Here is a 115,343-nt window from a genome sequence, read left to right as displayed (position 1 = left end):
CGGCCTTCGCGGCGGCGACGCTTGCCCATCCCGGCAATGCCCATCTCAGCGATCGCGCCTCCGTGCTGGTCGCCGATGTCACCGTATCGGGCCGGGCGCGGGCGGCCGCCGGCCTCGCCGACAACGACTTCGACTTCGTCATCATGAACCCGCCTTTCAATGCTCCCCGGGACCGCGCCACATCGGATCGCCTGCGAAAGGAAGCCCATGTCATGGAGGACGGGCTGTTCGAGAGCTGGATCAGAAGTGCGGCGGCGGTGGTCAAGCCGCGCGGCGGGCTCGCCGTAATCGCCCGGCCCGAACAGCTCGGCGCCATTCTCGATGCGATCACAGGCCGCTTCGGCGATGCCGAGATGCTCGCCGTCCACCCTCGTCCCGATGCGGCGGCGATCCGCATCGTCGTGCGGGCAGCGCTCGGGGCACGGGGAAAGCTTGCCATACGCCCGCCCCTGATGCTCCACGCGCAATCAGGCAACGGCCCCGACGAGCGCAGCGAAATCATCGCCAACGGCCTCGCCTCGCTGTTCGGAGATTGAGCTATTCTGCCCGGCGACATTGCCGTTGGCCGGGAAATCCCTACATGCCTGCAACCCATCGACCGGAGACTGCGCCCTCGTGAAACGCCTTATCAACCGCCTGCTGCCGAAATCCTGGCGCTCCACCGCCGTCACTATTCCGGTCATCCGGCTGCACGGCACCATCATGGCAGGCGGTGGCCAGTTTCGGCCGAGCCTGTCGCTGGCTTCCACCGCCGGCCTCATCGAGAAGGCGTTTTCCTACGACGCGCCGGCGGTCGCCATCTCGATCAATTCGCCGGGCGGCTCGCCGGTGCAGTCTCGGCTGATCTTCAAGCGCATTCGTGACCTGGCCACGGAAAAGGACAAAAAGGTACTGGTCTTCGTCGAGGACGTCGCGGCGTCGGGCGGCTACATGATCGCGGTCGCCGGCGACGAGATCTTCGCCGACCCGTCGTCCATCGTCGGGTCGATCGGTGTGGTCTCGGCTTCGTTTGGCTTCCCGGAACTGATGAAGAAGATTGGCATCGAGCGACGTGTCCACACCGCTGGCCAGAACAAGGCGGTGCTCGATCCGTTCAAGCCCGAGAAGAAGGAAGATGTCGAACGGCTGAAGGCGCTACAGCTCGAGGTGCACGCAACCTTCATCGACCTCGTCAAGGAGCGGCGCGGCACGAAACTGAAGGACGACCCGGAACTGTTCACCGGCCTGTTCTGGACAGGCATCAAGGGCCTCGAACTCGGTCTGGTCGATGCGCTCGGCGACATGCGCACTGTGCTCAAGACCCGTTTCGGGGCGAAAACCCAGCTCAGGCTGATCACGACACCGCGCGGTTTTCTTAGCCGCTTCGGCCTGTTCGGCTCAAGCAAGGGCTTTTCAGCGCCCGATATCGTAGCCGCTGCCGCCAGCGGCGTGATCGATGCGGCGGAAGAGCGCGCATTGTGGTCTCGCTTCGGGCTTTGAAAACTCGGCAGAACCGTCTAGCATGAGAGCTTGAGTTTCATGCATGTCGTGTTGCCAAAAGCGGGTCGACATGCATCAACCGACCCGACCGGCCGCCTTCGCCGGCCCAGCGTGGGAGGAGTTTTGGCATGCCGCAGATCATTTTCTTCGCCGTCGTTGGCGTTGCCGCCTATTTCGGCTACCGCACCTTCATTAGGGAAGCCGAGCGTGTGACCGCCAAGGTGCGACGCACAGAAAAGCAGACGGCCAACGGCGCGATCGGCACTTTGGTCAAGGATCCGAAGACCGGCGAATACCGGCTGGCCAAGGACTGAGCATCATCCCGCAGACGATTGTGGACACCGACATCGGGTCGCGTAGCTGGCACGCACACGCCAAAATCAATCTTGCGCTGCATGTCACCGGCAGGCGCCCTGATGGCTATCATCTGATCGAAAGCCTGGCGGTGTTCACGCGGTTTGGCGACAGGGTCGAAATCGGGCTCGCCGACAGCGATGAGTTTACCGTGTCCGGCCGTTACGCCCCGGCCGTCCCTCTCGATGCAAGCAATCTGGTGCTCAAAGCGCGCGACGCCCTGCGACAGGCGGTCGGGCAAGAGCGCACACCGCCGGTCGCCATCCGGCTCGAAAAGAACCTGCCGGTCGCCTCCGGCGTCGGCGGCGGTTCGAGCGACGCGGCAGCCGTGCTGCGCGGACTGGCGCAGACTTGGGCCCTGGACATCGATGGCACCGAGCTGGCACGGATCGGCCTCTCGCTTGGCGCCGATGTGCCGATGTGCCTTGCGGCGAAGCCGCTGGTCGCGCGCGGCATCGGCGACGAGCTGTCGATGGTGCCGGATTTTTCGGCGCTTGGGCTGGTGCTGGTCAATCCGGGCACGCCGATCTCGACGGACGAGGTCTTCGCCGCGCTTTCGCGTCGTGACAACGAAGCCTTGCCGCCGCTGCCACGCAGCATCGATTTCCACAGCCTGCGCAACTGGCTGGAGATTACTCGCAACGATCTTGAGCCGGCAGCGCTGGCGATGCAGCCCGCCATCGGCAGGGCGGTGTCCTGGCTGAACAAGGCTGGATCTGGTTTTTCACGAATGTCCGGGTCCGGCGCCACCTGCTTCGGCCTATTCGAGACCGGTAATGTCGCCAAGCGGGCGGCCGCCGAAATTCGCGGCCGCCAGCCCGACTGGTTCGTTGCCGCGACGCGCAGCATCGCATCGGAGGGCGCAGATGGCCAGAATTGACGAGAGCCGCTCCTTCATTCCCGTGCGCATCGCGGTGCTGACCGTTTCAGATACGCGCAGCCTCCCCGACGACAAATCCGGCCAGACGCTGGCCGACCGCATCACCGAGGCCGGCCATCTGCTGGCGGCCCGCAATATCGTCACCGACGACCGCGAGAAAATCCGCGACACGGTTCTGGCGTGGTCACAGGACAAGAATATCGATGTCGTCATCACCACCGGCGGCACCGGCTTCACAGGCCGTGACGTGACGCCGGACGCGCTAGAGCCGATCTTCGAAAAGCGCATGGATGGCTTTTCGGAAGTGTTCCACCGGATTTCCTACGACAAGATCGGCACCTCGACGATCCAGAGCCGGGCGACCGGCGGCGTCGTCAACGCCACCTTCGTCTTCGTGCTGCCGGGCTCGCCAGGCGCCTGCAAGGACGCGTGGGACGGCATCCTGAAGGCGCAGCTCGACTACCGGCACATGCCGTGCAACTTCGTCGAGATCATGCCGCGCCTGGACGAGCATTTACGGCGCGGCAAATCGGCTTCGTAAAAGCCAGGCAAAGCGTCGGTTCCACGCCGCTTTTGCAGGCAGAACATCACCGGTGCCTTCGAAACACCATTCCAAACCGAACCTCGGAAAAGTACCTTGCCTGAAGGCGATCATCGCCATCACGACAAGGCAGAACCATGACCACGCATACCGGCGGATGCCATTGCGGCAACATACGCCTTGCATTTTCAACCGAACTCGACCCATCGCAAATCGAAGTTCGCGCCTGCCAATGCTCGTTCTGTGTCAGACATGGTTCGCGCGCCATTGCCGATCCGGACGGCAGACTGACCATCTCGGTCCAGGATGAGGCGCGATTGCGAAAATATCAGTTCGGGCTGAGGACGGCCGACTATTTGATCTGCCGGGATTGCGGCGTCTATGTCGCCGCAATCGCCGGAGAGGATGACGCAAGGGCGATCGTCATCATCAACGCCCTGGACGACCGAGAGCGGTTCAATCAGGAGCCGGCTCGTGTCGACTTCGATGCCGAAAGCCGGGCACAGCGCCAAGCCAGGCGCCGCGCTCACTGGACGCCTGTCGAGATGAGCTTCGGATAGGCAGCTCTCAGCGGATGACCGGCTCGCCATGAAACCGTCGGCGCGACGGCGGCGATACGCCGAAGCCGACTTCCATCATCAGTCGCGGCGTGCGTGCCGGCACGGTGCCCATATGAAAGCCAAAGGGGTCCTCGACGAAGCCGAGACCGGCCTCGCCGGTCAGCGTCACCGGGCTCTGCTCGCCATAGACATCCAGAACCTGTTGCGCGGGATGGCCGACCAGAAGGGTAAGCTGATGCTTTAGGCTGCGGCGCTTGTGGCTGCCCCTGACATAGACATGCGGACCGGTGTCGGCGTCGACCGGCTTGAGGTAGAAGAAGAATTTCAGCATGCGCCAGTCGTCGAGGTCAAAATGATACTTGCCGAGCGAGGCGAGGTTCTTGTCGGCATCCGAAGCGGCACCTGTGGGAAAACTCCACCAGACCCGCGTCGTGATCAGTTTCGCCTGGCCGCCGAGATAGTGCGCGGCAATATCCAGAAGCAGCGGATCGCGCTGGATGGCAAGCGCCGCCGGGCAGTCGAGGATGCGCTCGAAAAAATGCCCGCTAAGCAGCGAGCGGCCAAGGCGTTTCTCGGCCTCGGCATGTTCCCCCGGCATGAATTCGAGACGGCGGTCGAAATTGCCGAAGCAAGGCGTGCGCCCGGCGAAGTCGGCGATCTCTTCATGGATATCAGGCGGCAGGACCAGGCCTGAGAACAGCCCGTCGGAGCGCAACGCATCGACGACCGCTCCCCGTTCGACACCGGCAAACATCGTATCCCCGGCATTGGCGACCGGGCGGGCGCGCTTTGCGCCGAGCCAATGCATGCGGCGTCCGGGCATGGTGCGCGCCAACACGAACATCGGCAGCCAGGCAGGGTTCTCACGCAGGTCCGTCAGATAGGTTGGAATACGCACGGCGATGCGCCGCAGCAGGCTGCCGTTGCGCGCAATGGCCTCGAGACTGGCCGCGCCGGATGTGTCGGGGGTTGAAAGCTTCATTGGGTCCTCGGCTATGAGAGCACCACCGATGCCGCATCGGTGCTCGCCTCTCGGCATGACCCAAACCCAATTCCCGCTTGAACGGAAGCTAACCCCGCGTCAAACTTTGTGCAATGCACAATGACCTGAGCAACTGCAAAAAATCACGTCGAGGGGCGGCGCTCCTGCTTGGCCGGCGCCATCCAGATTTCGGCGTCGAGCCGCTTCGTCGCGAGGCCGCGGGCGATGGCCTCGGCACTGCCGGCACTCTTGGCCGCGGCCGCCGCCTGACGCTTGCTGATTAGCAATCCGTCGGCCAAGGCGCGGTTTCCCGAAAAGACCCGGGCCAGGAATGGCGTGCGACTGGCTCGCGTGCGCGAAAACCGTGCCGCCATGGTCTGCCTGGCCGTATGGGCGACAACTTCATCGATCCAGCCCTCCACCAGCCGCGCGCCCGGCTCCAGGAGCAGCAACCAATCCCCCTTGGCCTGGCGGATGCCGGCAGCGACACCGCCCGTCACGTACTGACAGCCGGCATGCTCGGCCACATGATGCGTCTGGTCGGTAGAGCCTGTGTCGCAGACGATGACTTCACGCACCACGCCTTCGACCGCGCCGCCAATCAGCGAGGCGAGCGTGCGGGCGAGGCCCTCCTCGTCGTTGCGGGTTTCGATGAGAACACTGAGCATCCTTAGCCGAATAGCGGAAAGCGCCCGACAGCGCCAGTTTTGCATCGCACCATAGAAAGTTCTTGCTTTGTTCTTATCAACGAAATAGGAATAATTTCATGAGCAGAGCGATTCGACACAACATGGACAGTCCCTGGGAGCGGGCGAAAATGGAACAGATCGTGCGCGCCGACATTGCAGCTTTCGGAGCAGGAAGAGCCGAGATGGCCAACGCGATGGTCGAGCAGAGCGGCATGCGTGTCCGCCCGGACCGCAACCGCGGCAGGTCAGCGGGTATCAATCCGTCCGGCCGGTTCGAGCCGGTCAGCCGGCACGTGTTCGACGATGGCTGGAATTCGCTGGAGGAACTGCCGCCCTTCAAGACCGAAGTGCAGGTCGAGAAGCCGCGCACAATCATCACCCGCAACGAATCGCCCGACATTTCCTTCGACCGTTCCATCAACCCCTATCGCGGCTGCGAGCATGGCTGCGTCTATTGCTTTGCCCGCCCGACGCACGCGTTCATGGGCCTGTCGCCGGGTCTGGATTTCGAATCGAAGTTGTTCGCCAAGCCTGATGCGGCGCGCTTGCTTGACAAGGAGCTTTCGAAAGACAGCTACCAGCCGCGCACCATCGCCATCGGCACCAACACCGACCCCTACCAGCCGATCGAGAAGCAATACCGGATCATGCGCGAAATTCTCGAAGTGCTGGAAGCGCGCGGCCATCCAGTCGGCATCGTGACAAAGTCCGCTCTGGTGACGCGCGATATCGATATCCTGTCACGCATGGCCGAACGCGGGCTCGCCAAGGTGGCGCTGTCGGTGACGACGCTCGACCGTATGCTGGCGCGCACCATGGAGCCGCGCGCGTCGACACCGACCAAGCGGCTGGAAGCGATCCGGCAGCTTTCCGATGCCGGCATTCCGGCGTCGGTCATGGTGGCTCCTATCATTCCGGGCCTGACCGATCCGGAGATGGAACGCATCCTCGATTCCGCACGTGCGGCCGGCGCGCGCGAAGCGGGCTACGTGATCCTGCGCCTGCCGCTGGAGGTCAGCCCGATCTTCAAGGATTGGCTGCTGCGCCATTATCCCGACCGCTACCGCCATGTGATGTCGCTGGTCCGCTCGATGCGCGACGGCAAGGACTACGATTCGGAATGGGGCAAGCGCATGAAGGGCGCCGGTCCCTACGCCTGGCAGATCGGCCGGCGCTTCGAGATCACAGCCAAGCGGCTCGGCCTCAATGCCGAACGGCGCACGTTGCGAACCGACCAGTTCGTTGCCGCCGGGAAAGATCAGGTGCAGCTGACGCTGCTTTGAGAGACAATTCGTCGCGATGGTTTGATCCGTCGCGGCACCAGAATCCCGTCCGGCCTGCCCCGGCCTGCAGACGGTGCCCTCCCGGTCCGGCGCCCCACCCGACCCGGAGGGACTTGCGGAGAATCAGAGCCGATGCGAACCTCGCCGCAACATGGCTCGCGCGCGTTCTGATTCTCCGCCTCTCTTTGAGATCATCGAGAAGCCTGACTTCTCCTTCGAGACGAAGGCGATGGCGGAGGGCCTGTGGCCGGTCGCCGGGATGGACGAGGCCGGCCGTGGCCCCCTGGCCGGGCCGGTGGTCGCCGCGGCCGTGGTGCTCGATCCCGCCAACATTCCGGACGGCCTCGACGATTCCAAACGCCTCAGCCATTTGCAGCGTGAGGCCTTGTTCCTGCGAATTCTTGGCTCCGCGCAGGCGGTCTCGATGGCCTCAATCAGTGCCGAGGGCATCGACGGCAGCAACATCCTCAAGGCAAGCCTGGAAGCCATGCGGCGCGCCCTTGTCGGACTGTCGGTCCGACCGAAACTAGCCCTCGCTGATGGACGCGACGTGCCGCCGGGGCTGCCTTGTGAAGGGCGCGCGCTGATCAAGGGCGACCAGCGTTCGCAATCGATCGCTGCCGCCTCGATCGTCGCCAAGGTGATGCGTGACCGCATGATGTGCGGCTGCGGCAATCATCACGACCGCTACGGGTTCGAAGTCCACATGGGCTACGCCACGGTTCGCCATCGCACCGCGATCGAAGCGCATGGCCCGGTGGCGCGGCTGCATCGCGTGTCGTTTTCGCCGTTCAGGCTGGGTGGCGCTGAAGTGGTCGAAGAAGAGAGCTTTGCTGGGCTGGATTGAGCAACGGCAGCAGCGACAAGTCAATCTCCCCCTTGTGGGGAGATTGACCGCTTCGGCGTCTCACGCACTCTCCAAGCAAAAAAGCCGCCAGGTTGCCCGGGCGGCTTTAATTGTATGAGGGCTGTGAGGGCTCAGTTCAGCTTCGACTTCACGTCCGCAAGCGAAGCCTTGAACAGATCGGCACCGGCCTTGGCGTCGATCTTGCCGGCAAGCAGCGCGCGCGCTGCCTCGACGGCGATATCGACGGCGCTGGCGCGGACTTCGCTGATGGCGTCACGCTCGGCTTGGCCGATCTTCTGCTCGGCAAGCGCGGTGCGCCTGACAACATAGTCCTCGGTCTTCTTGTGCGCTTCGGCGGCAAGCATATCGGCTTCGCGCTTGGCGGCGGCGACGATGTCGGCGGCCTCCTGCTCGGCTTCCTTGCGCTTGCGCTGATACTGGCCAAGCAGTTGCTGGGCTTCCTCGCGCAGCCGGCGCGCTTCGTCGAGTTCGTTGCTGATCCTTTCGGCGCGGGCGTCGAGCGCCTTGGCGATCAGGCGAGGCACCTTGATGTAGACGGCAATGCCCAGGAAGATGACCAGGGCAACCGTGGCCCAGAGCGTTGCGAGAGATGTGGCGTCCATGATGCGCTCCTCACCGGGCCACGGATTTGACCGCGGCCGCGATCTCGGCCTTGCTGGCCTTGCCGCCAACCAAGGCTTCGACGATCGCCGAAGCGGTGTCCTCGGCGATGCTGCCGACTTCCTTCATGGCATTGGCCTTGATGGAAGAAATGCGAGCCTCGGCTTCGCCAAGCTTGGCGTCGAGCGCGGCCTCGACCTTCTTGCGAGCGGTGTCGGCCTCGGCCTTGGCCGCGTCGTTGGCCTGCTGGCCGATCGCGTTGGCCTTGGTCTTGGCTTCCGCCAGTTCCTGCTCGTAGGCAGCAACGGCAGCGTCGGCCTCGCCCTTCAACTTGGCCGCCTGGTCGAGGTCCTGCGTGATGCGATCGTTGCGGACATCGATGATGCCGCCGACGCGTGGCATCACCACCCGCTTCAGGAAGAGATAGAACAGCCCGAAGGTGATCGCCAGCCACAGAAGCTGCGACGGGAACGTCGCCGGATCGAATGGCGGAAACGTGCCATGCGCTTCAGCAGGCACGCTGGTGCCGGAATGCGTCTCGCCTTCCGTCGCAGCGTGGCTGGTATCGGCTGATGGCGCGGACTCTTGCGCAAAGGCAGATGTCACGAACATGGACTATCCCCGAAATTCAGGCCCGCCGCTTGCGCGGCCGGCCTGTCCAATCTTCCCGAGTGCTCAGCCGAACAGGGCCAGAAGCGCGATGAGAAGCGAGAAGATGCCCAGAGCTTCGGTCACGGCGAAGCCGAAGATCAGGCGGCCGAACTGGCCATCGGCAGCCGACGGGTTGCGCAGAGCGCCCGCCAGGTAGCTGCCGAAGATGTTGCCGAGGCCAATGCCCGCGCCACCCATGCCCAGGCAAGCGATGCCGGCGCCGATGTACTTTGCTGCTTCTGCGTCCATTTGTTCAACTCCTTTGGATCTAAAATTCCGTTGCGATTCCATCCGGCGCCAATGTTGGAAATTCCTGGGCCGGAAACTTTTGGACCTAATGCCCGGGGTGCAGGGCGTCGTTGAGATACATGCAGGTCAACACGGCAAAGACGTAGGCCTGCAGGAAGGCGACCAGCAGTTCCAGTGCCGTCAGCGCCACCGCCATCGCCAGAGGCAGGATAGAGCCGGCGACGCCGACCGCGCCGAGCGCGCTCAGGCTGACCACGAAGCCGGAGAACACCTTCAGCGTGATGTGGCCGGCGAGCATGTTGGCGAACAGACGAACCGAGAGGCTGACCGGGCGCGACACGAAGGAGATCACTTCGATCAGCACCACCAGTGGCAGCAGGAAGACCGGCACGCCATGCGGCACGAACAGTTTCAGGAAGCCAAAACCATGCTTCATGAAGCCGTAGACGACCACGGTTGCGATCACCAGCACGGCAAGGCCGAAGGTGACGATGATGTGACTGGTGACGGTGAAGAAATACGGGAACAGGCCAAGCAGATTGGCGACGAGCACGAACATGAACAGCGAGAACACGAGAGGGAAGAACTTCATGCCTTGCGTGCCGGCGGCATCGCGCAACATGTTGCCGACGAACTCGTAGGCCATCTCGGAGACCGACTGAAGCCGCCCGGGAACCAGGCTGCGGCTCGACGTCGTGAGAAACAGGAATCCAGCCGCGACGATCACGGTTGCGACCATGAACAGCGCCGAATTGGTGAAAGACAGGTCATAGCCGCCGATGTCGATCGGAATCAGCTTGTTGATATGGAACTGGTGGATCGGATCGACCTTGTCAGCTGCCACGTTCAAACCCCGTCAATGCCGCGTACGGCCTCGTTACCATTACCGCACATGAAGCGCGGTCATTTCTTGTCGTCTTGGTCACGGCGCGATTTATCGCCCTGTCCAAATTCTGCCACAACGCCGGCGGAACGCATCACATTGAGCACTCCGGCGCCAAAACCAAGCAGCAGAAACACGATCAGACCCCATGGCGATGTCCCCGCCAGACGGTCGATGATCCAGCCGATGCCGGCACCCACCACCACCCCGGCGATAAACTCGCTGGAGAGTTTGAGCGCCTGACCATAACCGGCCACACTGCCCGCTTTCGCGTCGTCTTTCCCCTCGAGCCGGCCCGGCCGCCTTGTCGCAAGCGAAGCTTCAAGGTCACGGCGGCGGCGCTCAAGATCGTCGTCGCGGATATCGGGTTCATGCTGATTGCCGCGGCCGGTTTTTCCGGTTCCGTCTGGCCCATTCTTGTCGGCCATCGCAACCCCCCTGCCCGGTCAGACCGTCACCGTCCGTCCGCTTCTAAAGTCGCCGGCAACATAGTTAGAGGGTTTGCGCCCGTCAAGCCACGGGCGGAAGTTCATTGCCATGTATTTTAGGCAATAAAATCAATCAATTAGAAAGGTGCGACATCGTGCCCGCCATGATGACGAGGATGCATGGCGCGAATCCCCTGCGCAATGGCTCTTCGATAGGCTGCGCGCCACATCAAAGATCAGCGGCTGCTCTGCACTCAGCTCCAGCCGCCGCCATAGGTCCGATAGAAGATATGCAGGCCGATCTTGGTCATCTTCTGCATTGTGCGCGCCCAGCCGGGATGGACATATTGGGCATAGTAGTGGGTCGACGATCCGACCTCCGGGATGAAGATCTTGCCGGCAGTGACGGCCATGGCGATCTCCTGGGCGGTCTTGTAGGCGGCTGGGCTATCGATGCGCTTCTTCCTGCCGTCGCAGGCGAAGGAGAACTGGCAGCGGTTGAACCAGCTGTCGTTCTGGTAGACGACGCCGCAGATCGAATTCGGATAGGTCGGATTGCGGACGCGGTTGAGGATGACCTGGGCGACAGCGGCCTGGCCGCGCACGGATTCGCTCCTCGCCTCGAAATAGATGCCGTTGGCAAGGCATGCCTGCTCCTTTTGGGAGAAGACACTGGCGGGCAGCGGGTTCTGGATCCACGAATGATCGCCCTTGGCCATCGGCGGAATGAAGCGGCCCTCATTGGGCTGCTCGTCCTGAAGCAGGGCTTCGAAGGGCGATGCCTTGGCATAATCAGGCTCGGACTGCGCGTAGGCGGTGGCCAGCACGTCCGGATGGTCGTTGTTGACCAGCGCTGCCAGCATGGCCGGCACGCCGGGATCCGGCTTCTTGTCCTCGCGCGCATGGAATGCCGCGGCGATCTGGATTTCCTTGCCTTTGATCTGCGGCTTGGCGAAAGCCATTTTCAGGCCGCTGTCCATGCTGGGCCGCAGCAAGGAGGAGGTGCGCTCGAAGATCGAGCCGGCGTTGAAGTTCTTCGGCGGTGCGACGGGAGACATCTGGACGATGCGCCCTTTCTTCTCGGCGCGCACGACGCGGTCCTCATCGGGCGTGCCGCTGACTTTGCCGCCCTTGCCGCGAAACGACACGTTGCCGACACCGGCCAGGTGGACACCCGATCCGGAGATGGAGCCGGTGACATCAGAATCGGCAAAGGGCATCTCGGCCGCATGGGTCGAGCCGGCGACGGATTTCTCGACATAGGAATTCCAGCGCGTGCTCGATGCTTCGAGGCCGGAAACCAGGCTCGTCATGTCCTGATAGGCGGCGACCGTCGGAAAGCCGATCCAGATGCCGAAACCGATGACGAGCGGAGCCAGAAAGCCACGTTTTCTCTCACCGGCGGCGGCAACCAGCCGCTTCAACACACGTCGATGCACGGAACACTCTCCAGGAACGCGACTGACCCCACTGGAGAGCAAAATGATGCATTAACCTTGATGGGACGTTAACGGCTTCGATCGGGTTTTCCCGGTCGGCCCGAGGTCGTGGTTGCGAAGTCAGGCGATTTTGCGGCCGACTATTCAGGCCGGACGCAGGAAGATCGGCCGGGCGATCAGCGCGCAGATGGCGGCCGCCAGCCAGACGCCGGACCAGGACCAGAGGTGCAAGAGCCCCGGAATGGCCACCGGCACCAGAAAGAAGCCGACAAAAACAAAGGTGTTGGCAAGGCTGAGCGCGGTCCCGACATGGCTGGCCCCGGCAAGGGTGGCAAGCTCGGTGTAGGCGACGCCGTGCCAGGCGGAGACGGAGATGCCTGCGACAATAAGCACGACTGGAAGGACCGCCAAGCAGATGAGCTGGCCGCCCGGAACGGTTGGGCCGAACAGGACCAGCAGCCAAAGCATGGCGAAGGCAAGGGCGCTGAACGCGCTGCACAAGCGAAGAAATTGGCGGCGGTTGCCGTGACAGTCGGTGAAGCGGCCGCTCCAGATGCGCATGACCATGGCGCCGATCTGAACGGCGGCGAGGCTCGCGCTGATCGCCGCCGTTCCCAATCCAACGAAATCGTGCAGGAACACGGAGGCGAAGGTGAGCACGGCCACCTGCGGAAAGCAGAGCAGGCCGATGGCGGTCGCGATACGCCAAACATCGCGATTGCGCAGCGGCGCCGGTCCGGCCACAGAAGCCGCAGCGAGATGATCCTTGCCCGCCGTCGGCGGCTCGTGCAGCCAGCGCCAGGCGAACAGGGCAGACAGAGCGGATGCACCCGCCAGCACCCCGAACACCGCGCCAAAGCCGAAAGCCAGAGCAAGCGAGGGCAGTATGAGGGCCCCAAGGCCGCCGCCGAGCGGCACCGCCGTCTGCCTGATGCTCATTGCAAAGCCGCGCTCGTTTTCCCGGAACCAGCCCATGATGGCGCGGCCGCTCGAACCGTTGACGCTGCCGCCGAGCAGTCCGGTGATGAGCAGGCTCGCGGCGAGCAGCGTGACGCCGGGAGTACCGGCCTTTGTCGGCACAACCAGCATCGCCATGACCAGGAGCCACACCGCCGTCGCGCCGAGCCCGATCAGGAGCACGCGGCGATCGCCCCAGCGATCGGTGAGCAGGCCCCAGGGCAGTTCGCTGAGCGCGACCCCCAGCCCGAGAAGGCCGAGCGCCAGGCCGAGCTCGGCATTGCCCAGGTGATAGCCCTGGCGAAGAACGACCGCCGTCGCCGGGATGCCGGAGAACGTAGCCGAGAAGGCGGCATTGGCGGCGACGCCGATGCCCAGAACCTTCCAGCGATGGCCGGGCTTGAATACCCTTTCGGCGGAACCGGCTGCCGTATCTTCCAGGAGTTCTGACGGCTGCCGGTCGGCGCAATTGACAATGGCGGACATGACTTCATTTCCCGTGCTGGCCAGTGGTCCCGCCTTGACGATCTGTCCCTACCGCCATAATTTCATCCTGAAAATCAGGAAGTTTTTGACATACAATCCTGAAAATCGGGACTTCACACATGCGACGCGTAACTTTCGACCTCGACGTCCTGCGCAGTTTCGTCACCGGTATGGAACTGGGTAGCTTTGCCAAGGCCGCTGACCGGCTTGGCCGGTCGACGTCGGCGGTCAGCGCGCAATTGAAGAAACTGGAAGAACAGGCAGCGACGCCGATCTTCCGCAAATCAGGACGCGGCCTCGCTTTGACCGAGGCCGGCGAGACTATGCTCGGCTATGCGCGCCGGCTGATCGAATTGAATGACGAGGCGGCATCCGCCATCCATGATGTCGAGTTGGAAGGCTGGGTACGGCTCGGCTTGCAGGAAGATTTCGGCGAGGCGGTGCTGCCGGACGTGCTCGGCCGATTTGCCCGGGCGCACCCCAAGGTCAAGATCGAAGCCAGGATCGCACGCAGCCACGACCTTGCCGAAAGGGTCATGTCAGGCAGTCTCGACATCGCGCTCGCCTGGCACTGCGGCGAAACGCTGCCCTACAGCCAGCATGTCGCCGATGTGCCGATGCGTTGGATCGGGCCGGCAAAGCGCATCGAGACCAGCCTGCGCCACGGTGAGCCACTGCCGCTGGTGGCGCTCGAGGCGCCATGCCTTTTGCGTACGGTTGCAACTGAAACGCTCGACCGTGCCGGCCTGTCGTGGCGGATGGCCTTTTCCAGCCCAAGCCTTGGCGGCATCTGGGCCGCGGTTGCTGCGGGGCTGGGGCTGACGATCCGCACCGACATCGGCCTGCCGGCCAGCGTCAGCGCAATGACGCCGGAGATCGCCGGATTGCCCGCCCTGCCCAAGATGGCGTTGTTCCTGCATCGCAAGGACGCCGAGGCGGAGCCGGTGGCGGCCCGCCTCGGCGATATCCTGCTGGACGCCGCACGGCAAGCGCTGCCCGAAAATGCGCGGGTCAGCGACAACGGCCTGCGCAACGTGGCGTGATCATGAAGCGCCAGGTGGGCGCCGACGATCAGTTGCGTTTCTTGTTTGACCTGCCGGCGAACGGGTTGTCCGACGTGCGCAGCGCAATGCGGATCGGCACGCCGGGCATGTCGAAGGCTTCGCGCAGGCTGTTGGAGAGGTAGCGGACATAGGATTGCGGCATCGCGTCGGGCCGCGAGCACTGGACGACGAAGCCCGGCGGACGGGTCTTGGCCTGGGTGACGTACTTGACCTTCAGCCGGCGCCCGGCAACAGCAGGCGGCGGATGATGCGCCAGGATGCCCTCCAGCCAGCGGTTGAGCTTGCCGGTCGAGACGCGGCTGTTCCACACCTTGTGGGTCTTGATGACGGCATCCATCAGCTTGTCGAGGCCGCGCCCGGTCTCGGCCGAGACGGGTACGGCCTGCATGCCGCGCGCCTGGGGAAGAAGCCGTTCCGTCTTCTCGCGCAGTTCGGCCAGAAGCTCCTGGGGATGGTCGATCAGATCCCATTTGTTGAAGGCGATCACCGGCGCCCGGCCTTCCCTGATGATCAGGTCGGCGATCTGCAGATCCTGCTTCTCGAAGGGGATGGTGGCGTCGAGGACGATGATGACGATCTCGGCAAACCGGATGGCGCGCAGACCGTCCTGCACCGACATCACTTCCAGCTTTTCGTGGATCCTGGCCTTGCGGCGCATGCCGGCCGTGTCGAACAGTTTCAGGCGGCGGCCATGCCAATCCCAATCGACCGAGATCGAATCACGGGTGATGCCGGCTTCCGGTCCGGTGAGCAGCCGCTCTTCACCGATCAGCGCGTTGATCAGCGTCGACTTGCCGGCATTGGGGCGGCCGACGACGGCAATGCGCATCGGTTTGGTGTCGTCATAGGCGTGCTCGGCATCCGGATCGGCGATATCCTCGCCGATCAGCACCTCGCCGGCAGCGACGTCTTCGTCTTCGCCATCTTCTTCTTCGCCGAAGGCGCGCGCTTCGCCGAGCGCGCCGATCACGGCGTCGCGCAAATCGGGCATACCCTGGCCATGCTCGGCCGAAACCGGGATCGGCTCGCCAAGGCCGAGCTCCCAGGCTTCCAGCATGCCGCCCTGGGCGCCCTTCGCCTCGGCCTTGTTGGCGACCAGCACGACCGGCTTGCCGGACTTGCGCACGATCTCGGCGAAGGTCCTGTCGTCAGGCAACAGGCCGGACTTGGCGTCGATGGTGAAGAAGATCAGGTCGGCTTCGCGGATGGCGATCTCGGTCTGCGCACGCATGCGGCCGGGCAAGGTCGAGGCGCCAGCGTCCTCGAAGCCGGCGGTGTCGATGACATCGAAATGCAGGTCGTAGAGCTTGGCGGCATGGACGCGACGGTCGCGGGTGACGCCCGGCGTGTCGTCGACGAGCGCCAGCTTCCTTCCCACCAGCCGATTGAAAAGAGTCGATTTGCCGACGTTAGGTCTGCCGATGATGGCGACTTTGAAGGTCACGACGCACTGCCCGACCCGCGGATCAGCTCGGACATCAATGTTGCGCGCTCGCGGGTGTTGCGCGGGGCGCCGTCATCGGCGGCGATCTGGTCGAACAGTTTCAGCGCATCCTGCGTCTTGCCTTCCTTCCAGGCGGAAAGGCCGAGTGCCTCGCGCGCCGTGTGGCGCAGCGTGTTGGTGTCGGATGTGAGCGCTTCGACACGGCTGGAGACGTCGGCAAAGGAGCCGTGGTCGACAAGCAGCAGTGCTGCCCGCAGGCGCGCCATGTCGCGAATGCCCTGGGGAATGGCCGTATCGGCGGCGACTTCGTCGAAATCCTTGACGGCGGCGGGGACGTCACCCTTGTTCGCCTTGACGGTCGCGCCGCGCATGCGGGCGAGCAATGGATAAGCGCCGTAGCCATCCTTCTCCAACTGATCGAGCGCGGTCAGCGCCTCATCGTTCTTGCCGTCATTGGCGAGCTTCAGCGCCTGCGAGAACGCATCGCCCGAGCGGTTGGCGCGCGTCTCGTCCCAATAGCGGTAGCCGACGAAGGCGGCGGTGCCGAGCACCACGAGGATCGCAACGACAATCAGAGCGGGGCCAAAACGGTCCCACAGCGCCTGCGCCTGTTCGCGACGGATCTCGTCGTTGACTTCACGGATGAAACTGTCGTCGGACATCAAATCAAACCATTCCTGCCCCGTCGGGCCTTTGTCAGCCCGCGTTTTAGCGAAATTTTGCCGGCATGGAAGGGGTTCAACCGGAAAATCGCCTATTGTCCGGGGCAAACGGATGTTTGCCCCGGACAAGCAGCCGAAAAGGCTCATCGCACCCACGCCACATTTAGGCGATAGCCGGCTTGCAGACGTTCCCCGAGTGAAGATCAGATTGCCTATGCTTCGTCCGTTCCGCGTTGTTGCGTTTTCGCTTGCCGCGCTCACCACTGGTGGCGGGGCTTTGGCCGATCCGCCGGTGCCGGCAAAGCCGAAACAGGTCGTCATCATCTCATTCGACAGCGCCCGCGATATTTCGCAATGGAAACGCAGCCGGGCATTGGCTGAGCGCACCGGCGCGCATTTCACCTATTTTCTGTCCTGCGTCTTCCTGCTGTCGACGGAGACGCGCAAGGAGTACACCGCACCCGGCAAAAGCGCCGGCAAATCCAACATCGGCTTTGCCGCCTCCAAGCAGGAAGTCACCGAGCGGCTCGAACAGATCGGCCTTGCCGCGCATGAAGGCCACGACATCGCCAACCATGGCTGCGGCCATTTCGACGGCAAGGACTGGAGCAAGGCGGACTGGCTGAAAGAGTTCAGTTCGTTCGAGCACATTCTCGAAAACGCCTATGCGATCAACGGCATTGCACCCGAACCACAGGGCTGGCGCGATTTCGCGCGGCATGCGGTGGTCGGCTTTCGCGCGCCGTACCTGTCGACCAGCAAGGCGCTTTACGAAGCGCTGCCGGCGGCCGGATATCAATTCGATGCCAGCGGCGTCTCGCAAGGCCCTGCCCGACCGACGGCCAGCAACGGCATCATGCACTTTTCCCTGCCTCAGATTCCCGAAGGACCGAAGTCGCGGCCGGTGATTGCCATGGACTACAATCTCTATGTCAGGCATTCCGGCGGCTTCGAGCGGCCAAGCCAAGCGGGCGAGTTCGCCAACCGGACCTATGCTGCCTTCCGCGCCGCCTTCGACAGGCAGTATGCGGGAAAACGCATTCCGCTGGAACTCGGCTTCCACTTCGCGCTGATGAATGACGGCGCCTACTGGAACGCGCTGGAGCGCTTTGCCGGCGACGTCTGCGTCAAGGCGGATGTCGAATGCATCAGTTTTCGCGACTATGTTTCGCGCCAGGATGCTGGCCAAAGGCAGGTCTCGGTCGGCGGCTGAGCCGCCAACCCGGTTCGATTTCCAACTCGGTCTTTAGGCTGGGTCCTCGGCGCCCTGCCTTGCCAGATAGCGCTGGTCGATTTCAGGCAGCGGCTCGCCTTGGAGCGTCGCCTCGAAGGCGCGCAGGCGCTTGTGGACCGATTGCAACTCGACGATGGTCGACCAGGAGGTGAGCAGAAATTGCAGCGAACCGGTCACCTTGCCGAACGCGTTCGAAATCTGATTCAGCGCGCCGAACGTTATCTTGTGCGCCACCAGCGAGGGACCGAGGATCAGCAGCGAGAAAATGTTGTCGGCCTGCAGGTAGGTGTAACGGACGACGTTGAAATAGATGTAGTGAAAATAGAGCCTGAAATAATTGTGACGAACATTCTCGAACAGCTCGGCGGTGGTGGCCGGCTGGGCCCGGTCCGCATGATCCTCGCCGTAGACGAGTTCCTTGCGGTAGGCGGCTTCGACACGCTGGTTGCGGAACTGCAGCCCTGGAAGCTTCAGACCGGCAACCATGACCGAGATCGTCCCGAACAGACACCAGGCAAGGGCCGCGACAACCAATGGCTGCGGGATCGCGCCGATAATCGGCAACTCGGTGATATGGGCCTGCAACTGGATCATGACCGGCAGGAATGCGATCAACGTCATGATCGACTGGACGAAGCTGGAGCCGAGATCTTCCATGATCTGCGAGAACCGCATCGTGTCTTCCTGGATACGCTGCGAGGCACCCTCGATATGGCGCAGCCTGCCCCAGTTCTCGACGAAGTAGTTGTTCATCGCCGTGCGCCAACGGAAGATCCAGTGACTGACGATGAAGGCATTGACCACCTGCACATTCATGCCGACCAGCGCCAGCCACGAAAAATCGGCCAATCCGATATAAAATTCGCTGTTGGTAGACTTTCCAGTCCCCGACATCAGGCCCTGCACATAGTCGAAGAAAGGCCCATACCAGGCGTTGACGGCGACACTGACCTGCACATTGAAATAGATGAAGAACAGAATGACCGCGGTCATCAGGATCGACCAGCGCTGCCATGGATGCGGCGAATACCAACTCCAGAATGCATAGAAGACGAGCACGCAGAACGCGAAATAGAGATAGAACCAGAGGAACGGCTTCGATACGAGGATGGCGATGCCGATGAGGGGCGGCGCGCCGGCCGCGGCGGGCGGCAATCCGAAAACCGCACCCAATTGTTCACCACCGAAGAACCAGAACAGGATCGCCGCAAGGCTCCAGACGGCGGCCGAAGTGAAAAAGAGCTTCGGCTGCGGGAAAAAGGATACGAACACTGTGGCGAATTCCTCGATCTAGGCGCAAATCAGCTGACGACAGCGGGCATAAAGTCACACATTAGTGGGAAAGAAAATGCCCGTGCCCGATGCCCGGCACAGCAAGCCCACAATCATGGCGATTTTGGCGCAGCCGACCATGTGATGGCGCCGGAGACGACCAGCATGGTTGCGGCGGTGATCGAGGCGAGGAAGAAATCGCCGGACATTTGCGCCAGAAATCCGGCTGCGACCGGACCGATGATCTGGCCAAGGCCGAACGCAGCCGTCATCAGGGCAAAGATCCGCCGCGGCGCCTCTGGCGCCTGCTGCCGGGCGGCTTGCAGGCCAAATGCGGTGATGGCAATGAAGGTGCCGCCGAGCAGCACGCCGGCAAGCAGCGGCCCGGTGGCTCCGCCGATGGCGACGCTGGCGGTGACGCCGGCAACTTCGATGAAGCACGCCAGCGCATAGGCGGCATAGAGGCCGGTCCGGGCCGCGATCTTCTGCCAGAGCCAGACGGAGGGAAAGCCCGCAAGACCGGCGACCATCCACACCATGGCCTCGAAGATGCGGCTGCCGCCGCCTTGCCGAACGATGGCGACCAGGAATGTCGCCGTCACCACATAGCCAAAGCCGAACAGGCCGTAGGCGATGATGACCTTGACCAACGACCGGTCCATCCGCAGTGCCGGCTCGCGGGTGACTTCGCCGTTGCCGAGCGGACCCTCATTGACCAACAGAGTGACGAGGACGAAACCACAGGCCGAAATCGTCGCCGACCACAGCCAGCCTGCCGCCCAGCCCGAATGCTCGGCGACCAGCACCGCCATCATCGCCGCCGATGCCGCTATGCCGAGCCCGACGCCGCCGAAATGCCAGGCCTGCAGGTCGTTGCGGCCGGCAGCCGCGATATGGCTGAACACGATGCTGGCCATGAACACCATGACGAAGGCGCTGGCCAGACCGGCCAGAAAGCGGATGGCGAGAAAGGCCGCCATCGCTTCGGTCAGCCCCATCAGCGCGGCAAGGACCGCACTGGCGCCAAGCCCCGCCAGCATCAGCAGGCGCTCGCGCCCATGCGCCCAGCCGCCCGCCGCTGCCAACGCGCCGACGAGGTAGCCGAGATAATTGGCCGACGCGATCCAGCCGGCATCGGCAGGCGACAGATGCAGTTCCTGCATCATCCCGGGCAGGATCGGCGTGTAGACGAAACGGCCGATGCCCATGGCAATCGCCATGGCAATCATGCCGGCGAGAGCGAAACGCAGCGCTGTCGAGGTGGCTGATGTCATTGCACTGCACAATAAGTGCAGGGATCGCTGAAACAATCGCCATCTGTTGGGCCAGTGCGTACGCGGGACGTGCTCGCCTCGACTTTCCTCGAGCCGGAACGCTTGGCACCTGCTCAGCAGCGACCGCCGCCGCATAGTGGAACCGTCTCGTGCACTGTCCGCCGTGCCGTCAGCCTGAACGGCACATCGCCCAGTTCGCGCTCCGACATGGTGTTCAGCACCGGATGCGAAAGCGGATCGATCAGCCATCTCTGCGTTTCGCTGTCCTGGCGCGGCTCATGCGAAGTAGTCGCAGCGAAAAAGACCTTTAGCGATGACGACAATATCCTCAGCATTTCCGGCTCCACAGATCTGTCTCTCCCGAGAAAATCTGCCGTTTCGACATGCCTTTCAATTGAGATTTCAGCCGGATCAGTTTAGAAAAACTCAATGGCCATGCTCAACCGCGTCCATCTCAACGGCCTCCGCGCCGTCGAAACCGTTGCCCGTCTCGGATCGCTGGCGGCGGCGGCCGGTGAGCTCAACGTTTCCGTCAGCGCCGTCAGCCAACAGATCAGCCGTACCGAAAAACAGCTCGGCCAGGCGCTGTTCGAGCGAACGGCGAGCGGTCTGGTGCTGACCGAATTCGGCGCCGTCTTCGCGGCCCGCCTTGGTGCTGGATTTCGTGAGCTTTCACAGGCCGTGGCGCTGGCCGACGAGGCGACGCAATGCACATTGGTGGTTTCGGTGGCGCCGGCCTTTGCCTCGAAGTGGCTGTTGCCCAGGCTATCTCGCCACTTCGACCGGCATCCCAACGTGCTGCTGCGCATCGACGCTTCGGTGCGGCTGGCCAATCTCGATCACTCGGACATCGACATCGCCATCCGGCTTGGCGACGGCAAATGGCCTGGCGGGCGGGCGGAACTGCTCTTGGCGCAGGAAGTCTTCCCGGTCTGCGCGCCGGCGATCGCCCAAAAACTGAAGTCGATCGAGGACCTTGCCCAGACCTGCGCGATCACCGACGAGCGAGCGATGATCAACTGGGAAAGCTGGTTCGAGACAGCCGGCGTTCCACCCGTCACCTTCCTGAAGGGCGCGCGTTTCACAGACCCGATGCTGTGCCTGGAATCGGCAATCGCCGGCCACGGCGTGATGCTGGGCTGGCAATTGCTCGCCGCCGATGCGCTGGCCGATGGGCGGCTGGTGGCGCCGTTCGGAATCCGCGCCCAGAGCGGGCTCGGCTATTGGCTGGTGACCTCGTCCGTCAAGGCGGAAAGCCGCAAGGTCCGGGATTTCAAGCTCTGGATCAGGGAAGAGATCGAGGCAACCATGGCGCGGTTCGGGTCCGCAAACCCAGCACCCGCCGGCGCGATCGCGGTGGAAAGCACCGCGCCGCCGCTCTATGGTAGGTCGGACATCAAACTACGACAGGCAGGATCATGACCACACATTCGCGCGGCGTTTCCGCATCGATCGACCCGGTGAAGCTCGACAGGCTGGCGGAAGTCGCCATCAAGGTCGGGCTGCAATTGCAGCCAGGACAGGATCTGGTGCTGACCTCATCGATCGCGGCACTGCCGTTGACCAGGCGGATCGTCGAGCATGCCTACAAGGCCGGCGCCGGGCTGGTGACGCCGATCTTCAACGATGACGAGATGACGCTGGCCCGCTACCGTTTCGGCGCCGACGCGAGCTTCGACCGCGCCGCCGGCTGGCTTTATGAGGGCATGGCGAAAGCCTTTGCCAACAATGCGGCGCGGCTTGCCGTGCGCGGCGAGGATCCGTCGCTGTTGTCGGCACAGGACCCGGCGAAAGTGGCGCGCGCCAACAAGGCGAATTCGATGGCCTACCAGCCGGCGCTGGAAAAGATCACCGGCTTCGACATCAACTGGAACATCGTCGCCTATCCGGACCTCGCCTGGGCCAGGCAGGTCTTCCCCGGCGATGCCGACGATGTTGCGGTCGTGAAGCTCGCCGATGCCATCTTCGCCGCGTCGCGGGTCGATGTTGAGGACCCGATCGGCAACTGGAAAGCGCACAACGCAGCCCTTCGCAGCCGCACCGAATGGCTCAACGGCCATAATTTCCATGCGCTGCACTTTACCGGACCCGGCACCGACCTGACGGTTGGACTGGCAGACGGCCATGAATGGATGGGCGGCGCCTCGACCGCCAAGAACGGCATCACCTGCAACCCCAACATCCCGACCGAGGAGGTCTTCACCACGCCGCACGCAAGGCGGGTCGAGGGTCATGTTTCCTCGACCAAGCCGCTGTCCTACCAGGGCACGCTGATCGACGACATCTCGGTGCGTTTCGAAGAAGGCAGGATCGTCGAGGCCAAGGCCTCGAAGGGCGAGGACGTGCTGAAGAAGGTACTCGACACAGACGAGGGCGCGCGCCGCCTCGGCGAGGTGGCGCTGGTGCCGCATTCCTCGCCGATCTCGGCGAGCGGGCTGTTGTTCTTCAACACGCTGTTCGATGAGAACGCCGCCTGCCACATCGCGCTCGGCCAGTGCTATTCGAAGTGCTTCGTCGACGGCGCCTCGCTCAGCCAGGACGAGATCGCGGCGCGCGGCGGCAACAAGAGTTTAATCCACATCGACTGGATGATCGGCTCGGACAAGATCGACATCGATGGCGTTCACAAGGACGGCGCCCGCGTGCCCGTCATGCGCAAGGGCGAGTGGGCCTGACCCGCTTACGGAGGGTCCGATGGCCTTCGACCTAGCGGTCAAGCGTATCTACGAGCCACCCGCGCCCGATGACGGGCAACGGGTTCTGGTCGACCGAATCTGGCCACGCGGCGTCAGCAAGGAGGACGCCGCGCTGGCGCTGTGGCTGAAGGACATCGCGCCGAGCGACGATCTGCGCAAATGGTTCGGCCATGAGGCGGCGCGCTGGGCTGAGTTTCAGAAGCAGTACCGAGTTGAGTTGGACGGGAATGAAGATGCGGTGGGTGAATTGCGCGGCCTGCTTCGCCACGGCAAGGTGACACTGCTCTACGGCGCGCATGATGAGAAGCACAACAATGCGGTGGCGCTGGCGGCATTTCTCAGAAAGACGGATTGAAGGGCGCCCACAATCTGTAAGGTCGGCGATTGGCCAATCTCCCCCCTTGCGGGGGAGATGCCCGGCAGGGCAGAGGGGGGTGCTGTCCCGCCGACCTGTCAGCCAATCACCGGCCAAATTCTGAGACGAACAGTCAAAGGGTGGCGATCCTTCACACCCCCCTCTGGCCTGCCGGCCATCCCCCGCAAGGGGGGAGATTGGCAGCGTCGCCTTCTCGCTACGCTACTTCACCGCCGCCTGATAAACATCAGCCTTGAACCCCACCAGAATCCGATCACCGACCTCCAGCACCGGCCGCTTGATCACGGTCGGCTTGGCCAGCATCAACGCCTTGGCCTTCTTTTCATCCAGGCCCTGCTTGTCCTTTTCCGCCAGTTCGCGAAACGTCGTACTCGCCTTGTTGAGCAGCTTTTCCCAGCCGACCTTGCCAACCCAGCCGTCAAGACGCTTGGCGTCCAGCCCCTCTGCCCTGAAATCGTGAAAACGGTAGGAAACATCATGGCCCTCCAGCCAGACGCGCGCCTTCTTGACGGTGTCGCAGGTGGTGATGCCGTAGATGATGATCGTCAAAACAGCGGCCCTTCCGATTTCGAATCTGACCGCAGATTAAGGACGCTCTGCGCGCTTTGCCAGCGCTCCCCGGCATGCCTTCGGTTTTGCTCTTGCTAACGCTAAGGAATTTTCCTAAGTGTTTTGACAGCGCCTCAGGACCAACCAATGACAAGCCTTCAGACCACAACTCCGAGCCGTCCACCGATCGACGGCATCTTTCGCGCACTGTCCGATCCGACGCGGCGACGCGTGGTGGAGCGGCTGAACCGCAGCCCTGCCTCGGTCAGCGAGCTTGCCCAACCGTTCGACATGGCCCTGCCCTCCTTCATCGAACATCTCAAAATCCTCGAAGGTTGCGGGCTGGTGCGCTCGCAAAAGACCGGCCGGGTCAGGACCTATCAACTGGCACCCGAGCCGCTGAAGCTTGCCGAAAACTGGCTGGCCGAACAGCGCACGCTGTGGGAGCGCCGCCTCGACCAGTTCGACGCCTATGTGATGACCCTCCAGGAGACAGAAAAATGATCTATCCCCTCAAGCCGGATCCCAGGCTGGACCTCGTGCTGGAGCGCGTCATCGATGCGCCGCGCGAATTGCTGTGGCGCGCCTTGACGACGCCTGAGCATGTCAAGCAATGGTTCACGCCTAGGCCTTGGATGATCACCGACTGCGAGATCGACCTCAGGCCGGGCGGTCTGTTCCGGACGCGCATGCAGTCGCCCGACGGCAATGAGGTCAACGACCGCCATTGCTGCTATCTCGAAATTGTGCCGAACGAGCGACTGGTGTGGACGGATGCATTGTTGCCGGGTTACCGGCCGTCAGGGGAACCCTTCATCACCGCTGTCATTTCCTTGCAGCCGGACGGCAAGGGCACGCGCTACACCGCCACCGCCATCCATCGCGACGAGGCGACCCGCAACAACCATGAAGAGATGGGTTTCTTCGATGGCTGGGGCACGGTGGCCGATCAGCTTGCGCAGTACGTGAAGACCATTTGAGCCTCTCACATGGCGGCCTGGGACATCGTCCCGGCCGCCATGCTTATTTTCAACCTTCAGCGACGAGACCGAGCTCCCGCAAGCCGATGGTATTTCACGGCCTCAATAATAGAAGCGCTCTTCGGTGATCTTGCCGTTTTTGACCGTGTAGAGGCCAACTTCATCCATGGTGACACGCTCGCCGGTAGCCTTGGGCGTTATGTCGAACTTGAAGCGCACCGCGAACTGGTCTCCGTTGACGTAGGGGCCCTCGACCGAGCCGCCATGCACTTCATTGTTCTCCTGCCACCATTGGCCCTTCTGCTTGAGAGCCTCCTTGCCATGGGAGATGGCCATCGGCCCCGCCATGGCTTCGAGACTGACGATGTCATCGGCGTTGTACTTCTCGGCAGCAGCTTCGTTATCGCCCTGCTTGAGCAGTTCGGTGAAATCCTTGGCAATTTCCGCGATAGTCAATTGTGTTCCTCCTGTTCAGACGCACTGCAAGTAGGGAACAGCTTGCTGCCCTGCCATCGTCGGGCCACGTCGTAGCTGACAAGCCATGTCAGCATGATGGTCCCGCGGACATATGACGATGATTTGGGGCGTCTACATCGCGGGCCGGGCATCGTCCTGGCCCGTCAATTGCCAACGGTAAGGCACCTCGTACCGACCTTCCTGGATGAAGCTCTGGACGAGCGCAAAATCCCGCACTGTCCAACTGATGCGGTCAATCGCCCTTTCGCGAATTTTGGGCACTCCCACTTTGTCACGAAGCAGCGTGACATGCGGTTCAATGGATTTTGTGAGAAAGAGCTTTAACGGGCTATCCGAAATCACCGCTGTGAGGTTTCGCCAGAATTCTTGCAGCGAAGGATTGCCGTCGCTGTTGCGTAAAACAAGCGCGCCACCGCCAAAAGCGCACAAACGATCAAAAGAAACGTCGAATGGTTTTGCGACAATCATCGAGCCTATGTGGTGAGCGAGTTCTACCAACCCCTCCGGCAATCCGTCATGGTCGCCGAGTCCAACAAGCGAGATGTGATTGGCAACTATTTTCCCTTTCAGCCCGAGTTCCTGCCGCCAAGTGGTTGCTTGTAAAGCGATAGGGTCGGCGATGGCGCCTTCCATCAGGTGACAGAAGAACAACCGATCAGTGCGACGACGCCTGCTCCGCTCATGCCAATTGAAAGATGTTTGACCGTTTTCGGCTGTGTTGAATGTGGGCAGTTCGTTCATGTCCTTCCTCTTTTTGCGCCACCCATCTCCGCCAAGTCGGAGACTTTAGAACAAAAAGGGAACATAGCAAGCGAAATGAAGCGAGCGTTGGGGCTTTCCGGATCCGCGCCCGCGAGTTCAACGGTCGAAGAAGCCCCTGCTGAGTTGGACTGGAAGCCTACGCCCTCGACCTCGAGGAAATCGTGGATAGCCCAATCGGCATATTCGCGATCATCGCCCGACTGCTTGTAGCCGCCGAACGTGCGACGTGTGCTCCGTTTTTAGATACCAATGAAACTAACCTGGTAGCACCGGGCAGTTGGCACCACGGCGCAGGCTGATATGCGCCACGTCGCCGGCGCTGAATTGAAAACCTTCGCCCTGGCGCGGTGCATCGATGACAACAGGTGCGCCCTGCCCGAGTTCGGCATGCAGGCGCAGCGTGCGGCCGTGAAAGACGATGCTGTTGACGCGCGCCGGTGCAGTGCCAGGCGCCGCCTCGGTCATCGCCAGCAAATCCTCCGGGCGCACGCCAATCGTCCGCACCTCACCTTCGCTGGGTGACTGGCCGGTTTCACAAATAGCCTCCAGCGGCAGGGTGCCGGCGGCGAAACGCAAGCGATCGCCATCGCGGCCGATAAACCGTGATTGCAGGAGATTCATGGTGCCGATGAAGCTTGCCACAAACTTCGTGGCGGGCCGATCGTAGAGGGTGGCCGGCGGCGCGATCTGCTCGATGCGGCCCTTGTTCATGACGACGATGCGGTCGGAGATCGACAAGGCTTCGGTCTGGTCGTGGGTAACCATGACGAAGGTGGTGCCGAGCCGCGACTGCAGCCGCTTCAGTTCGACCTGCATCTGCTCGCGCAGATGCGCATCGAGCGCCGACAGCGGCTCGTCGAGCAGCAGCACGCGTGGCTCGCAGACGATGGCGCGGGCGAGTGCGACGCGCTGGCGCTGGCCGCCCGACAGTTCGGAGACGCGGGCGCGAAGCTTGTCCGCGAGGCCGACCATGTCGAGGGCTTCGCCGGTGCGCTTTGCCTGCTCGACTCCAGACAGTTTGCGCAGCGACAGGCCGAAGCCGACATTTTCGGCGACATTCATGTGCGGAAACAGCGCGTAATCCTGGAACACGGTGTTGACCGGTCGGTCGAAAGGCCGAAGGGCCGTGATATCGCGACCATCGAGCAACACCTTGCCGGTCGTCGGGCTTTCGAAGCCGGCGATGACGCGCAGGCTGGTGGTCTTGCCGCAACCCGACGGCCCGAGCAGCGTGATGAACTCGCCGCCGACAATGTCGAGATCGACGGCGTCGAGCCCGACGACGCCCCCAGGAAAAATCTTCGAAACCGCCTGCAGCCGCACAAGTAGATTAAGCGCCATCGCGAACCTCGGACGGCTTCGTGGTGTTGACCCAGAGGATCTGGCAGCGCTCGGCGCCCGGATTGCGGAAGGCATGCAAAAGCGTGCTCTTGAACGCAAAACTGTCGCCGGCCTTCAGCACGTAATTTGTCGAATCCACCACCAGTTCGACCTCGCCGGCCAGCACGAAGCCGAATTCATGACCGGCATGGGCATAGGCCTCGGCCGTGCCGCCGCTGGCTTCCACCGTCACCAGCATGCCGGTCAGCGTCGCGCCCGGCGGTGACAGCAGCGCCTTGGCAATGCCTTCCGATTTGACCGGGATTTGCCGCCGCTTGTCGGCACGCACGCAATAGAGATCGTTGACGGCATCGTTGCCGTCGGCGATCAGCGCCGACGGCTCGATGTCGAGGGCGGCGGCGAGCGGCCAGATCACCTTGACGCGCAGCGAGGACATGCCGCGCTCGATCTGGCTCAATGCACCGATCGACACGCCGGCTTTTGCCGCAAGATCGGCCAGCGACAGGTTGCGCTCCAGCCGCAGCGCCCGCACGCGCCGGCCGACCCGCACATCGGCATCGTCCTTCGGCTTCTCAGCAGCTTCGTCCAGTATGTCCATCAATTCCCGACCTCGTTTGCAGTGTCTCGGGTGACACCGCGTGGCTGACGCCGCGCGGTGCTCTAGGGTTCAGCCGCCTGCCTTGACCTTTTCGAACATCTTGGCGAGGTCGTCATTCTGTTTCATCGGTCCGGTGAAGATGGTGGTCTTCAGCATCACTTCCGGGTCGGATGGCAGCTGCAATTTCTCCAGTTCCTCCTTCGGCACGGTGGCAAAAGCGGAGCTCAGCGAACTGCCATAGCCATAGGCCTCGATCAGGTATTTGCCGGAGTCGGCTTCCAGCCGGCTGTTGATGAAGTCATAGGCGAGGTCGACATTCTTGGCGTCCTTGAGCATGACGAAGCCGCAGGCCCAGGTCAGCATGCCCTCCTTCGGCTTCATGAACTCGACCGGCACGCCCTGCTTCTTCAGCGAGGTGGCCGACGCGTTCCAGGTCATGGCGGCGACCAATTGGCCGCTGGCCAGCGCCTGTTCGACGGAGGTCATGTCGGTGGTGTAATTGGAGAGCAGCGGGCGCTGCTCGCGCAGCTTCTCGGCCACCTTATCCATTTGCTCCGGCGTCATGTCGAACGGATTAACGCCGGCCAGCAGTGCGGCAACGACCGGCGTGTCGTGCACCGCGTCGATCGTCGCCATGCGACCGGCATACTGCTTGTCCCACAAAAGGTTCCAGCTCGCTTCCGGGTTCTTCACCAGGTCGGTGCGGTAGAGGATCGAGGTGTTGCCCCAGTCCCATGGCACCATCCAGACCTTGCCGTCGCCGGCCTGCAGGTCGGGCAGGTTCTTGAACACCGGGAAGATCGAGTCCCAGTTCTTGATCCGCTTGGTGTCGATCGGCTGCAGCAGGCCTTCCTTGTTCCAGCGCGCCACCTTGTCATAACAGGGATGCGCGATGTCGGGGCGGAAGCCGGCCTTGACCTTGGTGAAGGCGTCATCGTCGTCACCGAAGATCGAGGCCTCGACGCCGTCGGGGTGCGCGGCGAGGAAGCTCTTGTTGAAGTCGGGCAGTTCATAGCCCGACCAGGTGAAATATTGCAGCTTGTCGCCGGCGAAAGCGACGGTCGACGACAGCGCCAGCGCGAACGCCGTCAATCCAGCGCAAACAGTCTTTGCAGAGATCGATTTCAGGTCGAATGCCATTGCAGTTCTCCTCTCTTGGTTTGTTTTGGTTGTGACGGATCCGCGGGCTTTGGCGCCGTGGCGGACAAGCCGCGATGGCGCAGGATTTCAGCCGCTGCAGCGATGATGAAGGACACAGCCAGGATCGACGTGCCCAGCGCCATCACCGTCGGCAGCGACTTTGGAAAACGCAGCTGGCTCCAGATGTAGAGCGGCAGCGTCGGCTCGGTGCCGGCCAGGAAGAAGACGACAATGAATTCGTCGAAGGAGATCAGGAAGGCCAGCATGAAGGCCGAAACGATGGCCGGCAGGCTGAGCGGCAGCATGATCCGCCGGAACGTCGTCCAGTCGGAGGCGCCGAGATCGAGCGCCGCCTCGCGAATGGTTTTCGGGATGGCGGCGAAGCGGCTGCGCATGATCACCACGGTCGTCGGCAGCGCCACCAATATGTGACCGAGAACGATGGCGATGCGCGATGGCCCCAGACCAATGAGATTGATGAGGATCAGCAGCGATATGCCGACGATGACGCCGGGGATCAGGATTGGCAGCCGGGCGATGGCGCTGATGGTGGCGGCCAGCGGCGAGCGGCCGTAGAGGTCCATGTAGGATACGGTGATGCCGCACAGCGTCGCACCCGTGGCGGCAATGGCGCCGATGACGAGGCTGTTCAGGAGTGCACCGGTCAGCGCCGAATTGCCGAACAAAGTCGCGTACCATTGCAAGGTGAAGCCTTGCAGCGGAAACGCTGCCTGGATCGAGTTGTTGAAGGAAAACAGCGGGATCAGCAGCACCGGCAGATAGAGAAAGACCAGATAGGCGACGACGTAGACGCCGAGCCAGCGGCCGCCTCCCTGCGTGCGTGCAGCGCTCATGTGCGGCTGCCAAATCTGCGGTCGGCGAAACGCGCGACCAGCACCACGCACAGGATGACCAGCATGACGGCGACGGAGAGTGCGGCGCCAAACGGCCAATCGTTGGCCTTGCCGAATTGCGCCTGGATCAGCGTGCCGATCATGGTGCTGGCCGGGCCGCCGACGAGCGCCGGCGTGACATAGTCACCGACCGTCGGCACGAAGACGACAAGGGCTGCCGCCAGCACGCCCGGCATCGAATTGGGCAGCACGACACGGCGGAAAGAGGTGAAGGGCCGCGCGCCGAGATCGGAAGCGGCCTCGATCAGCGATTTCGGGATGGTGTCCAGCGCCACGTAGATCGGCAGGATGGCGAAAGGCGCGTAGGCGTGCGCCAGCGTGACGACGACGGCGGCCGGCGTGTTGAGAAAGGCCAATGTCGGCTCGGACCAGATTCCGCTTTCGATCAGCGCCGAGTTCAAAACGCCATTGTAGGCGAGCACGATCTTCCAGGCGAAGACGCGCAGGAGATAGCTGGTCCAGAATGGCAGCGTCACCAGAAACAGCAGCAGGCCGCGCCGCCGGCCGGCGTGGAAGGCAAGATAGTAGGCGACGGGATAGGCAGTGACGACGGTCGCCAGCGTGACCAGAGCGGCAATGATCAGCGAACGCAGCGTCACCGTCCAGTACAGCGGATCGGACACCACGGTTGCGAAGTTCGCCAAGCTGAAACCGGCACCGAGCAGCGAACCGTCATTGTTGCGGAAGGCGAGGAAAAGCACGAGGCCGAGGGCAAACAGGATCAGCAGGAAAGTGACCAGAGCGCCCGGCAACAGCATGGCGACCCGGAAGCCCTCAGAAGACCGGGCCTCTGGCGCTGATGTTGCAACTAGGGTCGACATCGACCTGCCTATCGGAATTTGAAATTGGCTTAGAGTTTTTCATATCCATGAAACTGTCAAGCGGAATCCCAAACGGAAACCCATTGACAGGAATTGCTTTGGTCAGCGCTCCAACGCATCGAGCAGCCGGTACCAGGCGATGGTCGCGGCGACGCCGACTTGGCGGAAGGCGTGAAACGGGATCGGTCGGATCGGCGAGACCGGGAAGGGCAAATGCCTGGCGTCGCCACTTTGGAGATAGCCGGCGATGCGCTCGCCAAGAGCGGTCATCAGGCCGACACCACGACCCTGGCAGCCGACCACGGCGAGCAGGCCCTGCTCCGGCTCGTGGATGTGCGGCAGATGGTCCGGCGTCATCGCCACGCGGCCGAACCAGCGCTTCTCGATGGCGATGCCGGACAGCATGGGATAGAGCCGCCGCAGCGCCCGCTCGAGATGCGCCCAGTCGCTGGCGCTCGTCGGCAGCGCCATGCGACCCCGCCCGCCAAGCACCAGCCGGCCGTCGGCGCTCTTGCGGTAGTAGACGAGGATGCGCCTGGAGTCCGACACCGCCTGCCCTTCCGGCAGGATCGGGGCCGCCTGACCGGACGACAGCGGTGCTGTGGCGATCTGAAAAGAATGCAGCGGCACGATCGTCTGCGCAAGGCCGGGGATCAGACCGTCCGTATGGGCGTTGGTCGCCAGAACGACCGCCTTTGCCTGCAATTCCAGGCCATTTTCGGTCGAGATACGCCAAACACCGCCGGTCTTGGAGAGCCGCACGACCTTTTCGCGCTCGGCTATCCTCACGCCAGCCGCGGTCGCGACACGGGCGAGTTCAGATGTGTAAGCGAGCGGATCCATGACACCGGCGCGGCGATCGAGCCAGCCGCCGAGATAGCCCTGCGCACCGGTCTTGGCCGCGATCTCCGCTGCGTTCAGCAACTGGACATCCGCGCCCCGTGCCCGCCATTGCCGGTCACGGTTTCCCGCCGCCTTCAGCGCGGCCTCGGTGTGCGCCGCCTGGATCCAGCCATTGCGAACGAACGGCACCGCCAGCTTCTCGTCGCGGATCAGCTCGAACACCGCATCGGCGGTCGACGCCGCGAAATTGACAAGCGCCTCGCCGCGCTCAGGGCCAAAATGCTCCAGCAGCCATTCCGGATCGTATTTCAGGCCGGGAATGACCTGACCGCCATTCAAGCCTGATGCGCCCTGGCCGATCTCGCCGGCGTCCAGCACCTGCACCGACAGGCCAAGCCGGGCGGCATGCAAGGCGGTCGATAAGCCCATGATGCCACCGCCAACAATGGCGAGATCGACACGTTCGCCATTGGGAAGCGATTGAAACGTGGAAGCTGCCTGTGGCTTGCGCCAGATCGGATCGGAGAATGCTGTCGCCAAGGGTCACCTGAATGCGCTGCGATTGGTGAAAATCCTAGTCAGAATTTCACATTTTTGAAAGAGCACTCCGGCTTTCGTCTGTGGACTGCCGCCGAGGCGATCGGAGACCCAGAGTTCCGATCGCCTGCGACGGGATAGACCTTTGAGGGGAATCCGGTGAAAGTGCCGCGCCGATCCGGCCGCCCACATTGACGATCACTTCGCCACATTGTCGATCACTCAGAGGACAGAGCGCTATGACGAACCCGACCCACCTGCCCACCGAGGGCCTTTTTGTCGGACGCGCCAGAGGTAGCGATGCCGCATACCCGCTGGTCGTCACGGTGCGCGATGGCACAGTCTTCGACATCACCTCGCGTGCGGCACCAACCATGCGAGACCTTTGCGAGATGGCTGACCCCGCTGGGCATGTCCGCTCGGCCGAGGGCAGACCGATCGGATCGCTCGATGACATCGCCGCCAACAGTTTTGAGACCGGGCGCGATCCAGCAAAACCCTACCTGCTCTCCCCGGTCGACCTGCAGGCGGTCAAGGCATCGGGCGTCACCTTCGTCGTCAGCCTGCTGGAACGGGTGATCGAGGAACAGGCGCGCGGTTCGGCTGAAAAAGCCGACGCCATCCGCGCCGACATCGCAGGACTGATCGGCCACGATCTGTCGAAGCTGAAACCCGGTTCGCCCGAAGCGATGGAGATCAAGGCCAAGCTGATTTCGCGCGGCGCCTGGTCGCAATATCTGGAAGTGGGCATCGGCCCCGACGCCGAGATCTTCACCAAGTGCCAGCCGATGGCCTCGGTGGGCTTCGGCGCCGATGTCGGGCTGCACCCGGTGTCGACCTGGAACAATCCGGAACCCGAGATCGCCATGATCGCCGCCTCCAGCGGCAGGATCGTCGGCGCGACCATCGGCAACGACGTCAATCTGCGCGACGTCGAAGGGCGTTCGGCGCTGCTGCTCGGCAAGGCCAAGGACAACAATGCCTCGGCCTCGCTCGGTCCCTTCATCCGCCTGTTCGACGACAAATTCTCCATCGATGACGTCAAGCGCGCCGTCGTGCGCCTGAAAGTCGAGGGCGAGGACGGGTTCTCGTTGGAGGGCGCAAGCTCGATGGCCGAGATCAGCCGCTCGCCGGAGGAACTGGTCGCCGCGGCCATGGGGCCGCACCACCAGTATCCGGACGGGCTGGCGCTTTATCTCGGCACCATGTTCGTTCCGTCCAAGGATCGAGGCGAGAAGGGCAAGGGGTTTACTCACAAGGTCGGCGACATCGTCACCATCTCGTCGGAGAAATTCGGTGCGCTGGTCAACCGGGTGCGGCTCTCGCCCGACTGCCCGCACTGGACCTATGGCGCCAGCCATCTGATGCGGGAGCTAGCCAGAGCCGATCTGATCTAGCAACTGGTATCGTCGACGCCCTGCCAGGGCGCTACGGACCTGGTCCCGTGGGCGTAGGATGATCGCCGGCGTGACCCTTGTCGACGCAGGCCGCGTTCGCGCGACCCGAAACAATCACACCAATTATCCGACAGTCGGAAAATCACCTCAACTGATGCAATCTGATGGGACAGCTGATGACGACCCGTCAGGCGCCCACTACACCTGCAAATGGAGGCTTGCCATCCGTCGAAAAAGGGGATGCTCTGACGCATTCAACCGGCGCTGGCAAAAGATGCTGAACAAGGGACGGATTTTGAACTGACCATCTACAACGGGAGGAAATCAAATGCTGACACGGCTAAGACTTGTTCTATACGGCCTGTTGGTGGCGCTGATGGTGATACCAGCAGCGGCACAGGCCAAGACGTTCTACTGGATTTCGCATGGCGGCCCGGCCGATCCGGTCTGGACCTACTTCCTGGCCGGCGCCAAGCAATGGGCCAAGGATACCGGCAACACGGTCAACACCTCGTTCCACAATGGCGACGTCGCCTCACAGCAAGAAGCGGTTCGCGCCGCCCTCTCCGCCAAGGCCGATGGTATCGTCACCACGAGCCCTGATCCGGGCAGCCTGATCGAGATCGTCAAGGAAGCGCGGGCGGCGAAAGTGCCGATCATCAATTTCAACACGCCCGACCCGAAAGCCGACTTCAACGCCTATGTCGGCGGCGACAATGTCACCTTCGGCAAACACTGGGCGCAGTATCTGGTCGACAAAGGCCTGGTGAAGAAGGGCGACTTCGTCTGGATGCCGGTCGAGATCCCCGGCGCCACCTATGGCGTGCAGGAAGAGGAAGGCATCAAGAGTGTCTTCGAGCCGCTCGGCATCACCTATGAAATCACCGAAGCGACGCTCGACCAGGCTGAAGTGATCAACCGCATGGTCGACTACCTCACTGCCAACAAAGCCAAGGTCAAGGCGATCATCGGCCTGGGCGATCTCGTCACCGGCTCGATCAAGCGGGTGTTCGACCAGGTCGGCATCAAGCCGGGCGAAATCCCGGTTGTCGGCTGGGGCAACTCGCTCGACACCACCCAGGAAGTGCTGAACGGCTATGTCAATGCCGGCCAGTGGCAGGACCCGCAGGCGACCAGCTATGTCGCGCTTTCGCTGGCCAATATGGCCGCCGGCGGCATTCCTCCGGGCTTCAACGTCATCACCGGCGCGCTCTACGAAAAAGACACCGCGCAGATCTACGACGACATCCTGTCCGGCAAGTAACATCCAATCTCAACAGTCGCGGCCGCCCAACGGTCGCGACTGGCTCTCCATTTCGCCGAGCCCTTCGCACGCGATGTGCAACGCTCAGCCTTCCACTCATGTCGCGGATTGCCTGTGGAAAATCATTCGCTCGTCCAACGCCTGATCGCACGGCCGGAATTCGGCCCTTTCGTGCTGCTCGTCGTCGAGATCGCCGTTTTCTGGAGTTTCAACCACGACTTCCTGTCGCCGCAGAATATCTCCAATACGCTGGCCTTCACGGTCGAGCTCGGCCTGATCGCGCTGGCGATGACGCTGTTGATGACGTCGGGCGAGTTCGACCTCTCGGTCGGTTCCCTGTTCGGCTTCTCGCCGGTCTTGATGTGGACCCTGTTCAACAGCGGCCTGACCTCCCTTGAGGTCGGCTTTGTCGCCGCGCTGCTGGTCGCCGCCATCATCGGGCTGGTCAATGGCTGGTTCGTGACGCAACTCAAGATCCCATCCTTCCTGGTGACGCTCGGCATGCTGCTTGTGGTGCGCGGCACCGCCCTTTTCGTCACCGACGGTTTTCCGCAGCGCACCTGGAGTGCGGAGGGCAGCTGGCTGGCCGAAGCGCTGGTCGGCGATTTCTTCATCGGACCGTTCCGCATCTACATGTCGCTGTTCTGGTTCATCGCCGCGGCGATCGCGCTCGGCTATGTGCTGACGCAAAGCCGCACCGGCAACTGGATCCAGGCGGCCGGCGGCAACCCGAGTGCTGCAAGGGCGCGCGGCGTCAATGTCAGCGGCGTCAAGATCGGCCTGTTCGTGCTGTCGTCGGTCATGGCTTCGCTTGCCGGCGTCATCTCGTCGCTGCGCACCTCGGCGGCCAACCCCAACAGCGGCACCGGCTATGAACTGGAAGTCATCGCCATGGTGGTGATCGGCGGTACCGCGCTGACCGGCGGGCGCGGCACGATCATCGGCACCGTGCTCGGCATCCTGATCCTGCGCGTGATGCGCAACGGCATCGTGCTGATCGGCGTGCCCGGTCTTGCCTACAACATCTTCATCGGCGCCATCATCCTTGGCATGATGGCGCTGCATTCATGGCTGGAACGCCGGCATCAGGCAGGGACTTGAACCATGGCCGAGCCACTGATCCGCATGACGAACATCCGCAAGTCCTACGGCCGCGTGCAGGCGCTGGAGGATGCCAATTTCCACGTCAATGAACGGGAGATCGTCGGCTTGCTCGGCGACAATGGCGCCGGCAAGTCGACGCTGATCAAGGTGCTCTCGGGTGCCGTTCCGCTGACCAGCGGCGACATCTTCATCCGCGGCAACAAGGTGAGCCTGCGCAGCACCAGCGACGCCATCGCCCACGGCATCGAGACCATCTACCAGGACTCGGCGCTGGTCACGCAACTGTCGATCGCCCGCAATCTGTTCCTCGGACGCGAGCCGATCAAGTCGCCGCGCTTTCTCAACCGGATGGACCAGGACGCGATGAACACGGTTGCCCGCGACTTGCTCAAGCAGGTCGGCATCTCGAAGAACATCCCGCCGACGACGCCGATCGGCTCGCTCTCCGGCGGCGAGCGCCAGGCGGTGGCGATCGCGCGCGCCATGCATTTCGACAGCGACCTGATCATTCTCGACGAGCCGACCAACAATCTCGGCGTCGCCGAAACACAGGGTGTGCTGAGCTTCGTGCGCAGCGCCCGCGATTCCGGCCATTCCTGCATTTTCATCGCCCACAACATCCACCATGTCTTCCAGGTGGTCGACCGCATCGTCGTCATGCGCCGGGGCAAGGTGGTTGCTGACGACATAGACCCCAAGAAGACCAGCGTGGCGGAGGTCGAACGGATCATTACCGGCATGTCGGACAAGGAGATCCGCGATGCCATCGCCGATGGCAAGCCATCGCACTGAGAATGGTGATGGGCGGCAATCACCCGTCACCTCAGATCGCATCGCTTGTCTGACGCGCCATCGCATGGCGAACAGGATTGCAGCATGAAAGCCACAGTCTCGGATACCGCACGCAACTGCGGGCTGTGGGTTACGGCATGAAAGCCACTGTCTCCGATATCGCTCGTAGCTGCGGGCTGTGGGTTACGGCATGAAAGCCACTGTCTCCGATATCGCTCGTAGCTGCGGGCTATCGACCGCAACGGTCGACCGGGTGCTCAACAACCGGCCGGGTGCGAGTGCGGCCAACCGCCAGCGCGTCATGGAGGCGGCCAAGCAAGTCGGCTATCTGCCGGTCGCCGATCAGGTGACGCTACCCTCGCGGCCCGCCCACCTTGAATTCCTGCTGCCGATCGGCAGCAATGCCTTCATGCGCGATCTCGCCGGGCACATCGAGGACTACGCCGCGCGCCTGCCGCTTGTTGCCTCGTGCCGGATCCATAACCTCGCCGGTATCTCGCCGAACGCGCTGCAGAGCGCTGTCGAAAACCTTTCGCTCAGGGCCAATGGCGTCGGTGTCATCGCCGTCGATCATCCGCGTACGCGCAACATCCTGCACGACATCGTCGATGCCGGCATGCGCCTGGTGACGCTGGTGTCCGATGTTCCGGCGGCACCGCGCGCGGCCTATGTCGGCATCGACAACCGGGTGGCGGGACGAACGGCGGCGCTGCTGATGGGACGCTTCCTTGGCGGCCGAATCGGTCATCTGGCGATGGTCGTCGGCTCACGTTCCTATCGCGGCCACGAGGAACGCGAAATGGGTTTCCGCTCGGTGCTCAGTGAGGAGTTTCCCAATCTGACCGTCAGCAGCGCCGTCGAGGTCAACGACGAGCCCGATGCCAGCTACACCGAGACCATGAAGGCGCTGCACGACGAGCCGGAGCTGCTCGGCATCTATTGCGTCGGAGCTGGGCATTCGGGCGTTGCAAAGGCGATCCGCGAGGCCAGGCCGAACCGCAAGCCGGTGTTCATCTGCCACGACTTGACCAAGGACACGCGTGGTCATCTCGTCGACGACCTGCTCGATGTCGTCATCGACCAGAATGCCAGGCTGATCGCGGAACAGTCGGTCATTCGCCTGCTCGGCTCGATTGCCTCCTCGGCACCCTATCTGACGCGCAAGTTCATCGAACCGCGCTTGATCTTCAGGGAAAACGTCCCCGTGCAGTAATGCGAAATGGCTTGGCTAAACCGGGTTTCCGGATTTGTACGATAATTGGCACGGCAAATCTGCACAGCAGCTATGCAAGTTTCTTTGTTGCCGAATCGTTGGGCAACTCGTAGGTTCTGGTTGTCGGCCATTTACTCCTCCCAGATGCGATGCCGACGCTGAATGGGGTGCACCTCCTCCCGCGCCACATTCGAAAATCGAGCCCGCTGCCACCTCCTCCCGGCAGCGGGCTTTTTTCGTTTGGCCGGCAGGAATGGCGGTACAGCGACACCAAAGCACGCCCAGTCATCGCAGATGGAATGACGCACGTTGACAGGCCACGGGTCCCGTCAACCGGCGGCGGCGCCCCGGAAAGAAGCGATCAATCCTTCAGCCATGCGCACGAACTGCGTGCTCGGACCTTCCGAACCCACGGTCTGTACACTAACCCGCGCACCCTCGAGCAGAAGCGACAGCGTATCGGCGAGCAGTTCAGCCTGGCCGATGCCCGCGTCCCGACATAGCGTCACAAGGCGCTCGCGCTGGGCTTCTTTGAGTTCCTTGATCACCAGCCTGGCCGGATGGTCCGGCTCGGTCAGTTCAGCGGCGGCGTTGGCCATGTCGCAGCCGCGCCCGTCCGCATTGAGCATGGCAGCCGCCTTGCGAACCCAGGCATGCAGCTGGGCAAGCTTGTCACCAGGAAATTCGGCATCGAACGCATCCCACATAGCGCCGGCCTTGGCCGCATTGGCGCGCAGGCATTCGACGATCAGTTCGTCCTTGGATTCGAAGTGACGATAGAGCGTCATCTTGTTCGTGCCGGCAGCTTCGGTGATGGCGTCGACGCCGACGCCCTTGATGCCATGCTTGTGGAACATGTCGCGTGCCGTCTCCAGGATCCGATCCCGGGGACGAGAGCGCTCCACGATGCCGTCTGTCATCATGATCTCCTTTCGTTTCCAAAAAACCCTCGGCCACCTCTTGACTAGGGTGTTACCGGTCTGTAACTTCCAGAATGTTACTTACTGGTAACACCTATATCGTCCACCGTCAATAACAAGGCCGTGAACGGCCCTGCCAGACGAGAGGGGCGAGAAACTGCCAATCATGCGGCCTCGGCCGGTGAAGAGATTAAAAACGGTTCGCGAGCATGGGCTGCGAATCGACAGACAAGGAGCCGGCCAATGCCACAGCGCCGCGATCTTACCATAGATGAGGCCGTCCGGGATCCGATGATCCGGCTGGTCATGAAAGCCGATGGCGTCGACCCGCGCGCCTTCGAGACGATGCTGCGCTCGCTTGCCGATGCGCAGCGCAACGAGGTGCCGTTGCTGCATTCGCGGGACGACCTCGGTGACAAGCGCGGTCAAAGACTGTCCAGCGTCGCCAGCGCCTTCGGGCGGGCAAGAGCAGCCGGGGAGGCTTGCGTCTCGTGGTAAACTTTTTCATCCACCGTCCGATCTTCGCCTCGGCGATCGCCATCATCATGGTGCTCGCCGGGTCGATTTGTTATTTCCTGCTGCCCGTCTCGCAGTTTCCCGACATCACGCCACCGCAGGTCGTGGTCAGCGCCCACTATCCAGGCGCCAGCGCACAAGTGGTGGCCGATACGGTGACGACGCCGCTGGAGCAGCAGATCAACGGCGTGCAGGGCATGACCTACATGTCGTCGACGAGCTCCAATGACGGCTCCTCGACCATCACCATCACCTTCGATGTCGGCTATTCGCTGAGCACCGCCGCCGTCGACGTGCAGAACCGCGTCTCGCAGGCGGCTTCGTCGCTGCCGGCGATCGTCAACCAGGGCGGCGTGACGATCAAGAAGCAGAATCCGAACTTCGTCCTCATCGTCAACCTGACCTCGCCCGACAGTTCGGTCGATCCGGTGGCACTGAGCAACCTTGCCTATCTGCAGGTGGTCGATCCGCTGAAGCGGCTGCCCGGCGTCGGCGATGTGCAGATCTTCGGCGAGCGGCGCTATTCGATGCGCGTCTGGCTCGATCCCGACAAGCTCGCCAATCTCGGCATCACCGCCGTCGATGTGCAGAACGCCATCGCCGAGCAGAATGTCCAGGTGGCGGCCGGCAAGATTGGCCAATCGCCGGCCCCGGCCGGCACCGCCTTCGAGATGCAGGTCAACGCCGTCGGCCGGTTGAGCGATCCAAAGGAATTCGGCGACATCGTCGTGCGCGCCAATACCGACACCGGCTCGCTGGTCAGGCTGCGCGACGTCGCCCGCATCGAGCTCGGCGCGCTGCAATATTCGTCGTCGGCCTTCTTCGGCAAGGACCCGACCGTGGTGCTTGCCGTCTACCAGATGCCCGGCTCCAACGCGCTCGATCTGCAGCAGCGCGTCAAGGACAAGATGCAGGAGCTGTCGGGCCGCTTCCCGAAGGGCGTGTCCTATGCGATGCACTACGACACGACGCGCTTCGTCTCGGCATCGATGCATGACGTGCTGATCACGCTCGGCGAAGCGCTGGTGCTGGTCGTCGCCGTGGTGTTCCTCTTCCTGCAAAGCTGGCGCACGACGATCATCCCGACCATCGCCATTCCGGTGTCGCTGGTGGCGACGCTGGTCGTCATGGAGATGCTCGGCTTCTCGCTCAACATGCTCTCCCTGCTCGGCATGGTGCTGGCGATCGGCCTCGTCGTCGACGACGCCATCGTCGTGGTTGAGAATGTCGAACGACAGCTGGAGGCCGGGCTCAAGCCGCTTGCGGCGACCAAGGCCGCAATGCGCGAGGTCACCGGACCGATCATCGCCACCACCGCGGTGCTGATGGCGGTGTTCGTGCCGGTCGCCTTCATTCCCGGCGTCTCCGGCAAGCTCTACAACCAGTTCGCGCTGACCGTGGCGATCTCCGTCGGCATCTCCGCCTTCAACTCATTGACGCTCAGTCCCGCGCTCAGTGCGGCCTTCCTGCGCCATCGCGGCGAGACGCAGTTCGCCCCGTTCCGCTGGTTCAACGCCGGCTTCGACAGGCTATCGCACGCCTACGCCAATGGCGTACGCATTCTCATCCGCTTGCGCTGGATCATGCTCGGCCTGTTCGCGGCCGGCCTGGTCGCCACCTACTTCGTCTGGCAGCGGCTGCCCTCGACCTTCCTTCCGGTCGAGGACCAGGGCTATTTCTTCGTCGTCATCCAGTTGCCCGACGGCGCGTCGCTGGAACGCACCGACGCGGTGGCGCAGAAGGCGCGCGACATCCTGCAGGCGACGCCCGGCGTCGAGATTGTCGGCTCGATCAGCGGCCTGAATTTCCTGACCAGTGCGGCGCAGTCGAATTCGGCGGTCGAATTCGCCATCCTGAAGCCCTGGGAGGAGCGCGGCCCCGACCAGAGCGCGTCGAAGCTCGTCGCCGATGTGCGCGGCAAGCTGATGCAGATCCCGGAAGCTTTCGCGCTGAGCTTCGATCCGCCGTCTATCCCGGGTATCGGCACCACAGGCGGCTTCGAATTCGTCGTCGAGGATCTGACCGGCCGCGGCAGTTCAGCCCTCAACGATGCGACGCAAGCCGTGATTGCCGAGGCGCGCAAGCAGCCGGAAATCAACCCGCAGCAGCTGTTCTCGCCGTTCTCGACCTCGACGCCGCAGTTCAACTACGACCTCGACCGCAGCAAGGCCAAACTGCTCGGCCTCAACCTGCCCGATGTCTTCAACACGCTGCAGATCTATCTCGGCTCGCTCTACGTCAACGACTTCAACCTGTTCGGCCGCACCTTCCGGGTGACCATCCAGGCCGACAAGGATGCACGTGCGGGTGCCGCCGACATTTCGCGGCTCTATGTGCGCAATGCCTCCGGCGGCATGGTGCCGCTCTCGACGCTGGGCAAACTCGTGCCCTTCGTCGGCCCGGAGACCGTCCCGCATTACAACAACAATGCCTCGGCCTCGATCAATGGCGGTGCCGCACCCGGCTTTTCCTCAGGCCAGGCGGTTGCCGCGATGGAACGGGCCGCTGCCATTGCGCTGCCAAGGGATTTCGGTTTCGAATGGACCGGCATCACCTTCCAGGAGCTCAAGGCAGGATCGATCGCGTCCGTCGTCTTCGGCCTCGCCATCGTCTTCGTCTTCCTGATCCTGGCGATGCAATATGAGAGCTGGGCGATGCCGTTCATGGTGCTGTTGGCGGTGCCACTGGCCCTGTTCGGCGCCTTCGTAGCCTTGTTGCTGCGCGGCATGCAGATCGACGTCTACTCGCAGATCGGCTTCGTCATGCTGATCGGCCTGGCGGCCAAGAACGCGATCCTGATCGTCGAGTTCGCAAGGCGACGGCGCGAGGAAGGCCTCAGCATCGTCGACGCGGCGATGGAGGCGGCACGGCTCAGGCTGCGGCCGATCCTGATGACGGCCTTCGCCTTCATCCTCGGCGTGCTGCCGCTGATGTTTGCGACCGGCGCCGGTGCGGCAAGCCGGCAGTCGATCGGCACCACCGTGTTCGGCGGCATGGTCGCGGCGACCATCCTGTCGCTGGTGTTCGTGCCGGTGTTCTACGCGGTCATCGAACAGCTGCGCGAACGCCGCGGCAGTGACGAGCCCGCCTCTCAAGATAATGAACCAACGACTGAGCACGCTATCCCGCCCCTGGCGGAAGCGGCCGAATAAGATTGGAGACTGATCATGCGTAAATGGAAAATCGCGTTGGGAACGGCTGTCGCGCTGGGAGCGATCTCGGTGGCCAGCGTCCATCTGCTCGACATGGGCAACCTCAGCCTCAATGCCGGCACGGCCGCGGCGACGCCTGCTCCGGCGGCATTCGTCATGCCTGTGCCGGTGGTCAGTGTCGTCAAGAAGACGATCCCGATCTACCTGGACTATGCCGCGCGGACGGAACCGATCCGCAGCATCACCTTGCAGGCCAGGATTCCGGGCTATCTGCAGGAGCAGACCGCAGCCGACGGCGTCGACGTCCGGCAAGGCGACCTTCTCTACAAGATCTCGCCTGACGACTTCCAGGCGGCTCTCGACCAGGCCAAGGCGCAAGTGCAGCGCGACACGGCGACGCTCGACTATGCCCGGTCCAATCTCGGTCGCGGCACCGAGCTCGCCAAGAGCGGCTACCTCGCCAAGGACGGGTTCGACCAGCGCACCAGCACCTTGCGCGAAGCGCAGGCGTCGCTGGCTGTCAACCAGGCGGCGGTCCGCACGGCAGAGCTCAATCTGGGCTATGCCGAAATCCGCGCGCCGTTTGGCGGGCGCCTGGGCCGCAACCAGGCCTCGGTCGGAACGCTGGTCAGCGTTGCCGGTACCGTGCTCAACACGCTGGTGCAGCTCGACCCGATCTACGTCACCTTCAACCCGAGCGAGACGGATCTGGCCGAGATCGAGCAAGCCCGTGCCAACGGCCCGATCGAAGTGGAGGTCCTGCTCCCCGGCCAGACCGAGGCCAGCCAAAAGGGTGAGCTTACCTTCATCGACAATTCGATCGACCGCTCGACCGGCACCATCACCGCGCGCGCGACGATCGGCAATGGCAAGTTCACGCTGCTGCCGGGCCAATATGTTCGTGTCCGGCTGCATGTGAGAGAGCAGGCCGACGCGCTGATGGTGCCGCAGACGGCGCTGGGCTCGAGCCAGCTCGGCAAATATCTCTATGTCGTCGGCAAGGGCAACACCGTCGACCAGCGGCTGGTTTCGCTAGGACCGACGAGCGGCGATCAGGTCGCCATCCTCAGCGGCGTCGCCGAGGGCGACCAGGTGATCACGGGCAATCTGCAGAAGATCGGACCCGGAGCGCCTGTATCGCCGATACCGGAAAAGCCGGCCACCTGAACACCCCCGTCAGGACCCGGCTTCAGCGCGGCCCCCCCACCTTCCCCCAGGGGGGGGGCGCCGCTCGACTGAGCAGTTCCACCAGACCGGCAACATCGGCGCGGTCGGCCTTGGCCGGCGGCATAAACGCACAGTAGGGATGCCCGAGGCGCACCGAGACGGAGGAGAGCGCAATCAGCCGACCGGCCTCCAGATCGGCGCGCGCCATGACCCGCTGGCCAAGGGCGATGCCCAGACCCAGTCTTGCCGAGGCGATCGCCAGGCTGGACAGGCCGACGCGCCGCCCGTGCGACGGGTCGGGCGAGCGACTGCCGCCGGATGCCGCGAACCAGTCCGCCCAGGTCGGGTGCGAGGCATAGTTCGGCCCCCAACTGGTGTGGATGAACTGGCTCTCGTGCAAATCCGCCAGACTGGGATCGCCATTGCCGTGCCGGTGCCAGAATTCCGGTGCACAGACCGGCAGGACATCGTCATGGACGAGACGAACAAGTTTCAGCCCGGGATAGTGATAGTCGCCATAGCTGATGCGCAGATCGATGTTCTGGCGCATCAGGTCGACCGGATCGTCCTCGACCCGAACGTCGATCGCCATCTGCGGAAAGGCATCGAGAAGTACCGCCAGCCTCGGCGCCAGCCACAGTTCGGCCAACGAGAATGGCACACTGACGACCAGACGCGTCCGCACCCCGCCCTCCAGCATGCGCTGGCCTATGGTGGCGATGTCTCCCAAAGCTTTCGCTGTCTGCGGATAGATGGCGTGGCCGGCGTCGGTGAGCGCGATGCGATTGCCGCTACGCACAAACAGCTGCTTGCCGAACCAGCTCTCGAGGTTGCGGATCTGCTGGCTGACCGCCGCCGACGATACGCCGAGTTCAGAGGCGGCCAAAGTGAAGCTGCCGGCACGCGCCGCAACCTCGAAAGCCTTGATCGCATTCAGCGGCGGCAACCGTTCCACATCGAGTCCGTAAGTTTTTCTTGGCCAATCCTAACTATTTTCGACGTTGAGAGAAAGATTTTTTTGCCATCTCATAAGCTCACAACCTTCGGAGCCATGACGATGAAAGACATCCTCGATCTCAACCGCTATCCGCTCGACCGCGAAGGCAGCGCCGAATGGCAGCGCCTTGTCGAACAATCCGTCGCCGCGCTCGAAGCCGACGGCATGTTCAATCTGGAAGGGTTTTTGCGCCCCGGCGTGGCGGAACAAGCCGTGCGCGAAATCCAACCGGTGATGGCCGCGCGCTCGCATGCGCACAAGCGCATGCACAACATCTACTTCAAGCCTGACATTCCCGAGCTTGCACCCGACCATCCGGCGCTGCGCAAGGTGGAGACCATCAGTCACACCGTCTGTGCCGACCAGATTCCTGGCAGTGTCGTGCTCGCCATCTACGAATACGAACCGCTACTGCGCTTCCTGGCAGCGACGATGGGCAAGCCCAGATTGCATGTCATGCAGGATCCCCTGGCCCGTACCAACGTCATGGCCTATCGCGCCGGCGAGGCTTTGAACTGGCATTTCGATCGTTCCGAATTCACGACGACGCTGCTGTTGCAGGCAGCGGAGCGTGGCGGCGACCTCGAATACCGCACCGATCTGAGGTCGGACGACAATCCCAACTATGACGGCGTCGCAAGGCTGCTGGAAGGGCGCGACCCCGATTCCAAGATCCTGTGCATGAAACCGGGCACACTCAATGTCTTCCGCGGCAAGAACACCGCGCATCGCGTCACCACCGTCGAAGGCGAGCGAGAGCGCATGATCGCGGTGTTTTCCTACTATGAGAAGCCCGGCGTGATGTTTAGCGCCGAGGAGCGCGTCGGCTTCTACGGCCGCGCCGCCTGAGACCGAAGAGGCAATATGCCAGCGGCCCCAAGAATCCGAAGATGACCTCTTGTTAGATTGTCGACAATCTGCTTGTCTTGCTTTCGATTTCCCTGGGAGCGGCCGAATGGCGAAAGCGGATTTCAGTCCGATTGCGGACACGACGCGACGCGCCGAGATCGTCGCGCTGTTGCGGCGCGCGATCCTGACCGGGCAGCTCGCACCCGGCCAGAAGCTCAACGAGCTGCGGATTTCCGAACAAATGCGGGTCAGCCGCGCGCCGTTGCGCGAGGCAATGCGCGAGCTGGTGCAGGAAGGCATCCTGACCAGCATTCCCTATGCCGGCACCTTTGTCATCGAGGTCACAGCCAAGGACATCGACGATGCCTATTCGTTCAACAAGGTGATGGACGAGCTGGCCATCGAGCGGGCGTGGCCGCTGCGCGACCAGCGCTTCTTCGACGAGCTCGACCGGCGCCACGAAGCCGTGAAGCAGGCGACCCGTGCGTTGGACACGACACGCCAAATCGAAACCGCGCTGCAACTGCATGGCCTGATCTACGAATGGGCCGACAATTCGGTGCTGCTGGAAACCTGGCAACGGCTGACCAGCAGGCTGCAGATGTATTTTGCGCTCCACCAACATGCCCGCAATGAGCCGGTTCCGGCCGAAGACGTTCACGAAACCTATGTGCGGTTGCTGAAGGGCAAGGACATGCGTGCCGCCCAGCGCCATGCCAGGGAGCACATCGATCTCGATTTCGAGGAGTTGCTTGCCTACGCGCGCGGCCTCGAACAACGCCCGTCGAGGGGCGCCTGACCCGTTCCCAACATCACAGACAGCGGACAAGACACGTGCAGATCGAAACCATCAAGGCCTACCATGTCGTGCAGCCCTTCGTGGACGGGCCATACCGCATGTCGAAGGGGCGCGAGGCCAACGCTTTCGACGCGGTGATCGTGTCGATCACCTCCGACAGCGGCCTTACCGGCTGGGGCGAGATGGCGCCGCTCGGCAATTTCTATTCGGCAGCCTTCCCGGCCGGCACCCGCGCCGGCGTGCCCGAAATCGCGCCGCACCTTATCGGCCACGATCCACGCGGGCTGGCAAGCATCGGGCGGCTGATGGATACGGTGTTCAAGGGCCATTCCTACATCAAGTCGGCGCTCGACATGGCCTGCTGGGATCTGGCGGCACGAGCCGCCGACGTGCCGCTGGTAACGCTGCTGGGCGGCAAGGAGAGCGAGACGGCCGAACTCTACAAGGTCGTCACGCACGGCAGCGTCGACGCCATGGCCGCGCTGGCCAAGCGCATCGTCAAGGATGGTTTCCACCGGCTGCAGGTCAAGGTCGGCGGCAATGTCCATGACGACATCGAACGCGTCGCCGCGGTCGCCGCCTCGGTGCCGAAAGGCACGGTCATCTTCTGCGATGCCAACGCCGGCTGGACCCCCTACCGGGCGCGCCAGTTTGCCGACGCGACGCGCAGCATCGACTACACGTTCGAGCAGCCCTGTACGACGATCGACGAGAACATGTCGGTTCGCCGCATGCTCGACAAGCCAATGGTGCTCGACGAATCCGTCACCTCGCTCGAGGAGATGCTGGAAATCCATCGTCGGGGCGCGGCCGACGGGCTAACGCTGAAGATCTCGCGGCTGGGCGGCGTGACCAAGACCCGTCAGATCCGCGATGTTGCCGTCGATTTGGGCTTCATGATCACGGTCGAGGACACTGGTGGCGCCGAGATCGACACCGCTGCGATGGCACACCTGTCGCTGTCGACGCCCGAGGAGCGCCGGCTGCATGCGATCGCCTTCCATGAGTGGGTGACGGTGCGCACGGCGTCGAACATGCCGCCGGTCACCGGCAGCCGCATGGGCATTCCGGACGGGCCGGGCCTTGGCATCGATGTCGTTCCCGATCTGCTCGGTGCACCTTTCTTCGAAGTCGGCCGCTGAGATGAAAATCCGAAGCATCAAAGCCACGCCGATTAATCTGCGCCTCGAGGCGCCCTACGCCTGGGTGTTCGGCGAGCTCGACGGATTTTCGCCGACCATCGTCGAAGTCGAGACGGAGGATGGCCTGATCGGCCTTGGCGAGGCGCCGACGCCAGCGGCGGCGGCGATCATCAACGATGTCCTGGCGCCACGGCTGGTCGGGTGCGATGCCTTCGACATCGCCGGCGCCGAGCATGTCTGCCTGCCCTTCTGGACCGGCGTGCAGTCGATCAATGACCGCACCCGCATCATGGCTTTCGGCGCCATCGAGATGGCGTTGTGGGACCTGCGCGGCAAGGCGTGGAACCAACCGCTCTATCAGTTGCTTGGCGGCGCCGTGCGCAAGGACATCCCGTTCACCGACTATTTTTCGCTGCGCGGTGATGGACCAAAGGTGAAGGGCGAGACGACGCCGGAAGAAGTCGCCGATTATTGCGTCGAATTGCACGAGACGCACGGAACGACCTTCTTCGAAGGCAAGTTCTCGACCGATGATCCGAAAGTCTCGCTCAGGATGGTCGAGCTGATCCGCAAGAAACTCGGCGACGATGCGATGATCCGTATCGATTCCAACCAGGCCTATTCGCTCAGCACCGCGCGGCGGCTGGCGCGGCCGCTGGAAGACCTCGGCGTGCGCAACTGGGAGGACCCGGTGGCAACCATCGAGGAGATGCGCGAATTGCGGCGCCATTGCTCGATCCCGTTCTCGACCCACAACATCGACATTGCGCGCGCCGTGGAAACCAAGGTTCCGGACGCGTTCGTCGGCAACCCGACGACGCATGGCGGCATAGGCCGGCTGCTGCGCTTCGTGGGCGCCTGCGAGCACGCCGGCATCGATTTCTGGTGCTACAGCGGCGACAGCGGTATCGGCAGTGCCGCCTATCTGCACCTGTGCGCGGCACTCGGCTGGATCAGGGAGCCGAACCAGTCGCTGTTTCGCATGCTGCCCATGGATGTCACCGAGGAAGGGCCGTTTTCGCCGAAGAACAATTTCGTGCGCGTTCCGGAAGGTCCCGGTCTCGGCGTCACCTTGTCGCGCGAAAACCTCGCTGCCTGTCACAGAGACTTTACCGAGAAAGGACCGTGCAACAAGTATCATGACCCGGCAAAGCCCGGAACCTATCGCCGTTTGCCGCTGAACTAGATGACGGCAAGACCGACGGCCAGGCACGAGAAGCCAACCACCGCGACTTCGGCCGGGAAGGTTGGACAAAGACGATGGAAGCAGTGCAGCCAGCAATCCGGCGCGTCCGTGCCACGACTAGATACCGGGCAAAACCGCATGCTAAGATTCCGATCGACAGGCCTCTCTGGCGATCCGAAATGGAGCAATCCACGAAATTTCGTCAACCATAAGAAATAGGGGAAAGGGTAAAAACCCATGAGCAAGAACTACACCATTCTCGACCTGATCCGGCGCAATCGCACGCCGCTTGAAAATCACCTGATCGACGGCCTTGTCGACGGTCGTGTCAGCCGCCGCGACTTCGTCCGTCACGGCAGCCTGCTCGGCCTGTCGCTGCCGCTGCTGGGCCGTATCGGCATGGCAGCCGGCCTCAGCGGCATGCCGTCGCTGGCGCGCGCCCCAGGCGCGCCCGGCGCCACCATCCGCGTCGCCAGCAGCGTGCCGGCAGCGACAATCGACCCGGTCACCATCGCCGACGCAGGCGGCCTGCTGGTCATGCAGCAGGTTGCCGAGTTCCTGTGCGTCGACGGCCCCGACCTCGTTCTGCAGCCGGCGCTTGCCGAAAGCTGGAAGCCGAACGACAACGGTACCGTGTGGACCTTCAAGCTGCGCAAGGGCGTAAAATTCCACAGCGGCGGCGAGATGAAAGCCGACGATGTCGTGGCCAGCATCGACCGCCTTGCCGATCCGGCCAATTCGTCCAATGCGCTGTCGGTGTTCACCGGCATCCTGCAGAAGGGCGCCTCGAAGAAGGTCGACGACTACACGGTGGAATTCCACCTCGATGCGCCGAACGGCAACTTCCCCTACATGCTGTCGTCCGACAACTATAACGCCGTCATCATCCCGGCGAGCTACAAGGGCGACTACGAGAAGAGCTTCGACGGCACCGGGCCGTTCAGAATAGAGAAATACACGGCAAAGGTCGGCGCCTCCTTCGTCCGCAACGAGGACTATTGGGGTCCGAAGGCACTGCCGGAACGCACCGAGTTCACCTTCTTCACCGACATGCAGCCGCAGATCCTGGCGCTGCAGGGCGGCCAGGTCGACATCATCAACCAGATGCCGGTGCTGGCCGGCGTCGCTTTGCTCAACGATCCGAACGTCGACATCATCAGTCTGAAGTCGTCGGCCCATCAGCAACTGCACATGCGCTGCGACGAGGGCCCGTTGAAGGATGCGCGCGTGCGCCGTGCCATTGCGCTCTGCCTCGATCGCGACAAGCTGGCCGCCGGCCTCATGAAGGGACGCTCCGCTCTGGGCAATGACAGCCCATTCGCCGCCGTCTATCCTTCGACCGATACGAGCGTGCCGCAACGCAAGCAGGATATCGCCCAGGCCAAGCAGCTCATGGAAGCAGCCGGCTTTGGCCAGGGCTTCAAGATAACCCTGACCACCGAACGCTACCTAGAAATCCCTGAATACGCCCAGCTCATCCAGAACTGGGTCAAGGAGATCGGTGTTCAACTCGACCTCAATATCCTCGACCAGAGCGGCTATTACGGAGACGCGGTGTTCGGCAAGTCGAACTGGCTGGATTCGGTGATGGGCATCACCGACTATGGTCACCGCGGCGTGCCGAATGTCTATCTCGCGGCACCGCTGAAGAGTGAAGGCACCTGGAACGCGGCACACTTCAAGAACAAGGACTATGATGCGCTGGCGACCAGCTACATCGCGGCCCTCGATCTCGAGGCGCAGAAGGCCGACGCCGGCAAGATCCAGAAGCTGCTGCTCGAGGAAACGCCTGTCATCTTCGGCTATTTCTACGACTATCTGACGGCGACGGCGAAGGGCGTGGCCGGCGTACAGCCGACCGCCATGTCGCAGCTGTTCCTCGATAAGGCATCGAAGGCCTGAGCGGAAAGGAAAAGCCAATCCTCTAACAGCCAGCTCCCGCATGGGGGCTGGCTCCACAAGGAGTCCTAGCCATTCTCTCCTTCCTTGTCCGGCGTGTCTCGCTGTCGCTCGTCACGCTGTTCCTGCTCAGCATCATGGTGTTCCTGGGCGGCCAGGTGCTGCCCGGCAATGTCGGGCGCGCAATATTGGGTCCGTTCGCAGACCAGCGCGCGGTCGACACGCTCAATCACACGCTCGGTGTCGATCGTCCGCTGCTGGCGCAGTATTGGAGCTGGATCTCCAATTTCGTCCAGGGCGACATGGGCACGTCCTACATCTTCCGCTCGCCGGTCGCGCCTTTCGTCATCGATGCGCTCGGCAATTCGATGAAGCTGGCGGCGGTCGCCTTCGTTCTGGTGGTGCCGATCGGCATTCTCGGCGGCGTCATTGCAGCGCTCAACCTCAACCGGCCGCTCGATCGCATCATCAGCCTTGGCGGCCTGTCGGTGACGGTGCTGCCGGAATTCGTCACCGGCATCATCCTGATCCTGATCTTCGGCGTGTGGCTGCGCTGGCTGCCGATCTCGGCCGCATGGCCGCGCGATGCTGGCTTCTTCACGCAGCTCTATTACCTGATCCTGCCCTCGCTGCCGCTGTTCCTGGTGCTGTTCGGCTACATCGCCCGCATGGCACGCTCCGGCATGATCGAGGCGCTCGATTCCGACTACACGCGAACGGCCGTGCTGAAGGGCCTGCCCTGGCGCACGGTGATCTGGCGGCATGTGCTGCGCAACGCGCTGCTGCCGACCATCACCGTCATCGCGACGCAGACCGGCTACCTCATCGGCGGCCTTGTCGTCATCGAAACGCTGTTTCGCTATCAGGGAATCGGGTCGCTGATCTTCACCGCCGCGCGCGGCAAGGATTTCCCGATGCTGGAGTCGGGCATCCTCACCATCGGCATTGTCTATGCCGTGGCCACCCTTGTCGCCGACTTCCTCTATTCCGTGCTCAATCCGCGTATCCGTCTGGGGTCAGATCAATGAGCGCCGTCCAAACCAGCTCTCCGACACCAGACGACACGCGCCGGCGCGGCCCGCTGGCGGAGGTCTTTTTCTCGCTGTTGCGCTCCCGAACATTCCTTGTTGGTTTCGCCATCGTGCTGTTCTGGGTTGCCTGTGCGCTGTTCGGCGAGCATTTCGCACCTTATGATCCACTTGCGGACGACATCATCAACGCGCTGGCGCCGCCCTCTTCCGAACACTGGTTCGGCACCGACCAGATCGGCCGCGACGTCTTCTCGCGCGTCATCGTCGGTTCGCGCGACATCCTGACCGTCGCACCGCTGGCAACCTTGCTGGCGACAGTGGCCGGCACGGCGCTCGGCCTCCTTACCGGCTATTTTCGCGGTCTCGTCGACGATGTCGTCAGCCGCATCCTGGAAGCCTTCATGGCGATCCCGGTGGTCATCGTCGCGCTGCTGGCCATCGTTGCGCTCGGCACCTCGAAGACGACCGTCATCGTCGTCATCGGCCTGAGCTTCGCGCCGATCATCGCGCGCACCGTGCGCTCGGCGGTGCTGGCCGAGCGCGAGCTCGACTATGTCGCCGCCGCACAGCTTCGGCATGAAGGTGCACTGCATACGATGTTCGTCGAGATCCTGCCCAACGTCATCCCGCCGATCCTGGTCGAAACCACCGTGCGGCTCGGCTATGCCATTTTCGCCGTCGCCACGCTCTCCTTCATGGGCTTTGGCATCCAGCCGCCTTCGCCCGACTGGGGGCTGTCGATCTCCAACAATTACGGCATGATCGGCGGCGGCTTCTGGTGGACGGTGCTGTTCGATGCGCTCGCCATCGCTTCGCTGGTGATCGGCGTCAATCTGGCGTCCGACGGCGTTCACGGAGCGCTCAATGACTAACTCCGCCAAGGCCGAAAACGCACTCGAACTCACCGATCTTTCGGTTGCCTACCGCGTCGCCGGCTGCAATCGCGCCGTGCTGCGCAACCTCAGCCTCAGCATCGGCCAGGGCGAAGCCTACGGTCTGGTCGGCGAATCCGGCTGCGGCAAATCCACCGTGGCGCTCACCGTCGTTCGCTACCTACCGAGAAACGGCTCGATCACCGGCGGCGCCATCTCCCTCGATGGCCAGAATGTGATGAAGCTGGACGCCGAGGCGCTCAGGCGGGCGCGCGCGGAAAGCGTCTCCATGGTCTATCAGGACCCGGGCAAGGCGCTGAATCCGTCGATCCGCGTCGGCCGTCAGCTGACCGAGATTTTTGAACTCGGCGGCATTTCGGGACAAGCGGCCACCGACCGGGCGATTGCGATGCTGAACCGCGTGCGCATCTCCGACCCCGTCAGCGTCATGCAGCGCTACCCGCACCAGCTTTCCGGCGGCATGCAGCAACGCGTGGCGATTGCCATGGCGCTGGCCAACGATCCGTCGATGCTGATCCTCGACGAGCCGACCACCGGCCTCGATGCGACGGTGGAGGCCGAAGTGCTCGACCTGATCGCACAGCTCAGGCAGGAACTGTCGGCCTCTATCCTGTTCATCAGCCACAACCTCGCGGTCGTTTCCAACATGTGCGACCGGGTTGGCGTGCTCTATGCCGGCATGCTGGTCGAGGAAGGGCCGACGGAGGTCGTGTTCAACGATCCGCGCCATCCCTACACGGTGGCGCTGCTGCGCTGCCTGCCGCGCGGTGGCCAGCGCAAGGATCAGGGCCGCCTCGACACCATTCCGGGGTTTCTGCCCGGCATCGGGGCCGACATCAAGGGCTGCGCCTTCGCCGACCGCTGCGCGCTCGCCGACGACCGTTGCCGCACCGAATTGCCGCAGCTCTATGATCTGAGTGACGAACGCGGGAGGCGCTTGTCACGCTGCCACTATCACGACAAGGCGCAAGCGTTGCCGCGTGCGACACCGAGCGATGTGGCGCCGGCGCCAAAGGTGGCAGCAGCACCGGTGCTGCGCGTCGCCGGGCTGAACAAGACCTATGCCAGCCACGGCCATGCACTGCGCGCCGTCAAGGACGTCTCGCTTGATCTCAGACCCGGCGAGACGCTCGGGCTGGTCGGCGAGTCCGGCAGCGGCAAGACGACCTTTGCCAGGCTGCTGCTCGGCCTGGTGCCGCCAGACGCAGGCGGCACCATCGAGCTTGAGGGCAAGGCCCTGGCGCCCAGGCTGGAGAACCGCAGCGACGACCAGATCAAGGCGATGCAGATCGTCTTCCAGAATCCGGATTCGGCGCTCAATCGTTCGCATTCGATCCGCCACCTGATCGGCCGCGCGCTGAAGCGGCTGGCGGGTTTGAGCGGCAAGGCACTAGAGGTCCGCCTCAACGACCTCGTCCGCTCGGTGCGGCTCACCGACCGGCATCTTGCCGTCAAGCCGCGCCAGCTCTCCGGCGGCCTGAAGCAGCGCGTTGCCATCGCGCGCGCCTTCGCTGGCGATCCGCGCATCGTCGTCTGCGACGAGCCGACCTCGGCGCTCGACGTGTCGGTACAGGCAGCGATCCTCAATCTGCTCGCCGACCTGCAATCCAAGGAAGACGTCAGCTACATCTTCATCTCGCACGACCTTGCCGTGGTGCGTTACCTCTCCGACAAGATCGCCGTACTTTATCTCGGCCGCATCATGGAACTAGGACCGTCGGAAGACGTCTTTTCCGGCCCGCATCATCCCTATACCGAAGCGCTGCTGTCGGCCGTGCCCAAACTCGACCAGACCGAGACGGCGCGTATTCGTCTCGATGGCGAAATCCCCAGCGCCACCAACCCGCCGTCGGGCTGCGTGTTCCACACGCGTTGCCCGCGCAAGATCGGCCCGATCTGCGAACAGCAGGAGCCGCCACTCAGCGAAGCCCAGCCCGGCCATTCGATCCGCTGCCACATTCCTTACGCCGAACTGGCTAGGCTGCAGAGGGCGGTCGCAACCGAGCCGGCATAGCGCTGTCGCTCGCGTGGCTTGGCCGGTCAGATCTGCCCGGCCATGCCGAGGGAACGGTCACCTTCCGAAAAGCCCTGAACTTCAGCCCAGTCCCTGGCCAGCGTGCGCAGCCCGGTGAGCGCGACATCCAGGACATCCGAAGACACGGGATTCGAGGGATAGGCGAGGTAGATTGGCCGCTGGAATACCGGTGTGTTGTCGATGCGCCGCATCTCACCGCGCTCGATATGGCCGCTGACGGCGCTGAGCGGCAGATAGGCGGCGGCTTGCTGCGACAGGACATGCTGGAGGCCGATGAAGACCAGCCCGGCCGATATGGCCGGCTTGACCATGCCGGCAAAGGCGCGGTCGTGCTCGATGCGGAATTCCAGTCCCCAGTCCATCAGGATATAGTTTTCGGTCCATGGCTTGGTCTGTGCGGCGTGCTGGACGAGCACGACCTGATCGACGGCCAGCGTCTCGTAGACAATGCCGGGATGCGGTCGCGGAAGATAGAGGATGCAGATGTCGAGCAGGCCTTCCGCCAGCTGGTCGATCGCCGAGTCCGGAAAGCTGCCCTCCAGCCGCAGCGCCACGTTCGGCCGCCTAGTGCGCATCCACTCGACCCATGGCGAGGTGATGCGGTCCCACAGATAGGCCGGCGCGGTCAGCCGCAGCAAGGTTTCGTAGCCATCGGGAACGGCGATATCCTGCCGTGATTGCTCCCAGGTGCGGGTGATGGACGATGCGTGCGGCAGGAATTGCCGGCCGGCCGGCGTCAGCGTGACGCCATCGCGGTCGCGCACGAACAGCCGGCGTCCCAACTGATCCTCCAGTCCCCTGATCCGCGCACTGACCGTGGACTGGGCGAGGTTGAGCCGGCTGGCCGCGACGGTAAAGCTGCCATGGGTGGCGACTTCGAGAAAGCTGCGCAGATTCTCAGTGTCCATACCCACCTCTTGCATCGAAAATTTCGATGACCCCTATCAAAAAATATCGCTTTCCGGCGGCAGTCAACAATGAACTAGATGACTGAATCCCAAGACAAGCGAGGAATCCAGCCATGCCCAAGCATTTCCGGATGATCGACAACGCTCGCAGAACGCTCACTGCAATCAAAATTCCGCTGTCGACGAATTGCTGGCCGGCAGGATGGGCCGGCGCGACTTCCTGCGCCATGGCAGCGTGCTTGGCCTCTCCCTGCCGTTCCTGGGCAGCCTTGTCGCGGCCGCCGGCCTCGGTACGCAGCAGGCACGCGCCGAGGGCAAGCCGGGCGGCACGGTGCGCGCCGGCGTGGCGACGCCGGGCGGCGCCATCGATCCCGTCACCTACTATGACAGCGGCAGCTATCAGCTGGTTTTCCAGACCGCCGAGTTTCTCTGCATCACGCAGCCGGACCTCACCTTGAAGCCGGTGCTGGCGGAAAGCTGGGCGCCGAACGAGGACGGCAGCATCTGGACCTTCAAGCTGCGCAAGGGCGTGAAATTCCACAATGGCGAGGACTTCAAGGCCGACGACGTCGTCGCAACCTTCGATCGGCTGGCCGACCCCAACGGTGCCTCCAACGCGCTGTCGGTGTTCAAGGGGCTGCTGTCGAAGGGCGGCACCCGGAAGGTCGACGACCACACCGTCGCCTTCCATCTCGATGCGCCGAATGGCAGCTTTCCCTATTCGGTGTCGATCGACAACTATAACGCCGTCATCCTGCCGGCGAGCTACAAGGGCGACTACGAAAAGACGTTTGAAGGCACCGGGCCGTTCCGGCTGGAGACCTACACGCCGAAGGTCGGCGCGACCTTCATCCGCAACCCAGACTATTGGGGTGAGAAAGCGCTGCCCGACCGGCTCGAGTTCAAGTTCTACGGTGACGTGCAACCGCGCATCCTGGCGCTGCAGGCGGGCGAGGTCGACATTCTCGATGCTGTTCCGCTCGATGTCAGCCAGGTCGTGCTGAACAGTCCTGATATCACCGTGTTGCGTGTCGCTTCGACCGCGCACCGCCAGCTTCACATGCGCTGCGACACCGGCCCGTTCACCGACAAGCGCGTACGCCAGGCGCTGGCGCTGTGCATCGACCGCTCCAAGCTGGTCGACGGCTTGTGCCGCGGCATGGCGGCGACCGGGAATGACAGCCCGTTCGCGCCGGCCTTCCCTGCGACCGACAAGTCGGTGCCGCAACGCGTCCAGGAGATCGCCAAGGCCAAGCAGTTGCTCGAGGCGGCGGGTCTCGCCGAAGGCTTCGACATCACGCTGACCACGCTGCGCTATTCCGACATTCCGGGCTATGCGCAATTGTTCCAGAATTTCGCCAAGGAAATCGGTGCCCGCATCTCGCTCAACATCGAGGACCAGGACAGATATTACGGCAAGGCGGTGTTCGGCCAGTCGGACTGGCTGGACAGCCCGCTCGGCATTACCGACTACGCGCATCGCAGCGTGCCGAACGTGTTTCTCAAGAGCCCGCTGGTCAGCGACGGCCCGTGGAACGCGGCGCATTTCAAGAGCCCGGCCTATGACGGCATGGTCACCAGCTATCTCAAGGCGCTCGATGTCGGCGCGCAGCGCGCCGCCGCCTCCGACATCCAGAAACTGCTGCTCGACGAGACGCCTGTCATCTTCAGCTATTTCCCCGATCTGCTGGTGCCGGTGCGCAAGAATGTCAGCGGCCTGCCGCCGATCGCGGCCGGCCTGCTGCTCGACCGCGTGTCGTTGAGCTGATCGTGCCCCAACGCCCGATGACAAAAGAAACAAAACGGGAGACTACCATTCGCAAGCCTCATTTGCGCGGCCGTGGGCCGCATTTTCCCTTGCTGGACACCCTCGTGCAGTATGAATTCGAGCCGGGCTACATAGCCTTCACCATGCCGACGCAGAAGCGACTGCGTGTGCAGGTGGGGTCGATGACCGTGGCCGATACGACCAATGCCTTGGTGTTCTACGAATCCGATCACCTGCCGGTCTACTATTTCCCGATCGGCGACGTTCGCGAGGAATTCCTGCTGCCGAGCAAGACCACGACAGAGGATCCGTTCAAGGGCACAGCCACCCACTATTCGCTCAACACCGGCATCACGCTGGTCGAGGATGCGGCCTGGCGCTATCTCGATCCGGTCAAGGGCTGTCCCCCGATATCGGACTACATGTCGTTCACCTGGAGCAAGATGGGCCACTGGTTCGAGGAGGACGAGGAGATCTTCGTCCACGCCCGCGATCCGTTCCGCCGGATCGACTGCCTGCCGTCGTCGCGGCGCGTGCAGGTCATCCTCGACGGCGAACAGGTCGCCGATTCACGCCGCGGCGTGTTCCTGTTCGAGACCGGCCATCCGGTGCGCCACTATCTGCCGATCGCCGACACGCGGCTCGATATGTTCGCGCCCAGCCGCTACATCTCGCGTTGTCCTTACAAGGGCATCTCCAGCTATTATCACGTGACGACGAAGGCCAAACGTCACGAGAACCTCGTCTGGTATTATCCGGAACCGGTGCACGAGGCAGAGCGCATCAAGGGGCTGGTCTGCTTCCACCACGAACTGGTCGACAAGATCCTGGTCGACGGCGTCGAAATCCCGAAGGAAGCCACGGCCGCGTCGAGCGGTTATTTCTGAGCATCGACGCCGCCTGCGCGCGGGCGCTTGATCGAAACACGGCTCAGCCATACCCTCTCCGAGGCAGGGAGGGCACTCGATGGATCTTTTCAAGCTGGATGGCGATGTCGCGCTGGTCACCGGCGCCGGTAGCGGCATCGGCCAGGCAATCGCGATCGGGCTCGCCGAGGCAGGTGCCGACGTCGCCTGTTTCGGCCATACATCGAAGGGTGGGCTGGACGAGACCGCGCACCGAATCGCGGCACTCGGCCGCAAAGCGCTGGTGCTGACCGGTACAGTGACATCGCAGAGCGATCTCGCGGCTGCGATCGATCGCGTTGAGAGCGAACTCGGTGCGCTCACCGTCGCCGTCAACAATGCCGGCATTGCCGGCTCCGAACCCGCCGAGACGATGCCGCTGGAGACATGGCAGAAGGTTCACGACGTCAATGTCGCCGGCGTGTTCCTGTCCTGTCAGGCCGAAGCGCGCAAGATGTTGGTGCGAGGCAAGGGCTCGATCATCAACATCGCCTCGATGTCGGGCACCATCGTCAACCGCGGCCTGACGCAGGCGCACTACAACTCTTCGAAGGCCGCCGTCATCCACATGTCGAAGAGCTTCGCCATGGAGTGGGCCGATCGCGGCCTGCGCGTCAATGTCGTCAGTCCGGGCTACACGCTGACGCCGATGAACAAGCGGCCGGAGGTGGCGGAAGAAGTGAAGATCTTCAAGCGCGACACGCCGATGGGGCGCATGGCGGCGCCGGAGGAAATGGTCGGGCCGACGGTGTTCCTCGCCAGCCGCGCAGCGAGCTTCGTCACCGGCCTCGACCTGATTGTCGATGGCGGCTACGTCTGCTGGTAAGAGCTCAGCTTCGCCTGCAGTCTGAATTTGTACGTCTCGCGAAGCGTTAGTCGTTGCGCGACATGAACCTTGGTATATATAATTTCATCCTATGAAACGGCCTTGGCGAGATGGGGCTTACCAGGCGGGTAGCCGAGATCATAGGACCTTGATGGCTCGCACCTTGCAGGGGCGCCGCAGGACTGGCAATCGATCCGCAGATGACCGCTCCCGCAGCGATCCGTCGGCAGCCATGACGCCGACACTCCAATCCTGTCCCATCATCACCAGAATTGAGCACCATCTTGCCTGCGCTGGCCAAAGCCGGGGCAACAATTTGGCGCCGACGGCCTTGCGCAAAGACCAGCCTTTCCAACACAATCAAGAAAAGCCGCAAGAAGGGAACGAACGATAATTTTCACAGTTTGAAGGAGAACAAGCATGTCACTTCGCAGTGTGATTTCGAACTTAACAATGGGAGCCTTCGCGCTTGCCGCCGCAAGTGCGCTTACATCACCGGCTTACGCAGCCGCGCCGGAATCGAACGACCCGATCAAGATCGCGCTGTTCGACTGGACCAGCGTCAACCTGAACGCCAAGATCCTCGGCGGCATCCTGGAAAAGCTCGGCTACACCGTCGAGTATCCCACCGCCGACTACCTCTCCAGCCTGACCACCGGTCTCACCAATGGCGATCTCGATGTCGGCATGGAATTCTGGGACACGACTGCCGGCGAAGCCATGAAAGCCTCCGATGCGACCGGCCAGACCGAACGGCTCGGCAAGCTCGGACCCAAGGCCAAGGAAGAGTGGTGGTTTCCCGAATACATGAAGGAGAAATGCCCGGGCCTGCCCAACTGGGAAGCGCTGAAAGACCCGAAGTGTGCCGAGGCCTTCTCGACGGCGGAGACCGCACCGAAGGGGCGCTACCTCGGTGGCCCGGTGACATGGGAAGGCTTTGACGACGAGCGCGTCGAGGCACTGAAGCTGCCCTTTACCGTCATCCATGCCGGCACCGACGCGGCGATGTTCGCCGAACTGGACTCGGCCTATCAGCGCAAGGCGCCGATCATGCTGTGGATCTATTCGCCGCACTGGGCGCCGGCCAAGTACAAGGGCGAGTGGGTGGAATTCCCCGAATACACGCCCGAGTGCTACAACGACCCGAAATGGGGCACCAATCCCGACGCCAAATATGATTGCGGCAAGCCGCATGGCGAGATCTGGAAGTACTCCTGGTCCGGCATGAAGGACAAATGGCCGGTCGCCTACAAGGTGGCCAAGGCCTACACGGTCGACACCGACGAACTCAACAAGATGAGCGGCGAGATCGATCTCGGCGGCAAGACGCCGGAAGATGTCGCCGCAGCCTGGATCGCCGCCCACGAGGCCGACTGGAAAGCCTGGGCGCAGTGATCGTTCCAACTGGAAAAATGAGACCCGGCTGCTTGATCAGCCGGGTCTCAATTCTTGATGTTCCAGAAGGACGTTTGAATGACGGGCAAGACTGAACGGGAGCCAAACGTGGTGGGCACGCCAAAGGATGCCCGTCCGATAAAGCTCGCCTGCCGCAACGTCTGGAAGCTGTTCGGATCGAACGCGGCCAACTTCATCCGCGAACGCGACGGCAAGGCCAGCATGGCAGACGTCACTGCTGCCGGGCTGGTCGGCGCGGTGCGCGCCGTCGACCTCGAAATCCGCCAGGGCGAGATTTTCATCATCATGGGCCTGTCGGGCTCCGGCAAGTCGACGCTGGTCCGCTGCATGTCGCGGCTGGTCGAGCCGACCCATGGCAAGGTCGAATTCGAAGGCAATGACCTCCTGAAAATCTCCGATGCAGCACTCATCGAATTGCGGCGGCACCGCATGGGCATGGTGTTCCAGAACTTTGCCCTGCTGCCGCATCTCAACGTGCTGGAGAACATCGCCTTCCCGCTCGGCATCCAGGGTCAGGACCGGGCGACACGCGAAGCGCGGGCGCGCGAGGTCATCGAACTTGTCGGCCTGCGTGGCCGCGAGCATTTCTATCCGCGCGAGCTGTCCGGCGGCCAGCAGCAGCGTGTCGGCATCGCCCGGAGCCTGGCGACAAAACCGGAAATCTGGTTCCTCGACGAGCCGTTCTCGGCGCTCGATCCGCTGATCCGCCGCGAAATGCAGGACGAGCTGATGCGGCTGCAGACCATGCTGCACAAGACCATCGTCTTCATCACCCATGATTTCGACGAGGCCATCCGGCTGGCCGACCGCATCGCCATCATGAAGGATGGCGAGGTCATCCAGATCGGCACGCCGGAGGAGCTGGTGGTCAATCCGGCGACCGACTATGTCGCCGAGTTCACCCGGGACGTCGACCGCGCCAAGGTTATTTCAGCACGCAGCCTGATGCGCGCCTGCGACGGCTCGGAACATGGCGGCACCGTTGCCCCGGATGCCAAGATCGCCAGCTTCTCGGCCGGCATCGTTGCCGCCAACAAGCCGTTCGCGGTGGTCAACGGCACCGGCAAGCCGATCGGCGAGGTGACGCCGCAAGCGGTGATCGATCTGCTGGCCGGCATCGATCGCTCAAGGGTCGGCGCATGACGGTGACAGCAAGCGCCAGCGAGGCAAGGCCACGGCCGATTCAGGTATGGCTGCTGATCTGGGCGGCAGCGCTTACCGTTGTGCTTGTCGTGCTCCTGCTGCAGGATCGCCTGCCCTGGGCCGTCAATTATCCGGCCAGCGCCGTCGTGCCGGTCGCCGATTGGGTCAGCGCGCTGATGCGCTGGATCAAGTCGAACCTGTCCTGGTTGACCCGCTCGATCACCGCTGTGCTCGGCGTTCCCCTCGATTTCGCGCTCAATCTGTTGGCCAAGAATTTCAAGATCGGCCACGGCGCTGACGCCTATATCCTGCCGCGCCTGTCCTGGGTCGGCGTCTGCGCCGCCGCCTTCCTCGCCGGTCATGCCGTTGGCGGCAGAAAACTCAGCCTGCTGGTAGGCGGCTGCTTCCTCTACATCGCCCTGTTCGGCCAATGGACCAGTGCCATGCTGACGCTGGCGCTGATTTCCATCGCGGTGCCGTTCTGCATCGTCACCGGCCTGTTCGCCGGCATCTGGGCGTGGCGCAAGCCATGGGCGGAAAGGCTTGTCGTCTCCCCTGCCCTTGACCTGATGCAGACGATCCCGACTTTCGCCTATCTGATCCCGATGCTACTGCTGTTCGGCAACAGCCCGGTCTCGGCGATGATCGCGACCGCCATCTTCGCCACCCCGCCGATGGTGCGGGCGACGATGCTGGGCCTATCGCGGGTGCCGTCAGAGATCGACGATTTCAGCGAAATGGCTGGCTGCACGGCGCGGCAGAAACTGTGGCGGGTGCTTTTGCCGTCGGCGCGGCCGACACTGATGATCGGCGTCAACCAGGTCATCATGCTGGCGTTGAACATGGTGATCATCGCCTCGATGATCGGCGCCGGCGGCCTCGGCTACGACGTGCTCCTGGCGCTGCGCGCACTGAAGGTTGGCGAGGCGATGGAAGCCGGCCTTGCCATCGTGGCACTGGCCATTGCGCTCGACCGGCTGAGCCAGGCCGTCGCGCACAGCCAAGCAAAGGGCCATGTCCATCAGGCGATCAGCCCGAGCCTCTGGCGGCGCTACCCCAACCTGACGCTGGCGATCGCCATTCTCGTCGTGACGACGCTGCTTGGCCTGTTCGTGCCCGCCTTCGCGGCGGTGCCAAAAGCGATCACCTTCACCACCGCACCGCTGTGGAAGGCGGCGGTGAACTGGGTGACGATCAATTTCTTCGACATGATCGAAGCGTTTCGCGTGGCGCTCATCCTCAATCTGCTGAACCCGCTGCGCGCCTTTTGCGAGGGCTTTCCCTGGCTGGGCGCGGTATTCCTGCTCGGCCTCGCCGGCTATCAACTCAGCGGCTTCCGCCTCGCTGTATTGGTCGCCGCATTGACTGCCTTCTGCGCCATCACCGGCCTGTGGGAAAAGACCATGGCGACGGTCTATCTCTGCGGTATCTCTGCCTTCATCGCCTGCCTGATCGGCATTCCCATCGGCCTGATGGCTTCACGCAGCGATCGTTTCGAGAAGATCGTCACACCGGTCATCGATACGCTGCAGGTGCTTCCATCCTTCTGCTTCATCATCCCGGTGGTGATGCTGTTTCGGGTCGGCGACGTCACCGCGATGATCGCAACGATAGCCTTCGCCGTGGTACCGGCGATCCGCTACACCAATCACGGCATCAGGCAGGTGCCGCCGGCGCTGATCGAGGCAGCCAAGGTTTCCGGGTGCACGCCACGCCAGACCTTCTTTCGCGTGCAACTGCCGCTGGCGCTGCCGGAGATCATGCTTGGCGTCAACCAGACGATCCTGATGGCGCTGGCGATGATCATCATTTGCGCCATGGTCGGCACCCGCGATCTCGGCCAGGAAGTGTTCATCGCGCTGTCCAAGGCCGATTCCGGCCGCGGCATCGTCGCGGGCTTGGCAATCGCTTTCATCGGCATCGTCGCCGACCGACTGTTCGGCGCCTGGACGGCGAAGGCCAGGGCGAGGCTGGGATAGCAGGCGCCGCCCTACTCCGCCGCGACGCCCTTCATCTCGAGATAGCTCTCCATCGAATCGTCCAGCGCCTGCAGCCACGGCGTATGATGCAGCGGCGCCATGGTCCCGGTCATCAGCGAGCGGTAGGCGTGGTCGCGGAAGCCCATGATGTTCTCCGCCTTGTGATGTTCCCATTCCATGAAGGTCTGGTTGACCGCCTCGACGTCGAAGCCCGGATAGTCGGTCTGGTCCATCAATTCCTTGGTGTAGTCGCCCTGGAACCAGATCATCTGCTCGGCGTCTTCGAGCGTTTCCTCACGCGTCCTCCATTTCGCGCCGTGCTCGGCCATTGCCTTGGCCGACGGCAGCTTGATGCGGCCCATGATGACGTCGCGGGCGAACCAGGCCTGCGCGTCGAACATGTTGAAGGTGTAGAACTGGTCCTGCATGCCGATGAAGGACAATTTCGGGTTCTTTTCCCAGACGACGCCCTCATAGAGCCCGTCCGGCCACATGCGGTTGGCGGTCTTCAGCTTCAGGTCCTCGGTGAGGAACGGGAAGGAGTGCAGGTAGCCCGTGCACAGGATGATGGCATCGACATCCCTAGTGGTGCCATCCTTGAAATGCGCGGTCTTGCCGACGACCTTCTGCAGCAGCGGCACCTCTTTCCAATTGTCGGGCCATTTGAAGCCCATCGGCTTCGAGCGGTAGCTGGAGGTGATCGATTTGGCGCCGTATTTGTAGCATTGCGAGCCGATGTCCTCGGCCGAATAGGAGCGGCCGATGATCAATATATCCTTGCCCTTGAACTCCATCGCGTCGCGGAAATCGTGGCTATGCAGGATGCGGCCGTTGAAGGTCGAAAAGCCCTCGAAATAGGGCACGTTGGGCACCGAGAAATGCCCGGAAGCGACGACGACATTGTCGAACTCTTCCGAATAGGTGACGTCGTTGGTGCGGTCATGCGCGGTGACGGTGAATTTCTTCGTCTCGTCGGAAAACGTCACCATGCGCACCGGGCTGTTGAAGCGCACCCATTTGCGAAGGCCTGATTTCTCGACGCGTCCCTTGATGTAGTCCCACAGCACGGCGCGCGGCGGATAGGAGCCAATCGGCCGGCCGAAATGCTCCTCGAAGGTGTAGTCGGCGAATTCCAGGCATTCCTTCGGTCCGTTCGACCAGAGGTAGCGGTACATCGAGCCGTGCACCGGATCGCCATGCTCGTCGAGGCCGGTGCGCCAAGTGTAGTTCCACAGGCCGCCCCAATCCGACTGCTTTTCGAAGCAGACGATCTCGGGAATGTCGGCGCCCTTGTCGGCCGCCGACTTGAAGGCCCTGAGCTGTGCCAGGCCGGACGGGCCGGCTCCGATGACGGCAACGCGACTTTTCATGGCAGGCCTCCCGATCTGGTTTCGACTTTGTCTTGACGCAATTCCCAAGGGGAAAGCGCTATGCGCCTTTCCCGGAATTGCTCTTACGAAACAAATTTCACTCACAGGACAGTAATTGGCCCTTTCGTGCTGTCAACAGCCCGATGCTGAAACAAGGTTCCGCCGATGTGGATTTCCCGCGAAAAACCGGACGCTGCCAAACATCATTATCGTGCGCATGCGCGTTCACGCGACTTGCCGTCGCAGTTGCGCTCCTGTATCGGCACCTGACATGTTCACCTAGAGTGAAATAAATCCCAGGAGTGCCGGGGGCGACATGGCGAAGAAGGTTTCCGATCCCAAGGCTGGTCTCGCCGGTGCGACGGCCAATCCGCTGCCAAAGGTTTCGGCCGACGGCAAGACCATCCGCGCGCCGCTGACGCAGAACCCGCATGCCATTCGCGACACGCGCGAAAAAGTGCTGGAGGTGGCGATCGGCCGCGAGGTGCGGGCGTTCCGCAAGAAACTCGGTATCACCGTCGCTGATCTCGCGGTCGCCACCGACATTTCGCTGGGCATGCTGTCGAAGATCGAGAATGGTATCACCTCGCCGTCGCTGACCACCTTGCAGGCGCTGTCGCGGGCGCTCGGCGTTCCTGTCACCGCCTTTTTCCGCCGCTTCGAGGAAGAGCGCAGCGCCGTCTTCGTCAAGGCCGGCCAAGGCCTCGATGTCGAGCGCCGCGGCACCCGTGCCGGTCATCAGTACAATCTGCTCGGCCATATCGGCTCCAACACCAGCGGCGTCGTCGTCGAGCCCTATCTGATCACGCTGACCGAGGATTCCGATGTGTTCCCGACCTTCCAGCATGAGGGCATGGAGTTCCTCTACATGCTCGAAGGCGAGGTCGTTTACCGCCACGGCAGCAACCTCTACCCGATGAAGCCCGGCGACAGCCTGTTCTTCGATGCCGACGCACCGCACGGGCCGGAGCAACTGACGAAACTGCCGATGCGGTATCTGTCGATTATCTGCTATCCGCAGAGCGCGGGGTGAGCGGGACGCAAGCAGCCCTCACCCGGATTGGCAACCGAATTGCGAAGGGCAATTCGGGGCAATCCGACCTCTCCCCGAGGGGAGAGGAGGCTGGCGCCAGCGTTGGCTATCTCTTCTCCCCTCGGGGAGAAGGTGGCCGCGTAGCGGCCGGATGAGGGGGCCTTGCTCAATCCGGCCCAAACCCCGGACTTGTCGCGCTCCCATCATCCAGCTTCGACAGCCACTCGACCAACGCGGGGCGATAACGCGTCAAGCCCTTGTAGTTGGCAAGCTCCTCGGGCAGGTCACGGATGACGCGGTGCAGGCGCCGTGCCCATTTTGGTTGCGTCGCCAGCTCGTCCATCTTGATAAGATAGCAGCGGATCGGGAAGACGATGCCGTTGGAGCGCGGCAGGCGCCAGAAACTCTGCAGCTCGACACGCAGATGTACCTTGTCGCCGACATTGTCCGGCGTCACCGTCGCCCGGTCCGGACCCCATTTGTGGTAGTTCTCGGGGCTGGTGTCGAGGCGCGGATTGATGGTCATCGTCCAATTCAGGCGCCGCGCCGGCTTGCCCTGCTGGATGTTGGTGAGGAATTTCAGCGCCCTGACGAAAATCCCCTTCTCATGCGCCAGCGGCACCGGCGCATGCCATTCGAAGAAGTTCATGCCGATGTCGAAATCGAGCGACCAGTCGGCCTGGGTGGTGACCATGCCGGCATCCATCCACAGATTGCCGTCGCGCTGGTCGAGGATGCAGAAATCGCCCTGGCTTTGCCGGGTGATGTATTCCATCGGGCCGTAAGGCAGCGTCGAGGTGTCGCCGAAAGTGAAGGTGTCGTCGATACCGAGCGGCCGGTTGATCCAGCGCCAGCGATCGCCGTCGCGGGTCAGCGTGAAATGCTCGGGATAGCCCAGCGCCTGCTGCTCCATCAAAAGCTCGAGCAGGTCCCAGCCGGCCAGCGTCATGTGCGGCAGCGACTGGCAGCGCAGCGGATCCTCGGCCAGGACCAGTGCGCGGTCCTGCATCTCGGCGACATAGTGCTCGTCGACGTCGATCAGGTTTTCCAGCACGCTGCCCCTGGGCCCGACGACATGCGGCTCGATGTTGACCGCATACATGTAGGCGTCTTCGTGGAACGGGAACGGGAAGCGCCTGATGTGCTCAGGGCTGTTCTTGAAGGTGAAGTCGTCGCGGAACGTTTCCTTGCGAAAGGTAATGCCCATGATCTTCTCCTACCGTTCCAGGACCAGCGACCGGCCCTCGAAGCGCGACACGCACGGCATGATCTTCCTGCCCGAACGGTGCTCTTCCTCGCTCAGCCAGTGGTCGTTGTGGATGAACCTGCCGTCGCAAGAGATGACGTTGGTCTCGCACTGGCCGCAGACGCCGCCGCGGCAGAGATAGGGCGGATCGACGCCGGCCGCCTCGATCGCCTCGAGCAGGCTCTGCTGTTCATCGACGCGGATCGCCTTGCCGCTGACGGCAAGCGTCACGTCGAACGCCAGTCCGGGTTGAGGTGCCGCGAAATGCTCGAAATGCACAGTTTCCGCCGGCCAGCCAAGGCTTGCCGCGCGATCGCGCACCCAGTTGATCATCCCGGCCGGGCCGCAGACATAGAGATGCGTGCCGAGCGGCTGCGTCGACAGCAACCGGTCGAGTTCGATGCGCTCCTCGAGGTCGTCGTGATAGAGCCTGACCCGGCGGTCGTAGCGCTCGCGCAGCACATCGGCATAGGTGCCGAGCGATGCGGTGCGGCAGGTGTAGTGCAGTTCGAAATTGCCGCCTTCCGCCGCAAGCTGAGCGGTCTGCGCCATGAACGGCGTGATGCCGATGCCGCCGGCCAGCATCAGATGCTTTTTGGCGCGCAGGTCGAGCGAGAACAGGTTGACGGGGTAGCTGACCACCATCTCCATGCCGGGCTTGACGCTCCGGTGCATGAACAGCGAGCCGCCACGGCCGACATCGTCGCGGCGTACCGAGATCGTGTATTCGCGCGTGTCGAGCGGCGAGCCCATCAGCGAATAGGGATTGAGCCTGGTGCGTTCGCCGTCGCGCATCTCGACCACGACATGGGCGCCGCCGGAAAAAGTCGGCAAGAGCTGCCCGTCGCGCCGGCGAAAATGGAAGCGGGTGACGAGGTCGTTGACCGGGACGACGTCGCTGACAACGACATCGAGTTTTGTTGTTCCGGTGCTCATCGAAAAATCTCCTCCATCGGAGGAATCTCCGAGCGATCTTCCGCATTGATGCAGACGCCCTGGAAGGCTGCGATGCGCCTGGAATAATGGTCGCGCACCAGAAGCAGCAGGCCGCAATGCGCGCAGGTCGCCGGCTGCGTCGTCACATTCTCCGTGATGCCCTTGCAATGGACGCATTGCATGCGGCGCGCCAGCGAGCCGCGGTGCTCGGTCTGGATCGAGGTGTGGTCGATGCCGGCTTCAAGCGCCAACTGCATCGCCTGGCCGATCAGGCCCTCGGTGCCGGCGAGATAGAGGCGCAAGCCCATATGCGCGTTGGCCAGTGTCTGCCTCAGCCGTGGCAGCAGGCTGGCAAAGGACGGCGCCTGGTGGAACTGTGCCGGCTTCAACGCTTCGAGCGCGACGGCATGTTTGCCGTCCGGCCCTGGAATGAAGACGATTTCGGCGTCGTCGAAAAACCCGGGCGGCGCCCTCCCGGCCATCTCCGCTATCGCCAGCGCCCCTTCCGCGTCCGCGATGAAAAGATGATGCTTGCCGGGTTGCGGAGACAAGGTTCCGTAAACGGGCCGGCTGATGATACTTTTGGCTGCCATTTATGTCTTCGTGCCTCGAACCCCTCGGTGTTGACTATGCCTCAACCTTTCGCCGTGCGCTTGGTCTTCTTGGGATCGTCGAATGGAAGCGGCTGCGCCGTCGCCTTGATGGCACCGCTCTTGTTGCGGATTTCGAGCTTGGTGTCCTGGACCGCGCAGTCGACATCGAGCCGGGCGATGCCCATCGATTTCTCGACCAGCGGCGAATACATGGCGCAGGTCACCACGCCGACCTTTTTGCCGTCGCGATAGACCGGCGCACCTTCGTCGGCCGGCTCCTTGCCGTCGAGCAGCACGCCATAGATCTTGAAGCGCTCCTTGCCTTTCAGGCGATAGTGCTCCTCGGCGCCGCGAAAGCCGGTCTTGCCGGGGCTGACGGTGAAGTCGAGGCCGAGTTCCCACAGCGTGTCGCCCGGGCCTTCGTTCTCAAACGGATACTTCTGCGAATTGTCGTAGGGGTAGAAGAGCAGATAACTTTCGACGCGCAGCATGTCGAGCGTGGTGAAGCGGCACGGAATGATGCCGCCGCTCTTGCCCTCGTCGAGGATCCTGTCCCAGATCGTGCCGGCATCCTGGCCGCGGCAGAAGATCTCGTAGCCGCGCTCGCCGGTATAGCCGGTGCGCGAGATCATCACCGGAAGACCGAACAGCTGCGTCTGCATGTGATGGAAATAGTTGAGGTCGCGAATACCCGGCACGTGCTTGGCCAGATAGTCGACCGCTGTCGGACCCTGCAGCGACAGATCGTGCAGATTGTCGTCGAAGCGCAGCGAGACGTCGCGTCCTACCGAAGCACGCTGCAACTCCTCATGGCCGGTGCCCGAACCATGCACGACCATCCATGCATTGGGGCCGGTGCGGTAGAGGATGCAATCGTCGGTGAATTTTCCCGCCTCGTTCAGCATGCAGGCATAGGCCGACTTGCCGGGATAGATCTTTTCGACATCGCGCGTCGTCGCCAGGTCGATCAGGTGTGAGGCATGCGGTCCGGTGATGTGGACTTTCTTGAGGCCGGAGACATCCATCAGACCAGCCTTGGTGCGGATGGCGATGTACTCCTCGTCGGCATCCTTGTCGTAGGTCCAGGCGGTTCCCATGCCGCTCCAGTCTTCGAGCTTCGAACCGAGCGCTCGGTGGCGATCCGCCAGGGTCGAAAATCTCCAGGATGCCGTCATCCGCTCGTCCTCCGTTTCGAAAAATCTCTTGCTGTTCCCTGCCCCCTGCGCAGCGGCGGGAGCTTTGGCCGAATATTGACCGCAAACCTCCGGGCGCCGCAATACCCATAAGCAATTAATTTCATTGTCAGGCAAAATCCGTCACGCACAGCAAACGGTTAACCCCACGTAAATCGTGCTTGACAATTGCGGAATTCGGACTGAATTTATGAAAAAAATTTCACTCTGTTGAAAGAGGACGGCGGACGGGAGATTCGGAACCGGACGGCGGAAAAGGGGAGAAACCGATGTCAGACATGCAGCAGCGCATCGAAGCGCTGTACCGTTCCGACGTGCGCGGAGCCGCGCTCCTGATCGTCTGCCTGTGGGCGACAATCGTCTTCGTCCTCCTCATGACATGGCCCTACATCCCGCACAGCGGCATCAAGGCCGTGGTGGCTATCGCTGCCGCCGCCGTGCTGATCTTCAACACCGCGGCCATCCTGGCGATGGTCAAGCACTACAAGGAAGACAAGGAATTCATCTACGGGCTCGACATCAAGAACGCCGACGCGTTCAGCAACCGCAAGTCCTGAGGGGTAGAAGAAATGTCCCGCTACACGCCGCCGGAGCAAAGCAAGGCCGGGCAGGTTTTCGACATCGCCGTCGTCGTCGTCGCCATTTTCGTGGCACTGTGGCTACCGCTCAAGCTGGGCCTCGCCGGCGCGGCGAAATCCATCGACGCGCTCGACGCCAAGACCTGGGAAGCGCTAGGCCAGAACCCGACCATGGCGTCTATCTGGGAAAAGCTCGGCTATACGCCCGAGACCGCGCACGACATCATCCAGAACCGCTTCCACTATGTCATCGACTGGCCGACGCTGATCATCATGGCGGCGGTGCTGATCGGTTATTTCATCTTCCTGTTTCGTGCATCAGACCGCGAATACCGCGACGTCATCAACGAAAAATTCGACGACAAGTAAGAGTTCTGAGGACGATCTAATTCGGGGGACACGATCATGTGGGTGGCACTCTCTTACGCATGCTGGGGCATCTCGATCGTGCTCGCTTTGTGGATGCTCTACGACTGGTTCAAGGTCGACACGACCTTCTCCGAAGAGGTGCTGACCTCCTCGCGCGAAGGCGAACTGGAAGCCACTTCCGAAAAACACCGGATCTGAGTGAGGATTGAACAATGACGATCGCACTTGAACCGGCTGCCCCGGCTGCCCAAGGGGACAGAGTTTCACTCCTGCGCGTGCTCGGACCGGCCCATGTCTGGGCGCTCGGCGTCGGCATCGTCCTGGTCGGCGAATTCACCGGCTGGAATTTCTCGGCCGACAAGGGTGGCGCACTGGCCGCGCTGATCGTCTGCTGGGTCGTGGGATTGCTCTACACCTCGGTCGCCATGATCGATTCCGAGGTGACATCGACCGTGGCCGCCGCCGGCGGCCAGTATGCGCAGGCAAAGCACATCGTCGGACCGCTGATGGCGTTCAACGTCGCGCTGTTCCTGGTCTTTGCCTACACCATGCTCGAAGTGTCCGACGCCATCCTGCTCGGCGACACCATCGTCGCCAAGGCCGGCGTCGAAGGGCTCACCCACAATTCCTTCATCGCCGCGACCATCGTCGTGCTGGCGTGGCTGAACTATCGCGGCGTGCTGATGACGCTCAACGTCAACTTCGTCATCACAGCAGTCGCCTATATCTCGATCGTCATCCTGTTCTTTTCGGTCAGCCCGTGGACGCAAGGCGCCGTGCTGAAGCTGAACGAGTTGGTCACTCCCGGCAATGCGCTCCCCTATGGCTGGATCGGCGTCATCGCCGCCTTCCAGTTCGGCATCTGGTACTATCTCGGCATCGAGGGCACCACACAGGCCGCCGAGGAAGTGCGCTCGCCGGCCCGCTCGCTGCCTTACGGCACCATGGCCGGCATGATCACGCTTTTGATCGCAGCCGCCATGACCTGGTATGTCTGCGCCTCGATGATGCCATGGGAATATCTCGGCATCACCTATTATCCGCTGTGGGACGCCGGCAAACTGACTGGCAGCCCGCTGCTCGAGAACCTGTTGTTCGTCGCCACGCTGCTTGCTGCAATGGCCTCCGCCAATGGCTGCATCAACGATGCGGCGCGCGCCTGGTTCTCGCTCGGCCGCGACCGCTATCTGCCGACATGGTTCTCGGCCGTGCATCCGAGATATCGCACGCCCTATCGTTCGATCCTGTTCCTGCTGCCGATCGCGCTGGCCTTCGCCTTCATCGCCGACCTCAACCAGGCGATCACCTTCTCGATCCTGTCGGGCGTGCTGCAATATACCTTCATGAGCATCAACATCATCATGTTCCGCAAGAAGTGGCCGCTGGGCTCGATCCGGCGCGGCTACACGCACCCCTTCCACCCGATCCCGGCCATCGTGCTGTTTTGCCTGTGCGTGGTGACCTTCTTCGCCATCTTCCTCGGCTTCGGCTCGCAGCTGATCGCCATGGTCGCCTTCTACTTCCTGATCTCACTGTGGTTCCATTTCTATCGCTACAAATTCGTGCGGCGCGGCGATCAGTTCACCATGCCGTGGCCGAAGCCGCAGGGTTATTGATGGGAGAAGGCCCGTCCATAGCCTGGGCGGGCCTGGCATGAGAAAATGTCCGAGGTGACATCAGCACTGCTGGCAGGGGCCATCGTCCTGGCTGTCGTTCTCCACCTTGCCCGGCAGGCGCGTGCCAGCCGCAGCAGGGCATCGATGGCGCTCGCCGTTGAGCAAGGCCGCATCCGCACAGTCATCGCCGACGCTGCCAATGTTTCGGATGGCACCGCCGGCGTCATCACCTGGGAAGGATCCTGGAACAGCAAACGTGTCCAGGTGCGCACCATCGTCGATACGCTGGCGACGCGAAAACTGCCGGCGCGCTGGCTCAGTGTTTCGATCACCGAAGAGGTCGCGGTGCCGGCGACGTTCGACATGATGATGCGGCCGGGATCGCCGACGACCTTCTCCAATTTCGATCATCTCGAGCACACGCTGCCGAAGAGCTCAGCATTTCCGGCTGAGGCCGTGTTGCGGACCGATCGCAGGGGCGTCCACTTCCCACTGGAGACCATCGCCGGCCACCTCGGGATTTTTTCCGAAGGGCGCGCCAAGGAACTGCTGATCACCCCGAAAGGGGTACGCATCGTGTGGCTGCTGGCCGAAGCCGAACGGGCGCGTTATGGCGTCTTTCGGCAGGCCGAATTCGGCGACGCCACACTCGATCCCGCGCTGATCGAAAGACTGCTGGTGTCGGTGTCGGCGCTTCGCGACGCCATCAACAAAAGCGAACGGCAGGCCGCATGACCATTCCCACCACTGCACCCACCAACCCCTATCTGGTTCTCGGCGCCGCAATCGTGTTGCCGGGAAGCGGGCATGTCATTCTCGGCGTGCCGGTGCGCGGCCTTCAGTTCCTTTTCTTCATGGTGATCCTGGCATGGGTGACGGCCAAGATCGCACCGTCGGATGCCAGCTTTGCCGGCCGTCACGCCGGCGGCTTCCTGATCTATGCCTTGTCGATTCTCGACGCCTACAAGATCGCTCGCATCCGCACCGCGAAATGGGTTCACAATGCCCGGCGAGACGGCGACAGTGCGCAGAGCGGCATTGAGCCGCATAGGTAACTAGAGGAATATTTTTTTCATACGATTGAATTTGTGCAACTCATTCGATACATCCTCTCTTAGCTACAAACGATCTCTTAGCTACAAACATCGGGAGGCTGACATGTGTGGAATTGTCGGACTGTTTTTGAAGGACAAGTCGCTGGAGCCCCAGCTTGGCGCGATGCTGTCGCAGATGCTGATCTCGCTCAGCGATCGCGGTCCCGACAGCGCCGGCATTGCCATCTATGGCGCGCCTTCCAAAAATGAGGCCAAGATCACCATTCAGTCGGCCAAGCCGGACCGCGATTTCCGCGGCCTCGAGGCGGAGCTCGCCAAGGCCATCGGCACCCCGGTGACGATCGCGGTGAAATCCACCCATGCGGTCGTCAGGACCACGCCCGCCAAGATCGATGAAGCGCGCGAAACCATCCAGACGCTGCGCCCCGACATCCGCATCATGGGCGCCGGCGACGTTGTCGAGATCTACAAGGAAGTTGGCCTGCCCGAGGCGGTCGTCGATCGCTTCGATGTCCGCAAGATGACCGGCACGCATGGCATTGGCCACACCCGGATGGCGACGGAATCGGCTGTGACGACAATGGGCGCGCATCCGTTCTCGACCGGCGCCGACCAGTGCCTTGTGCACAATGGCTCGCTGTCGAACCACAACAATGTCCGCCGCGAGTTGATCCGCGAAGGCATGAAATTCGAGACCGAGAACGACACTGAAGTGGCCGCCGCCTATCTCTCGTCGCAGATGGCGCATGGCAAGAATCTCGGCGAAGCGCTGGAAGGCACGCTCTCCGACCTCGACGGCTTCTTCACCTTCGTCGTCGGCACCAAGAACGGCTTTGGCGTGGTGCGCGATCCGATCGCCTGCAAGCCCGCCGTGATGGCCGAGACCGACCAGTATGTCGCCTTCGGCTCGGAATATCGCGCGCTGACCAAACTGCCCGGCATAGACAATGCGAGGGTCTGGGAACCCGAGCCCGCAACCGTCTATTTCTGGGAGCATTGAGTTCATGCCGGCGACCACGCTTTCAAAGACCGCGGCGCACGACCCTCGAGTCTTCGATCTCGACCAGCTGTCGTTGCGCGAACTCAACCAGGCGCTGCACAATCTGGCGCCCGGCTCGAACGAAACGGCATGGGAAGTGCTGAACCCGAAAGGCAGCCACTCGGTCGCCGTCGGCGTCGACCAGCCTGTTGCCATCGATGTGCGCGGCAGCGTCGGCTATTACTGCGGCGGCATGAATTCCGGCAGCACCATTACCGTGCATGGCTCGGCAGGCCCTGGCGTCGGCGAGAACATGATGTCGGGCTCGATCACCATCAAAGGCGACGCCAGCCAGTATGCCGGCGCCACCGGCAAGGGCGGCCTGCTGGTCATCGAAGGCAATGCCTCGTCGCGCTGCGGCATCTCGATGAAAGGCATCGACATCGTCGTGCACGGCAATATCGGCCACATGTCGGCTTTCATGGCGCAGTCGGGCAATCTGGTGGTGCTGGGTGATGCCGGCGACGCGCTGGGCGATTCCATCTACGAGGCGCGGCTCTTCGTGCGCGGCAAGGTCGACAGCTTGGGTGCCGACTGTATCGCCAAGGAGATGAGGGCCGAGCATCTGGAATTGCTGCAGGGCCTGCTCGACCGCGCCGGCGTGACCGGCGTCAAGCCGGCGGAGTTCAAGCGCTACGGCTCGGCGCGTACCCTCTACAATTTCAATATCGACAACGCCGACGCGTATTGAGGCAGCATGACCTATCGCAACCCGCCGACGACGCCGCGCAAATCCGCGACCTTCGACGACTACACGCTTTCCGAGATCCGCCGCGCCGCGGCGACCGGCATCTATGATATCCGTGGCGCCGGCGCCAAGCGCAAGCTGCCGCATTTCGACGACCTCCTGTTCCTCGGCGCCTCGATCTCGCGCTATCCGCTCGAAGGCTACCGCGAGCGCTGCGACACATCAGTCGTGCTCGGTTCACGCCATGCCAAGAAGCCGATCGAGCTGAAGATCCCGATCACCATCGCCGGCATGAGCTTCGGCTCGCTGTCGGGGCCCGCCAAGGAAGCGCTCGGGCGCGGCGCCACACTGTCGGGCACCTCGACCACCACCGGCGATGGCGGCATGACCGAGGAAGAGCGCGGCCATTCCAAGCAGCTGGTCTATCAATACCTGCCGTCGCGCTATGGCATGAACCTGCGCGATCTGCGCCGTGCCGATGCGATCGAAGTCGTCGTCGGCCAGGGCGCCAAGCCGGGTGGCGGCGGCATGCTGCTTGGCCAGAAGATTTCCGACCGCGTCGCCGAAATGCGCACGCTGCCGAAGGGCATCGACCAGCGCTCGGCCTCGCGCCATCCGGACTGGACGGGTCCCGACGATCTCGAGATCAAGATCCTCGAATTGCGCGAAATCACAGACTGGGAAAAGCCGATCTACGTCAAGGTCGGCGGTGCCCGGCCCTATTACGATACCGCGCTTGCGGTGAAGGCCGGCGCCGATGTCGTCGTCGTCGACGGCATGCAGGGCGGCACCGCAGCCACCCAGGAAGTGTTCATCGAAAATGTCGGCATGCCGACGCTTGCCTGCATCAGGCCGGCGGTGCAGGCGCTGCAGGATCTCGGCATGCACCGCAAGGTGCAGCTGATCGTCTCCGGCGGCATCCGCAACGGCGCCGATGTCGCCAAGGCGCTGGCGCTCGGCGTCGACGCGGTCTCGATCGGCACGGCGGCACTCGTCGCGCTCGGCGACAATGACCCGCGCTGGGAGGCGGAGTACAACGAGCTCGGCACCACGGCCGGCGCCTATGACGACTGGCACGAGGGGCGCGACCCCGCAGGCATCACCACGCAGGACCCCGAACTGATGAAGCGGGTCGACCCGGTGGCCGCCGGACGCCGGCTGGCGAACTACCTCAAGGTGATGACGCTGGAAGCGCAGACCATCGCCCGTGCCTGCGGCAAGAACAGCCTGCACAATCTGGAACCCGAGGACCTCGTCGCGCTGACGATCGAGGCAGCCGCTATGGCCGGCGTACCGCTGGCCGGCACCAACTGGATACCGGGGAAGAACGGCTTCTAATCAATGAAGGGCCGAAGCCCATACGCTCTGGGGCCACAATCGACAAAAAAATGGGGAACTTCCGTGACAGTTGATCTTGCTGAATTCGCAAGGGCGAAAAACGTCAAATATTTCATGATTTCCTACACTGACCTGTTCAGTGGCCAGCGTGCCAAGCTGGTGCCGGCGCAAGCCATCGCCGACATGCAGAAGGATGGCGCCGGCTTTGCCGGTTTCGCCACCTGGCTTGATCTGACGCCGGCGCATCCCGACATGCTGGCGGTGCCGGACCCGGACTCGGTGATCCAGCTGCCGTGGAAGCCGGAGGTCGCCTGGGTCGCCGCCAACTGCATCATGGACGACAAGGAGGTCGACCAGGCGCCGCGCAACACGCTGAATCGGCTGATCGCGGAAGCCGCCAGCGACGGCATGCACGTCAAGACCGGCGTCGAGGCCGAGTTCTTCCTGATCTCGCCGGACGGCAAGACGATTTCCGACGAATACGACACGGCCTCAAAGCCCTGCTACGACCAGCAAGCGGTGATGCGCCGCTACGACGTCATCGCCGAGATCTGCGACCACATGCTGGCGCTCGGCTGGGGCGCCTACCAGAACGACCACGAGGATGCCAACGGCCAATTCGAGATGAACTGGGCCTTCGACGACGCGCTGGCGACCGCCGACAAGCACTCGTTCTTCAAATTCATGGTCAAGTCGATCGCCGAGAAGCACGGCCTGCGCGCGACGTTCATGCCCAAACCCTTCCAGGGCCTGACCGGCAATGGCTGCCATGCCCATATCTCGGTCTGGGACAAATCGGGCAAGACCAACGTCTTCGCCGACAATGCGATGGAGCTTGGCCTGTCGGCCAAGGGCCGGAATTTCCTCGGCGGCATCATGAAGCATGCTTCCGCGCTGGCCGCGATCACCAACCCGACGGTCAATTCCTACAAGCGCATCAACGCGCCGCGCACCATTTCGGGCGCGACCTGGGCGCCGAACACGGTGACCTGGACCGGCAACAACCGCACCCACATGGTGCGCGTGCCCGGCCCCGGCCGCTTCGAACTGCGATTGCCGGACGGGGCGGCCAACCCCTATCTCCTGCAGGCGGTCATCATCGCCGCCGGCCTCGACGGCATCCGCTCGAAGGCAGATCCCGGCAAGCGCTACGACATCGACATGTACCAGCATGGGCACACGGTGAAGGGCGCGCCAAAACTGCCGCTCAATCTGCTCGACGCGCTGCGCGAGTTCGACAAGGACAAATCGCTCAAGGCGGCGCTGGGTGAGGAATTCTCGTCGGCCTACCTAAAGCTGAAGCACCAGGAATGGAATTCCTATGCTTCGCACTTCACGCAATGGGAGCGCGACCACACGCTGGATATCTGACCACCAGCGCGGTGCGAGCGACCTCGGAATGAACTGATGAAATATTCGATCTTCTCGCTCGCCCGTGCTGCCCTCTCCGGCCACAAGAACTGGCAACGCACCTGGCGTGACGCCACGCCGAAGGATCGCTACGATGTGGTGATCATCGGCGGTGGCGGCCATGGCCTTGCCACCGCCTGGTTTCTCGCCAGCGAGTACGGCATCAAGAATGTTGCCGTGCTCGAAAAAGGCTGGATCGGCTCCGGCAATGCCGGCCGCAACACCACCATCATCCGCTCCAATTACGGCCTGCCAGGCAATACCGGCTTTTACGAATTGTCGATGAAGCTGTGGGAGCGGATGGAGCAGGACCTCAACTACAATGCAATGGTCAGCCAGCGCGGCGTCATCAACCTCTACCACTCCGACGCGCAACGCGACGCTTATGCGCGGCGCGGCAACACCATGCGCATCAACGGCATCGACGCCGAACTGCTCGACCTCGCTGCCGTCAAGAAGATGATACCGTTCCTGAACTTCGACAATGCGCGCTTTCCCGTGCAAGGCGGGCTGTTGCAGCGACGCGGCGGCACGGCGCGGCACGATGCTGTTGTCTGGGGCTATGCGCATGCGGCGAGCGAACTCGGCGTCGACATCATCCAGAATTGCGAAGTCACCGGCTTCGTCAGGGACGCCAATGGCAAGGTGACCGGCGTCGAGACGTCGCGCGGCAAGATCGGCGCCGGCAAGGTCGGTATGGCTGTTGCCGGAAGTTCATCGCGCGTCGCGGCGATGGCCGGCCTGCGCCTGCCGATCGAAAGCCATGTGCTGCAGGCCTTCGTCTCCGAGGCGATCAAGCCGCTCATCCCTGGTGTCATGACCTTCGGCGCCGGCCATTTCTACGTCAGCCAGTCCGACAAGGGCGGGCTGGTGTTCGGCGGCGACATAGACGGCTACAATTCCTATGCCCAGCGCGGCAACATGCCTGTCATGGAGGACGTCTGCGAGGGCGGCATGGCGCTGATGCCGATGATCGGCCGCGTGCGTCTGCTGCGCCAGTGGGGCGGCATTATGGACATGTCGATGGACGGTTCGCCGATCATCGACAAGACGCCAGTCGACGGGCTCTATATCAACGCCGGCTGGTGTTATGGCGGCTTCAAGGCGACACCAGGCTCCGGCTTTGTCTTTGCCCACCTTCTGGCCCGCGATGAATCGCACGAAGAAGCCGCGCGGTTCCGCCTCTACCGGTTCCGGACTGGCGCCGTGATCGACGAAAAGGGCCAGGGCGCCCAACCGAACCTGCATTGAAGGCGGTCTAGAAGAGCATGCGCATTGTCTGTCCCTTCTGCGGCGAACGCGAACTCGGCGAGTTCACCTATCTCGGCGACGCCAAGCCTGTGCGGCCCGAAGCCGGCGCCTCGGAAGACGAGGTCTTCGACTATGTCTATCTGCGCGACAATGTCGCCGGACAGACCAGCGAACACTGGTACCATGGCGGCGGCTGCCGGGCCTGGCTGAAAGTCACCCGCAACTCGCTGACGCACGAGATTTCGTCGGTCGAACCGGCGGCGGGTGCCGGCGCCGCGAAAGTCGGTGCGTGATGGCCGGCGCGCAGACACACCGGCTCGGCAATCGCGGTCTCATCGACCGCTCGGCGCCGCTGAACTTCCGTTTCGACGGCAAGGCTTTCTCCGCCTTCCAGGGCGATACGCTCGCCTCGGCGCTGATCGCCAATGGCGTCAAGCTGGTCGGCCGCTCGTTCAAATACCATCGCCCGCGCGGCATTCTCACCGCCGGTTCGGAAGAACCCAACGCGCTGGTCGAGCTGCGCACCGGCGCACGGCGCGAGCCGAACACCAAGGCGACGACAGCCGAACTCTATGAAGGGCTGGAAGCCGCCAGCCAGAACCGCTGGCCATCGCTGCGCCACGATGTGATGTCGGTGAACCAGCTGTTCGCGCCGATCTTCGTTGCCGGCTTCTACTACAAGACCTTCATGTGGCCGGCGAAATTCTGGGAAGCGATCTACGAGCCGGCGATCCGTCGCGCCGCCGGCCTTGGCCGCGCCGCAGGCGTCGCCGATCCGGACCACTACGACAAGGCATGGGCGCATTGCGATGTGCTGATCGCCGGCTCCGGCCCGGCCGGTCTGGCCGCGGCATTGGCAGCCGGCCGCGCTGGTGCCCGCGTCATCCTGTGCGAAGAGGATTTTGTCCCCGGCGGCCGCCTGCTGTCGGATGGCGGCACGATCGATGGTGTGCCGGCAGCCGAATGGCTGTCGCGGACGCTGACTGAACTGGCTGATATGCCGGACGTCCGCATCATGACCCGCACGGCACTATTCGGCGTCTACGATGGCGGTACCTATGGCGCGATCGAGCGGGTCAACGACCACCTGCCCTCGCCGCCTCAGCATCAGGTGCGCCAGCGGCTGTGGCGGATCGTGGCCAAGCGTTGCGTTGTCGCGGCCGGCGCCATCGAACGGCCGATCGTGTTTGCCGGCAACGACACGCCCGGTGTGATGATGGCGTCCGCCATGCGCACCTATGTCGCGCGCTATGCGGCGACACCGGCCAAACGCATCGCGCTGTTCACCAACAATGAGGATGGCTGGCGCACGGTCGAGACTGCACTCGGTGCCGGCCTACAGATCGCGGCGGTCATCGATGCACGGTCCGAAGTGTCGCCGGCGCATCGTTCGCTGGCCTCCAAGGGCGGCTTCCCGGTGCTGCATGGTTCCGTCAGTGGCGTCGATGGCGGCAAGGATGGCGTCAGGAAAATCGCGGTGTCGCTCACCGGCGGCGCGCGCGCCGAGGTCGAAGCGGACGGGCTCGCCGTTTCCGGCGGCTGGAACCCGGCGGTCGGGCTGACCTCCTTCCATCGCGGTCGGCCAGCGTGGCGTGACGACATCTCCGCCTTCGTGCCCGACGGCGCGCCTCCCGGCATGGTCGCCGCCGGCGCCGCCAATGGCGATTTCGGCCTCGGCGCCTGCCTGAGCCAGGGATTTGCCGCCGGCGCGGCAGCGGCGCGTGACACGGGACATGGCGGCACAGTGGGTACCGCGCCTTCCGCCGACGACGAGGCATTCTCGCTGACGCCGCTCTGGCACGTCGCCGGCAAGGGCAAGGCTTTTGTCGATTACCAGCACGACGTCACCGCCTCTGACATCGAACTGGCGCAACGCGAAGGCTTTGAATCCGTCGAACACCTGAAGCGCTACACGACGCTCGGCATGGCCACCGACCAGGGCAAGACCTCGAATGTCGCCGGCCTTGCCATCATGGCCGCGGTCAGCGGCCGTTCGATCCCCGAGACCGGCACGACGATCTACCGGCCGCCTTACGTGCCGGTCGCCATCGGCGCCTTCGCCGGCCATCACCGCGACGAGACGTTCCATGCGACGCGGCTGACGCCGTCGCACCACTGGGCCGTGGAACAAGGTGCTGTCTTCGTCAACACCGGCCTGTGGAAACGCGCGCAATGGTACCCGCGCGCCGGCGAGAAGGACTGGCTGGAATCGGTGACCCGCGAGGTCAAGGCGGTGCGCGGTGGCGTCGGCTTCTGCGATGTCTCGACGCTCGGCAAGATCGACGTGCACGGCCCCGATGCCGGCGCCTTCCTGGATCGCGTCTACATCAACACCTTCTCCAGCCTCGCAGTTGGCAAGGCGCGCTATGGGCTGATGCTGCGCGAGGACGGCATCGTCTATGACGATGGCACGACATCGCGGCTGGCCGAGGACCATTATTTCCTGACCACCACCACGGCCAAGGCCGGGCTGGTGATGCAGCATCTCGAATTCTGCCGCCAGGTGCTGTTCCCGGAGCTCGACGTGCAGCTCACTTCCGTCTCCGACCAGTGGGCGCAATTCTCGATCGCCGGGCCGAAGACACGCGACCTGCTGAGGGAAATCGTCGATCCGACCGAGGACCTTTCCAACGAAGGCTTTCCATTCATGGGCGCGCGCGAAGTAGCACTTCGCGGGGGCCTGAGGGCAAGGCTGTTCCGCATCTCGTTCTCAGGCGAGATGGCTTTCGAGATTTCGGTGCCGGCGCGCTTTGGCGATGCCATGGCGCGCAATTTGATGCTGGCCGGAGCGCCATTCGGCGTGACGCCTTACGGCACCGAGGCGCTCGGTGTCATGCGCGTTGAAAAGGGTCACGTCGCCGGACCGGAACTGAGCGGCACGACGACAGCCGCCGATCTTGGCCTCGGCAAAATGATGTCGACCAAGAAGGATTTCATCGGCCGCGTGATGGCCGGACGCGAGGCACTGATCGCCCCGGATCGCCAGGTCGTGGTCGGCATCAAGCCGACCGACAAGGGCCGCCGCTTGCGCTCTGGCGCGCACATCATCCCGAAGGGTCAGACGCCCGGCCCCGGCAACGACCAGGGCTATGTCACCTCGGTCTGCTTCTCGCCGACGTTGGATCAGTGGATCGGGCTCGCGCTTGTCGAACGCGGCCGCGAGCGCATCGGCGAGATCGTCCACGCGCATGATCCATTGCGCGGCGAAGACTACGATGTCGAACTCTGCAATCCCGTCTTCTACGATCCGGATGGAGGGCGTCAGCGTGGTTGATTTTTCCTGGACTCCCCGCAGTCCGCTTGAAAAAGCGCTTGTCACCGGTGCGCATGGTGCACGCGGTATCGAGGCTGGCGTCTCGCTGACCGAGGTTCGCAATTTTGATCCGATCCAGGTGATGGCGCGGCGCGGCAAAGGAGCCGAACTGGCAAAGGCGACTAGGACCCGCTTCGGCATCGCGGCACCGGATGCGCCGAAGGCGGTACAAACTCCGGATGCCACGCTGATCTGGTCGGGGCCGGATCAGTTCTTGATCCTGTCGAAAAGTGGCAAGCACACGATGTGGACGCTGGCGCCGGCATTCACCGGTCCCGCTTCGCTATCGGACCAGTCGCATGCACGCGCGTTGATCAGCGTTTCCGGAATCCAGGCGCGCGCCATGCTCGCCAAGCTGTCGTCGATCGACCTGCATGCCGCCTCGTTTCCGATTGGTGCCGCTGCTGCGACGTCGATGGACCACACCAGCGTCACGCTCTGGCGCGGGAATGATCGGCCGGATGGCCTGGCGGTGTTCAACCTCCTGGTGTTCGCGACCTTTGCCGAAAGCCTTTGGCATACGATGCTCGACTCGGCTGCGGAGTACGGCGTTACGGTCAGCCATTCCGAGGATTTCGAATAGCGTTTGCGCGCGCCCCACCTTCTCCCTTGGGGGAGAAGGGAAGAAGTGCGCTTCGCCTTGCCAAACGCACGCGCACTGCTATTCTTACCGCTAAAATAATTTCACACACAGGCAAACTTGTTTCTCGAACCGCAAGGCTGAAATGAGCCAGTCGCCCTACCCCGCAATTGCTGCCGGACCGCCCCGGCCAAGCCTCATCCTGAGGCCCGGCCAGATCGCGCTGCCGCCGGGCATGGAGCGTTATACGATCCAGGGCAATGGCGCGGTGCTGATCGACATCGAGGCCGGCGACACGGTCACCGTGCGCAATGTCGAAGGCGGCCAGGCCTGTGAGTTGCTGGCCTGGGACAGGACCGGCGCGACCGATTCCGGCATTTTTGGTGAAACATCGAACAGCAATGCCGCCGGCATCAAGGCACTGCTCATGGAGGGTGACGACAGTCTCGCCTCGCTGCGGGGCGGGCTCGCGCGCCGGCAGGTGCAGCTTGACCATGCCAAGGCGGTGCGGGTGTTCGGCGCCACTACGCCTGCCGGTACAGAACAAACATTCACGGTCACGCGTGACGGCTCAATGCTGATTGCGGCCCCCGGCGGGCCGATGCTGGTCGACGGTCACGACACGGCGACGCCGCTGACCGCCATCGTTCGCCGCGCCACGATCCGCCCGGCGGCGAAATCGCAGTTGGCGGACCCGCTGGCCGACCCGGTGCTCGATTTGCGTGTCCATTCGGCGACGGCGGAGGCCTATTTCGTCAAGGCCGGTGACTATCTGCAGATCATCGATGTCGACGGCCGCCAGTGCACCGACTTCCAGTGCTTTTCGACGCGCAAGCTGGACAGGGGACTGGATCATCCGCTCGACGTGACGACAACGCGCACGCTGATGGGTGCGAGCTACCCGATGCCCGGCCTGCATTCCAAATACTATGACCAGGACATGGAGCCGCTGGTCGAGGTGGTGCAGGACACATGCGGTCGGCACGACGCCTTCGCGCTCGCCTGCGCCGCCAAATATTACGACGACATCGGCTATCCCGGCCACACCAACTGCTCTGAGAACTTTAATCGCGCGTTGTTGGACAAAGGCGTCACGCCCCGCGCCGGCTGGATGGCGATCAACTTCTTCTTCAACACCGCGATCGACGCGCATGGCGTCATGGTGTCCGACGAGCCGTGGTCGCGGGCGGGCGACTACGTGCTGCTGCGGGCGCTCACCGACATCGTCTGCGTTTCCTCCGCCTGCCCCGACGACACGACGCCGGCCAATGGCTGGAACCCGACCGACATCCATGTGCGGACCTATTCCGGCCAGCACAAATTCTCGCGAGCGATCGCCAGACGCATGACGCCCGATTCGGAACCGAAAATGACCCGCGAGACAGCTTTTCATTCGAGCTTTGCCAAGCACACCCGCAACTTTCAGGAGTACAGGGGCTATTGGCTCGCCAATTCCTTCGCCAAGGACGGACCGATCGCCGAATACTGGGCCTGCCGGCAGGACGCGGTGATCATGGACCTGTCGCCGCTGCGCAAGTTCGAGGTCACCGGCCCGGATTCCGAGGCGCTGCTGCAATACACGCTGACCCGCGACGTCAAGAAGCTTGGCGTCGGCCAGGTGGTCTACTCGGCCATGTGCTACGAGCATGGCGGCATGGTCGACGACGGCACCCTGCTGCGGCTCGGCAAGGACAATTTCCGCTGGGTCGGCGGCGACGATCTGTCCGGCGAATGGCTGCGCGAGACGGCGACGAAACTCGGCCTCAACGTGCTGGTGCGCTCCTCCACCGACCAGATGCACAATGTCGCCGTGCAGGGTCCGAAGAGCCGCGAGATCCTGCGAGAAGTGATCTGGACTTCGCCATTGCAGCCGTCGATCAACGAGCTCGAATGGTTCCGCTTCGCCGTCGCCCGCATTGGTGGCGGCAACGGGATTCCGGTCGTGGTCTCGCGCACCGGCTATACCGGCGAGCTCGGCTACGAGATCTGGTGCCATCCGCGCGACGCCGAAAAAGTGTTCGACGCCATCTGGGAAGCCGGCCAGCCGCATGGACTGAAGCCGATGGGGCTGCAGGCGCTGGACATGGTGCGCATCGAGGCCGGGCTGATCTTCGCCGGCTACGAATTCTCCGACCAGACCGACCCGTTCGAGGCCGGCATCGGCTTCACCGTGCCGCTGAAGAGCAAGACCGACGATTTCATCGGCCGCGAAGCGCTGATCCGCCGCAAGGAGCACCCGCAGACGAAGCTGGTCGGCCTCGACATCGAGGCCAATGTCGACGTCGGCCATGGCGATTGCGTGCATGTCGGCCGCGCCCAGATCGGCGTGGTCACGTCGGGCATGCGTTCTCCGATGCTGAACAAGACCATCGCGCTGGCCAGGCTCGACGTCACCCATTCAGCTGTCGGTACCGAGGTCGAGATCGGCAAGCTCGACGGCCATGCCAAGCGGCTGCCGGCGCGCGTCGTCGCCTTCGCCCACTACGATCCGCAAAAGACCAAACCACGCTCCTGACGGCCTTCCAAGACGGTGAGGCCGTGCTGGCAGTCGGTGATAGGAATTTTTTCTTGACCCGCTGAGGGCAGCTATGCTACATATTCGTCCATGGTGCTGATTTGCGCCGCGACCCGCCTCCGGCGGGTTTTTCGTTTCCAGACCCCTGGTCCTTTTCCGAACAATCCTGCCCGCCAGTGTGAAGTTGACATGTTTCGCAAGCGTGATGTGCACGGCGCGACAATTCGCTTGACGTGAAAGCGCGCCGGATCAATCTTCACTGTTAAGAAAAAAATACGACTGAGTGGAAACACCGGCAGTCGATCAATGCATGCGTCGATGGTGAAGCCTCGCTAAGCCGCGGCGGTCACGAACGGGGAACATCAAAATGGGGAACAAAGACATATGAGCACGATAGTGACTGTCCTGGAGCCGCTTGCCGAAGGCAAGTTGCACCGAAATATCGACTGGCGCGGCGCCTTCTGGGTGGCGAGCGGTGTGCCTGCCCTCGTCCTGTTCTCGATCGGCGGCATTGCCGGCACGACCGGCACGCTGGCCTTCGCGATCTGGATCTTCTCCATGATCATGGGCTTCCTGCAATCCTTCACCTATGCCGAAATCGCCGGCCTGTTTCCGAACAAGTCGGGCGGCGCGTCGATCTACGGCGCCACCGCATGGCTGCGCTATTCCAAGTTCATCGCGCCGCTGTCGGTGTGGTGCAACTGGTTCGCCTGGTCGCCGGTGCTATCGCTCGGCTGCTCGATCGCCGCCGCCTATATCCTCAACGCGTTGGCGCCGGTGCCGCTGTTCACCGATGCCTCGCCCGAAGTCGTCGCCTATATCGCCGCGCATGCCGGGACGAGTGCCGCCGACGCCATCACGGCGGTGACCGCCGCGGCAACGCCGGTGATCCGCAACTGGACGCTCTACAGCCACACGCTGGGGCCGGTCTCGTTCACCCTCAACGCGACCTTCTTCATCGGTGCGGTGCTGATGCTGATCATCTTCGCCATCCAGCATCGCGGCATCCTCGGCACTGCCAACGTGCAGAAATATATCGGCCTGCTGGTCATCATCCCGATGCTGATCGTCGGCGTGGTGCCGATCGTCACCGGCCAGATCAACTGGGCGAATTTTTCGCCGCTGGTGCCGCTGGCGGCCGCCTATGCGCCCGAACCCGGCGCCTGGAACATTGCCGGCTGGACGCTGGTGCTTGGCGGCATGTTCATCGCCGCCTGGTCGACCTACGGTTTCGAGACCGCCGTCTGCTACACCTCGGAGTTCAAGAACCCGGGCACCGACACGTTCAAGGCGATCTTCTATTCCGGCCTTTTGTGCATGCTGCTGTTCATCCTGGTGCCGTTCACCTTCCAGGGCGTGCTTGGCCTCAACGGCATGCTGGCGACACCGATCGTCGACGGCTCCGGTGTCGCCGACGCGCTGGCCGGCATGGTCGGCGGCGGCGCACTGATCCACAGCCTCTTGGTGATGCTGATGATCCTGGCTCTGGTTCTGTGCATCATGACCGCCATGGCCGGCTCTTCGCGCACGCTCTACCAGGGCTCGGTCGATGGCTGGCTGCCGCGCTATCTCAGCCACGTCAACGAACATGGCGCGCCGACGCGGGCAATGTGGACCGATCTCGTCTTCAACCTGATCGTGCTGGCCATCGCCTCTGCCGACGCGACGAGCTTCTTCTTCATCCTCGCCGTGTCGAACTGCGGCTATATCATCTTCAACTTCCTCAACCTCAACGCCGGCTGGATCCACCGCATCGACAACGGCCATATCGCCCGGCCTTGGAAGGCGCCGAGCTGGTTGCTCGGCGTCGGCGCGATCTTCGCCTATGTCAACATGATCTTCATGGGCGCGGGCGCCAAGGTGTGGAACCCGATGGCGCTGTGGGCCGGCCTGATCACGGCGGCCCTGATCATCCCGGTGTTCTGCTTCCGCCACTATATCCAGGACAAGGGCAAATTCCCCGACCATATGCTGGCCGATCTCGGCATGACGGGGGCCGACCTCTCGGTCAAAAAGGCGGGCATACTGCCCTATCTGACCCTGGTCGCCGGCGTGGTGGTGATGCTGCTCGCCAACTGGTTCTTCGTCATCTGATCTCGTAAAAGTGAAAAGGATCGGGCGCGCGTAGGCGCGCCCCATAAATTTCGACTGCGTGATCGATCTATTCGGCGGCCAGCGCCAGTTGCGGCTTTTCGGCTTCCTGACTCAGTTCCAGATCGTCCGTCCGTCCCTCCGCGCCGCGCTTCTTCGGCTCCCGGCCGAAGAACAGGGCGTAACCGGCCGGCAGGACCAGGATGGTCAGCACCGTGGCAACCAGGATGCCGCCCATCATGGCGTAGGCGAGCGGACCCCAGAAGACGCCGCGCGAGATCGGGATCAGCGCCAGCACCGCCGTCAGCGCCGTCAGCGTGATCGGCCGGAAACGGCGAACGGCCGAACCGATGATCGCCTCGTAGCGGTCCATGCCCGCGGCGATGTCCTGGTCGATCTGGTCGACCAGGATGATCGAGTTGCGCATAATGATGCCGAGCAGCGCGATGACGCCGAGAATGGCGACGAAGCCGAACGGCGCGCCGCTGATCAAGAGTGCCGCGGCAGCACCGATAATGCCAAGCGGACCGGTCGCCAGCACCAGCATCGCCTTGCCGAAGTTCTGCAGCTGGATCATCAAAAGCACGACGATGACGGCCAGCATGATCGGCGCCTTGGCGGCGATCGAAGCTTGGCTTTCCGCCGAATCCTCCGCACCGCCCTGGATCTCGACCTTGTAGCCGGGCGCCAATCCGTCACGCAGGCCCTGCATATCCTTGTACAGTTTGGTGACGACGTCATTGGACTGCACGCCGTCGGGCAGCGTTGCCCGCACACTGATGGTCGGCAGACGGTCGCGGCGCCACTCGATGCCTTGCTCCAGCACCGGCACCACCTTGGCAACCTGCGACAGCGGCACGAAGCCACCGAAGTCGGTCGGGATATAGACCGAGTCGACCGAGGACAGCAGGCTGCGGCTGGCATCCGGCTCGCGGGCGACGATGGACACCGTCTCCTCGCCGTCGCGGAAGTCGTCGAGCGGCGCGCCGGACATCGCCGCCTGCAGCATCTGGCGGATGCGCTGCGAGGTGACGCCGAGTGCGCGGGCACGATCCTGGTCGATGACCAGCTTCATCGCCGGAACCGGCTCCAGCCAGTCATCATGCACGGCGCCAAGCAGCGGATCCTCGCGGAACTTCGCCTTCACCTGGTCGGCGATGCGGCGCACCTCCTGGCGATCCGGCCCCATGACGCGCATCTGCACCGGCCAGCCGGTCGGCGGGCCGAGGAACAGACGATCGACTTTGGCACGGATGGATGGGAAGTCTTGCGCCAGGACGGTGCGCAACTTGACGATCAGCCGTTCGCGGGCCGGTTCGTCATTAGCCATGACGAGCAGCTGGGCGAAGTTGGGGTTGCTCAGCTGCTGGTCGAGCGGCAGGAAGAAGCGCGGCGCGCCTTCGCCGATATAGGTGGCGATGAAACGCTTGTCCTTGTCGTCCATCATCTTGGTTTCGAGCGCCTTGGCCTGCGCCTCGACTTCCTTGATGCTGGTGCCTTCCGGCAGCCAAAGGTCGACAAGGATTTCCGGCCGCGACGATTGCGGGAAGAAGTTCTGCGGAATGAACTGGAAAGCCCACAGGCTGGTGCCGAAGGTGACCAGCGTCATCACCAGGACGATGATGCGATGGCGCACGGCCCAGCCGACGGTAGCACGAAGCCGGCGGTAGAAACGTGTGTCGAAGACATCGTGATGGCTGCCGGCATGCTTGCGCTGCTTGAGGATCATGTTGCCGAGCCATGGCGTGAAATAGACCGCGACGAACCAGGAGACGATCAGCGCGATGCCGACGACATAGAACAGGGTGCGGACATATTCGCCGGCGGTCGAGGCCGCGAAGCCGACCGGAATGAAGCCGGCCGTGGTGATCAGCGTGCCGGTCAGCATCGGGAAGGCGGTCGAGGCATAGGCGAAGCTCGCCGCCTCGACCTTGACCATCCCCTCCTCCAGTTTGCGCTCCATCATCTCGACGACGATCATCGCGTCGTCGACCAGAAGACCGAGCGCGATGATCAGCGCGCCGAGCGAGATGCGCTGCAGGTCGATGCCGAGTTCGTACATGATGGCGAAGGTCGCAGCCAGCACCAGCGGGATGGCGATGGCGATGACCAGGCCGGAACGCCAGCCTATCGACAGGAACGAGACGACGAGCACGATCAGCAGCGCTTCGCCAAGCGCATGCATGAACTCGGCCACCGCATCGGTGACGACGCCGGGCTGGTCGGAGATCTGGTCGACCGCAACGCCGTAGGGCAGCGCCTCTTCGAAGCGCTTGTAGGTGGCCTCGACATCCTTGCCGACGTCGGTAACCTTGAAGCCCTTGGCCATGACGACGCCCAACTGCACGCTGTCGTGACCGTTGAAGCGGTATTTGCGCTGGAACGGATCTTCCAGCCCCGAGGTCACCGTGGCGATGTCGCCCAGCCTTGTGACCTGTCCGCCGGCGCGCAGGCGCAGGTTCCGGATATCCTCGACCTTGCCGACATCGCCCTCGACGGAGATGCGTACCGAGTTGGTGCCGGTATCGACGGAGCCGGCCGGGTCGACATTGTTCTGTCCCTTGATCGCATTCTGCAGATCGGTCAGCGTCAGGCCGCGTTCGGCCAGGGCCTTGGACGAGACGTCGATATAGAGCTTTTCCGGCTGGTCGCCGATGATGACGGCCTTCTCGACGCCGGGCGTCGTCAAAAGCATGTCACGCGCCTGGATGGCGAACTTCTTCAGCTCGGGATAGCTGAAGCCATCGCCGCTGATCGAATGCAGCGTGATGAAGGTGTCGCCGAACTCGTCGTTGAAATAGGGGCCGAGCAGACCTTGCGGCAAGTCACCGGCAATGTCACCGACCTTCTTGCGCACCTGGTAGAAAGCGTCCGTCACCTCGGCGGTGTTGGTGTCGCCCTTGATCTGCACAGTGATGATGGCGCTGCCGGCGCGGGTGAAGGAGCGCACGAAATCGAGATGCGGCGTTTCCTGCAGCTTGCGTTCGATCTTGTTGACGACCTGGTCTTCCATCTCCTTGATCGAGGAGCCCGGCCAGATCGCCTGGACGACCATGATCCGGAAGGTGAAATCGGGATCTTCCTTCTGGCCCATACGCATCAGGCCGAGCGCGCCGGAAATGATGATCAGGCCGAACAGGAACCGCGCAACGGCGGGATGGCCGATTGCCCAGCGCGACAGGTTGAAGGGCCGCTTCTCTTCCGTGGAATTGGTCATCGACGCTGGTCCATCTATCTAGCGCAACAAAATCGAGGGTTCGTAGTGGCTTCCGGGCGGCAAGGCTCTCCGAGAGGAGAAACGCTCATCGCGGTGGGACGCGAAATCGATGTGGGGGTTACATCAATCGAGCGTCTCGGTCGGGCGCCTGCCGCCCGGAAACCAGCGACTGCGGGAACGCGCAGCCGGTTGTCTGTCGTCAGCGCACCTGCTTGGCGTCGCCGTCTGCCGCGGATGCCGATTGCAGCGCCGTCTCACCGGCGAGCTTCACCTTCAGGTTTTCGGTCATGAATTGCGTGCCGGCGGCGACCACGACATCACCGGGGTTCAAACCCTCTGCGACACGCACCCCATCGGCGGCGAATTCGGCGACCTTGATCGGACGGGCATGAACGGTGTCGGCGCCACGATTGACGGTCCAGACGATCGATTGCGTGCCTTGCTCGGCCAGTGCGCTCAGCGGGATCGAGACCAGCTGCCGCTCATTGGCCGCCGAGGCTTCGATGCTGGCGGTCATGCCGAGCAGCACACGCGGATCGTTGGGCAGGCTGACGCGGACGGCAAAGGTGCGTGACTGCGGATCGGCGCTGCCGGCGACTTCGCGGACCTTGCCATCGAGCGCCAGCGCATCGTCGGACCAGAAGCCCGCCTTGACGGCCTTGCCCGGCTTGAATTCGGCGATTTCCATTTCGGGAACGGCGATCAGCACTTCCTTTTCGCCGTCGACAGCGACAGTAACAACCGGCGTGCCGGAACCGACCACCTGGCCGACGTCGGCGCTGACCGTGGTGACGATGCCATCCCTGTCGGCCTTGAGATCGGTATAACCGACCTGGTTCTTCGCCTGAGCAAGTGTCGAAAGGGCGGAATCACGCGTGGCGACCGCTTGGTCATAGGTCAAGGTCGCCTGTTCGAGTTGTGATTTCGGGGCAAAATTCTTGGCAAAAAGCTGCTCGGCACGCTTGCGGGCAAGCTCCACGGTCTCGACCTGCCGCTCGGCGGCATCGAGCGCTGCCTGCGCGCTCTTGACCGAGAGGTCGTAGTCAATGGGATCGATGCGGGCGAGCACATCGCCCGAGGCCACATGCTGGCCGATATCGACGAGGCGCTCGGTGATCTTGCCATTGACGCGGAACGCCAGAGCGCTCTCGGTGCGGGCCCGCACCGACCCGGAATAGGAGAGCATGCGGGTGTCATGCACCTTCGCGATCTCGACAACCTTGACCGGACGGATGATATCCTTGACTTCGGCTTTTTCCTGGCTGCAGCCGGCAAGCCCGAGAGTGGCGGTGACAAGCAGCACCGGGCCCACAGCCGGCAGCCTGCTGATGATTGAACTGAACGAAGACACGCGCGTACTCCCGAAATGGAGATGAATCGTTGAACCGGCGCCCGGCGGGCGGCAGCTACTTCAAAGCCTTGATTGCATAATCGATGAGGTCGTCAGGCATTGCCCGGTTGGTCTTGGCAAGGCATTGCGCCACCATCTGCGGATGACACAGGATGACGGTCGCGGCGCCGAAACAGCGAGACGCGATCACCGGATCCTGTTTTCTGAACTCACCGGCCTCGATGCCGTCACGAATGATTTCCGCAAACAGGTCGTGAATGCTGTCGACATGCTTGTCGATCACACCCCAATCCCGTTCGAGGGCGACGATGACCATCTCGTGGACCTTTTGGTCGTCGAGCATGACCTCCATCGTCATCTTGTATTGCGCATGCACGTAACGCCGGAGCCGCTCCTCGGCGCTGATCGGCAGGCGCGAAATCTCGTAGGCCATCTTGTAGCTGGCACCGAGCATCCGGCCGCAGACGGCCTGGTGGATTTCGACCTTGGAGGCGAAGAAACGATAGATGTTGGCCGGCGACATGCCGAGCTCACGCGCGATGTCGGCGACATTGGTCTTGCCGTAGCCATAGTGCCGGAACAAGCGCTCGGCGCAATCGAGAATGCGCGTTACATTTTCCTGTCGGGCGGCTTCGGCGACTATGGTGGCGGCTTCGGACATGATCCTCTGTCAATTTACGAGTGACGAATTTCGATTTTCGTCACTCGTAAATTGAAAAGAGCGGCCTGTCAACGCGGATTCGATGTACGCGTACGAATGGTGACAGATGGTGACAGATGGTGACAGTGAGAAGGTGGAATCGACGATCGCTATTAGCGGCTGGCCCTGATGAATTCGTCATCCTAGGGCGAAGCAAGGAGCGAAGCGACGCGGCGCAGACCCTAGGATCCATGCCGCGACGTCTGCTGAAGAGTGTGGCGGATCAAGAAGTTACGCTGGTAAGCGCGCCCTGTCATCCTCGACGTTGGAGCATGGCTGAGAGGTCACGGCATGGATCCTAGGGTTTCCGCGACGTCGCTTCGCGACTGCTCCACCCTAGGATGACGAAGTCAGGTCCTTTGCCATCTCGCGCAACCGGAATTTCTGGATCTTGCCGGTCGAGGTCTTCGGGATTTCGGCGAAGATGACCGCCTTCGGCACCTTGAACCGGGCAAGCAGCGCGCGGCAGTGATCGATGATCTCGGCTTCGGTCGCGATCTTGCCGGGCTTCAGCTCGACATAGGCGACAGGCACCTCGCCCCATTTGTCGTCGGGCCTGGCGACGACGCCGCAAGAGGCAACCGACGGGTGCTTGTAGAGCGCGTCCTCGACCTCGATAGAGGAAATGTTCTCGCCACCGGAGATGATGACGTCCTTGGAGCGGTCCTTGAGCTGGATGTAGCCGTCGGGGTGCATGACGCCGAGATCGCCGGAATGGAACCAGCCGCCAGCGAAGGCTTCGTCGCTCGCCTTGCGGTTTTTCAGGTAGCCCTTCATGACGATGTTGCCGCGGAACATGACCTCGCCGATGGTCTCGCCATCGGCCGGTGTCGTCCGCATCGTCTCGGGGTCCATGACTGTCAGGCCTTCGAGCGCTGCATAGCGCACGCCCTGCCGCGCCTTCCTGGCGCTGCGCTCGCCCTTTTCGAGATCATCCCAGGCGCCGTGCCATTCGTTGACCACTGCCGGGCCATAGGTCTCGGTCAGGCCGTAGAGATGGGTGACGGCAAATCCGGCATCCGCCATCCCGGATAGCACCGCTTCCGGCGGGGGTGCTGCGGCCGTGTTGAAAGTGACCATCTGCGGAAATGCGCGCTTGTCCTCGTCCCTGGCATTGATCAGCACCGACATGACGACCGGCGCGCCGCACAGATGGGTGACGCCCTGATCGGCGATCGCATCGTAGACCGGCTTCGGCCGCACCCAGCGCAGGCAGACATGGGTGCCGGCCTGGACTGCGAGCGTCCACGGAAAGCACCAGCCATTGCAGTGGAACATCGGCAGCGTCCAGAGATAGACGGCGTGCTTGGCCATGCCGGCATGAATGGTGTTGGTGTAGGCCATCAGGGCAGCACCGCGATGGTGGTAGACGACGCCCTTCGGATTGCCTGTAGTGCCGGAGGTATAGTTCAGCGAGATCGCGTCCCACTCATCGTCGGGCATCGACCAGGCGAAGTCCGCGTCGCCCCCGGCGATGAAGTCCTCATAGTCGAGCGAACCGATGCGCTCACCCTTCGGATACGGCGCGTCGGCGGCGTATTCGGGATCGTCATAGTCGATGACCAGCGGCTTGACCTTGGCCAGTTCCAGGGCCTGTCTGACGACGCCGGAGAATTCGCGGTCGACGATCAGCACCTTGGTCTCGGCATGATCGAGCTGGAAGGCGACGACCGCGGCATCGAGGCGGGTGTTGAGCGAATGCAGCACCGCCTTGGTCATCGGCACACCGAAATGCGCCTCCAGCATCGGCGGCGTGTTTGACAGCATGACGGTGACGGTGTCGCCCTTGCCGATGCCGCGCCTGTCGAGCGCCGAGGCAAGCTTCAGCGACCGCTGCCAGAAGGTGCGATAGTCGATGCGCTGGCGGCCATGGATGATGGCGATATTGTCGGGATAGGTCTTGGCCGCGCGCTCCAGATAGGTGAGCGGCGTCAACGGCTGATGGTTGGCCGCGTTCTTGTCGAGATCCTGTTCGTAAGGACTGCCCATTCCATGCTCCCCCGCGGTTTTCTTTCAGACGTTCTAATCACAGGCTCGGGCCGCGTCACCACAAACGATGCCACGACAGAGCGCATTCGGCGCAATGATGAACCAGATTCGGCGTAAGCGGGAGCATCGCATACCTCTGCCCAGTTTGACTTTTGTCGAGAGCCGTGAATAATGTCAGCCGAGGAGACGGCATGGCGATCCGACCGGCAGAACAACTCATCCACAAGGCCGCCTGGCTCTACTATGCCCATGGCCTGCGGCAGGACCAGGTGGCGAGCCAGCTTAACATTTCCCGTGCCTCAGTCGCCATGTACCTGCGCAAGGCACGCGAGACCGGCATCGTCAACATCTCGACTTCGACCCAGCTTTTCACCGACGACGTGCTGGCGCGCAAGCTCGAGGATGTGTGGAGCCTCGACGCCGTCTGGATCGCACCGGAGAATGATCATATTGCCGACCCGTCGACGGAAATCGCCGTGCTGGCGGCGAGCGTCTTCCTCGAACTGGTCAAGAAGGGCGACCGCATCGGCGTAGCCTGGGGCCGCACCGTCTATATGATCGCCGACGTCATGTCCTATGCCGATCTGCAGGATGTCACGGTGGTGCAGCTCTGCGGCAATCTCGGCGCGCCCTATTCCTATCGGCCCGACCAATGCACCATGGAAATCGCGCGGCGGCTCAACGCCAAGGGGCTCAATTTCTACGCGCCGCTGGTGCTGTCGACGGAAGAGCTGGCGCGCGCGCTGCGTGCCGAGCCGGTGATCCGCGAACAGCTCTCAGGTGTGAGTGAATGCGATCTGGCGCTGTACTCGGTCGGCGCGGTCGACGCCGAGAGCCATCTGGTCAAATGCGGCGCGCTAACGCCAAGTGAAATGGCGGATCTGCGCAGCCAAGGCGCTGCAGGCGTGATTGCCGGGCAGATCATAGACGCCGAGGGCAAGGTGCTCGACTGCAGTTATAATAGGCGGGTGATCTCCGCCGAGCTTGCCTCGCTGCGCGCCATCGCCAGGCGGTTGGTGGTGGTGCAGGAGGACAGCAAGTTCGAACCGCTGCTCGCGGCGATCGCCGGCGGCCTTTGCACGCATCTGGTGGTCGGCGCGCACATGGCGCAGCGGCTCCTGGACCATGCGGCCGCCACAATAGAAAAGGCCTCCTAGGAAATCCCCTCTCTGTCGCCGGCGCATTGTCATCAAAGCGTCGCGGCAATCCTGTTTCACCAACAAAGACAGCAACCGGACGAAGCGAACATGAAGAATTTGTGGAATGACGAAGCAGCCGAAAAACTCGTCGCCGACTACGCGAAAAAGGGTGTCGGCCGCGACCTGGCGCTGCGCGTCTACACGACCCGGCTGCTCGGCGGCGAACCACGGCTGGTCCTGCATGGCGGCGGCAACACCTCGTGCAAGACGACGGCAACCGACCTCGTCGGCGACCAGTGGGACGTGCTGTGCGTCAAGGGCAGCGGCTGGGACATGGGCGTCATCGAGCCGCAGGGCCTGCCGGCGGTCAAGCTCAAGCCGCTGCTCAAGGCGCGCGCGCTGAACAGGCTGGCCGACGAGGACATGGTTGCCCTGCAACGCGTCAACCTCATCGATCCGTCCTCGCCCAACCCGTCGGTCGAGACGCTGCTGCATGCCTTCCTGCCGCACAAATTCGTCGACCACACGCACTCGACCGCCATCCTCGCCATCGTCGACCAGGAGGACTCCAAGCCGCTGGTGAAGACGGTTTTCGGCAGCAAGATGGGTTACGTGCCTTATATCATGCCCGGCTTCGACCTCGCCAAGGCGGCGGCCGACATCTTCGATGCCGACCCTGATGTCGAAGGGTTGATCCTCGACAAGCACGGCATCTTCACCTTCGGCGACGACGCCAAACAGGCCTACGACCGGATGATCCACTATGTGAATGTCGCCGAGGACTTCATTGCCGCAAGCGGCAAGCCGAAGGCGGCAAAGGCAGTCTTGCCGGCAAAGCTCGCGACACCGGCGTCCATTGCGCCGATGCTGCGCGGAGCGGTGGCGGTAGCGCGCGGCGAAGGCCGCTTCGACCGCATGATCTCTGACTTCCGCACTTCGCCGGCAATCGTCGATTTCATCAATTCATCCGAGATTGCCGATTATGCCGGACGCGGCGTGTCGACACCCGATCTGTCGATCCGCATCAAGACCGGGCCGATGGCGCTGCCGGCGCCCGATGCGGACAAGGCCGGCGACTACAAGGCGGTGATCAAGAGCCATGTCGACGCGTTCGCCAACGATTATCGCGCCTATTTCGAAACCAATGATGCGCTCGACGACGTCAAGCGCACCATGCTCGACCAGATGCCGCGGCTGACGCTGGTGCCCGGCCTCGGCATGTTCGGCCACGGCCGCACGCTGAAGGACGCGAAGATCGCCTCGGATGTCGGCGAGATGTGGATCGAGGCGGTGCGCGGCGCCGAGGCGGTCGGCCGTTTCCACCCGCTCTCCAAGGCCGATCTGTTCCCGCTGGAATACTGGTCGCTGGAACAGGCCAAGCTCGCCTCCAACAAGCCGAAGCCACTGACTGGCCAGGTGGTGCTGATCACCGGCGGCGCCGGCGCGATCGGCGCAGCGACAGCCAAATTGTTCGCCGACAATGGCGCCCATGCCGTCGTCGTCGATCTCGACGCCGAAAAGGCTGCCGACGCGGCGAAGAAGGCCGGCAACAACTCGATCGGCGTCGCAGCCGACATCACCGACCCGGCGCAGGTGCGTGCCGCCTTCGACAGAGCCGTCGCCGTGTTCGGCGGTGTCGACATCATGGTTTCCAATGCCGGCGCGGCCTGGGAAGGCCGCATCGGTGAGCTCGATGACGCACTCCTGCGCAAGAGTTTCGAACTCAATTTCTTCGCCCATCAGTCGGTGGCGCAGAATGCCGTGCGCATCATGCTCGAGCAGGGCACAGGCGGCGTGCTTTTGTTCAACACCTCCAAGCAGGCGGTCAATCCAGGTCCGAAGTTCGGCGCCTATGGCGTGCCGAAAGCAGCGACGCTGTTCCTGTCCCGGCAATACGCGCTCGACTATGGCGCGCATGGCATCCGCTCCAACGCCGTCAACGCCGACCGCATCCGCTCAGGGCTTCTGACCGACGCCATGATTACCAGCCGCTCAGGCGCGCGCGGCGTGTCGGAGAAGGACTACATGTCCGGCAATCTGCTCGGCCAGGAAGTAACGGCGCAGGACGTGGCGCAGGCCTTCCTGCATCACGCGCTGGCCGACCGCACCACCGCCGATGTGACGACGGTCGATGGCGGCAATATCGCGGCAGCGCTGCGCTGATGTAGAGATCCGTTAGACGAAAAGGTGCGGTGCAACTCCGAAACTTGAGCTTATTGCCCGGAAACGCGCTGGAGAAAGGGCGGTTGGGAACTTTCGACCCGACCGGCCATTGAGATCGAGCAAGGTCAAGCAGCCAAATTTTTGCCTTCTCGAGGAGTTCCCTCATGCCAGCCGAAAACTGGTCCCTGCCCGAACGCTTTATTTTTTCGGGTCACCCGATCGCATGGGGAACGATCGGCGACGGCCCGCCGGCGGTCTTGCTTCATGGCACCCCGTTCTCGTCGGTGGAATGGCGGCGGATTGCAGCTTGGCTCGGGCAACGGCGCCGGATCTACTATTTCGACATGCTCGGCTACGGGCAATCCGCCAAGCCCGACGCGGACGTGTCGCGCGGCATTCAAAACCAGCTGTTCGCGGCGCTCTACGCTCACTGGGAGCTGGAACTGCCCGACATTGTGGCGCATGACTTCGGCGGCTCCGTCGCGTTGCGTGGCCACCTTCTCAACAGGCTCGATTATCGCTCACTGGTGCTGATCGATCCGGTCGCGATCAGCCCTCAGGGATCGCCCTTGGTTCAAGCGGCAAAAGAAAACGAGAAAGCGTTTGCCAGTCTGCCGGCCTATATCCATGAAGCCATGCTTCGCGCCTATATCGGCGGCGCTGTCGCGAACGCATTGCGCGCGGACGAAATGCAGCTCTATCTGCAGCCATGGCTTGGAGACGAAGGACAGAAGGCTTTTTGGCGTCAGATCGCACAGATGGACGACAAGTACAGTCGAGAGGTCGAGTGGCGATATGGCGAGATACGTTGCCCTGTGACGATCCTGTGGGGTGAAGACGACGAGTGGATTCCGCTCGACGACGGGCGAGAACTCGCGCGCCGCATCCCCGGTGCGCCGTTCATCACGGTTCCAAATGCCAAACATCTCGTTCAGGAAGACGCGCCAGAGGCAATAATCTCGACGGTGCTCGACTTCTGGAACGACCAGCATTCTTCAGCCGCCGCGAAACGCGTGCTACAGCAACTCTAGGATGTGTTTCCAGGCCCTGGTTCCCAGCCTCGAATCAGCCTCGTCACTGCCGCCATGCTCATGCGACACCGAGCGCGGCGTGATCTCCCCCGGTAAGAGAATTCGGTGCCCCGCATCCGGCGATGAAACGAGGTGGGTGATCTTGCCGGCTTTGCCGCGCCGCCGGACAATCTCTTCCGCAAACCATAGGGAGGGCCACAGCGCATCGTCGCCACCCGCGACAAGCACAATCTCGGCCGATATCTTTTCCACCGGGATGGTCGCGGCATTCGCCTCCCGCTTGAAGGTTTTCAAGCTGCGTTCGAATAATCCGCTGTAAGACACCAGACCATCCACGAGCTTGGGTACCCAATCCGGATCTGTCGGCACGAATGGCAGGGGGATACCGTCGAGCGACCATGAGGACCGCTCAGGCCAGCTGACGCCATCCCGGCCCGCACCGATATTTCCCCAAACCACCGATGAGGGGCTGATGGCGACCACAGCGTTGATGCGCTGGTCATGGACGGCCGCAAGGAGTGATGCCTCGGCACCCTTGGATGTGCCGACATAGACTATGCGGCGGCATCCCGTTCCAATGAGATAGTCGGTTGCCGCAAAGAAGGTTTCGAGGGGAATTTCGCATATTCCGGGAGCCTGGCCCTCACCGCCGAACCATTGCAGGGCAAGGGCCGACAAACCCTGGTTTGCAAAGAGCCGTGCGCGCCCGACATCGACGCTACCACTCGATCCACCCAGCACCACCACGCCGGTGGTAGCGTGCGGGCATCGAAACAATGTTCCAGCGACGGCGCCGGACAGGTTTTTCTCGATTGCCGCCTGTGCTTCCATTTACGCACCGAACCTTGGCCCGGAACCTGCGAGCCGGCTGCGAATATTCGGCAAAAGGCCGCCTGCAGCAACCGGCTGCAGGCGGCCTTCGACAGCGAAACTTACTTCGCGTTCGGGTTCGGCATCCAGGCCGGCATCGCGACATCGGCATGGGCGAACTGCGGCAGCTTGGCCGACAGGTCTTCCATGTTCTTGATGTCCTTGTCGATGAGGTCCTTCTGGGTGATCAGCGTCGGCGGCACGACGACGTTGTGACCGGGATCTTCACCGGCCAGCAGCTGTGCCAGCGCGCGCACCGAGACCTGGCCGACGACGGCCGGGTTGGTGGCGGCGGTGGCGGCCCAGGCGCTGTCGGGCTCGCGCATTGCTGATATATCGGATGTCGAGATGTCAGCCGAATAGATCTTGATGCCCTTGTTGAGGCCGGCTTCGTCGACAGCGATCTTCACGCCCTTGGCGAATTCGTCATAGGGAGCGAACATCACCTTGATGTCGGGGTGGGCCGACAGCACCGAGCGCGCCTGGTTGGCGACGGAGTTGGCGATCGGATTGTCGAGCGTGCCGAACATCGCGACTTCCTTGATGCCGGCATACTTCTTCTTCACGTCGACCCAGGTCTCGTTGCGGCGGTCGAGCGGCGCGATGCCGGCGACGTAGACATAGCCGGCATTCCAGCTCTCGCCATTGTCCTTGACTGCCTGTTCGAGCGCGAGGCGGGCCAAATCGCGGTCGGACTGTTCGACCTGCGGGATCTTAGGGTTTTCGACATTGACGTCGAAAGCCACAACCTTGATGCCGGCGTCGACCGCACGCTGCGCGGCGTCCTTCATCGATTCCGTCAGGCCGTGCTGGATGATGATGCCCTGCACGCCGAGCGCGATGGCCTGATCGACCATGTCGGACTGAAGGGCGGCATCCTGGCGGCTGTCGAGGACGCGCAGGTCGATGCCGAGCGCCTTCGACTGTGCCTCGACGCCCGAGAGATAGGCCTGGAAGAAGTCACCGGTCGAGAGATAACGCACCAGCGCGATCTTGACGCCGGGCTTGTCGAAAGGCGCCGGCTTGTCCGCGGCAAAAGCCGGGACCTGCATCAGCATGGTTGCGCCGGCCAATCCGAGCGCCACCTTCCCCAGAAGTCTTCTTGTAATGCTCACTTTGTTTTCCTCCACTCTTGTTGAACTCGAAAATCCTGTTCCGGTCGAAAGCTACCTCCTGCCCCTGCCCGAAAGCGCAAAGGTGAAGACAAGGGCGACGACCAGAACCACGCCCTTGACGAAATCCTGCGTGTAGTAAGGCGCGTTCATCATCGTCAGGCCTTGCAGCAAGATGCCGACGAACAGCGCACCGATGGCAGTGCCGAAGGCGTTCGGCTTGGCGGCACCTAGCACCGCGTAGCCGATCAGTGCCGCGGCGACCGCATCGAGTAGCAGATTATTACCCGAGGCGATGTCGCCGCGTCCAAGCCGGGCAGCGAGCAAAATACCGCCGATCGAGGCAAAAACTCCTGAAATAACGTAGGCCCAGATCTTGTATGCCTTGACAGGCGCACCGGCGAGTTCGGCGGCGCGCTCATTGCTGCCTACGGCATACATCATGCGCCCGAAGCGGGTGTATTCGAGAAAGAACCAGATCAGCACGGCGAGCACGAGCAGCACGACTACCGACACCGGAATGAGGTTGGGGATGAAGAAGTCGAAGCGGTGGCGGCCGAGCGCCAGGAAGGCGTCGGAGAATTTGCCGTTGGCGACCGAACCGTCCGGCATGGTCATGCCGGTGGCGATCGAGCGGCCTTCTGTCGGAATGCGCTGCAGGCCGACCAGCAGGAACATCATGCCGAGCGTCGCCAGCAGATCGGGCACGCGCATGTAGACGATCAGCCAGCCATTGATCAGGCCGACAATGGCGCCGATGAGCAGGCAGACGACGACCGCGACAAGGGCGTTCTGCTCCAGCACCACCATGACATAGGCGGCCGCCATCATGGCTGACGTGGCGACCGAGCCGATCGACAGATCAAAGCCGCCGACGACCAGCGTGGCGGTGACGCCGAGCGCCAGCACGCCGGTGATGGCGACCGACTGAAAGATGAAAACGGCACTTTGCGGCGAAACGAAACCGTCGGCGGCGATCGAGAAATAAGCGACGAGCCCGAACAAGAGCACGATGAAGCCGTAGCGGATGGCGTGGTCGCGCAATGTCATTCGGCGCTCCCGCGCGCTGCTGCCGTCTTTACCCAATCCGAACCCATGCTCTCTCCATTCCAATTCCTATCGCCCGCGCTCCTCAGGCGGCACTGTGCAGCGGTCCGCCGGCGACCTCGGCCAACAGACGGTCGAGATCGACATCGGCATTGCGGTGCTCGCCGACGATGGTCTGCTCCGACATCACCAAGATGCGATCGGCGGTCTCCAGCGCCTCATCGAGCTCGGTGACGAACAGCAGCGTGGCGCGGCCGTTTGCACTGGCCCTGAGCTTGGCGGCAATGTCGCGCCGGGCCGAGATATCGACGCCCTGAAACGGCTCATCCAGAATGAACAGTCTTGCCTCCTGCGCCATCCAGCGGGCGACCATCACCTTCTGCTGGTTGCCGCCGGACAGCTCCGACATTTCGTCCTTCTCGGAACGGCAGACGATGCTCAGCTCCTCGATCTGCCGGCGTGCCGTGGTGCGTTCGAGGCGGCGCCTCAGGATGCCGAAGCGCGACATGCGCTTGTGAAACGGCAGGCTGATATTTTCCTGGATGTTGAAGCTTTGGACGATGCCGTTCTCGCCGCGGTCCTTGGCGACGAGGAACACGCCGGCGGCGATCGCCTCGCCGGCTGTTTCAGGCGCATAAGGCCTGCCGTTCAGCGTCATTGTACCGGCGAGCGGCTGGCGCACGCCAAACAGCGTCTCGGCAAGCGCCGTCTTGCCGACGCCGACGAGGCCGGTGATGGCAACGACCTCGCCGTCGCCGAGCGTCAGCGAAATCGGCCGAGCGCCGTGTGCAATGCGCAGACCTTCTATCTTGAGGACGGCCTTGGCCGAATTCCTGACGACGATCTGGTCGAGATGGATCTTGCGGCCGAGCATGGCATTGACCGCGCCCTCATAGTCGAGCGGTTTCTTGTCGAAAATGCCCGAGATGATCCCGTCTCGCATCGAGATGATGCGATCAGCCAACCGCCTGATGTCCGACATGCGATGCGAGATGTAGAGGATCGCCACGCCCTGCTCGCGCAGCCTGTCGATCAGCGCAAACAGCCGATCAGCCTCGGCGCTGGAGAGCGATGAGGTCGGCTCATCGAGGATCAGCACTTTCGGCTGGTGCGCCAGGGCGCGGGCAATCGCCACCATCTGACGATCGGCCAGCGAAAGATCGCTCACCCGCGCCTTCAAATCGATGGTCAGCCCCATGCGCTCGGCAACCGCCTTGGCCTCCCGCCGCACGCGCATTGGATTGAACAGGGTCGGCGCACCGCTGCCGCTCAGTCGGTCGAGGGTCAGGTTGGTGGCGACGTCGAGATCGGCGACGACACCGTCGTTGATATTCTGGTGCACGGTGACGACGCCGGCGCGGATCGCTTCGGCAGGGGTTTTCGGTGCGAAATCCTGGTCGGCGAGCGCCATCGTGCCGCCGCCGCGTTCGTAGACACCGGAGATGATCTTGACGAGGGTGGATTTGCCGGCGCCGTTGGCGCCCATCAGCACGGTGACTTCGCCGGCATGCAATTCGACCGAGACGCCGCCTAGCACCTCGTTATGGCCAAAGGATTTCCTCAGTCCCTCTACGCGGAACACGGCATTACCGACCATGCGTTCCTCCCTGACATGACGCTATGGGCTGCATCGGCAATTGTCAACACGATTGACAATTGCCAGATCGCTTCCTAGCTTGGCCCAGCCGCCATGCGTCCGTTATGTTCGGAGCGCATAAGCGGGAGGATGACGATGACTGAAAAATTGCGGTTCGAAGCACTATCGGTCGAAACCCTGGCTGCACGCCTTGGCGGCAACGAGGCGCTGTGCGCGAAGATCGGCAAGGACACTGGCGCCTGGAAGGTCCGCGAGGTCGGCGACGGTAATCTCAACCTGGTGTTCATCGCCGAGGGCGCCAATGGTGCAGCCGTCGTCAAGCAGGCCCTGCCCTATGTTCGCCTGGTCGGCGACAGCTGGCCGCTGCCGTTGAAGCGCTCCTTCTTCGAATATCACGCGCTGACCAGGCAAGAGGCGCGCGCGCCAGGCTCGGTGCCGGCGATCCATTATTTCGATGAAGGCCAGGCGCTGATCATCATGGAATATCTTGCGCCGCCGCACATCATCCTGCGCCGCGCCCTGATCGACGGCCGCCAGCTGCCGAACATTGCCCGGGACATCGGCCTGTTCATGGCCCGCACGCTGTTTCGCGGCTCCGACCTGCACATGGCCGCCAAGGACCGCAAGGCCGATCTGGCGCTGTTCGCCGACAATGTCGAGCTCTGCGACATCACCGAAAGCCTGGTGTTTTCCGACCCCTATTTCGACGCCAAGATGAACCGGCACACCTCGCCGCAGCTCGACAGCCTGGTCGCCGAACTGCGCGCCGACCGTGACCTGAAGGTCGAGGCGCAGCGGCTGAAGCACATCTTCGCCGCCAATGCCGAAACGCTGCTGCATGGCGATCTGCATTCCGGCTCGATCATGGTCACCGACACCGAAACCCGGATGATCGATCCGGAGTTTGCCTTCTACGGCCCGATGGCCTTCGATGTCGGCATGCTGCTCGCCAATTTCTGGATGTCCTTCTTCTCGCAGCGCGGCCACGAGCAGGAGGGAAAGCGCGACGCCATGCGCGCCTATCTGCTCGGGGTGACGACCGAGACCTGGGCGGTGTTCCGCGCCGAGTTCTCGCATCTATGGCGGACCGAACGCACCGGCATGCTCTACCAGAGGAGCCTGTTCGAGGATCAGGGCGACAGGCTCGGTGCCGAGCAGGCGCTCGACCATGTTCTGCACCAGATGTGGACCGATTTGCTCGGCTTTGCCGGCATCGAGGTGCACAGGCGCATCCTCGGCCTCGCCCACAATGCCGATTTCGAGACCATTGCCGATGAGGATTTGCGCGCCAGTTGTGAGGCAAAGGCGCTGAAATTCGGCCGTCACCTCGCCGTCAACCGGCGCCAGATCCACAGCATCGACGAGGTCAACCAACTGGCCGCGCTGATCGAACAGGAGAGCAGCCTTTGAACGTCGGCGACCGCCACTATCGCACCATCTGGCTGAGCGACGACGGCCGTTCGGTCGAGATCATCGACCAGCGCTGGCTGCCGCATGATTTCCGCATCGAAACGATCGGCACGGTCGACGGCATCGCCACCGCCATCCGCGATATGTGGGTACGCGGCGCGCCGCTGATCGGCGTCACCGCTGCCTACGGCGTCGCCATGCAGATGGCCGACGATCCGTCGGATGCAGCGCTCGACGCCGTGTGGGAGACCCTGCACGAGACGCGGCCCACGGCGATCAATCTGCGCTGGGCGCTGGACGAGATGCGGCGCTTCCTGCGGCCTTTGCCTCCCGAACAACGCGCGGCAGCCGCCTATCGGCGGGCCAGTGAGATCGCCGACGAGGATGTCGGCCTCAACCGCGCCATCGGCGAGAACGGTCTCGCCATCATCAAGGCGATCGCTGCGCGCAAGCAGAAGGGCGAGCCGGTCAACATCCTGACCCACTGCAATGCCGGCTGGCTGGCGACAGTCGATTACGGCACGGCGACCGCGCCGATCTATCTGGCCACGGAGGCCGGCATTCCGGTCCACGTCTATGTCGACGAGACACGGCCGCGCAACCAGGGCGCCCAGCTGACCGCCTGGGAGATGGCCGGCCACGGCGTGCCGCACACGCTGATCGTCGACAATGCCGGCGGCCATCTGATGCAGCGCGGCGAGATCGACATGGTCATCGTCGGCACCGACCGCACCACGGCCGACGGCGATGTCTGCAACAAGATCGGCACCTATCTGAAGGCACTCGCCGCCGCCGACAATGATGTGCCGTTCTATGTCGCGCTGCCGTCGCCGACCATCGACTGGACGGTGCATGACGGACTGGCCGAGATCCCGATCGAGCAGCGCTCGGCCGACGAGGTCTCGCTGGTCTGGGGCAAGACCGCTGCCGGCGAGATTGCCCAGGTGCGCATTTCGCCGGAGACGACGCCTGCGGCCAACCCGGCCTTCGACGTGACGCCGGCGCGGCTGGTCACCGGCCTGATCACCGAGCGCGGCGTTGCCAAGGCATCGCGCGAGGGATTGAAGGCGATGTTCCCCGAGCGGGCGTAGCCACGTCCCTAGTACAGAGGCTCGGCCATATGCTTCGGCGTCGGCCATGTCTCGGTAATGCCCGGCTGCACCGGCCGCTCCAGATAGGTCGATAAAACCACATAGCTGCGCGTCGAGGTGACGCCCGGCGTTTCGTACAGGCGCGCCAGAAGGCCTTCGAGTGCTCTGGTGTCTTCCGTGCGGACCTTCAGCAGCATGCAGGTATCGCCGGCGACGGTATGGATCTCCTCGACCTCGGGATATTGCGAGACCGCCATCAGTTCCGGCGTCTTTCCCCAGCCCCTGGTGTCGATATGGACAAAGGCAAGCAAAGGCTTTTTCACCGCCCGGGGATCGATGATGGCGACCGTGTTGCGGATGGCGCCGCTGCGACGGAGCCGTTTGACCCGCTCATGCGCTGCGGGTGGCGACAAGCCGACGCGATCGCCGAGTTCGGCGTAGCTGATCGTGGCGTCATCGACCAGGACGCCTAATATTCTTCGGTCAATCGCGTCGAGGTCGCGGGCCGTAGCCTTGTTCTGCGGAATACCATCTGTTTCTTCATCCATGGCGAAATTCCTGGTTCTCCACTGAATAGAATACGGCCATTATGCTGATATGTCGAACATTGATCAAGTTGCGCCATTGACTGCCCGAGCCCCGATCCCGGCGCTTGCCTATCTCTTGACGGGCTGCATCGCCGTCATCGGTTCGAACTCGCTAGTGCTGGGTCCGATCGCACCGGCTGTCGCCTCGTCGTTCAGAACCAGCGTGCCTGCCGTGATGATTGCGGCGGCCGCGTTCGGCCTCGGCACCTCGGCCAGCGCCCTGTTCCTGGCCCGCTACATCGACCGGCTCGGCGCACGCCGGATGCTGCAGGGCGCACTGTTGCTGCTGGCACTAGCGCTGGTGGCGAGTGCCGCCGCACCCACGGTGATCATGCTGGTCTCCGCACAGCTGCTGGCCGGCATCGCTGCCGGCATCGCCATGCCCGCGATCTATGCCAGCGCGGCGGCCATCGCCCCACCGGGCAGGGAGAGCGGCACGATCGGCGTCGTGCTGACCGGATGGACGCTCAGCATGGTCGCCGGCGTCTCGCTGTCGGCCGTGCTTGCCGATCTTGTGCATTGGCGCGCCGTTTTCGCAGCGGTCGCGGTGCTTGCGACCCTTGCATGGATGGGGCTGACAGTGACGTCGCTTAGCGACATCAGGAAGGCCGGACCGGCGCCCGCCCCGCTGGAAGCGCTCGGCATTCCCGGAATCCTGCCGCTGCTGGTCGCGTGCGCGGCCTTCATGACTTCGTTCTACGGCGTCTATGGCTATCTCGGCGACCATCTTCATGTCGGGCTTGGACAGCCGGTTAGCGCCAATGGGCTGGCGGCGCTTGCCTATGGTGTAGGCTTCGGCACCGCTGCTCTTCTTGACGGCGTCATCGACAGACTGGGTGCGCGGCGCGTCATGCCATTCGCCTATCTTCTGGTCGCCGTCGTCTACGTCGCCATGGCTGCGGCAAGCGGCAGTTTCGGGCTGACCTTGACCATGGTGGCAATCTGGGGACTGGCCAATCATTTCGGCCTGAATGTCCTGGTGATGCGCCTGTCTGCACTCGATCCGTCGCGGCGCGGCACGATCATGGGCCTGAACAGCGCGGTGACCTATCTGGCGGTTTTCGTCGGCACCACCAGCTTCGGGCCGCTTTATTCCAACTTCGGCTTTGCTGCCTGCGCGATGGTTGCAGCGCTGCTCATGCTGATCGCCGCATCGGCGGCGGCGTGGCGCACGCGGTAGTCGACGTGCTTGGCCCAACCTTCCCACGGTTGACAGCAGCGCCCTGCCCTTTCATACAAAGCCGTTAATGTTCTCAGGGCGGGGTGAAAGTCCCCACCGGCGGTAAGGGTTTTACCCAAGCCCGCGAGCGCCCTCCGATGGTCGGAGGGGTCAGCAGATCCGGTGTGATTCCGGAGCCGACGGTTACAGTCCGGATGGAAGAGAACGAAACGCAAAACGGACCGCCCCGGCGGGCCGGATTGCGTATCGTGCGTCCTGATTCTGGTTCGAAACGGAAGGATGGACCCATGAATCAGCATTCCCACAAAGACTATGAAACGACCCGCATCGCCGTTATCAGGGCGCGCTGGCATGCCGATATCGTCGACCAGTGCGTACAGGCCTTCGAGGCGGAACTGGCTAACATCGGAGGCGAGCGCTTCACCGTCGATGTCTTCGACGTGCCGGGCGCCTATGAGATTCCGCTGCATGCCAAGACCCTGGCCGGAACCGGCCGCTATGCCGCAATCCTCGGTACCGCCTTCGTCGTCAATGGCGGCATCTACCGGCATGAGTTCGTCGCCAGCGCGGTGATCGACGGCATGATGAACGTGCAGCTGTCGACCGGTGTACCGGTGCTGTCGGCGGTTCTCACGCCGCTCAACTACCATGACAGCGCCGAGCACCACCGCTTCTTCTTCGAGCACTTCACGGTCAAGGGCAAGGAAGCGGCGAACGCCTGCGTGCAACTCCTGGCGGCGCGGGAGTTGATCGCGGCTTAAGTCACCAAAACGGCCGGATTTCAACCCTGCAACAAGAATTGCGATCGAGAAGAGCTCTGAAGGTTGCGGTTCCGTTGAAATCCCGCCAGAAGCATCAAGGGCCGACCGGCAACCGGCCGGCCCGCGACGTTGCGCTTGAAACCAGATACGGGAGACTATTGGGTGGCTCGCATAACACTGAGACAATTGCTCGACCACGCTGCCGAATACGGCTACGGCGTGCCCGCTTTCAACATGAACAACATGGAACAGGGCCTTGCCATCATGGAGGCCGCCGAGGAGACCAAGTCACCGGTCATCCTGCAGGCAAGCCGCGGCGCCCGCGCCTATGCCAATGACGTGGTGCTGGCCAAGCTGATCGACGCGCTGGTCGAAATCCACCCCGACATTCCGGTCTGCATGCATCTCGACCATGGCAACAACGAAGCCACCTGCGTCACCGCTATCCAGTACGGCTTCACCTCGGTCATGATGGACGGGTCGCTGAAGGAAGACGGCAAGACGCCGGCCGACTACGCCTACAATTCCGGCATCACCAAGCGCGTCGTCGACATGGCGCATTGGGGCGGCGTGTCCGTGGAAGGCGAGATTGGCGTGCTCGGCTCGCTGGAGAGCGGCGGCGGCGAGCAGGAAGACGGCCACGGCGTCGAAGGCGCGATCAGCCACGACCAGCTTTTGACCGATCCCGAACAAGCGGTCGAGTTCGTCAAGGACACCCATGTCGATGCGCTGGCGGTTGCCATGGGCACCAGCCATGGTGCCTACAAATTCTCGCGCAAGCCCGACGGCGCGGTGCTGGCCATGAACGTCATCGAGGAGATCCATCGCCGCCTGCCCAATATGCACCTGGTCATGCACGGCTCGTCCTCTGTGCCCGAGGACTTGCAGGAGATCATCAACAAGTATGGCGGCCAGATGAAGCCGACCTGGGGCGTGCCGGTCGAGGAAATCCAGCGCGGCATCAAGCACGGCGTGCGCAAGATCAACATCGACACCGACAACCGCATGGCGCTGACCGGCGCGATCCGCAAGGTGCTGACCGAGAACCCGAGCGAGTTCGATCCGCGCAAATATTTGACACCGGCCATGGCCGCCATGCGCAAGCTCTGCAAGGAGCGCTTCGAACAGTTCGGCACCGCCGGCAACGCGCAGAAGATCAAGCCGCTGCCGGTCGCCGAAATGGCCAAGCGCTATAAGTCGGGCAGCCTCGACCCGAAGTTCGGCTGAGTTCCAGCGATTTATCCCAGAGCTGCCAGAAGCAACCTGGCAGCTCTGGCGACGGCTGTTTTACTCCGGAGTCTCGGCCTCGGCACGAACCAGCTTGATATCTGCGCCAGCCGCCCATGCGCCGATATCTTCCCGACGCAATGCCGCCGCCATCATGTCTGGAAACAGATCCGGCGTGCAGGCAAAGACCGGAATGCCGAGGGCGGCCACCGAGCCTGCCATCTTCGGGTCATAACCCGGCCTGCCCTGGTCGGTCAGCGCCAGGAGCACCACGACGTTGACGCCGGAGCGAACGAGTGCAGCAAGCCGCTGCAGCAATTCCTGCCCGTTGCCGCCCTCATAAAGGTCAGTGATCAGCACCATATGCGACTTGGTCGGCCGTTCGATGCGGTCCGCGCAATAGGCCACGGCTTGGTTGATGTCGGTGCCGCCGCCCAGCTGCACGCCGAACAGGACTTCGACAGGATCGCTAAGCTCCTCGGTCAGATCGACGATTGCCGTGTCGAAGCAGACAAGCTTGGTCCGCACCACCGGCAGGGAGGCCATCACCGCCGCGAATATCGAGGCGTAGATTACCGAGCTTGCCATAGAGCCCGACTGGTCGACGCACAGCACCACCTCATCCAGGTCGACCAGCCTTCGCTGTTTGCGCATGAAGCCGACCAGCTTCTCCGGCACGATGGTCTTGTGCTCGGGCTGGTAATGGCGAAGGTTGGCTGAGATCGTACGCGGCCAGTCGATGTCGCGCTGGCGTGGGCGGTTGGTGCGCTGCGATCGGTCGACCGCGCCGCGTATCGCCTCGGCTGTCTTCTGTTCCAGCCGTTGCATCAGCTTGGCAACGATATCGGCGATGATCGTGCGCGCAATGTCCTTGGTCTTGGCCGGCATGACCGAGCGGAGCGAAATCAGGTCGGCGACGAGATTGACGTCGGCCTCGATCGCTTTGAGGAATTCCGGCTCCATCAGCATCTGCTTCAGGTTGAGCCGTTCGAAGGCATCCTTCTGGACGATCTGGACGACCTGTGCGGGAAAGAACGACCTGATATCGCCCATCCACTGTGCCACCCTTGGCGCCGAGCGGCCGAGGCCGCCGCGCCGCTTGCGCGGATCGGCAGCCGCATCGCCGGCACCATCGCCGTAAAGCGCATCGAGCGCCGCGGAAAGCCGCTTGTCGGTGTCGGACAGCGCTGACGAGGTTTCCTCATCGGCACCGATCGCCATGCGCCAGCGGCGCTCCCGTCCGTCGCCGGCTTGGATTGGCTCGCTGATTTCGGCCTCGTCATCCATTGCCGGCCTCGCTCATCAGCAGGGGTCCAAGCCGTTCCAGGTGCCGGCGCCACGCTTCGCCGCCATCCGGAGTCGGCGTCAGTCCGGCAGGCAGCCGTGCGGTGCGGCCGAGCACCGCTTCGATCAACCGTCGCCGCTCCATCGAGTCCAGATGCGAAAAGACCCGGCGCAGCAACGGCAGATGAGCAATGAAGGCCTCTTCGTCGAGGGATGCGAGCCAGGCATCCACCGCACCGCGCAGGCCCTCGTCGTAGATCAGCCGTTGGCCGGCAGTGCTGAAGAAACCCTCGAAGAACCCTGCAGCCTCGGTGACCGGCGTTCCTGGAGACAGACGTCGTGCGATCAGACCGGTTGCCGCGTCGGCTGACAAATGGCCGGCTTCGTAGAGCAGATGCGCGGCACAGCCTGCCACCAGCGCCGTCGAGCGCGATCCATCGAGCACCGCAGCCAGTCCATTGCGCCAGATGTCCAGCACGTCCTGTTCAGGCTCGACCAGACTGATCGCTTCGTCGGCCTTGCGCATGGCGCCGACCAGCGTCGTGGATGCCTGGGCATCGAGGTCGCGGGCGGCATAGGCAAGTGCGATCCCGCCTTCGACGATCAGCCGCTCCAGGAGGCCGGACAGACGGGCGGTTTCCGTCTTGCGAGCCTCGCCGTAGCGGATGATGTCGGCGAGCGGCGGCACCGATGTCAGGATTTCCAGGCATTCGCTGCTGCGCGCCGCCCGTTCCTCCAATGCCGCGAGACCGGCGATCGACGCTTCCGACAGGTTTGCCGTGATGGCGCCCTGGACCAGTGCGGCCATCGCATCAAGAGACGTCGCCGCGCCGATCATCTGGATCAGCCGGCCATTGGCCGCCTTTTCGATGGTTGGTCCGTAGACCAGGTTCTCGACCAGTCGAACGGCATATTCAGGTTCCCACGACAGCATCCAGCGCTCGCGAAAGGTGCCGCGGCTGCGGCCGCTGTCGGTCAGCTTGCCCCAATGCACGCCAAGCACGGACAGCCGGTGCAGCAAGGTCGACCGAAACAGCCCGCTCTCGCTGCGCAGATCGACCGACAATTCGCGCTCCAGCGCCTCGGCCTTCAGCCGTGCTGCTTTCTGGTTGCGCTGCAGGTCCTCGATCAGCGGCGCCAGCGGCGTGTCGGGCGGAATCTCACCGACATCGGCGCCCAGCAGCAATTCGGCTTCGACCAGCGCCCACAGCAGCGCTTCCCCGTTGAACAGGGCGGCGATCGCGGCGTCACGCAATTCCTCGAAACCGGGCTTTGGCCGTTCACGGATCACAGCCAGCGTGCGGGCCAGCCGTTCGGCTTCGATCAGCGAGGCGGTCGAGACCATGTGCCCCTTGGCCCTCAGGACCGCCGCGATCTTCGCCAGCCACAGGACCGAGGAGTCGCCTTGCCCGCGCGTCTGCCACAGATGCTTGCACCAGCCGGGCGCGACAACGCCGGCGCCATAACCGAAGCCCAGCGCCAGGCGCGGCCCCGTCCACGGCACCCAGGTCATCATGCTTTTGCGGCGGGCGAGCCCCTTGAGTAGCGCCTGGTCCTCCTTCAGCGGTCGCGTCGCCTGCAGTGCCGGCACATGGAAGGCACCGCAAACGATAGCGATCGGCCCATCGAATTCCTTTCGCGCGGCGGCGATTTCAAGTCGCATATGCGCTTCGCGCTTTGCCTCGAATTCGGCAAGCGGGCCTTCGCCTTCGCGCAACGTCGTCATCGCGTCGGCTATTGCCGCGAAGATCGGGCCGGGCTCAGGGTTCTGCTCGATGATATCAGCCCACCAGCTTTCGCCATCTTCATAGCCGGCAGCTTGTGCCAGCGTTCCGATCGGGTCCCGCAGATGCGGCGCCAAGTCAGCCTCGACGTTGGCTTCCGTTCCATCGCTATCGGTTTCCCCCACGGCCTCAATCGGCGCAGTGCGGGCTGAAGACGGCAAATCGATGAAGCGCACTGCCGCATTGTTGGTGACGGCCCAGAGCGTCGCCTGGTACTCCGGCGAGAATTCGGCGAAGGGCCAGAAGCTTGTCGAGGCCGGATCGTCTTCGGGATAGCAGAGCAGCGCCACCGGCGGCTGCATTTCGGGGTGGGCCAGCAACGGCAGCAGCGGGCTGGCGTCGGCCGGTCCTTCGATCAGAACGGCGACCGGTTTCAACTCCTGCAACGCCTGCACCAGGCTGTCGGCGGAGCCTGGCCCGTGATGGCGTATGCCGAAATAGGAAACGTCGCTAAGCGCCATGGCGTCAGATCGCCGCGTTCAAGGCCGCGTAGTAGCCGGCATAGTCTGGCCGCTTCTTGAGCACGGTTTCCAGATACTCCTCCAGCACCAGTTTGTCCTGCACCGGATCCTTCACGATCGCACCGACGAGGCTGGCGGCAAGACCTTCGGCGCCGAGCTTGCCGCTGTCGAACCAGGCCGCCTGGCTGAGGCCGCCGACCATGGTGGCAATGGCTTCGGCCGTGGACAGCGAACCGGACGGCGTCTTCAACGTCACCTTGCCGTCGGCTGTAGCGCCGGAGCGCAACTCGCGAAAAATGGTCAGCACGCGCGCGATCTCCTCACCGACATTCTTCGGCACCGGCAGGTCAAGACCGCCGGCCATCTCGCCGACCCGCTTGGAGACGATCGCCACTTCCTCCGCCATGTCTTCGGGCAAGGGCAGTACGACGACGTTAAAGCGGCGCTTCAACGCCGAGGACAGCTCGTTGACGCCCTTGTCGCGGTTGTTGGCGGTGGCGATGATGTTGAAGCCGCGCTGCGCGTAGATCGAGGTGTTGAGTTCCGGGATCGGCATCATCTTTTCGGACAGCACGGTGATCAGCGTGTCCTGCACGTCGGAGCCCATGCGCGTCAGCTCCTCGAGGCGGCAAAGCTTGCCGTCCTGCATGGCGCGGTAGAGCGGCGTCGGCACCAGCGCGTCCTGGCTTGGGCCCTTTGCCAGAAGCTGTGCGTAGTTCCAGCCATAGCGGATCTGGTTCTCGTCGGTACCAGCCGTGCACTGCACGATCAGGGTCGAATCGCCCATGATGGCGGCGGCGAGATGTTCCGACACCCAGGATTTGGCCGTGCCGGGGACACCCAGCAGCAACAGCGCGATCGGTGGCGAGCGTCGCCACCGCGGTTTCCATCAGCCGGCGCCGGCCGACATATTTGGGCGTTATCACTGTCCCGTCGTCAGCCTTTCCGCCGAGCAGGTAGGTAAGGACCGCCTTTGGCGAAAGGCTCCATCCGGCAGGCCTTTGCCGCTCGTCATTGCGCGAGAGCGCCTGCAATTCGGCGGCATAGGCCTGCTCGACCGGAAGACGGATGGCTGCGTTCATTAGCTATTCTCCGGATTGATCATGTGTCGGTTAAGGTTCGGCCAGCGCTGCGTTGAGGCGCAGAAGACCGAGTGATGGCGCTGCCGGCGCCATACCGGCCGCAACGACGTCTCCGATCAATTTCTCCGCCGTCGCCGCCGTGGCGAGAAAGCCCATAGTTTCCAGGAGCTGGTCGACGCCTCGCTTCACAGCGTCATCGTTTCCTGCAACAGCGGAGCGAAGCGCCGGGAGCGTCTGGCCGTTTGTCAGGTCGGCCCATTCCAGCCAGCTTGCTTCGAGGCCCTCGGCCAGATTGATCGCGCCGAGATGTTGCGTGTCCTTCAGGATCGACCTGACCAGGACGCGCTTCCTGCGGCTGTCCAGACGCGCCATGAGGTGGAGGACGAAGAGTGAGGGCTTGCCACCTTCGGCGACAAGCATATCCGCCATGTG

104 protein-coding genes, 2 pseudogenes and 1 riboswitch (2 of these 107 cut by a window edge) are annotated in these 115,343 nt (G+C 63.0%); of the genes and pseudogenes, 62 read left to right on the top strand and 44 right to left on the bottom strand.

Annotated elements, in window-relative coordinates:
- From NKJ04_RS07150 to NKJ04_RS07125, 6 genes are all read left to right on the top strand, one after another.
- Positions 1-536 carry the 3' portion of a tRNA1(Val) (adenine(37)-N6)-methyltransferase gene (locus NKJ04_RS07150; RefSeq protein ID WP_352674095.1) on the top strand. 265 nt of this gene lie to the left of the window's left edge, so only the last 536 of its 801 coding nucleotides appear in the window; its start codon lies off the left edge, out of view; its stop codon occupies positions 534-536.
- A 79-nt stretch (positions 537-615) separates the two neighbouring features.
- The gene (locus NKJ04_RS07145) at positions 616-1,479 is read left to right on the top strand and encodes a S49 family peptidase (RefSeq protein ID WP_352674094.1); all 864 of its coding nucleotides are present in this window, start codon (positions 616-618) and stop codon (positions 1,477-1,479) included.
- Positions 1,480-1,607: 128 nt separating this feature from the next.
- Positions 1,608-1,793 (top strand): membrane protein, encoded by a 186-nt coding sequence (locus NKJ04_RS07140; protein WP_023808667.1) that lies wholly within the window; start codon positions 1,608-1,610, stop codon positions 1,791-1,793.
- Between the two features lie 20 nt (positions 1,794-1,813).
- On the top strand, positions 1,814-2,713 hold the full coding sequence (locus NKJ04_RS07135) for a 4-(cytidine 5'-diphospho)-2-C-methyl-D-erythritol kinase (protein ID WP_352674093.1): 900 nt from the start codon (positions 1,814-1,816) through the stop codon (positions 2,711-2,713).
- Complete coding sequence (gene moaB, locus NKJ04_RS07130; RefSeq protein WP_352674092.1) at positions 2,700-3,254, top strand: molybdenum cofactor biosynthesis protein B; 555 nt, start codon at positions 2,700-2,702, stop codon at positions 3,252-3,254. Before NKJ04_RS07135 ends, moaB begins: the two co-directional genes overlap by 14 nt.
- Positions 3,255-3,391: 137 nt before the next feature.
- Positions 3,392-3,814 (top strand): GFA family protein, encoded by a 423-nt coding sequence (locus NKJ04_RS07125; RefSeq protein WP_352674091.1) that lies wholly within the window; start codon positions 3,392-3,394, stop codon positions 3,812-3,814.
- Positions 3,815-3,821: 7 nt separating this feature from the next.
- On the opposite strand, the gene NKJ04_RS07120 is transcribed toward NKJ04_RS07125, so the two are convergent.
- Together NKJ04_RS07120 and NKJ04_RS07115 are read right to left on the bottom strand one after the other, a co-directional pair.
- Positions 3,822-4,796: a hypothetical protein gene (locus tag NKJ04_RS07120; RefSeq protein ID WP_023808671.1), complete on the bottom strand. Its 975-nt coding sequence runs from the start codon at positions 4,794-4,796 to the stop codon at positions 3,822-3,824.
- A 143-nt stretch (positions 4,797-4,939) separates the two neighbouring features.
- Complete coding sequence (locus NKJ04_RS07115; RefSeq protein WP_023808672.1) at positions 4,940-5,464, bottom strand: glycosyltransferase; 525 nt, start codon at positions 5,462-5,464, stop codon at positions 4,940-4,942.
- A gap of 149 nt (positions 5,465-5,613) precedes the next feature.
- On the opposite strand from NKJ04_RS07115, the gene NKJ04_RS07110 reads away from it, so the two are divergent.
- Both NKJ04_RS07110 and rnhB read left to right on the top strand, forming a co-directional pair.
- Positions 5,614-6,768, top strand: a complete 1,155-nt coding sequence (locus NKJ04_RS07110) for a PA0069 family radical SAM protein (protein ID WP_023808673.1) — start codon at positions 5,614-5,616, stop codon at positions 6,766-6,768.
- A gap of 151 nt (positions 6,769-6,919) precedes the next feature.
- Positions 6,920-7,615 (top strand): ribonuclease HII, encoded by a 696-nt coding sequence (rnhB, locus tag NKJ04_RS07105; protein ID WP_127290952.1) that lies wholly within the window; start codon positions 6,920-6,922, stop codon positions 7,613-7,615.
- A 131-nt stretch (positions 7,616-7,746) separates the two neighbouring features.
- Here the strand turns inward: rnhB and NKJ04_RS07100 are convergent, their stop codons facing one another.
- The 7 genes from NKJ04_RS07100 to NKJ04_RS07070 all read right to left on the bottom strand — a co-directional run bounded on the left by NKJ04_RS07100 (position 7,747) and on the right by NKJ04_RS07070 (position 13,329).
- Positions 7,747-8,238, bottom strand: a complete 492-nt coding sequence (locus NKJ04_RS07100; RefSeq protein ID WP_352674088.1) for a F0F1 ATP synthase subunit B — start codon at positions 8,236-8,238, stop codon at positions 7,747-7,749.
- Positions 8,239-8,248: 10 nt separating this feature from the next.
- Positions 8,249-8,848, bottom strand: a complete 600-nt coding sequence (locus NKJ04_RS07095; RefSeq protein ID WP_127290956.1) for a F0F1 ATP synthase subunit B — start codon at positions 8,846-8,848, stop codon at positions 8,249-8,251.
- Between the two features lie 63 nt (positions 8,849-8,911).
- Positions 8,912-9,136, bottom strand: a complete 225-nt coding sequence (locus tag NKJ04_RS07090) for a F0F1 ATP synthase subunit C (RefSeq protein WP_006206606.1) — start codon at positions 9,134-9,136, stop codon at positions 8,912-8,914.
- Positions 9,137-9,221: 85 nt separating this feature from the next.
- Complete coding sequence (locus tag NKJ04_RS07085) at positions 9,222-9,980, bottom strand: F0F1 ATP synthase subunit A (protein ID WP_023808677.1); 759 nt, start codon at positions 9,978-9,980, stop codon at positions 9,222-9,224.
- Positions 9,981-10,039: 59 nt separating this feature from the next.
- On the bottom strand, positions 10,040-10,447 hold the full coding sequence (locus tag NKJ04_RS07080) for an AtpZ/AtpI family protein (protein ID WP_023808678.1): 408 nt from the start codon (positions 10,445-10,447) through the stop codon (positions 10,040-10,042).
- A gap of 254 nt (positions 10,448-10,701) precedes the next feature.
- Positions 10,702-11,886, bottom strand: a complete 1,185-nt coding sequence (locus NKJ04_RS07075; protein ID WP_023808679.1) for a cell wall hydrolase — start codon at positions 11,884-11,886, stop codon at positions 10,702-10,704.
- 144 nt (positions 11,887-12,030) lie between these two features.
- The gene (locus NKJ04_RS07070) at positions 12,031-13,329 is read right to left on the bottom strand and encodes an MFS transporter (RefSeq protein ID WP_352674086.1); all 1,299 of its coding nucleotides are present in this window, start codon (positions 13,327-13,329) and stop codon (positions 12,031-12,033) included.
- 119 nt (positions 13,330-13,448) lie between these two features.
- Between NKJ04_RS07070 and NKJ04_RS07065 the strand changes: the two genes are divergently transcribed.
- Positions 13,449-14,372: a LysR substrate-binding domain-containing protein gene (locus NKJ04_RS07065; RefSeq protein ID WP_352440007.1), complete on the top strand. Its 924-nt coding sequence runs from the start codon at positions 13,449-13,451 to the stop codon at positions 14,370-14,372.
- 28 nt (positions 14,373-14,400) lie between these two features.
- Here NKJ04_RS07065 and der read toward each other — a convergent pair whose 3' ends face one another.
- Complete coding sequence (gene der / locus NKJ04_RS07060) at positions 14,401-15,837, bottom strand: ribosome biogenesis GTPase Der (protein ID WP_352609401.1); 1,437 nt, start codon at positions 15,835-15,837, stop codon at positions 14,401-14,403.
- On the bottom strand, positions 15,834-16,499 hold the full coding sequence (locus tag NKJ04_RS07055; protein ID WP_023808683.1) for a tetratricopeptide repeat protein: 666 nt from the start codon (positions 16,497-16,499) through the stop codon (positions 15,834-15,836). Before NKJ04_RS07055 ends, der begins: the two co-directional genes overlap by 4 nt.
- 214 nt (positions 16,500-16,713) lie before the next feature.
- On the opposite strand from NKJ04_RS07055, the gene NKJ04_RS07050 reads away from it, so the two are divergent.
- Positions 16,714-17,712 carry a polysaccharide deacetylase family protein gene (locus NKJ04_RS07050; RefSeq protein ID WP_352674118.1) on the top strand — a complete coding sequence of 333 codons (999 nt, stop codon included), beginning with the start codon at positions 16,714-16,716 and terminating at the stop codon, positions 17,710-17,712.
- A gap of 33 nt (positions 17,713-17,745) precedes the next feature.
- On the opposite strand, the gene sbmA is transcribed toward NKJ04_RS07050, so the two are convergent.
- The 3 genes from sbmA to NKJ04_RS07035 form a co-directional block, all read right to left on the bottom strand.
- Positions 17,746-19,005 (bottom strand): peptide antibiotic transporter SbmA, encoded by a 1,260-nt coding sequence (gene sbmA / locus NKJ04_RS07045; protein ID WP_023808685.1) that lies wholly within the window; start codon positions 19,003-19,005, stop codon positions 17,746-17,748.
- A 113-nt stretch (positions 19,006-19,118) separates the two neighbouring features.
- The gene (locus NKJ04_RS07040) at positions 19,119-20,279 is read right to left on the bottom strand and encodes a YbfB/YjiJ family MFS transporter (protein WP_023808686.1); all 1,161 of its coding nucleotides are present in this window, start codon (positions 20,277-20,279) and stop codon (positions 19,119-19,121) included.
- Between the two features lie 113 nt (positions 20,280-20,392).
- Positions 20,393-20,614: a hypothetical protein gene (locus NKJ04_RS07035; protein ID WP_352674085.1), complete on the bottom strand. Its 222-nt coding sequence runs from the start codon at positions 20,612-20,614 to the stop codon at positions 20,393-20,395.
- A gap of 94 nt (positions 20,615-20,708) precedes the next feature.
- Here NKJ04_RS07035 and NKJ04_RS07030 point away from each other — a divergent pair, with 94 nt between their 5' ends.
- From NKJ04_RS07030 to NKJ04_RS07020, 3 genes are read left to right on the top strand one after another with little or no spacing between them, the layout of a single operon-like run.
- Complete coding sequence (locus tag NKJ04_RS07030) at positions 20,709-21,701, top strand: LysR substrate-binding domain-containing protein (RefSeq protein ID WP_023808688.1); 993 nt, start codon at positions 20,709-20,711, stop codon at positions 21,699-21,701.
- Positions 21,698-22,954, top strand: a complete 1,257-nt coding sequence (locus tag NKJ04_RS07025) for an aminopeptidase (protein WP_023808689.1) — start codon at positions 21,698-21,700, stop codon at positions 22,952-22,954. Before NKJ04_RS07030 ends, NKJ04_RS07025 begins: the two co-directional genes overlap by 4 nt.
- Positions 22,955-22,973: 19 nt before the next feature.
- Entirely contained in the window at positions 22,974-23,330 is a 357-nt protein-coding gene (locus NKJ04_RS07020) for a DUF488 domain-containing protein (protein WP_128302461.1), read from the top strand.
- A gap of 222 nt (positions 23,331-23,552) precedes the next feature.
- Here NKJ04_RS07020 and NKJ04_RS07015 read toward each other — a convergent pair whose 3' ends face one another.
- The gene (locus NKJ04_RS07015) at positions 23,553-23,900 is read right to left on the bottom strand and encodes an ArsC family reductase (RefSeq protein WP_023808691.1); all 348 of its coding nucleotides are present in this window, start codon (positions 23,898-23,900) and stop codon (positions 23,553-23,555) included.
- A gap of 147 nt (positions 23,901-24,047) precedes the next feature.
- On the opposite strand from NKJ04_RS07015, the gene NKJ04_RS07010 reads away from it, so the two are divergent.
- Both NKJ04_RS07010 and NKJ04_RS07005 read left to right on the top strand, forming a co-directional pair.
- Positions 24,048-24,404, top strand: a complete 357-nt coding sequence (locus NKJ04_RS07010) for an ArsR/SmtB family transcription factor (RefSeq protein WP_023808692.1) — start codon at positions 24,048-24,050, stop codon at positions 24,402-24,404.
- Positions 24,401-24,880, top strand: a complete 480-nt coding sequence (locus NKJ04_RS07005) for an SRPBCC family protein (RefSeq protein WP_352550902.1) — start codon at positions 24,401-24,403, stop codon at positions 24,878-24,880. The genes NKJ04_RS07010 and NKJ04_RS07005 overlap by 4 nt, the downstream gene beginning before the upstream one ends.
- Before the next feature lie 102 nt (positions 24,881-24,982).
- Here the strand turns inward: NKJ04_RS07005 and NKJ04_RS07000 are convergent, their stop codons facing one another.
- From NKJ04_RS07000 to NKJ04_RS06965, 8 genes are all read right to left on the bottom strand, one after another.
- Positions 24,983-25,336 carry a nuclear transport factor 2 family protein gene (locus tag NKJ04_RS07000; RefSeq protein ID WP_127270215.1) on the bottom strand — a complete coding sequence of 118 codons (354 nt, stop codon included), beginning with the start codon at positions 25,334-25,336 and terminating at the stop codon, positions 24,983-24,985.
- 132 nt (positions 25,337-25,468) lie between these two features.
- On the bottom strand, positions 25,469-26,098 hold the full coding sequence (locus NKJ04_RS06995) for a 2'-5' RNA ligase family protein (RefSeq protein WP_352674083.1): 630 nt from the start codon (positions 26,096-26,098) through the stop codon (positions 25,469-25,471).
- A 276-nt stretch (positions 26,099-26,374) separates the two neighbouring features.
- Entirely contained in the window at positions 26,375-27,460 is a 1,086-nt protein-coding gene (locus NKJ04_RS06990) for an ABC transporter ATP-binding protein (protein WP_352674082.1), read from the bottom strand.
- The gene (locus tag NKJ04_RS06985; protein WP_352674081.1) at positions 27,450-28,058 is read right to left on the bottom strand and encodes a cupin domain-containing protein; all 609 of its coding nucleotides are present in this window, start codon (positions 28,056-28,058) and stop codon (positions 27,450-27,452) included. The genes NKJ04_RS06990 and NKJ04_RS06985 overlap by 11 nt, the downstream gene beginning before the upstream one ends.
- Positions 28,059-28,127: 69 nt before the next feature.
- Positions 28,128-29,198 (bottom strand): ABC transporter substrate-binding protein, encoded by a 1,071-nt coding sequence (locus NKJ04_RS06980; protein WP_023808698.1) that lies wholly within the window; start codon positions 29,196-29,198, stop codon positions 28,128-28,130.
- Positions 29,183-30,052 carry an ABC transporter permease gene (locus NKJ04_RS06975; RefSeq protein WP_352674079.1) on the bottom strand — a complete coding sequence of 290 codons (870 nt, stop codon included), beginning with the start codon at positions 30,050-30,052 and terminating at the stop codon, positions 29,183-29,185. Before NKJ04_RS06975 ends, NKJ04_RS06980 begins: the two co-directional genes overlap by 16 nt.
- Entirely contained in the window at positions 30,049-30,933 is an 885-nt protein-coding gene (locus NKJ04_RS06970) for an ABC transporter permease (protein ID WP_352674078.1), read from the bottom strand. Before NKJ04_RS06970 ends, NKJ04_RS06975 begins: the two co-directional genes overlap by 4 nt.
- Positions 30,934-31,035: 102 nt before the next feature.
- Entirely contained in the window at positions 31,036-32,316 is a 1,281-nt protein-coding gene (locus NKJ04_RS06965) for an NAD(P)/FAD-dependent oxidoreductase (RefSeq protein WP_352674076.1), read from the bottom strand.
- Between the two features lie 236 nt (positions 32,317-32,552).
- Here NKJ04_RS06965 and NKJ04_RS06960 point away from each other — a divergent pair, with 236 nt between their 5' ends.
- The 5 genes from NKJ04_RS06960 (at position 32,553) to NKJ04_RS06940 (ending at position 38,083) form a co-directional block, all read left to right on the top strand.
- Entirely contained in the window at positions 32,553-33,710 is a 1,158-nt protein-coding gene (locus tag NKJ04_RS06960) for a fumarylacetoacetate hydrolase family protein (RefSeq protein ID WP_023808702.1), read from the top strand.
- A 328-nt stretch (positions 33,711-34,038) separates the two neighbouring features.
- Positions 34,039-34,974 (top strand): substrate-binding domain-containing protein, encoded by a 936-nt coding sequence (locus NKJ04_RS06955; protein WP_023808703.1) that lies wholly within the window; start codon positions 34,039-34,041, stop codon positions 34,972-34,974.
- A 114-nt stretch (positions 34,975-35,088) separates the two neighbouring features.
- A complete protein-coding gene (locus NKJ04_RS06950; protein WP_128302453.1) occupies positions 35,089-36,075 on the top strand; it encodes an ABC transporter permease in 987 nt (328 codons plus the stop codon).
- A 3-nt stretch (positions 36,076-36,078) separates the two neighbouring features.
- Complete coding sequence (locus tag NKJ04_RS06945) at positions 36,079-36,870, top strand: ATP-binding cassette domain-containing protein (RefSeq protein WP_023808705.1); 792 nt, start codon at positions 36,079-36,081, stop codon at positions 36,868-36,870.
- 190 nt (positions 36,871-37,060) lie between these two features.
- Entirely contained in the window at positions 37,061-38,083 is a 1,023-nt protein-coding gene (locus NKJ04_RS06940) for a LacI family DNA-binding transcriptional regulator (protein WP_128302452.1), read from the top strand.
- Between the two features lie 329 nt (positions 38,084-38,412).
- Here the strand turns inward: NKJ04_RS06940 and NKJ04_RS06935 are convergent, their stop codons facing one another.
- Positions 38,413-39,003: a TetR/AcrR family transcriptional regulator gene (locus NKJ04_RS06935; RefSeq protein ID WP_023808707.1), complete on the bottom strand. Its 591-nt coding sequence runs from the start codon at positions 39,001-39,003 to the stop codon at positions 38,413-38,415.
- A gap of 243 nt (positions 39,004-39,246) precedes the next feature.
- On the opposite strand from NKJ04_RS06935, the gene NKJ04_RS06930 reads away from it, so the two are divergent.
- From NKJ04_RS06930 to NKJ04_RS06920, 3 genes are read left to right on the top strand one after another with little or no spacing between them, the layout of a single operon-like run.
- The gene (locus NKJ04_RS06930; protein WP_023808708.1) at positions 39,247-39,501 is read left to right on the top strand and encodes a hypothetical protein; all 255 of its coding nucleotides are present in this window, start codon (positions 39,247-39,249) and stop codon (positions 39,499-39,501) included.
- Positions 39,495-42,671, top strand: a complete 3,177-nt coding sequence (locus NKJ04_RS06925; RefSeq protein ID WP_352440017.1) for an efflux RND transporter permease subunit — start codon at positions 39,495-39,497, stop codon at positions 42,669-42,671. The genes NKJ04_RS06930 and NKJ04_RS06925 overlap by 7 nt, the downstream gene beginning before the upstream one ends.
- 15 nt (positions 42,672-42,686) lie before the next feature.
- Positions 42,687-43,838, top strand: a complete 1,152-nt coding sequence (locus NKJ04_RS06920; RefSeq protein WP_352550921.1) for an efflux RND transporter periplasmic adaptor subunit — start codon at positions 42,687-42,689, stop codon at positions 43,836-43,838.
- 22 nt (positions 43,839-43,860) lie between these two features.
- Here NKJ04_RS06920 and NKJ04_RS06915 read toward each other — a convergent pair whose 3' ends face one another.
- Positions 43,861-44,793 (bottom strand): LysR substrate-binding domain-containing protein, encoded by a 933-nt coding sequence (locus NKJ04_RS06915; protein WP_352674073.1) that lies wholly within the window; start codon positions 44,791-44,793, stop codon positions 43,861-43,863.
- Positions 44,794-44,895: 102 nt separating this feature from the next.
- Between NKJ04_RS06915 and NKJ04_RS06910 the strand changes: the two genes are divergently transcribed.
- The 8 genes from NKJ04_RS06910 (at position 44,896) to NKJ04_RS06875 (ending at position 54,648) form a co-directional block, all read left to right on the top strand.
- Positions 44,896-45,684, top strand: coding sequence for a HalD/BesD family halogenase (locus NKJ04_RS06910; RefSeq protein ID WP_023808712.1), 789 nt, complete (start codon positions 44,896-44,898; stop codon positions 45,682-45,684).
- A gap of 106 nt (positions 45,685-45,790) precedes the next feature.
- Entirely contained in the window at positions 45,791-46,483 is a 693-nt protein-coding gene (locus tag NKJ04_RS06905) for a GntR family transcriptional regulator (protein WP_023808713.1), read from the top strand.
- 35 nt (positions 46,484-46,518) lie between these two features.
- A complete protein-coding gene (locus NKJ04_RS06900) occupies positions 46,519-47,625 on the top strand; it encodes a mandelate racemase/muconate lactonizing enzyme family protein (protein WP_352674070.1) in 1,107 nt (368 codons plus the stop codon).
- A 1-nt stretch (position 47,626) separates the two neighbouring features.
- The gene (locus tag NKJ04_RS06895; protein ID WP_352609388.1) at positions 47,627-48,811 is read left to right on the top strand and encodes a mandelate racemase/muconate lactonizing enzyme family protein; all 1,185 of its coding nucleotides are present in this window, start codon (positions 47,627-47,629) and stop codon (positions 48,809-48,811) included.
- Between the two features lie 237 nt (positions 48,812-49,048).
- On the top strand, positions 49,049-50,713 hold the full coding sequence (locus NKJ04_RS06890; RefSeq protein WP_352674068.1) for an ABC transporter substrate-binding protein: 1,665 nt from the start codon (positions 49,049-49,051) through the stop codon (positions 50,711-50,713).
- Positions 50,714-50,784: 71 nt separating this feature from the next.
- Entirely contained in the window at positions 50,785-51,738 is a 954-nt protein-coding gene (locus NKJ04_RS06885) for an ABC transporter permease (protein ID WP_352440115.1), read from the top strand.
- Positions 51,735-52,613 (top strand): ABC transporter permease, encoded by an 879-nt coding sequence (locus NKJ04_RS06880; protein WP_352674066.1) that lies wholly within the window; start codon positions 51,735-51,737, stop codon positions 52,611-52,613. The genes NKJ04_RS06885 and NKJ04_RS06880 overlap by 4 nt, the downstream gene beginning before the upstream one ends.
- Complete coding sequence (locus tag NKJ04_RS06875) at positions 52,606-54,648, top strand: dipeptide ABC transporter ATP-binding protein (protein ID WP_352674064.1); 2,043 nt, start codon at positions 52,606-52,608, stop codon at positions 54,646-54,648. The genes NKJ04_RS06880 and NKJ04_RS06875 overlap by 8 nt, the downstream gene beginning before the upstream one ends.
- A gap of 26 nt (positions 54,649-54,674) precedes the next feature.
- Here the strand turns inward: NKJ04_RS06875 and NKJ04_RS06870 are convergent, their stop codons facing one another.
- Entirely contained in the window at positions 54,675-55,577 is a 903-nt protein-coding gene (locus NKJ04_RS06870) for a LysR family transcriptional regulator (RefSeq protein ID WP_352674062.1), read from the bottom strand.
- Positions 55,578-55,690: 113 nt separating this feature from the next.
- On the opposite strand from NKJ04_RS06870, the pseudogene NKJ04_RS06865 reads away from it, so the two are divergent.
- The 6 genes and pseudogenes from NKJ04_RS06865 (at position 55,691) to NKJ04_RS06840 (ending at position 63,614) form a co-directional block, all read left to right on the top strand.
- Positions 55,691-57,345 (top strand): annotated as a pseudogene (locus NKJ04_RS06865) (ABC transporter substrate-binding protein).
- 89 nt (positions 57,346-57,434) lie between these two features.
- Positions 57,435-58,232 (top strand): DUF427 domain-containing protein, encoded by a 798-nt coding sequence (locus tag NKJ04_RS06860; RefSeq protein ID WP_245273042.1) that lies wholly within the window; start codon positions 57,435-57,437, stop codon positions 58,230-58,232.
- 79 nt (positions 58,233-58,311) lie between these two features.
- A complete protein-coding gene (locus NKJ04_RS06855; protein ID WP_127291028.1) occupies positions 58,312-59,076 on the top strand; it encodes an SDR family oxidoreductase in 765 nt (254 codons plus the stop codon).
- A 420-nt stretch (positions 59,077-59,496) separates the two neighbouring features.
- A complete protein-coding gene (locus NKJ04_RS06850) occupies positions 59,497-60,471 on the top strand; it encodes an ABC transporter substrate-binding protein (RefSeq protein ID WP_127291030.1) in 975 nt (324 codons plus the stop codon).
- Between the two features lie 78 nt (positions 60,472-60,549).
- Positions 60,550-61,635 (top strand): quaternary amine ABC transporter ATP-binding protein, encoded by a 1,086-nt coding sequence (locus NKJ04_RS06845; RefSeq protein WP_352550932.1) that lies wholly within the window; start codon positions 60,550-60,552, stop codon positions 61,633-61,635.
- Entirely contained in the window at positions 61,632-63,614 is a 1,983-nt protein-coding gene (locus tag NKJ04_RS06840) for an ABC transporter permease (RefSeq protein WP_352674059.1), read from the top strand. Before NKJ04_RS06845 ends, NKJ04_RS06840 begins: the two co-directional genes overlap by 4 nt.
- An 11-nt stretch (positions 63,615-63,625) precedes the next feature.
- On the opposite strand, the gene NKJ04_RS06835 is transcribed toward NKJ04_RS06840, so the two are convergent.
- Positions 63,626-64,984, bottom strand: coding sequence for a trimethylamine monooxygenase (locus NKJ04_RS06835; RefSeq protein WP_128302438.1), 1,359 nt, complete (start codon positions 64,982-64,984; stop codon positions 63,626-63,628).
- A gap of 316 nt (positions 64,985-65,300) precedes the next feature.
- Between NKJ04_RS06835 and NKJ04_RS06830 the strand changes: the two genes are divergently transcribed.
- Positions 65,301-66,017 carry a helix-turn-helix domain-containing protein gene (locus tag NKJ04_RS06830; protein WP_352674057.1) on the top strand — a complete coding sequence of 239 codons (717 nt, stop codon included), beginning with the start codon at positions 65,301-65,303 and terminating at the stop codon, positions 66,015-66,017.
- Between the two features lie 166 nt (positions 66,018-66,183).
- Here NKJ04_RS06830 and NKJ04_RS06825 read toward each other — a convergent pair whose 3' ends face one another.
- Genes NKJ04_RS06825 through NKJ04_RS06810 form a run of 4 tightly spaced genes read right to left on the bottom strand, consistent with a single transcriptional unit; the run spans position 66,184 to position 69,967 of the window.
- A complete protein-coding gene (locus tag NKJ04_RS06825) occupies positions 66,184-67,224 on the bottom strand; it encodes a heme-dependent oxidative N-demethylase family protein (protein WP_352674055.1) in 1,041 nt (346 codons plus the stop codon).
- Between the two features lie 9 nt (positions 67,225-67,233).
- Positions 67,234-68,199 carry a PDR/VanB family oxidoreductase gene (locus NKJ04_RS06820; RefSeq protein WP_352674054.1) on the bottom strand — a complete coding sequence of 322 codons (966 nt, stop codon included), beginning with the start codon at positions 68,197-68,199 and terminating at the stop codon, positions 67,234-67,236.
- Positions 68,196-68,792: a dimethylamine monooxygenase subunit DmmA family protein gene (locus tag NKJ04_RS06815; RefSeq protein ID WP_352674052.1), complete on the bottom strand. Its 597-nt coding sequence runs from the start codon at positions 68,790-68,792 to the stop codon at positions 68,196-68,198. The genes NKJ04_RS06820 and NKJ04_RS06815 overlap by 4 nt, the downstream gene beginning before the upstream one ends.
- A gap of 41 nt (positions 68,793-68,833) precedes the next feature.
- The gene (locus tag NKJ04_RS06810; protein WP_352674051.1) at positions 68,834-69,967 is read right to left on the bottom strand and encodes an aminomethyl transferase family protein; all 1,134 of its coding nucleotides are present in this window, start codon (positions 69,965-69,967) and stop codon (positions 68,834-68,836) included.
- Between the two features lie 287 nt (positions 69,968-70,254).
- Between NKJ04_RS06810 and NKJ04_RS06805 the strand changes: the two genes are divergently transcribed.
- The 16 genes from NKJ04_RS06805 to NKJ04_RS06730 all read left to right on the top strand — a co-directional run bounded on the left by NKJ04_RS06805 (position 70,255) and on the right by NKJ04_RS06730 (position 87,831).
- Positions 70,255-70,542, top strand: a complete 288-nt coding sequence (locus NKJ04_RS06805; protein WP_352674049.1) for a hypothetical protein — start codon at positions 70,255-70,257, stop codon at positions 70,540-70,542.
- Between the two features lie 12 nt (positions 70,543-70,554).
- Positions 70,555-70,932: a hypothetical protein gene (locus NKJ04_RS06800; RefSeq protein ID WP_023808734.1), complete on the top strand. Its 378-nt coding sequence runs from the start codon at positions 70,555-70,557 to the stop codon at positions 70,930-70,932.
- A 36-nt stretch (positions 70,933-70,968) separates the two neighbouring features.
- A complete protein-coding gene (locus NKJ04_RS06795; protein ID WP_013532900.1) occupies positions 70,969-71,130 on the top strand; it encodes a hypothetical protein in 162 nt (53 codons plus the stop codon).
- Positions 71,131-71,144: 14 nt separating this feature from the next.
- Positions 71,145-72,548 carry an APC family permease gene (locus tag NKJ04_RS06790; protein ID WP_023808735.1) on the top strand — a complete coding sequence of 468 codons (1,404 nt, stop codon included), beginning with the start codon at positions 71,145-71,147 and terminating at the stop codon, positions 72,546-72,548.
- Between the two features lie 45 nt (positions 72,549-72,593).
- A complete protein-coding gene (locus tag NKJ04_RS06785; RefSeq protein WP_352628558.1) occupies positions 72,594-73,283 on the top strand; it encodes a hypothetical protein in 690 nt (229 codons plus the stop codon).
- A complete protein-coding gene (locus tag NKJ04_RS06780) occupies positions 73,280-73,603 on the top strand; it encodes a hypothetical protein (RefSeq protein WP_127291046.1) in 324 nt (107 codons plus the stop codon). Before NKJ04_RS06785 ends, NKJ04_RS06780 begins: the two co-directional genes overlap by 4 nt.
- A gap of 103 nt (positions 73,604-73,706) precedes the next feature.
- Positions 73,707-74,603, top strand: coding sequence for a class II glutamine amidotransferase (locus NKJ04_RS06775; RefSeq protein ID WP_023808738.1), 897 nt, complete (start codon positions 73,707-73,709; stop codon positions 74,601-74,603).
- A 4-nt stretch (positions 74,604-74,607) separates the two neighbouring features.
- Entirely contained in the window at positions 74,608-75,333 is a 726-nt protein-coding gene (locus tag NKJ04_RS06770; RefSeq protein WP_128302431.1) for a GltB/FmdC/FwdC-like GXGXG domain-containing protein, read from the top strand.
- Between the two features lie 6 nt (positions 75,334-75,339).
- Positions 75,340-76,668 (top strand): FMN-binding glutamate synthase family protein, encoded by a 1,329-nt coding sequence (locus NKJ04_RS06765; protein ID WP_023808740.1) that lies wholly within the window; start codon positions 75,340-75,342, stop codon positions 76,666-76,668.
- A 63-nt stretch (positions 76,669-76,731) separates the two neighbouring features.
- The gene (glnT, locus tag NKJ04_RS06760; protein ID WP_023808741.1) at positions 76,732-78,039 is read left to right on the top strand and encodes a type III glutamate--ammonia ligase; all 1,308 of its coding nucleotides are present in this window, start codon (positions 76,732-76,734) and stop codon (positions 78,037-78,039) included.
- Positions 78,040-78,075: 36 nt separating this feature from the next.
- On the top strand, positions 78,076-79,329 hold the full coding sequence (locus NKJ04_RS06755) for a sarcosine oxidase subunit beta family protein (RefSeq protein ID WP_352674048.1): 1,254 nt from the start codon (positions 78,076-78,078) through the stop codon (positions 79,327-79,329).
- Positions 79,330-79,346: 17 nt separating this feature from the next.
- Positions 79,347-79,622, top strand: coding sequence for a sarcosine oxidase subunit delta (locus NKJ04_RS06750; RefSeq protein WP_128302428.1), 276 nt, complete (start codon positions 79,347-79,349; stop codon positions 79,620-79,622).
- Entirely contained in the window at positions 79,622-82,603 is a 2,982-nt protein-coding gene (locus NKJ04_RS06745) for a sarcosine oxidase subunit alpha (RefSeq protein WP_352674046.1), read from the top strand. The genes NKJ04_RS06750 and NKJ04_RS06745 overlap by 1 nt, the downstream gene beginning before the upstream one ends.
- Entirely contained in the window at positions 82,596-83,225 is a 630-nt protein-coding gene (locus NKJ04_RS06740) for a sarcosine oxidase subunit gamma (RefSeq protein WP_023808744.1), read from the top strand. The genes NKJ04_RS06745 and NKJ04_RS06740 overlap by 8 nt, the downstream gene beginning before the upstream one ends.
- 142 nt (positions 83,226-83,367) lie before the next feature.
- Positions 83,368-85,737 carry a trimethylamine N-oxide demethylase gene (locus tag NKJ04_RS06735; protein ID WP_352674045.1) on the top strand — a complete coding sequence of 790 codons (2,370 nt, stop codon included), beginning with the start codon at positions 83,368-83,370 and terminating at the stop codon, positions 85,735-85,737.
- Positions 85,738-86,121: 384 nt separating this feature from the next.
- Positions 86,122-87,831, top strand: coding sequence for a trimethylamine N-oxide permease (locus NKJ04_RS06730; RefSeq protein WP_023808746.1), 1,710 nt, complete (start codon positions 86,122-86,124; stop codon positions 87,829-87,831).
- A 67-nt stretch (positions 87,832-87,898) separates the two neighbouring features.
- On the opposite strand, the gene NKJ04_RS06725 is transcribed toward NKJ04_RS06730, so the two are convergent.
- The 4 genes from NKJ04_RS06725 to NKJ04_RS06710 form a co-directional block, all read right to left on the bottom strand.
- Entirely contained in the window at positions 87,899-91,045 is a 3,147-nt protein-coding gene (locus NKJ04_RS06725) for an efflux RND transporter permease subunit (protein ID WP_352674044.1), read from the bottom strand.
- A 199-nt stretch (positions 91,046-91,244) separates the two neighbouring features.
- On the bottom strand, positions 91,245-92,396 hold the full coding sequence (locus tag NKJ04_RS06720) for an efflux RND transporter periplasmic adaptor subunit (RefSeq protein ID WP_023808748.1): 1,152 nt from the start codon (positions 92,394-92,396) through the stop codon (positions 91,245-91,247).
- A gap of 55 nt (positions 92,397-92,451) precedes the next feature.
- Positions 92,452-93,057, bottom strand: a complete 606-nt coding sequence (locus tag NKJ04_RS06715; RefSeq protein ID WP_023808749.1) for a TetR/AcrR family transcriptional regulator — start codon at positions 93,055-93,057, stop codon at positions 92,452-92,454.
- Between the two features lie 375 nt (positions 93,058-93,432).
- On the bottom strand, positions 93,433-95,085 hold the full coding sequence (locus NKJ04_RS06710; protein WP_352674043.1) for an acyl-CoA synthetase: 1,653 nt from the start codon (positions 95,083-95,085) through the stop codon (positions 93,433-93,435).
- Between the two features lie 191 nt (positions 95,086-95,276).
- Between NKJ04_RS06710 and NKJ04_RS06705 the strand changes: the two genes are divergently transcribed.
- From NKJ04_RS06705 to NKJ04_RS06695, 3 genes are all read left to right on the top strand, one after another.
- Complete coding sequence (locus NKJ04_RS06705) at positions 95,277-96,242, top strand: sugar-binding transcriptional regulator (protein WP_352674042.1); 966 nt, start codon at positions 95,277-95,279, stop codon at positions 96,240-96,242.
- A 90-nt stretch (positions 96,243-96,332) separates the two neighbouring features.
- Positions 96,333-98,387, top strand: a complete 2,055-nt coding sequence (locus NKJ04_RS06700; protein WP_352674040.1) for a bifunctional aldolase/short-chain dehydrogenase — start codon at positions 96,333-96,335, stop codon at positions 98,385-98,387.
- A gap of 164 nt (positions 98,388-98,551) precedes the next feature.
- Positions 98,552-99,418, top strand: a complete 867-nt coding sequence (locus tag NKJ04_RS06695; RefSeq protein ID WP_128302420.1) for an alpha/beta fold hydrolase — start codon at positions 98,552-98,554, stop codon at positions 99,416-99,418.
- On the opposite strand, the gene NKJ04_RS06690 is transcribed toward NKJ04_RS06695, so the two are convergent.
- The 4 genes from NKJ04_RS06690 to NKJ04_RS06675 all read right to left on the bottom strand — a co-directional run bounded on the left by NKJ04_RS06690 (position 99,404) and on the right by NKJ04_RS06675 (position 104,044).
- Positions 99,404-100,249 (bottom strand): acyl-CoA thioester hydrolase/BAAT C-terminal domain-containing protein, encoded by an 846-nt coding sequence (locus tag NKJ04_RS06690; protein WP_352674039.1) that lies wholly within the window; start codon positions 100,247-100,249, stop codon positions 99,404-99,406. The two genes, NKJ04_RS06695 and NKJ04_RS06690, sit on opposite strands and share 15 nt — an antisense overlap.
- Positions 100,250-100,350: 101 nt before the next feature.
- A complete protein-coding gene (locus NKJ04_RS06685) occupies positions 100,351-101,403 on the bottom strand; it encodes a substrate-binding domain-containing protein (RefSeq protein ID WP_352554824.1) in 1,053 nt (350 codons plus the stop codon).
- Between the two features lie 51 nt (positions 101,404-101,454).
- Positions 101,455-102,450 carry an ABC transporter permease gene (locus NKJ04_RS06680; protein ID WP_023808756.1) on the bottom strand — a complete coding sequence of 332 codons (996 nt, stop codon included), beginning with the start codon at positions 102,448-102,450 and terminating at the stop codon, positions 101,455-101,457.
- Positions 102,451-102,532: 82 nt separating this feature from the next.
- A complete protein-coding gene (locus tag NKJ04_RS06675; protein WP_352554823.1) occupies positions 102,533-104,044 on the bottom strand; it encodes a sugar ABC transporter ATP-binding protein in 1,512 nt (503 codons plus the stop codon).
- Between the two features lie 135 nt (positions 104,045-104,179).
- On the opposite strand from NKJ04_RS06675, the gene mtnK reads away from it, so the two are divergent.
- Complete coding sequence (gene mtnK, locus NKJ04_RS06670; RefSeq protein ID WP_023808758.1) at positions 104,180-105,454, top strand: S-methyl-5-thioribose kinase; 1,275 nt, start codon at positions 104,180-104,182, stop codon at positions 105,452-105,454.
- Entirely contained in the window at positions 105,451-106,545 is a 1,095-nt protein-coding gene (mtnA, locus tag NKJ04_RS06665; protein WP_352554822.1) for an S-methyl-5-thioribose-1-phosphate isomerase, read from the top strand. Before mtnK ends, mtnA begins: the two co-directional genes overlap by 4 nt.
- Before the next feature lie 8 nt (positions 106,546-106,553).
- Here mtnA and NKJ04_RS06660 read toward each other — a convergent pair whose 3' ends face one another.
- Positions 106,554-107,093, bottom strand: coding sequence for an Lrp/AsnC family transcriptional regulator (locus NKJ04_RS06660; RefSeq protein ID WP_023808760.1), 540 nt, complete (start codon positions 107,091-107,093; stop codon positions 106,554-106,556).
- A 49-nt stretch (positions 107,094-107,142) separates the two neighbouring features.
- Here NKJ04_RS06660 and NKJ04_RS06655 point away from each other — a divergent pair, with 49 nt between their 5' ends.
- The 3 genes from NKJ04_RS06655 to fba all read left to right on the top strand — a co-directional run bounded on the left by NKJ04_RS06655 (position 107,143) and on the right by fba (position 110,300).
- The gene (locus NKJ04_RS06655) at positions 107,143-108,312 is read left to right on the top strand and encodes an MFS transporter (protein ID WP_352440046.1); all 1,170 of its coding nucleotides are present in this window, start codon (positions 107,143-107,145) and stop codon (positions 108,310-108,312) included.
- A 65-nt stretch (positions 108,313-108,377) separates the two neighbouring features.
- A riboswitch (FMN riboswitch) is annotated at positions 108,378-108,522 on the top strand.
- A gap of 77 nt (positions 108,523-108,599) precedes the next feature.
- Positions 108,600-109,073 carry a 6,7-dimethyl-8-ribityllumazine synthase gene (locus tag NKJ04_RS06650; protein WP_352440047.1) on the top strand — a complete coding sequence of 158 codons (474 nt, stop codon included), beginning with the start codon at positions 108,600-108,602 and terminating at the stop codon, positions 109,071-109,073.
- A gap of 162 nt (positions 109,074-109,235) precedes the next feature.
- Complete coding sequence (gene fba, locus NKJ04_RS06645) at positions 109,236-110,300, top strand: class II fructose-bisphosphate aldolase (RefSeq protein WP_013532928.1); 1,065 nt, start codon at positions 109,236-109,238, stop codon at positions 110,298-110,300.
- 60 nt (positions 110,301-110,360) lie between these two features.
- On the opposite strand, the gene NKJ04_RS06640 is transcribed toward fba, so the two are convergent.
- From NKJ04_RS06640 to NKJ04_RS06625, 4 genes and pseudogenes are all read right to left on the bottom strand, one after another.
- Positions 110,361-111,587, bottom strand: a complete 1,227-nt coding sequence (locus NKJ04_RS06640) for a VWA domain-containing protein (protein WP_128302412.1) — start codon at positions 111,585-111,587, stop codon at positions 110,361-110,363.
- Positions 111,580-113,829 carry a DUF5682 family protein gene (locus NKJ04_RS06635; protein WP_352674036.1) on the bottom strand — a complete coding sequence of 750 codons (2,250 nt, stop codon included), beginning with the start codon at positions 113,827-113,829 and terminating at the stop codon, positions 111,580-111,582. Before NKJ04_RS06635 ends, NKJ04_RS06640 begins: the two co-directional genes overlap by 8 nt.
- Positions 113,830-113,833: 4 nt before the next feature.
- A pseudogene (locus NKJ04_RS06630) lies at positions 113,834-114,911 on the bottom strand (ATP-binding protein).
- 30 nt (positions 114,912-114,941) lie between these two features.
- Positions 114,942-115,343: the 3' portion of a DUF5691 domain-containing protein gene (locus NKJ04_RS06625; protein ID WP_352674034.1), read on the bottom strand. It continues 1,026 nt past the right edge of the window; 402 of the gene's 1,428 nt are visible here — the last part of the coding sequence; its start codon lies off the right edge, out of view; the stop codon is at positions 114,942-114,944.

It is taken from the genome of Mesorhizobium sp. M0618 (assembly GCF_040320765.1).
GTDB lineage: Bacteria > Pseudomonadota > Alphaproteobacteria > Rhizobiales > Rhizobiaceae > Mesorhizobium.
This window is presented reverse-complemented; position numbering and strand designations above follow the sequence as displayed.

Bases quoted from the DNA above. Each gene is read 5' to 3' on its own strand.
- NKJ04_RS06785 (WP_352628558.1), top strand. From the start codon at position 72,594: ATGTCCGAGGTGACATCAGCACTGCTGGCAGGGGCCATCGTCCTGGCT.
- NKJ04_RS06765 (WP_023808740.1), top strand. From the start codon at position 75,340: ATGACCTATCGCAACCCGCCGACGACGCCGCGCAAATCCGCGACCTTC.
- NKJ04_RS06855 (WP_127291028.1), top strand. From the start codon at position 58,312: ATGGATCTTTTCAAGCTGGATGGCGATGTCGCGCTGGTCACCGGCGCC.
- NKJ04_RS06790 (WP_023808735.1), top strand. From the start codon at position 71,145: ATGACGATCGCACTTGAACCGGCTGCCCCGGCTGCCCAAGGGGACAGA.
- NKJ04_RS06730 (WP_023808746.1), top strand. From the start codon at position 86,122: ATGAGCACGATAGTGACTGTCCTGGAGCCGCTTGCCGAAGGCAAGTTG.
- NKJ04_RS06780 (WP_127291046.1), top strand. From the start codon at position 73,280: ATGACCATTCCCACCACTGCACCCACCAACCCCTATCTGGTTCTCGGC.
- NKJ04_RS06775 (WP_023808738.1), top strand. From the start codon at position 73,707: ATGTGTGGAATTGTCGGACTGTTTTTGAAGGACAAGTCGCTGGAGCCC.
- NKJ04_RS06795 (WP_013532900.1), top strand. From the start codon at position 70,969: ATGTGGGTGGCACTCTCTTACGCATGCTGGGGCATCTCGATCGTGCTC.
- NKJ04_RS06725 (WP_352674044.1), bottom strand. From the start codon at position 91,045: ATGACCAATTCCACGGAAGAGAAGCGGCCCTTCAACCTGTCGCGCTGG.
- NKJ04_RS06675 (WP_352554823.1), bottom strand. From the start codon at position 104,044: ATGGTCGGTAATGCCGTGTTCCGCGTAGAGGGACTGAGGAAATCCTTT.
- NKJ04_RS06660 (WP_023808760.1), bottom strand. From the start codon at position 107,093: ATGGATGAAGAAACAGATGGTATTCCGCAGAACAAGGCTACGGCCCGC.
- NKJ04_RS07140 (WP_023808667.1), top strand. From the start codon at position 1,608: ATGCCGCAGATCATTTTCTTCGCCGTCGTTGGCGTTGCCGCCTATTTC.
- NKJ04_RS06825 (WP_352674055.1), bottom strand. From the start codon at position 67,224: ATGGGCATTACCTTTCGCAAGGAAACGTTCCGCGACGACTTCACCTTC.
- NKJ04_RS07115 (WP_023808672.1), bottom strand. From the start codon at position 5,464: ATGCTCAGTGTTCTCATCGAAACCCGCAACGACGAGGAGGGCCTCGCC.
- NKJ04_RS06850 (WP_127291030.1), top strand. From the start codon at position 59,497: ATGTCACTTCGCAGTGTGATTTCGAACTTAACAATGGGAGCCTTCGCG.
- NKJ04_RS06805 (WP_352674049.1), top strand. From the start codon at position 70,255: ATGTCAGACATGCAGCAGCGCATCGAAGCGCTGTACCGTTCCGACGTG.
- NKJ04_RS06945 (WP_023808705.1), top strand. From the start codon at position 36,079: ATGGCCGAGCCACTGATCCGCATGACGAACATCCGCAAGTCCTACGGC.
- NKJ04_RS06880 (WP_352674066.1), top strand. From the start codon at position 51,735: ATGAGCGCCGTCCAAACCAGCTCTCCGACACCAGACGACACGCGCCGG.
- NKJ04_RS07095 (WP_127290956.1), bottom strand. From the start codon at position 8,848: ATGTTCGTGACATCTGCCTTTGCGCAAGAGTCCGCGCCATCAGCCGAT.
- NKJ04_RS06845 (WP_352550932.1), top strand. From the start codon at position 60,550: ATGACGGGCAAGACTGAACGGGAGCCAAACGTGGTGGGCACGCCAAAG.
- NKJ04_RS06960 (WP_023808702.1), top strand. From the start codon at position 32,553: ATGACGAACCCGACCCACCTGCCCACCGAGGGCCTTTTTGTCGGACGC.
- NKJ04_RS06715 (WP_023808749.1), bottom strand. From the start codon at position 93,057: ATGTCCGAAGCCGCCACCATAGTCGCCGAAGCCGCCCGACAGGAAAAT.
- NKJ04_RS07055 (WP_023808683.1), bottom strand. From the start codon at position 16,499: ATGTCCGACGACAGTTTCATCCGTGAAGTCAACGACGAGATCCGTCGC.
- NKJ04_RS06870 (WP_352674062.1), bottom strand. From the start codon at position 55,577: ATGGACACTGAGAATCTGCGCAGCTTTCTCGAAGTCGCCACCCATGGC.
- NKJ04_RS07125 (WP_352674091.1), top strand. From the start codon at position 3,392: ATGACCACGCATACCGGCGGATGCCATTGCGGCAACATACGCCTTGCA.
- NKJ04_RS07100 (WP_352674088.1), bottom strand. From the start codon at position 8,238: ATGGACGCCACATCTCTCGCAACGCTCTGGGCCACGGTTGCCCTGGTC.
- NKJ04_RS06970 (WP_352674078.1), bottom strand. From the start codon at position 30,933: ATGTCGACCCTAGTTGCAACATCAGCGCCAGAGGCCCGGTCTTCTGAG.
- NKJ04_RS06910 (WP_023808712.1), top strand. From the start codon at position 44,896: ATGAAAGACATCCTCGATCTCAACCGCTATCCGCTCGACCGCGAAGGC.
- NKJ04_RS07080 (WP_023808678.1), bottom strand. From the start codon at position 10,447: ATGGCCGACAAGAATGGGCCAGACGGAACCGGAAAAACCGGCCGCGGC.
- NKJ04_RS07070 (WP_352674086.1), bottom strand. From the start codon at position 13,329: ATGTCCGCCATTGTCAATTGCGCCGACCGGCAGCCGTCAGAACTCCTG.
- NKJ04_RS06975 (WP_352674079.1), bottom strand. From the start codon at position 30,052: ATGAGCGCTGCACGCACGCAGGGAGGCGGCCGCTGGCTCGGCGTCTAC.
- NKJ04_RS06700 (WP_352674040.1), top strand. From the start codon at position 96,333: ATGAAGAATTTGTGGAATGACGAAGCAGCCGAAAAACTCGTCGCCGAC.
- NKJ04_RS06830 (WP_352674057.1), top strand. From the start codon at position 65,301: ATGGCGAAGAAGGTTTCCGATCCCAAGGCTGGTCTCGCCGGTGCGACG.
- moaB (WP_352674092.1), top strand. From the start codon at position 2,700: ATGGCCAGAATTGACGAGAGCCGCTCCTTCATTCCCGTGCGCATCGCG.
- NKJ04_RS06650 (WP_352440047.1), top strand. From the start codon at position 108,600: ATGAATCAGCATTCCCACAAAGACTATGAAACGACCCGCATCGCCGTT.
- NKJ04_RS06770 (WP_128302431.1), top strand. From the start codon at position 74,608: ATGCCGGCGACCACGCTTTCAAAGACCGCGGCGCACGACCCTCGAGTC.
- NKJ04_RS06995 (WP_352674083.1), bottom strand. From the start codon at position 26,098: ATGAACGAACTGCCCACATTCAACACAGCCGAAAACGGTCAAACATCT.
- NKJ04_RS07050 (WP_352674118.1), top strand. From the start codon at position 16,714: ATGCTTCGTCCGTTCCGCGTTGTTGCGTTTTCGCTTGCCGCGCTCACC.
- NKJ04_RS06735 (WP_352674045.1), top strand. From the start codon at position 83,368: ATGAGCCAGTCGCCCTACCCCGCAATTGCTGCCGGACCGCCCCGGCCA.
- NKJ04_RS06710 (WP_352674043.1), bottom strand. From the start codon at position 95,085: ATGGGCAGTCCTTACGAACAGGATCTCGACAAGAACGCGGCCAACCAT.
- NKJ04_RS06935 (WP_023808707.1), bottom strand. From the start codon at position 39,003: ATGACAGACGGCATCGTGGAGCGCTCTCGTCCCCGGGATCGGATCCTG.
- NKJ04_RS07090 (WP_006206606.1), bottom strand. From the start codon at position 9,136: ATGGACGCAGAAGCAGCAAAGTACATCGGCGCCGGCATCGCTTGCCTG.
- NKJ04_RS06940 (WP_128302452.1), top strand. From the start codon at position 37,061: ATGAAAGCCACTGTCTCCGATATCGCTCGTAGCTGCGGGCTATCGACC.
- NKJ04_RS07025 (WP_023808689.1), top strand. From the start codon at position 21,698: ATGACCACACATTCGCGCGGCGTTTCCGCATCGATCGACCCGGTGAAG.
- NKJ04_RS06840 (WP_352674059.1), top strand. From the start codon at position 61,632: ATGACGGTGACAGCAAGCGCCAGCGAGGCAAGGCCACGGCCGATTCAG.
- NKJ04_RS07120 (WP_023808671.1), bottom strand. From the start codon at position 4,796: ATGAAGCTTTCAACCCCCGACACATCCGGCGCGGCCAGTCTCGAGGCC.
- NKJ04_RS06750 (WP_128302428.1), top strand. From the start codon at position 79,347: ATGCGCATTGTCTGTCCCTTCTGCGGCGAACGCGAACTCGGCGAGTTC.
- NKJ04_RS07005 (WP_352550902.1), top strand. From the start codon at position 24,401: ATGATCTATCCCCTCAAGCCGGATCCCAGGCTGGACCTCGTGCTGGAG.
- NKJ04_RS06980 (WP_023808698.1), bottom strand. From the start codon at position 29,198: ATGGCATTCGACCTGAAATCGATCTCTGCAAAGACTGTTTGCGCTGGA.
- NKJ04_RS06875 (WP_352674064.1), top strand. From the start codon at position 52,606: ATGACTAACTCCGCCAAGGCCGAAAACGCACTCGAACTCACCGATCTT.
- NKJ04_RS06655 (WP_352440046.1), top strand. From the start codon at position 107,143: ATGTCGAACATTGATCAAGTTGCGCCATTGACTGCCCGAGCCCCGATC.
- NKJ04_RS07065 (WP_352440007.1), top strand. From the start codon at position 13,449: ATGCGACGCGTAACTTTCGACCTCGACGTCCTGCGCAGTTTCGTCACC.
- NKJ04_RS06955 (WP_023808703.1), top strand. From the start codon at position 34,039: ATGCTGACACGGCTAAGACTTGTTCTATACGGCCTGTTGGTGGCGCTG.
- NKJ04_RS06895 (WP_352609388.1), top strand. From the start codon at position 47,627: ATGAAAATCCGAAGCATCAAAGCCACGCCGATTAATCTGCGCCTCGAG.
- NKJ04_RS06810 (WP_352674051.1), bottom strand. From the start codon at position 69,967: ATGACGGCATCCTGGAGATTTTCGACCCTGGCGGATCGCCACCGAGCG.
- NKJ04_RS06990 (WP_352674082.1), bottom strand. From the start codon at position 27,460: ATGGCGCTTAATCTACTTGTGCGGCTGCAGGCGGTTTCGAAGATTTTT.
- NKJ04_RS06985 (WP_352674081.1), bottom strand. From the start codon at position 28,058: ATGGACATACTGGACGAAGCTGCTGAGAAGCCGAAGGACGATGCCGAT.
- NKJ04_RS06690 (WP_352674039.1), bottom strand. From the start codon at position 100,249: ATGGAAGCACAGGCGGCAATCGAGAAAAACCTGTCCGGCGCCGTCGCT.
- NKJ04_RS06930 (WP_023808708.1), top strand. From the start codon at position 39,247: ATGCCACAGCGCCGCGATCTTACCATAGATGAGGCCGTCCGGGATCCG.
- NKJ04_RS07020 (WP_128302461.1), top strand. From the start codon at position 22,974: ATGGCCTTCGACCTAGCGGTCAAGCGTATCTACGAGCCACCCGCGCCC.
- NKJ04_RS06800 (WP_023808734.1), top strand. From the start codon at position 70,555: ATGTCCCGCTACACGCCGCCGGAGCAAAGCAAGGCCGGGCAGGTTTTC.
- NKJ04_RS06635 (WP_352674036.1), bottom strand. From the start codon at position 113,829: ATGGCGCTTAGCGACGTTTCCTATTTCGGCATACGCCATCACGGGCCA.
- NKJ04_RS06705 (WP_352674042.1), top strand. From the start codon at position 95,277: ATGGCGATCCGACCGGCAGAACAACTCATCCACAAGGCCGCCTGGCTC.
- NKJ04_RS07010 (WP_023808692.1), top strand. From the start codon at position 24,048: ATGACAAGCCTTCAGACCACAACTCCGAGCCGTCCACCGATCGACGGC.
- NKJ04_RS07040 (WP_023808686.1), bottom strand. From the start codon at position 20,279: ATGACATCAGCCACCTCGACAGCGCTGCGTTTCGCTCTCGCCGGCATG.
- NKJ04_RS06745 (WP_352674046.1), top strand. From the start codon at position 79,622: ATGGCCGGCGCGCAGACACACCGGCTCGGCAATCGCGGTCTCATCGAC.
- NKJ04_RS06820 (WP_352674054.1), bottom strand. From the start codon at position 68,199: ATGAGCACCGGAACAACAAAACTCGATGTCGTTGTCAGCGACGTCGTC.
- NKJ04_RS06695 (WP_128302420.1), top strand. From the start codon at position 98,552: ATGCCAGCCGAAAACTGGTCCCTGCCCGAACGCTTTATTTTTTCGGGT.
- NKJ04_RS06920 (WP_352550921.1), top strand. From the start codon at position 42,687: ATGCGTAAATGGAAAATCGCGTTGGGAACGGCTGTCGCGCTGGGAGCG.
- NKJ04_RS06755 (WP_352674048.1), top strand. From the start codon at position 78,076: ATGAAATATTCGATCTTCTCGCTCGCCCGTGCTGCCCTCTCCGGCCAC.
- NKJ04_RS06640 (WP_128302412.1), bottom strand. From the start codon at position 111,587: ATGGATGACGAGGCCGAAATCAGCGAGCCAATCCAAGCCGGCGACGGA.
- NKJ04_RS06815 (WP_352674052.1), bottom strand. From the start codon at position 68,792: ATGGCAGCCAAAAGTATCATCAGCCGGCCCGTTTACGGAACCTTGTCT.
- NKJ04_RS06905 (WP_023808713.1), top strand. From the start codon at position 45,791: ATGGCGAAAGCGGATTTCAGTCCGATTGCGGACACGACGCGACGCGCC.
- NKJ04_RS07110 (WP_023808673.1), top strand. From the start codon at position 5,614: ATGGAACAGATCGTGCGCGCCGACATTGCAGCTTTCGGAGCAGGAAGA.
- NKJ04_RS06835 (WP_128302438.1), bottom strand. From the start codon at position 64,984: ATGAAAAGTCGCGTTGCCGTCATCGGAGCCGGCCCGTCCGGCCTGGCA.
- rnhB (WP_127290952.1), top strand. From the start codon at position 6,920: ATGGCTCGCGCGCGTTCTGATTCTCCGCCTCTCTTTGAGATCATCGAG.
- NKJ04_RS06890 (WP_352674068.1), top strand. From the start codon at position 49,049: ATGAGCAAGAACTACACCATTCTCGACCTGATCCGGCGCAATCGCACG.
- NKJ04_RS07030 (WP_023808688.1), top strand. From the start codon at position 20,709: ATGGCCATGCTCAACCGCGTCCATCTCAACGGCCTCCGCGCCGTCGAA.
- NKJ04_RS07035 (WP_352674085.1), bottom strand. From the start codon at position 20,614: ATGCTGAGGATATTGTCGTCATCGCTAAAGGTCTTTTTCGCTGCGACT.
- NKJ04_RS06680 (WP_023808756.1), bottom strand. From the start codon at position 102,450: ATGACATTGCGCGACCACGCCATCCGCTACGGCTTCATCGTGCTCTTG.
- mtnK (WP_023808758.1), top strand. From the start codon at position 104,180: ATGACTGAAAAATTGCGGTTCGAAGCACTATCGGTCGAAACCCTGGCT.